The sequence below is a fragment of the Rhodococcus sp. B10 genome (assembly GCF_011770055.1).
GTDB classification, from domain to species: domain Bacteria; phylum Actinomycetota; class Actinomycetes; order Mycobacteriales; family Mycobacteriaceae; genus Rhodococcoides; species Rhodococcoides kyotonensis_B.
Map to the genome: position 1 here is coordinate 55338 of NZ_JAAFYV010000006.1, position 115343 is coordinate 170680.

The 115343-nt window shown below is 66.3% G+C and carries 100 protein-coding genes and 1 riboswitch (2 of these 101 cut by a window edge); of the genes, 55 read left to right on the forward strand and 45 right to left on the reverse strand.

The genetic code is table 11. The features are described from left to right. A protein-coding gene (locus tag RhoFasB10_RS05890; protein WP_167675556.1) for a neutral/alkaline non-lysosomal ceramidase N-terminal domain-containing protein crosses the window boundary here: on the reverse strand, positions 1-143 show its 5' portion. It extends 1870 nt beyond the left edge of the window; only the first 143 of its 2013 coding nucleotides appear in the window; the start codon lies at positions 141-143; its stop codon lies beyond the left edge, outside the window. 29 nt (positions 144-172) lie between these two features. After that, positions 173-556 (reverse strand): helix-turn-helix domain-containing protein, encoded by a 384-nt coding sequence (locus tag RhoFasB10_RS05895; protein WP_068426137.1) that lies wholly within the window; start codon positions 554-556, stop codon positions 173-175. 112 nt (positions 557-668) lie between these two features. On the opposite strand from RhoFasB10_RS05895, the gene RhoFasB10_RS05900 reads away from it, so the two are divergent. Further along, positions 669-1514, forward strand: a complete 846-nt coding sequence (locus RhoFasB10_RS05900) for an SDR family oxidoreductase (protein ID WP_167675558.1) — start codon at positions 669-671, stop codon at positions 1512-1514. Between the two features lie 4 nt (positions 1515-1518). Here the strand turns inward: RhoFasB10_RS05900 and RhoFasB10_RS05905 are convergent, their stop codons facing one another. Beyond that, entirely contained in the window at positions 1519-2889 is a 1371-nt protein-coding gene (locus RhoFasB10_RS05905; RefSeq protein ID WP_167675560.1) for an FUSC family protein, read from the reverse strand. Positions 2890-2949: 60 nt separating this feature from the next. Here RhoFasB10_RS05905 and RhoFasB10_RS05910 point away from each other — a divergent pair, with 60 nt between their 5' ends. Next, positions 2950-3450, forward strand: a complete 501-nt coding sequence (locus RhoFasB10_RS05910; RefSeq protein ID WP_167675562.1) for a MarR family transcriptional regulator — start codon at positions 2950-2952, stop codon at positions 3448-3450. Positions 3451-3506: 56 nt separating this feature from the next. On the opposite strand, the gene RhoFasB10_RS05915 is transcribed toward RhoFasB10_RS05910, so the two are convergent. Together RhoFasB10_RS05915 and RhoFasB10_RS05920 are read right to left on the reverse strand one after the other, a co-directional pair. Beyond that, entirely contained in the window at positions 3507-4067 is a 561-nt protein-coding gene (locus RhoFasB10_RS05915; protein ID WP_068426130.1) for a lipocalin family protein, read from the reverse strand. A 53-nt stretch (positions 4068-4120) separates the two neighbouring features. Beyond that, positions 4121-6103: an MMPL family transporter gene (locus RhoFasB10_RS05920; RefSeq protein ID WP_167675654.1), complete on the reverse strand. Its 1983-nt coding sequence runs from the start codon at positions 6101-6103 to the stop codon at positions 4121-4123. A gap of 167 nt (positions 6104-6270) precedes the next feature. On the opposite strand from RhoFasB10_RS05920, the gene RhoFasB10_RS05925 reads away from it, so the two are divergent. Together RhoFasB10_RS05925 and RhoFasB10_RS05930 are read left to right on the forward strand one after the other, a co-directional pair. Continuing rightward, the gene (locus RhoFasB10_RS05925; protein ID WP_167675564.1) at positions 6271-6780 is read left to right on the forward strand and encodes a MarR family winged helix-turn-helix transcriptional regulator; all 510 of its coding nucleotides are present in this window, start codon (positions 6271-6273) and stop codon (positions 6778-6780) included. Then, positions 6777-7784 carry an iron-containing redox enzyme family protein gene (locus RhoFasB10_RS05930; RefSeq protein ID WP_167675566.1) on the forward strand — a complete coding sequence of 336 codons (1008 nt, stop codon included), beginning with the start codon at positions 6777-6779 and terminating at the stop codon, positions 7782-7784. The genes RhoFasB10_RS05925 and RhoFasB10_RS05930 overlap by 4 nt, the downstream gene beginning before the upstream one ends. Before the next feature lie 16 nt (positions 7785-7800). Here RhoFasB10_RS05930 and RhoFasB10_RS05935 read toward each other — a convergent pair whose 3' ends face one another. Next, the gene (locus RhoFasB10_RS05935) at positions 7801-7974 is read right to left on the reverse strand and encodes a CDGSH iron-sulfur domain-containing protein (RefSeq protein WP_167675568.1); all 174 of its coding nucleotides are present in this window, start codon (positions 7972-7974) and stop codon (positions 7801-7803) included. Then, positions 7971-9152 carry a zinc-dependent alcohol dehydrogenase gene (locus RhoFasB10_RS05940; protein ID WP_068425085.1) on the reverse strand — a complete coding sequence of 394 codons (1182 nt, stop codon included), beginning with the start codon at positions 9150-9152 and terminating at the stop codon, positions 7971-7973. Before RhoFasB10_RS05940 ends, RhoFasB10_RS05935 begins: the two co-directional genes overlap by 4 nt. A gap of 243 nt (positions 9153-9395) precedes the next feature. Here RhoFasB10_RS05940 and RhoFasB10_RS05945 point away from each other — a divergent pair, with 243 nt between their 5' ends. After that, positions 9396-9809 carry an STAS domain-containing protein gene (locus tag RhoFasB10_RS05945; protein ID WP_240930929.1) on the forward strand — a complete coding sequence of 138 codons (414 nt, stop codon included), beginning with the start codon at positions 9396-9398 and terminating at the stop codon, positions 9807-9809. Here RhoFasB10_RS05945 and RhoFasB10_RS05950 read toward each other — a convergent pair. From RhoFasB10_RS05950 to RhoFasB10_RS05975, 6 genes are all read right to left on the reverse strand, one after another. Next, positions 9781-11412, reverse strand: a complete 1632-nt coding sequence (locus RhoFasB10_RS05950; protein ID WP_068425079.1) for an NAD(P)/FAD-dependent oxidoreductase — start codon at positions 11410-11412, stop codon at positions 9781-9783. The genes RhoFasB10_RS05945 and RhoFasB10_RS05950 overlap by 29 nt on opposite strands. Further along, positions 11409-11849: an SRPBCC family protein gene (locus RhoFasB10_RS05955; RefSeq protein ID WP_068425077.1), complete on the reverse strand. Its 441-nt coding sequence runs from the start codon at positions 11847-11849 to the stop codon at positions 11409-11411. The genes RhoFasB10_RS05950 and RhoFasB10_RS05955 overlap by 4 nt, the downstream gene beginning before the upstream one ends. Positions 11850-12041: 192 nt before the next feature. Continuing rightward, positions 12042-12773, reverse strand: a complete 732-nt coding sequence (locus RhoFasB10_RS05960) for a GAF and ANTAR domain-containing protein (protein ID WP_084423702.1) — start codon at positions 12771-12773, stop codon at positions 12042-12044. Positions 12774-12889: 116 nt separating this feature from the next. Continuing rightward, positions 12890-13276, reverse strand: coding sequence for a universal stress protein (locus RhoFasB10_RS05965; RefSeq protein WP_167675570.1), 387 nt, complete (start codon positions 13274-13276; stop codon positions 12890-12892). Positions 13277-13301: 25 nt separating this feature from the next. Further along, a complete protein-coding gene (locus tag RhoFasB10_RS05970; RefSeq protein WP_167675572.1) occupies positions 13302-14696 on the reverse strand; it encodes a citrate:proton symporter in 1395 nt (464 codons plus the stop codon). 33 nt (positions 14697-14729) lie between these two features. After that, the gene (locus RhoFasB10_RS05975; protein WP_254303489.1) at positions 14730-15728 is read right to left on the reverse strand and encodes a tripartite tricarboxylate transporter substrate-binding protein; all 999 of its coding nucleotides are present in this window, start codon (positions 15726-15728) and stop codon (positions 14730-14732) included. Between the two features lie 119 nt (positions 15729-15847). Between RhoFasB10_RS05975 and RhoFasB10_RS05980 the strand changes: the two genes are divergently transcribed. Together RhoFasB10_RS05980 and RhoFasB10_RS05985 are read left to right on the forward strand one after the other, a co-directional pair. After that, positions 15848-17386: an ATP-binding protein gene (locus RhoFasB10_RS05980; protein ID WP_068425065.1), complete on the forward strand. Its 1539-nt coding sequence runs from the start codon at positions 15848-15850 to the stop codon at positions 17384-17386. After that, complete coding sequence (locus RhoFasB10_RS05985) at positions 17383-18045, forward strand: response regulator (protein WP_174551404.1); 663 nt, start codon at positions 17383-17385, stop codon at positions 18043-18045. Before RhoFasB10_RS05980 ends, RhoFasB10_RS05985 begins: the two co-directional genes overlap by 4 nt. A gap of 60 nt (positions 18046-18105) precedes the next feature. Here RhoFasB10_RS05985 and RhoFasB10_RS05990 read toward each other — a convergent pair whose 3' ends face one another. After that, positions 18106-18798, reverse strand: a complete 693-nt coding sequence (locus RhoFasB10_RS05990; RefSeq protein ID WP_167675574.1) for an FCD domain-containing protein — start codon at positions 18796-18798, stop codon at positions 18106-18108. Positions 18799-18972: 174 nt separating this feature from the next. Between RhoFasB10_RS05990 and RhoFasB10_RS05995 the strand changes: the two genes are divergently transcribed. Further along, positions 18973-20769 carry a 2-isopropylmalate synthase gene (locus RhoFasB10_RS05995; RefSeq protein WP_167675576.1) on the forward strand — a complete coding sequence of 599 codons (1797 nt, stop codon included), beginning with the start codon at positions 18973-18975 and terminating at the stop codon, positions 20767-20769. Here RhoFasB10_RS05995 and RhoFasB10_RS06000 read toward each other — a convergent pair. Then, positions 20715-21296, reverse strand: coding sequence for a TetR/AcrR family transcriptional regulator (locus RhoFasB10_RS06000; RefSeq protein WP_068425056.1), 582 nt, complete (start codon positions 21294-21296; stop codon positions 20715-20717). The genes RhoFasB10_RS05995 and RhoFasB10_RS06000 overlap by 55 nt on opposite strands. Positions 21297-21345: 49 nt before the next feature. Between RhoFasB10_RS06000 and RhoFasB10_RS06005 the strand changes: the two genes are divergently transcribed. Then, positions 21346-22485 (forward strand): acyl-CoA dehydrogenase family protein, encoded by a 1140-nt coding sequence (locus RhoFasB10_RS06005; protein WP_068425053.1) that lies wholly within the window; start codon positions 21346-21348, stop codon positions 22483-22485. Here the strand turns inward: RhoFasB10_RS06005 and RhoFasB10_RS06010 are convergent. From RhoFasB10_RS06010 to RhoFasB10_RS06025, 4 genes are all read right to left on the reverse strand, one after another. Then, a complete protein-coding gene (locus RhoFasB10_RS06010; protein WP_068425050.1) occupies positions 22479-23261 on the reverse strand; it encodes an ABC transporter in 783 nt (260 codons plus the stop codon). The genes RhoFasB10_RS06005 and RhoFasB10_RS06010 overlap by 7 nt on opposite strands. Positions 23262-23286: 25 nt before the next feature. Beyond that, the gene (locus RhoFasB10_RS06015; RefSeq protein WP_068425048.1) at positions 23287-23601 is read right to left on the reverse strand and encodes a multidrug efflux SMR transporter; all 315 of its coding nucleotides are present in this window, start codon (positions 23599-23601) and stop codon (positions 23287-23289) included. 13 nt (positions 23602-23614) lie between these two features. After that, positions 23615-23677, reverse strand: a riboswitch (guanidine-III (ykkC-III) riboswitch). 73 nt (positions 23678-23750) lie between these two features. Continuing rightward, positions 23751-24440, reverse strand: a complete 690-nt coding sequence (locus tag RhoFasB10_RS06020) for a TIGR03943 family protein (RefSeq protein ID WP_068425045.1) — start codon at positions 24438-24440, stop codon at positions 23751-23753. Then, complete coding sequence (locus RhoFasB10_RS06025) at positions 24437-25438, reverse strand: permease (protein WP_167675577.1); 1002 nt, start codon at positions 25436-25438, stop codon at positions 24437-24439. The genes RhoFasB10_RS06020 and RhoFasB10_RS06025 overlap by 4 nt, the downstream gene beginning before the upstream one ends. A gap of 100 nt (positions 25439-25538) precedes the next feature. Between RhoFasB10_RS06025 and RhoFasB10_RS06030 the strand changes: the two genes are divergently transcribed. Together RhoFasB10_RS06030 and RhoFasB10_RS06035 are read left to right on the forward strand one after the other, a co-directional pair. Continuing rightward, positions 25539-26237 carry a response regulator transcription factor gene (locus tag RhoFasB10_RS06030; protein ID WP_068425039.1) on the forward strand — a complete coding sequence of 233 codons (699 nt, stop codon included), beginning with the start codon at positions 25539-25541 and terminating at the stop codon, positions 26235-26237. A 5-nt stretch (positions 26238-26242) separates the two neighbouring features. Continuing rightward, positions 26243-27652 carry a HAMP domain-containing sensor histidine kinase gene (locus RhoFasB10_RS06035; protein ID WP_206030572.1) on the forward strand — a complete coding sequence of 470 codons (1410 nt, stop codon included), beginning with the start codon at positions 26243-26245 and terminating at the stop codon, positions 27650-27652. On the opposite strand, the gene RhoFasB10_RS06040 is transcribed toward RhoFasB10_RS06035, so the two are convergent. Then, a complete protein-coding gene (locus RhoFasB10_RS06040) occupies positions 27628-28053 on the reverse strand; it encodes an HIT family protein (RefSeq protein ID WP_167675579.1) in 426 nt (141 codons plus the stop codon). The genes RhoFasB10_RS06035 and RhoFasB10_RS06040 overlap by 25 nt on opposite strands. Positions 28054-28142: 89 nt before the next feature. Here RhoFasB10_RS06040 and RhoFasB10_RS06045 point away from each other — a divergent pair, with 89 nt between their 5' ends. From RhoFasB10_RS06045 to purD, 3 genes are all read left to right on the forward strand, one after another. Continuing rightward, entirely contained in the window at positions 28143-29372 is a 1230-nt protein-coding gene (locus tag RhoFasB10_RS06045; protein ID WP_068425028.1) for a bifunctional glycosyltransferase family 2/GtrA family protein, read from the forward strand. Continuing rightward, entirely contained in the window at positions 29369-31393 is a 2025-nt protein-coding gene (locus tag RhoFasB10_RS06050; RefSeq protein WP_167675581.1) for a glycosyltransferase family 39 protein, read from the forward strand. The genes RhoFasB10_RS06045 and RhoFasB10_RS06050 overlap by 4 nt, the downstream gene beginning before the upstream one ends. Before the next feature lie 78 nt (positions 31394-31471). Continuing rightward, on the forward strand, positions 31472-32722 hold the full coding sequence (gene purD / locus RhoFasB10_RS06055; RefSeq protein ID WP_068425022.1) for a phosphoribosylamine--glycine ligase: 1251 nt from the start codon (positions 31472-31474) through the stop codon (positions 32720-32722). A 70-nt stretch (positions 32723-32792) separates the two neighbouring features. Here the strand turns inward: purD and RhoFasB10_RS06060 are convergent, their stop codons facing one another. Together RhoFasB10_RS06060 and thiM are read right to left on the reverse strand one after the other, a co-directional pair. Then, positions 32793-33629 (reverse strand): type IV toxin-antitoxin system AbiEi family antitoxin domain-containing protein, encoded by an 837-nt coding sequence (locus RhoFasB10_RS06060; RefSeq protein WP_068426115.1) that lies wholly within the window; start codon positions 33627-33629, stop codon positions 32793-32795. A gap of 42 nt (positions 33630-33671) precedes the next feature. Next, positions 33672-34508 carry a hydroxyethylthiazole kinase gene (thiM, locus tag RhoFasB10_RS06065; protein ID WP_167675583.1) on the reverse strand — a complete coding sequence of 279 codons (837 nt, stop codon included), beginning with the start codon at positions 34506-34508 and terminating at the stop codon, positions 33672-33674. An 81-nt stretch (positions 34509-34589) separates the two neighbouring features. Here thiM and RhoFasB10_RS06070 point away from each other — a divergent pair, with 81 nt between their 5' ends. After that, entirely contained in the window at positions 34590-35702 is a 1113-nt protein-coding gene (locus RhoFasB10_RS06070; RefSeq protein WP_206030573.1) for a pyridoxal phosphate-dependent aminotransferase, read from the forward strand. On the opposite strand, the gene RhoFasB10_RS06075 is transcribed toward RhoFasB10_RS06070, so the two are convergent. Next, the gene (locus tag RhoFasB10_RS06075) at positions 35699-36703 is read right to left on the reverse strand and encodes a GntG family PLP-dependent aldolase (protein ID WP_167675587.1); all 1005 of its coding nucleotides are present in this window, start codon (positions 36701-36703) and stop codon (positions 35699-35701) included. The genes RhoFasB10_RS06070 and RhoFasB10_RS06075 overlap by 4 nt on opposite strands. Before the next feature lie 76 nt (positions 36704-36779). Here RhoFasB10_RS06075 and RhoFasB10_RS06080 point away from each other — a divergent pair, with 76 nt between their 5' ends. Beyond that, complete coding sequence (locus RhoFasB10_RS06080; protein WP_167675589.1) at positions 36780-37415, forward strand: TetR family transcriptional regulator C-terminal domain-containing protein; 636 nt, start codon at positions 36780-36782, stop codon at positions 37413-37415. A 35-nt stretch (positions 37416-37450) separates the two neighbouring features. Further along, the gene (purB, locus tag RhoFasB10_RS06085; RefSeq protein WP_068425012.1) at positions 37451-38869 is read left to right on the forward strand and encodes an adenylosuccinate lyase; all 1419 of its coding nucleotides are present in this window, start codon (positions 37451-37453) and stop codon (positions 38867-38869) included. A gap of 19 nt (positions 38870-38888) precedes the next feature. Here purB and RhoFasB10_RS06090 read toward each other — a convergent pair whose 3' ends face one another. Next, a complete protein-coding gene (locus tag RhoFasB10_RS06090) occupies positions 38889-39683 on the reverse strand; it encodes an HAD-IIA family hydrolase (protein ID WP_068425009.1) in 795 nt (264 codons plus the stop codon). A gap of 50 nt (positions 39684-39733) precedes the next feature. Between RhoFasB10_RS06090 and RhoFasB10_RS06095 the strand changes: the two genes are divergently transcribed. Further along, entirely contained in the window at positions 39734-40153 is a 420-nt protein-coding gene (locus tag RhoFasB10_RS06095) for an HIT family protein (RefSeq protein ID WP_068425006.1), read from the forward strand. Between the two features lie 3 nt (positions 40154-40156). Here RhoFasB10_RS06095 and RhoFasB10_RS06100 read toward each other — a convergent pair whose 3' ends face one another. Then, complete coding sequence (locus RhoFasB10_RS06100) at positions 40157-40918, reverse strand: SDR family oxidoreductase (protein ID WP_167675591.1); 762 nt, start codon at positions 40916-40918, stop codon at positions 40157-40159. Next, positions 40915-42051 (reverse strand): isochorismate synthase, encoded by a 1137-nt coding sequence (locus tag RhoFasB10_RS06105; RefSeq protein ID WP_167675593.1) that lies wholly within the window; start codon positions 42049-42051, stop codon positions 40915-40917. Before RhoFasB10_RS06105 ends, RhoFasB10_RS06100 begins: the two co-directional genes overlap by 4 nt. Before the next feature lie 115 nt (positions 42052-42166). Here RhoFasB10_RS06105 and RhoFasB10_RS06110 point away from each other — a divergent pair, with 115 nt between their 5' ends. The 9 genes from RhoFasB10_RS06110 (at position 42167) to RhoFasB10_RS06150 (ending at position 65536) form a co-directional block, all read left to right on the forward strand. Continuing rightward, positions 42167-43462 carry a SidA/IucD/PvdA family monooxygenase gene (locus RhoFasB10_RS06110; RefSeq protein WP_167675595.1) on the forward strand — a complete coding sequence of 432 codons (1296 nt, stop codon included), beginning with the start codon at positions 42167-42169 and terminating at the stop codon, positions 43460-43462. Then, on the forward strand, positions 43462-45171 hold the full coding sequence (locus RhoFasB10_RS06115; protein ID WP_167675597.1) for an ABC transporter ATP-binding protein: 1710 nt from the start codon (positions 43462-43464) through the stop codon (positions 45169-45171). The genes RhoFasB10_RS06110 and RhoFasB10_RS06115 overlap by 1 nt, the downstream gene beginning before the upstream one ends. Continuing rightward, positions 45168-46934 (forward strand): ABC transporter ATP-binding protein, encoded by a 1767-nt coding sequence (locus RhoFasB10_RS06120; protein WP_167675599.1) that lies wholly within the window; start codon positions 45168-45170, stop codon positions 46932-46934. The genes RhoFasB10_RS06115 and RhoFasB10_RS06120 overlap by 4 nt, the downstream gene beginning before the upstream one ends. Before the next feature lie 61 nt (positions 46935-46995). Further along, entirely contained in the window at positions 46996-47658 is a 663-nt protein-coding gene (locus tag RhoFasB10_RS06125; protein WP_068424989.1) for an isochorismatase family protein, read from the forward strand. Beyond that, positions 47655-49271 (forward strand): AMP-binding protein, encoded by a 1617-nt coding sequence (locus RhoFasB10_RS06130; RefSeq protein ID WP_167675602.1) that lies wholly within the window; start codon positions 47655-47657, stop codon positions 49269-49271. The genes RhoFasB10_RS06125 and RhoFasB10_RS06130 overlap by 4 nt, the downstream gene beginning before the upstream one ends. Then, positions 49268-62386, forward strand: coding sequence for a non-ribosomal peptide synthetase (locus tag RhoFasB10_RS06135; RefSeq protein ID WP_240930930.1), 13119 nt, complete (start codon positions 49268-49270; stop codon positions 62384-62386). The genes RhoFasB10_RS06130 and RhoFasB10_RS06135 overlap by 4 nt, the downstream gene beginning before the upstream one ends. Before the next feature lie 50 nt (positions 62387-62436). Then, positions 62437-63450, forward strand: coding sequence for an ABC transporter substrate-binding protein (locus RhoFasB10_RS06140; RefSeq protein ID WP_167675604.1), 1014 nt, complete (start codon positions 62437-62439; stop codon positions 63448-63450). 40 nt (positions 63451-63490) lie between these two features. Next, entirely contained in the window at positions 63491-63718 is a 228-nt protein-coding gene (locus RhoFasB10_RS26595; protein ID WP_114331321.1) for a phosphopantetheine-binding protein, read from the forward strand. Positions 63719-63739: 21 nt separating this feature from the next. After that, on the forward strand, positions 63740-65536 hold the full coding sequence (locus RhoFasB10_RS06150; protein WP_167675606.1) for a siderophore-interacting protein: 1797 nt from the start codon (positions 63740-63742) through the stop codon (positions 65534-65536). On the opposite strand, the gene RhoFasB10_RS06155 is transcribed toward RhoFasB10_RS06150, so the two are convergent. Then, positions 65523-66995 (reverse strand): hypothetical protein, encoded by a 1473-nt coding sequence (locus RhoFasB10_RS06155; protein WP_167675608.1) that lies wholly within the window; start codon positions 66993-66995, stop codon positions 65523-65525. The genes RhoFasB10_RS06150 and RhoFasB10_RS06155 overlap by 14 nt on opposite strands. Positions 66996-67180: 185 nt before the next feature. Between RhoFasB10_RS06155 and RhoFasB10_RS06160 the strand changes: the two genes are divergently transcribed. Together RhoFasB10_RS06160 and RhoFasB10_RS06165 are read left to right on the forward strand one after the other, a co-directional pair. Beyond that, a complete protein-coding gene (locus RhoFasB10_RS06160; protein ID WP_068424978.1) occupies positions 67181-67810 on the forward strand; it encodes an AMP-binding protein in 630 nt (209 codons plus the stop codon). Then, positions 67807-68694 carry a siderophore-interacting protein gene (locus tag RhoFasB10_RS06165; RefSeq protein ID WP_068424976.1) on the forward strand — a complete coding sequence of 296 codons (888 nt, stop codon included), beginning with the start codon at positions 67807-67809 and terminating at the stop codon, positions 68692-68694. The genes RhoFasB10_RS06160 and RhoFasB10_RS06165 overlap by 4 nt, the downstream gene beginning before the upstream one ends. Positions 68695-68741: 47 nt before the next feature. Here the strand turns inward: RhoFasB10_RS06165 and RhoFasB10_RS06170 are convergent, their stop codons facing one another. Further along, positions 68742-70151, reverse strand: a complete 1410-nt coding sequence (locus RhoFasB10_RS06170; RefSeq protein ID WP_068424973.1) for an MDR family MFS transporter — start codon at positions 70149-70151, stop codon at positions 68742-68744. A 62-nt stretch (positions 70152-70213) separates the two neighbouring features. Here RhoFasB10_RS06170 and RhoFasB10_RS06175 point away from each other — a divergent pair, with 62 nt between their 5' ends. Then, positions 70214-71098, forward strand: a complete 885-nt coding sequence (locus RhoFasB10_RS06175) for a phosphoribosylaminoimidazolesuccinocarboxamide synthase (RefSeq protein WP_167675610.1) — start codon at positions 70214-70216, stop codon at positions 71096-71098. Next, positions 71095-73221: a S9 family peptidase gene (locus RhoFasB10_RS06180; protein ID WP_068424967.1), complete on the forward strand. Its 2127-nt coding sequence runs from the start codon at positions 71095-71097 to the stop codon at positions 73219-73221. Before RhoFasB10_RS06175 ends, RhoFasB10_RS06180 begins: the two co-directional genes overlap by 4 nt. A gap of 47 nt (positions 73222-73268) precedes the next feature. Here RhoFasB10_RS06180 and RhoFasB10_RS06185 read toward each other — a convergent pair whose 3' ends face one another. Together RhoFasB10_RS06185 and RhoFasB10_RS06190 are read right to left on the reverse strand one after the other, a co-directional pair. Further along, complete coding sequence (locus tag RhoFasB10_RS06185) at positions 73269-73949, reverse strand: response regulator (RefSeq protein ID WP_068424965.1); 681 nt, start codon at positions 73947-73949, stop codon at positions 73269-73271. Further along, positions 73946-75442: a sensor histidine kinase gene (locus RhoFasB10_RS06190; protein ID WP_167675658.1), complete on the reverse strand. Its 1497-nt coding sequence runs from the start codon at positions 75440-75442 to the stop codon at positions 73946-73948. Before RhoFasB10_RS06190 ends, RhoFasB10_RS06185 begins: the two co-directional genes overlap by 4 nt. 192 nt (positions 75443-75634) lie before the next feature. Between RhoFasB10_RS06190 and RhoFasB10_RS06195 the strand changes: the two genes are divergently transcribed. The 3 genes from RhoFasB10_RS06195 to RhoFasB10_RS06205 all read left to right on the forward strand — a co-directional run bounded on the left by RhoFasB10_RS06195 (position 75635) and on the right by RhoFasB10_RS06205 (position 78397). After that, positions 75635-77020, forward strand: a complete 1386-nt coding sequence (locus RhoFasB10_RS06195) for a cation:dicarboxylase symporter family transporter (protein WP_068424959.1) — start codon at positions 75635-75637, stop codon at positions 77018-77020. A 116-nt stretch (positions 77021-77136) separates the two neighbouring features. Next, positions 77137-77643, forward strand: coding sequence for a glutathione peroxidase (locus RhoFasB10_RS06200; RefSeq protein WP_068424957.1), 507 nt, complete (start codon positions 77137-77139; stop codon positions 77641-77643). A 55-nt stretch (positions 77644-77698) separates the two neighbouring features. Next, positions 77699-78397, forward strand: coding sequence for a DUF2334 domain-containing protein (locus tag RhoFasB10_RS06205; protein WP_068424955.1), 699 nt, complete (start codon positions 77699-77701; stop codon positions 78395-78397). A 52-nt stretch (positions 78398-78449) separates the two neighbouring features. Here the strand turns inward: RhoFasB10_RS06205 and RhoFasB10_RS06210 are convergent, their stop codons facing one another. Next, positions 78450-79094 (reverse strand): MBL fold metallo-hydrolase, encoded by a 645-nt coding sequence (locus RhoFasB10_RS06210; protein ID WP_068424945.1) that lies wholly within the window; start codon positions 79092-79094, stop codon positions 78450-78452. An 89-nt stretch (positions 79095-79183) separates the two neighbouring features. On the opposite strand from RhoFasB10_RS06210, the gene purS reads away from it, so the two are divergent. Continuing rightward, positions 79184-79420 (forward strand): phosphoribosylformylglycinamidine synthase subunit PurS, encoded by a 237-nt coding sequence (purS, locus tag RhoFasB10_RS06215; protein ID WP_068424943.1) that lies wholly within the window; start codon positions 79184-79186, stop codon positions 79418-79420. Further along, positions 79417-80094 carry a phosphoribosylformylglycinamidine synthase subunit PurQ gene (gene purQ, locus RhoFasB10_RS06220; protein ID WP_068424940.1) on the forward strand — a complete coding sequence of 226 codons (678 nt, stop codon included), beginning with the start codon at positions 79417-79419 and terminating at the stop codon, positions 80092-80094. Before purS ends, purQ begins: the two co-directional genes overlap by 4 nt. Positions 80095-80122: 28 nt before the next feature. Here the strand turns inward: purQ and RhoFasB10_RS06225 are convergent, their stop codons facing one another. Next, positions 80123-80956 (reverse strand): hypothetical protein, encoded by an 834-nt coding sequence (locus RhoFasB10_RS06225; protein ID WP_206030564.1) that lies wholly within the window; start codon positions 80954-80956, stop codon positions 80123-80125. A 109-nt stretch (positions 80957-81065) separates the two neighbouring features. Between RhoFasB10_RS06225 and RhoFasB10_RS06230 the strand changes: the two genes are divergently transcribed. Then, entirely contained in the window at positions 81066-82343 is a 1278-nt protein-coding gene (locus RhoFasB10_RS06230) for a M18 family aminopeptidase (protein WP_167675612.1), read from the forward strand. Between the two features lie 114 nt (positions 82344-82457). On the opposite strand, the gene RhoFasB10_RS06235 is transcribed toward RhoFasB10_RS06230, so the two are convergent. After that, entirely contained in the window at positions 82458-83213 is a 756-nt protein-coding gene (locus tag RhoFasB10_RS06235; RefSeq protein ID WP_254303487.1) for a nucleoside phosphorylase, read from the reverse strand. A gap of 100 nt (positions 83214-83313) precedes the next feature. Between RhoFasB10_RS06235 and purL the strand changes: the two genes are divergently transcribed. From purL to purF, 5 genes are all read left to right on the forward strand, one after another. Further along, positions 83314-85605: a phosphoribosylformylglycinamidine synthase subunit PurL gene (purL, locus tag RhoFasB10_RS06240; protein ID WP_167675614.1), complete on the forward strand. Its 2292-nt coding sequence runs from the start codon at positions 83314-83316 to the stop codon at positions 85603-85605. A 3-nt stretch (positions 85606-85608) separates the two neighbouring features. Continuing rightward, complete coding sequence (locus RhoFasB10_RS06245) at positions 85609-87399, forward strand: alpha/beta hydrolase (RefSeq protein WP_167675616.1); 1791 nt, start codon at positions 85609-85611, stop codon at positions 87397-87399. Then, positions 87396-87974, forward strand: coding sequence for a CPBP family intramembrane glutamic endopeptidase (locus RhoFasB10_RS06250; protein WP_068424922.1), 579 nt, complete (start codon positions 87396-87398; stop codon positions 87972-87974). The genes RhoFasB10_RS06245 and RhoFasB10_RS06250 overlap by 4 nt, the downstream gene beginning before the upstream one ends. 5 nt (positions 87975-87979) lie before the next feature. Continuing rightward, positions 87980-88366 (forward strand): sterol carrier family protein, encoded by a 387-nt coding sequence (locus RhoFasB10_RS06255; protein ID WP_068424920.1) that lies wholly within the window; start codon positions 87980-87982, stop codon positions 88364-88366. A 137-nt stretch (positions 88367-88503) separates the two neighbouring features. After that, positions 88504-90069 carry an amidophosphoribosyltransferase gene (gene purF / locus RhoFasB10_RS06260; protein ID WP_068424917.1) on the forward strand — a complete coding sequence of 522 codons (1566 nt, stop codon included), beginning with the start codon at positions 88504-88506 and terminating at the stop codon, positions 90067-90069. 63 nt (positions 90070-90132) lie between these two features. Here purF and asnB read toward each other — a convergent pair whose 3' ends face one another. Beyond that, positions 90133-91950 (reverse strand): asparagine synthase (glutamine-hydrolyzing), encoded by a 1818-nt coding sequence (asnB, locus tag RhoFasB10_RS06265; protein ID WP_084423699.1) that lies wholly within the window; start codon positions 91948-91950, stop codon positions 90133-90135. Positions 91951-92131: 181 nt separating this feature from the next. Here asnB and purM point away from each other — a divergent pair, with 181 nt between their 5' ends. Next, on the forward strand, positions 92132-93232 hold the full coding sequence (gene purM / locus RhoFasB10_RS06270; protein WP_068424914.1) for a phosphoribosylformylglycinamidine cyclo-ligase: 1101 nt from the start codon (positions 92132-92134) through the stop codon (positions 93230-93232). A 66-nt stretch (positions 93233-93298) separates the two neighbouring features. Here purM and RhoFasB10_RS06275 read toward each other — a convergent pair whose 3' ends face one another. The 3 genes from RhoFasB10_RS06275 to RhoFasB10_RS06285 all read right to left on the reverse strand — a co-directional run bounded on the left by RhoFasB10_RS06275 (position 93299) and on the right by RhoFasB10_RS06285 (position 95454). Next, positions 93299-93496, reverse strand: a complete 198-nt coding sequence (locus RhoFasB10_RS06275; RefSeq protein WP_084423698.1) for a DUF3073 domain-containing protein — start codon at positions 93494-93496, stop codon at positions 93299-93301. Between the two features lie 201 nt (positions 93497-93697). After that, positions 93698-94336 carry an MOSC domain-containing protein gene (locus RhoFasB10_RS06280; RefSeq protein WP_068424910.1) on the reverse strand — a complete coding sequence of 213 codons (639 nt, stop codon included), beginning with the start codon at positions 94334-94336 and terminating at the stop codon, positions 93698-93700. Continuing rightward, positions 94333-95454 (reverse strand): folate-binding protein YgfZ, encoded by a 1122-nt coding sequence (locus RhoFasB10_RS06285; protein WP_174551401.1) that lies wholly within the window; start codon positions 95452-95454, stop codon positions 94333-94335. Before RhoFasB10_RS06285 ends, RhoFasB10_RS06280 begins: the two co-directional genes overlap by 4 nt. Before the next feature lie 44 nt (positions 95455-95498). On the opposite strand from RhoFasB10_RS06285, the gene RhoFasB10_RS06290 reads away from it, so the two are divergent. The 5 genes from RhoFasB10_RS06290 (at position 95499) to cydC (ending at position 102338) form a co-directional block, all read left to right on the forward strand. Then, the gene (locus RhoFasB10_RS06290; protein WP_068424904.1) at positions 95499-96377 is read left to right on the forward strand and encodes an aminodeoxychorismate lyase; all 879 of its coding nucleotides are present in this window, start codon (positions 95499-95501) and stop codon (positions 96375-96377) included. Between the two features lie 98 nt (positions 96378-96475). Continuing rightward, positions 96476-97927, forward strand: a complete 1452-nt coding sequence (locus tag RhoFasB10_RS06295; protein ID WP_167675618.1) for a cytochrome ubiquinol oxidase subunit I — start codon at positions 96476-96478, stop codon at positions 97925-97927. 10 nt (positions 97928-97937) lie between these two features. Next, positions 97938-99011, forward strand: coding sequence for a cytochrome d ubiquinol oxidase subunit II (cydB, locus tag RhoFasB10_RS06300; protein ID WP_167675620.1), 1074 nt, complete (start codon positions 97938-97940; stop codon positions 99009-99011). Further along, the gene (gene cydD / locus RhoFasB10_RS06305; protein ID WP_167675622.1) at positions 99008-100678 is read left to right on the forward strand and encodes a thiol reductant ABC exporter subunit CydD; all 1671 of its coding nucleotides are present in this window, start codon (positions 99008-99010) and stop codon (positions 100676-100678) included. Before cydB ends, cydD begins: the two co-directional genes overlap by 4 nt. 19 nt (positions 100679-100697) lie before the next feature. Continuing rightward, a complete protein-coding gene (cydC, locus tag RhoFasB10_RS06310) occupies positions 100698-102338 on the forward strand; it encodes a thiol reductant ABC exporter subunit CydC (RefSeq protein ID WP_240930931.1) in 1641 nt (546 codons plus the stop codon). 311 nt (positions 102339-102649) lie between these two features. Here cydC and RhoFasB10_RS06315 read toward each other — a convergent pair whose 3' ends face one another. After that, positions 102650-103324, reverse strand: a complete 675-nt coding sequence (locus RhoFasB10_RS06315; protein ID WP_068424889.1) for an FABP family protein — start codon at positions 103322-103324, stop codon at positions 102650-102652. Positions 103325-103651: 327 nt separating this feature from the next. On the opposite strand from RhoFasB10_RS06315, the gene RhoFasB10_RS06320 reads away from it, so the two are divergent. Then, the gene (locus RhoFasB10_RS06320) at positions 103652-105124 is read left to right on the forward strand and encodes a cutinase family protein (protein WP_167675624.1); all 1473 of its coding nucleotides are present in this window, start codon (positions 103652-103654) and stop codon (positions 105122-105124) included. Positions 105125-105188: 64 nt separating this feature from the next. Here RhoFasB10_RS06320 and RhoFasB10_RS06325 read toward each other — a convergent pair whose 3' ends face one another. From RhoFasB10_RS06325 to RhoFasB10_RS06345, 5 genes are all read right to left on the reverse strand, one after another. Further along, on the reverse strand, positions 105189-105494 hold the full coding sequence (locus RhoFasB10_RS06325; protein WP_068424883.1) for a DUF1416 domain-containing protein: 306 nt from the start codon (positions 105492-105494) through the stop codon (positions 105189-105191). A gap of 2 nt (positions 105495-105496) precedes the next feature. Continuing rightward, positions 105497-106333, reverse strand: a complete 837-nt coding sequence (locus RhoFasB10_RS06330) for a sulfurtransferase (protein WP_068424880.1) — start codon at positions 106331-106333, stop codon at positions 105497-105499. 50 nt (positions 106334-106383) lie between these two features. After that, on the reverse strand, positions 106384-106851 hold the full coding sequence (locus RhoFasB10_RS06335) for a DUF4395 domain-containing protein (RefSeq protein ID WP_068424877.1): 468 nt from the start codon (positions 106849-106851) through the stop codon (positions 106384-106386). A gap of 246 nt (positions 106852-107097) precedes the next feature. Then, positions 107098-107514 carry a thioredoxin family protein gene (locus RhoFasB10_RS06340; protein WP_167675626.1) on the reverse strand — a complete coding sequence of 139 codons (417 nt, stop codon included), beginning with the start codon at positions 107512-107514 and terminating at the stop codon, positions 107098-107100. Beyond that, a complete protein-coding gene (locus tag RhoFasB10_RS06345; protein WP_167675627.1) occupies positions 107511-108290 on the reverse strand; it encodes an LmeA family phospholipid-binding protein in 780 nt (259 codons plus the stop codon). Before RhoFasB10_RS06345 ends, RhoFasB10_RS06340 begins: the two co-directional genes overlap by 4 nt. A 166-nt stretch (positions 108291-108456) precedes the next feature. Between RhoFasB10_RS06345 and RhoFasB10_RS06350 the strand changes: the two genes are divergently transcribed. From RhoFasB10_RS06350 to pstB, 6 genes are all read left to right on the forward strand, one after another. Then, positions 108457-109224 carry a response regulator transcription factor gene (locus tag RhoFasB10_RS06350; protein ID WP_068426095.1) on the forward strand — a complete coding sequence of 256 codons (768 nt, stop codon included), beginning with the start codon at positions 108457-108459 and terminating at the stop codon, positions 109222-109224. 5 nt (positions 109225-109229) lie between these two features. Next, complete coding sequence (gene mshD / locus RhoFasB10_RS06355) at positions 109230-110147, forward strand: mycothiol synthase (RefSeq protein ID WP_167675629.1); 918 nt, start codon at positions 109230-109232, stop codon at positions 110145-110147. Positions 110148-110343: 196 nt separating this feature from the next. After that, complete coding sequence (pstS, locus tag RhoFasB10_RS06360) at positions 110344-111441, forward strand: phosphate ABC transporter substrate-binding protein PstS (protein WP_068424865.1); 1098 nt, start codon at positions 110344-110346, stop codon at positions 111439-111441. 101 nt (positions 111442-111542) lie between these two features. Beyond that, positions 111543-112583, forward strand: a complete 1041-nt coding sequence (pstC, locus tag RhoFasB10_RS06365) for a phosphate ABC transporter permease subunit PstC (RefSeq protein WP_068424862.1) — start codon at positions 111543-111545, stop codon at positions 112581-112583. 3 nt (positions 112584-112586) lie between these two features. Continuing rightward, positions 112587-113495 carry a phosphate ABC transporter permease PstA gene (gene pstA / locus RhoFasB10_RS06370; RefSeq protein WP_167675631.1) on the forward strand — a complete coding sequence of 303 codons (909 nt, stop codon included), beginning with the start codon at positions 112587-112589 and terminating at the stop codon, positions 113493-113495. A 34-nt stretch (positions 113496-113529) separates the two neighbouring features. Continuing rightward, positions 113530-114306, forward strand: a complete 777-nt coding sequence (pstB, locus tag RhoFasB10_RS06375; RefSeq protein WP_114331292.1) for a phosphate ABC transporter ATP-binding protein PstB — start codon at positions 113530-113532, stop codon at positions 114304-114306. Positions 114307-114533: 227 nt separating this feature from the next. Here pstB and phoU read toward each other — a convergent pair whose 3' ends face one another. Both phoU and RhoFasB10_RS06385 read right to left on the reverse strand, forming a co-directional pair. Further along, positions 114534-115208, reverse strand: coding sequence for a phosphate signaling complex protein PhoU (gene phoU, locus RhoFasB10_RS06380; RefSeq protein WP_167675633.1), 675 nt, complete (start codon positions 115206-115208; stop codon positions 114534-114536). 74 nt (positions 115209-115282) lie between these two features. Beyond that, a protein-coding gene (locus RhoFasB10_RS06385; RefSeq protein WP_167675635.1) for an LCP family protein crosses the window boundary here: on the reverse strand, positions 115283-115343 show its final stretch. The gene runs 1901 nt beyond the window's last position; only the last 61 of its 1962 coding nucleotides appear in the window; its start codon lies off the right edge, out of view; it ends in the stop codon at positions 115283-115285.

Here is a 115343-nt window from a genome sequence, read left to right on the forward strand (position 1 = left end):
AGGGGCTCACCGGTGATGTCGCCGACGCCGCGGCCGACATCCAGACCCGACGGCGTCGCCCACGCGCGAGAAGAGCCCAGTGCGACTGTCCCGAGCGCCGCACCCGTCGCGGCGAGGAAGGACCTTCTCCGAATTCCTGACACGGCAGCACGCTAGCAGTGCGCGGCGGATTCTAGGCCGGCTTTGCGTCGTGACGCTCCCGCGCGGCCACGACGTCGGGCAACGAGGATTCGACGAGTTCGATGAGGCTCGTCAGATGCGTCGCGACCTCGCGGCCCAGCGGCGTCAGGCTGTACTCGACCTTGGGGGGAATGGACTCGAGAACAGTCCGCACGACCATGCCGTCGCGTTCGAGGGTCTGCAGTGTCTGCGACAGCATGCGTTCGCTGACACCGTCCACGCGGCGACGCAACGCATTGAAGCGATAGTCACCCTCCGCGAGGGCGGCGAGGGCGAGGATGCCCCATCTGCTCGTCGCGTTCTGCAGCGCTTCGCGCGACGAGCAGTTGCGCGCGAAGACGTCGGCCTCGAAATTGCCGTCCGATCCCTCGCTCATGATGTGCATGCTAGCGCATGCGATCACGGCAGTGCTTACCTCAAGGGTTGCACCGCACGAAAAGTAAGCGCATAGTGGCGGTCGACCGCGAACCACCGACGAAGGAACAGCCATGACCATTGCAGTAACCGGCGCCACCGGACACCTCGGAGCACTCGTCGTCGAGGAGCTTCTGGGCCGCGGAGTGGACGCGAGCGACGTCGTCGCCGTTGTGCGTGACGCAGCGAAAGCGCAGGGGCTCGCCGATCGCGGCGTCCAGGTCCGCGTCGCGGATTACACCGACGCCGACGCGCTGAAGGCGGCGCTGACCGGCGTCGACAAGCTTCTTCTCGTCTCGGGATCCGACGTCGGACAGCGGGTTCCCCAGCACGCCAACGTGATCGATGCCGCGGAAGCGGCCGGCGTCTCGCTGATCGCGTACACGAGCATCTTGAAGGCCGATACGTCCGGCGTCAGCCTCGCTGCCGAGCACCTCGCGACCGAGAAGCTGCTCGCCGACTCGTCCGTGCCTGCGGCGATTCTGCGCAACGGCTGGTACTGGGAGAACTACGCCGCGTCGCTGCAGCAGACCATCGAGAACGGCGCGTTGCTCGGGTCGGCGGGGAACGGCAGGATCGCCGCGGCCGCGCGCGCCGACTACGCGGCCGCCGCTGCCACCGTGTTGCTGTCGGAGAACCAGGGCGGCAGGATCTACGAGCTCGGTGGCGACGAGCGACTGACCTACGCCGAGCTGGCCGACGTCATCTCGACGATCGCCGGAAAGCCCATCGCGTACCACGACGTCACCGAGGCCGAGTACAAGCAGATTCTGCTCGGCGCCGGCCTGCCGGAGTTCGTCGCGGAGATGCTGCCGAGCGCCGACGCGGGCATCGCGCGCGGTGAGCTCGACACCGAGTCGGGTGACCTGCAGAAGCTGATCGGACGGTCCTCGACACCGGTCGCGACCGTCCTCGGCTGACGCGTCAGTTCAAGTGCTGGCGGTCACCGATCTCGATGGTGACCGCCGTGATCACGACGCCGATCAGAACCCCGATGAGTGTGTCCGCGACGCGGTCGACGGCAACCGTCGGCGACAGGTGACCGGCAAGTCCGGTCATCATCAGGGCCATCGGGGTGATCGCCAGCGACGTGAGTGCGTAGTTCCTCATCACCGACATTTCGGCGGCGATCTGGCAGACGACGATCGCAACCGTCGTCTGCCAGTAGCCGAGCGACAGCGCGATCAGTCCGGCCGCGATCACTGCACCGCCCACGTTGCCCAGCAGACGTTGGATTCCGCGTTGGACCGTCGTGTGGAACGTGATGCCCTGCATCGCCGCCAGTGCACCCATCGTGGCCCACAGCGGGTGATCGAACCCGAACGCCTGGGCGCACCAGCCCGCGAGCGCGGCCGCCGCCGCGATGCGGACGGCATTGAGCAGCAACGACTTCGAGGCCAGGCGCGCGAGTCCCGTCGAGAAGAAGTTGGTCGGCCGCGCCGACAGTTGGGCAGCACGTACCGGCAACGCGTCGTGACGCCGCATCCTGCGCAGTGCACGCTCGTGCGCGAGAACCTCCTGGGCATGAGTTGCCTCGTCGCCACGGGCCCAGGCGTCGAGAAGTGCTTCGGCGTCGTCGAGCAGGGTCACGAGACCGAGGCTGTGTACGTGGCCGCTGCTGCGGCGAGGACTGAGCGCGACGACGGTTCGCGCGCGGGCGATCGCGGCGCGTGCGACCGGTTCGTTGTGGCTGTCGACCGCGGCGAGTGCGCGGGCCACCGCCAGCTGGGCGGGCCCGACGGGGTGGAGCAGGGCGGGCAGCATCGCAGCGACCCAGCCGACGACGGCGCCGACGAGAACGGCTGCGAACACCGCCTCTACGTCCGGCGCCGTGTGACCGAAGCCGACGCCCGCCGTCGCGGCGAAGATGAGGATGACGGGCCCGGGGCCGGCGATCTCGAACGCCGCCAGCAGCAGCGCCGCGACTCCGGACGCGATGGAAATCGCCCACACCTGAGCGGCGAACGACGTCGAGACGCCCAGGACGGCGCCGAACGTCGCGTACAGAACGATCAGTCCACCGACGAGCGCGAGTTTCCCTGCGCGGCGCGGGTACGGCTCGTACCGACCGAACGCCGAGACGAGAGCGCCCAGTGCGGCGAAGCCCGCGAACTCCGGGTGGCCGAGCAGTTTGCCCGCGACCAGGACGACGGCGACAGCGAGACCCACGCGCACGGCCGGGGCGACCGACGCGTCGGCGCGGCCGAGTCGGGTCGCTTGCTTCCAGGCGCGGCCGGAGACGGCATGGGCGAGCGCGGAACGGGAGTGCTGAAGTCTGTCGAGTGGCGCGGTCACCGAAGTAGTTTATCTGTATTTCACTAGTAAATTAAAATGGATCGACGTAGGGTTGCTCACATGATTCGGGCGCAGAAATCGGGCGGGGACTTCGTCGACCAGGTCCGACGCGAGTGGTCGACGACTTTTCCCGACATCGACACCTCCCCGATCGAGGTGCTGGCTCGTATCGGCCGCATTTCCGCGAAGGCCAATCATCTGCTCGACGTGACGCTCGCGCCCATGGGTGTGTCCCGCGCGGAATTCGACGTCCTCAGCGCGTTGCGCCGTACGGGACGGGCGCTGCGGGCCAGTGAGGTGACGTCGGTGACGATGCTCAGTGGCGCGTCGACGACGAAGATTTCGGAGCGTCTGGTCAAGGAGGGCTTGATCGAGCGGCTGCGGTTCGAACGCGACGCGCGAGTCGTGCTGCTACAGCTGACCGACGCGGGGCGCGACCTCGTCGACCGGGTCTTTCCGGTCCGGCTCGAGCGTGACCGCGGACTGCTCGACGGCCTGGATGCGGACGATCTGGAAGCGCTGTCGGGTCTGCTGCGGCGGGTGGCGCTGAACGTGGAGTAAGACCCGTGCGCGCGAATGTACAGCCCGCTATACATTCGCGCGCACGTGCGACGCGCCTACACGGTCGACAGCGGGCGGATCTCGGTGGCGCCCCCGGGGGTCGGCGAGGTCAGCAGAGTCGTCGAGTTGTATCCCTTCGACTCGACGACGGCACGGATCTCACGGAACTGTTCCACGCTCACCTCGGGTGAACGCGACAGCACGAAGCCCGACGTCCGCAGCGGGTCGCCGACGAGTGCCCACGAGTAGTCGTCGGCGATGTACGCGACGATGTAGTTGGTCGGTCCGTCGAGGCTGTCCTGCGTCGGGACGCCCGGAAAGCTCACGTGCAGTTGGGCATTGGTGACGGTGTCGTTCACCCGTGCGTTTCCGACGATGCCGTTGGAGCCGCCCGTCCACGTCGTGCACGTGTTCTCGACGCGAATGTTCGTCGGATCGATCAACTGGTAGTTCGCCTGAGTGTCACGGGCGCATTCGAGGTTGAACGGCTGCGGGACCGCGGCGACCTGGTTCCATGTTCCGAGGTACCGTTCGACGTCGAGCGACGGAACCGGAGCCAACGGCTCCCACCCGGCCGATCCCGTCGGCGGCGCTGCCTGCGCGACGCCTGCACCCATGAATGTCACGCACGCTGCCGCGAGGGCGCTGCGTGTGATCATCGACCGTACTGTCATGAGACTCGCTCCTTCTGTGCTGTCGATTCCGAACTGTCCGAATCGATTCGATTCGGCCACCATATCCCCGGGCCGATCAGGGTGAACAGTGCTGGGATGACCAGAGTGCGGACGACGAACGTGTCCAGCAGAATGCCAAGTCCCACAATGATTCCCAGCTGGGTCAGCGTGATGAGGGGCAACACGCCGAGTACGCAGAACACCGCGGCGAGCACGATTCCGGCGCTGGTGATGACGCCACCCGTCGCTCCGACCGCGCGCACGATGGCCGACCGGGTGCCGTGCCCAGGGGTTTCCTCCCGGGTGCGCGTGACGAGGAAGATCGTGTAGTCGACGCCGAGCGCGACGAGGAACAGGAACGCGTACAGCGGCACGTTGTCGTCGAGAGCCGGGAAGCCGAACACGTGGTCGCTGACCCAACTTCCGACACCGATGGCGGCCAGCGAGCTCAGGACCGTCGTCGCCACGAGCAGAACCGGCGCGACGACGGCACGTAGCAACGCGATCAGCACGGCGAACACGACGAGGAGAATCGCAGGCACGACCACGAGTCGGTCGCGGGCGGCCGCGTCGGAGGTGTCGAGGGCCTGTGCGTCGCTTCCGCCGACCAGCGCACCCGGAATGTCGTCGAACGACGCGCGCACGTTCTCGACCGTGGCGAATGCGTCGTCGGACGACGGTGCCGCGTCGGTGACCACCGACCAGCGGGTCAGACCGGTACCCGAATCCGCAACGCGGGTGAACGAATCGACCCCGGCTGCCGAGTCGAGTGCGGTCTCGACGGCTGCGGCCGATTCGGTCGGTGCCACGACGGTCGTCGGGTCCGCGAGTCCGGACGGGAAATGCTCGGCCAGGGTCTCGAATCCTTCGACGGACTCGGCGGTGACACGGAACTGCTCGGTCTGCGACAGCCCGATCCCGGTACCGAACAGCGCTGCGGCACAGGCGACGAGCGCGACGATGGTGACGCTCGCGGTGCGGATCGGATGCCTCGTCACGGCCTCGGCGATGCGGAACCACGGACCCGACGTCGCCGTGTCTCGGTCGTCGGGGCCCGGTACGAACGGCCAGAACAACTTTCGTCCGCACAGCGCCAGAAGCGGTGGCAGCACGACCAGTACGAAGATCGCTGCGACGACGAGGCCCGCGGCAGCGAGCGCGCCCAGGCTTCGCGTGCTCGGCAACATCGCCAGCAGCAGCGTCAGCAATGCGAGGACGACGGTCGCGTTGCTCGCCAGGATGGCGGGACCGGCATGCCGGACGGCGCGTTCGAGTGCAGTTCGGTGTTCCGTCGTCGTGCGCAGTTCTTCGCGATAGCGCGAGATGAGAAGCAGCGCATAGTTCGTGCCCGCGCCGAAGACGAGAACGCTGGTGATGCCCGACGTCGAGCCGTCGAACGACAGGCCGGTGACGTCGGCCAGGGCCGTCCCGACCGAGGTCGCGACGCGATCGCCGAGGCCGATGACGACGAGCGGTACGAGCCACAGGATCGGGGAGCGGTAGGTGACGATCAGCAGGATCGCGACGACGAGGGCGGTGACGGCGAGCAACGTGAAGTTGGCACCGGAGAACGAGTTCGCGATGTCCGCGCCGAACGCGGGACCGCCGGTGACCTGTGCTTGCAGGCCGTCGGGAAGACCGTCGGTCGCCGCCTCCCGCAGGGACGTGACGAGGTCGTTCAGTCCGAAACCGGACAGGGACGCGTCGACGGGGATCAGGCCGAGGACTGCCTCGCCGTCGGGAGACGGGACGAGGGGCGTGGCAGCACCGTCACCGGTCCGATCGAGCGCCTGCTGGGCCGCGGCGGTGTCCGCTTCGGTCAGCGCCGCGCCGTCGGCTCGCGACACGACCAGGATGACGGGAGCCGTGTCCGAGTCCGGGAACTGCGTCAGCAACTCGGTGACCTGCGCGGATTCGGCGGACGACGGTATCGACGAGGGTGCGCTGCCCGCCGAGTCGTTCTCGCCGACGGCGGCCATGAAGCCGCCGGACAGGAGAACGACGGCGAGCGCGAGCGCCCACGAGTGTCGGAAGGTGACTATTCGGGCAAACCGGGTCCAGAAGTTCACCCGCCAACAATCTCATCAACTTAACAATTAAGCAACTGAAGGATCTGGCGTCGGCGTGGCGCGATAGTCTGTCCGTCGTGCCCGATCGCAGCGAACTGGAGTCCTTGATCTCGTCGGACGTCCGTGCGCTGTCGTCGGTGTCCGAGGAGATCGGCCGTGCCTTCGGATCGCTGCACGATCTGCGGCCCAACGATTTTCGTGCACTGCTGCTGATCATGGTCGCCGACGTCGACGGCAAGCCCCTGACCGCAGGCGAACTCGGCGCGCAGTTGGGGCTGACGTCCGCGGCGATGACCTACCTCGTCGAGCGCATGATCGCGTCGGGCCACATCAGACGCGAGAAGGACGAGCGTGACCGACGGAAGGTCATCCTGCGGTACGACACCCACGGCATGAACGTCGCGCGCGGATTCTTCGGTCCGCTGGGTGAGAAGACCCATGCTGCCCTCGCGGACCTGCCCGATCCGGACCTGGCCGCGGCGCATCGGGTGTTCACCGTGCTGATCGACGCGATGCGAGCCCATCACGACGAGTTGCGCCCCGACACCGTTTCGTACCCCGGCCACGAGGGTAACCGCGTCGAATGACGCCCGCCCTGACCGCCGAGAAGACCCCAGCCGAATCGACCGATTTCACGCTGCCCGGCAAGTTGCCCGAACCTCGGGGACCGCTGTCCGCCGCGGTGGTCGACGCCCTTCGCGGTGATCCGGCGATGCCCGTTGACCTGCCGGACATTCCTGGCGATGCCGACCCCCTCGGTGCGGATCTGCAGCTCGCCCTGTACGTCTGCTACGAACTGCACTATCGAAGCTTCGACGGCGTCGACGACGAATGGGAATGGCACGCGGGCATTCTCGGATTCCGGCGAGAACTGGAACGCCGATTTCTCACGACCGTACGCGCGAACGTGGAGCCGGGTGACGACGTCGTCGCCGAGATGGACGCGTTGTCGATCGAACCCAGAACGGGCACCGGACCGTCGTGGTTCCTGCGTGACGACGCGTCGTGGGCGCAGATGCAGGAGTACCTCGCCAACCGGTCGCTGTATCACCTGAAGGAAGCCGATCCGCACGCATTCGCCATACCGCGTCTGACGGGTCAGGCGAAGGCGTCGTTCGTCGCGGTCGAGTACGACGAGTTCGGCGCAGGCCGAGGTGAACGAGTCCATCAGCAGCTCTACGCGGACGCGATGCGCGCCGCGAACATGGACACCACGTATCTGGCGTACCTTGATTCGGCTGTGCCGGAGATGTTGGCCGTCGTCAATCTGATGTCGCTCTTCGGGTTGCATCGTGCGCTGCGTGGCGCCGCAGTCGGGCATTTCGCGGCAACCGAGATCACGTCGTCGCCGGGTTCGGCGCGTCTCGTCACGGCCTTCGAGCGGCTCGGGGCTCCCGCGGAGTGCGTCCGGTTCTACGCCGAACACGTCGAGGCCGACGCGGTGCACGAACAGATCATGCGGCACGACGTCGTCGGATCGCTCGTGGCCGCGCATCCCGAACTCGAGGCGGACGTCGTGTTCGGGATGCGGGCGCTCGCGTTCGTCGAAGATCGCTTCGGAGACGCCATGATTCGCCGCTGGACGCAATGACGTTCGGTGCGGTGGCTCAGCGTCGCTTGCGGTGGCTGGTGTCGCAGAACGGATAGTTCTTGCTGCGGTGACACATGCACAGCGCCACCGTGACTCGGTCCGACTCGACGGTTTCGCCGTCCGGCAGCTCGATCTCGACGGGCCCCTCGACCATGAGGGGCCCGCCCTTGACCATTCGAATACGCGTCATGGCTTCAGGAGAACCTTCACTGCACCGTCCTGCTTCTTCTGGAAGATGTCGTACGCGTGCGGTGCCTCGTCGAGGGGAAGCACGTGCGTCGCAAAACTGTCGACGCCGAGCGGATCGTCGTCGGTGAGAAGCGGCATGATGTCGTCGACCCACTTCTTCACGTTCGCCTGCCCCATGCGGAGCTGAATCTGCTTGTCGAACAACGTCAGCATCGGAATCGGGTCGGCCATGCCGCCGTACACGCCGATCAGCGAGATGGTTCCGCCCCGCCGCACGATGTCGATCGCGCTGTAGAAGGCGCTGAGCCTGTCGACGCCTGCCTTCTGCATGAACGGACCGGCGATCGCGTCGGGAAGAAGTCCCGTGATGTCGTGTGCGAGTTTGGACACCGGTGATCCGTGCGCTTCCATGCCGACGGCGTCGATGACGGAATCCGTTCCGCGGCCGTCGGTTCGATCGCGAATGACGTCACCCAGGTCCTTGGGGTGCTCGTCGAAGTTCAACACCTCGATACCGCGAGCGGCCAAGCGCTGCAAGCGTTCCGGAACTCGGTCGACGCCGATGACGCGGTATCCCTTGTGTGCTGCGATGCGCGCGGCCATGTCGCCGATCGGGCCGAGACCGAGTACCGTCACCGATCCGCCGTCCGGGATGCCTGCGTACTCGACCGACTGCCATGCCGTCGGGAGGACGTCCGACAGGTAGACGAACCGCGAATCATCCGGTCCGACAGGGACTTTGATGTGTGTGTTCTGCGCTTGCGGGATGCGCAGATACTGCGCCTGGCCTCCGGGAACTGCGCCGTACAGTTTCGAGTAGCCGAAGATCGCAGCGCCCATGCCTTGTTCGCGGACCTGCGTCGTCTCGCACTGAGTGAACAATCCGCCGTTGCACATGAAACAGCTGCCGCACGAGATCTGGAACGGCACGACGACGCGATCGCCGACCTGCAGATTCGTGACCTCGGAGCCGACTTCCTCGACGATTCCCATGGGCTCGTGCCCGAGGATGTCTCCCTGATTCATGAAAGCGCCGAGCACCTCGTACAGATGCAGATCGGAGCCGCAGATGTTGGTCGTCGTGACGCGAATGATCGCGTCGGTCGGCTTCTCGATCTTCGGATCGGGCACCGTGTCCACGCTGACCTTGCGTTTTCCCTGCCACGTGACTGCCTTCATGGCACCGCCTTCCTAGCTGTAGATACGTCCCCTCCTCGAACGGCGAATGCCCCGCTCATGCTGGGACGAAACCGGCGCGACTATACGGACGAGGTTCAGTGCCGTAGGGTTGATCGAGGTTGAGATAACAGCCGTCGGGGGAGACGCCCGGGTGGATCCCAACCGTCAGCGGTTTCTTCCACTCAGCGGATTTCTTACTTCGCGGGGCAGTTTCCCTCCCAATCGCTCAACGATGGGATGGCTATGACTGTTACTCCACAGGGGTTGAACGACGGGGGAGGCACCAACACACACGCAGCGAAGTCCAGTTCGGTAGCGGTCGCCGAGACCGGTGCCATCTTCAGTGCGGAGCCGGCAGGCGACGCATCGGTGGTGGTCACGGTGCACGGTGACATCGATATTCGCAGCGCGCCGATTCTGATCGACTATGCGTGCGGACGAATTGCATCGGGTGTACGCCTGATCCTCGACCTGTCCGACGTGGGCTTCTTCGGTATCGCAGGGTTGCGAGTGTTCGCGGCCCTGGACGATGCCGCCGCCGAGGCGGGCACGGTGTGGCGCCTCGTCGAGGGTCATCCAGTGCACAGATTGCTGGAGGCCGCGAACGTCGTACCTGCTGTTCGTAGGTTCACGTCGGTCGCAGACGCCGTGGCCTGACTTCAGGTCCAGGTGGGCGGGTGACCAGCTCGAGCAACGAGCTGGTCACCTTTTTCCTTATCGGTCCCAACAGCCCGTGCTGGCCCAGTGCCGCGCGGGCTGCATTCATTCCGGCTGCACCGTGCACGCCCCCGCCGGGGTGGGCGGACGCACTGCCGAGGAACAACCCCTCGACCGGGGTTTCAGGCCGTCCCAAGCCCGGAATCGGGCGAAAGATCAACTGCTGCTGGATTTGCGCCGTTCCGCCGTTGACGGCCCCGCCGAACAGGTTCGCGTCGGCTGCAGCCATGTCGTTCGGCCTCTGCACGACGCGGCCCACGACGGCGGCGTCGAAACCAGGTGCGTGTTCTTCGAGGACCTCGTGTGCGCGGTCGGCGATCGTGTCGGCCGACTCGTTGTCCGTCACGCCTCTCGGCAGATGCGTGTAGGCCCACGCGCTCTCGGTGCCCGCAGGCGACCGCGTCGGATCCGCGGTGGTCATCTGTCCGAACAGCATGAACGGCTTCTTCGGCAGAACGTTCGTCGTCAGATCGGTCATCCAACGCAGCAGGCCGTCGTCGTCGGCGCCGAGGTGTACCGTCCCGGCAAGCGACAGACTCTTCGATCGCCACGGAATGGGCCGGTCCAACGCGTAATTGATCTTGACGACCGGGGTGTCCCATTCGAACTTCTCGAGGTCGTCGTGCACGCGCCTCGGCAGCACGCCCGCCGGGAGCAACGTCTCGTACAGCGCCGGGGCCGAGACGTTAGCGATGATTGCTCTCCGCGCGCGGATGGTGTCACCGGCGGCGGTGTGGACGGTGGTGGCCCGGCCGTTCTCGACGCCGATGCGCGTCACGGGAGTATCGCACCGCAGCTGGGCTTTGCCTGCGCGTCGCACCAGGGCGTCGATGAGCGCGCTGGCTCCGCCTTCCGGCACCGGATATCCGACGTCCTGAGCGAGCATCGTGAGCAGGTAACCCATCGCCCCGCTCACCGGCGCGTCGACCGGTGCGTCGCCGTGCATCGCGTTGCCGAGCAGTAGACAGCGGGCAGCGTCGCTGCGGAACGTCTCGTGTGCCATCACCCGGGCGGGCAAGGCCATGAAGCGGATGTACCGCAGCATGTCCGCGGGCCCCAGCGCCTTCGCCAGGGCAGCGCCGGCACGTACCGGTGGGAACGGGGCGCCGAAGAACGCGTCGAGCAGCGGTTTCTTGATGCGTTGAAAGTCCTCGAACAGCCTGATCCAGGCGTCGGCGTCGCGGGGGTCGTGCTCGGCGAGACCGGCTGCGGTGTCGGCGACGTCGTTGTGCACGACAGGCGCGTTCTCGTCCGTGGCCGAACGCGCATGACCGTAGACCGCAGGTGAGCGCACCCACCGCAACCCGTGGCGTTCCAGTTCCAGCGACCTGATCGCCGGTGACGACGCGCCGAGCGGGTAGAACGCGCTGTAGAGGTCGCTGGAGTATCCGGGTACGAGTTCCGCACTGCGCACGGCACCGCCGGGCTGGGCGTTGGCCTCGAGGACGACGACGTCCCATCCGGCGTCGGCGAGCGCTGCTGCGGCGACAAGACCGTTGTGGCCTGCGCCGATGACGACGGCGTCGGCTGTGGTGGTGCTCATTCGGGCGTCGTGGACCTTTCCGCGAGGTACGCGAGCCGCCGGAGCGCCTCCTTGTTGCGGGGGTGCACCAGCGCATGTTGCACGGAGTCCGGAACGAGGTTGGCGGGCGGGGTCAATGCATGCTCGATCATCTCGATGCGGCAGCCGGATGCAAGTGGGTGCAGCCGCAAGGTGATGCTCGCCGAACCGAACGGCAACGCGCGGGCCTCGAGGCGCAGTTCGCGACCCTCGTGGACGCCGATGGATCGTGTCCGATCGCTGAGCACCAGGGGCCAGACCCCGACCGAGTGATGGATGCAGCTGCCCTTCGCCGGCCATGCCTCGTCGACGGCACGAATACGCGACGCGCCGACCACCCACGTCCCGTAACTCCAGCCGTCGGCAATGACGCTCCACACCTGTTCGGTAGTGGCGTCGGTCTGTAGTTCCGTCGCCATGTCAGCCCCCTAAGCCGTCGCGCGTCGTACAGTCCTGCGACGCATGCCCGGGGGCGTCTGAAACGAAACGCGGGCGACGAGTTTCGCTCGCACCGGGAGTGGGCATGGCCAGCAACAGGTGCAGGTGGTATCCGGAGATCACCAACACCAGATCCCGTGGGTTGAAAACACAGCCCTCGGGATCGTCTGTCATCAGTCGCGGACAACCGATTCGACAGCGCGACGAGCGATCTCCGCCAGTTTGACGTTCTCGTTCTGCGATTGCATCGCCAGCACGTCGAACGCGTCGTCGGGACCGATGCCTCGGATCGCCATCACGATTCCCTTGGCCTGTTCGATCACGGCCCTCGACCGCATCGCCTCTCGGAGCCCGTCCAGTTCGGCCTGGGCCGCCTGAGCGAGCCGGAAATTCCACACGGTGCTTTCCACGGCCGCTGCGAAGACGCCCACCAGGAGCTCGTCCGTGTCGCTGAAGCCGTGATCGGTCCAGCTGTACACGTTGAGTGAGCCGGTCCGGTTCGTATCCACCGAGATCGGCGCCGACAGGTAACTGCGGACGCCGATGTCGGCGGAATCGGCGGCGAACCTCGGCCACCGGCCCTCGATGTCGGTCTCGCGGGCTCGCACCGTCGACCTGGTGTGCGCGGCGTCGACGCACGGGCCTTCGTGGGCACGGAACTGATCCGAGTCGATGGTGTACACCCGCGCGTCCGTGCACGCGGCCGTCTCGATCTCGCCCGCTCGGTCGCCGGGCAACGTCACCCCCGCCATGTCCGCGCCGGGCACGACCGCGACGACCTGCTCGACGACACTCTGCAGAAGAGTGTCGACGCGCACGGTCGAACGCAGGAGATCGCGAAAGGCATCGAGCGGGGTCGAATCCGAGTACGCACGCGAATCACCGACTCGCGACGTGTCTTCCATGCCATCACCACACTGGTCCAGTGCATCGTGTGCACTTCGACTGTCGGCGATGACTTCACCGTTGGAGAATCAGTAGCTTACGTCAGTGACAAAAGCCGGTTGCATCAGGTCCATGCCTACTGCCTGGATTTGACAACGAGAATCTCGACCGGAATTTCGAGAAGCAGTCGCTGTATTTGCTGTCCCATCAGGAATTTCCCGACTGCACTGCGGTGGCGTGAGCCGATGACCACCAGTTCCGCGTCGACCTTGTCGACGAGCGCCAGCAGGGTGCTGGTCGCATCGGGATCGGGCAGAGCTGCCTCGACGCGGGCGTCGGGGGCGACGGCACGGACTGCGGCGTCGACCGCGGCGATCTCCCGATCACGTGCGGACTGCTCGGGCGACCCCGACAGTGCGTGCAGCACAACCAGTTCGGTGTTCCTGGTCTGCGCCTCACGGATCCCGGCGGCGAGAGCCTGCCTGCCTTCGTCGGTCTGGCTGTGTACGACTGCAACGGTCATGATGTTCTCCTTGTCGCGAAAACGGTCAGCCGAACGGGATCTGGCCGAGGGCGACGCCGACGACGAGCATGGTCAGCGACACGACCGCCGCACGCCACAGCACCTTCTTGTGGTGATCGGCGAGCGAGACGCCTGCCAACGTGACGAGCAGCAGAATCGCGGGCACCAGCGGGCTCTGCATGTGAACGGCCTGACCGGTGATCGACGCACGCGCCATCTCGACGGGCTCGATGCCGTATTGTGCTGCGGTCTCGGTCAATACGGGCAGGACGCCGAAGTAGAACGCGTCGTTGGTCATGAAGAACGTCAGCGGCATGCTCAGTACACCGGTGATGACGGCCAGGAACGGGCCGAGGGCATCGGGAATGACGTTCATCAGCCACGAGGCCATCGCCTCGACCATGCCGGTTCCCTGGAAGACACCGGTGAGAACGGCGGCGGCGAGGACCATCGCGACGACGGACACGATCGACGACGAGTGCCGCGCAATGGCTTCGCCCTGATCCTTGACCCGCGGGAAGTTGACCGTCAGGGCGATCGATGCGGCGATCATGAACAGAACCGGAATCGGCAGGATGTCCATGACGAGGACGACGAGAAGGACGACCGTCAGAGCTGCGTTGAACCACAACAGCTTCGGACGCAGCGTGTCGCGCTCGGGGTCGAGTCCGCCGTCCATGAAGCTGCTGGACTCACCGCTGCCGCCGGTGGCCGGAGGCGTGGGGCCGTCGTGCTTGCCGGTTCCGCCGGTTCGACCGGTACCACCGGATGCTGCAGCATGCACCAATTCCGGTTCGTAGACGAGCTTTCCGAGGCGACGACGCTCCATGATGCCCAGGTGAATCGAGAACAGAAGCACGATGATCAGGCCCGCGATCAACGACGGCACCATCGGAACGAACACGTCGGACGGCGAGATACCGAGCGCCGACGCGGCACGCACCGTCGGGCCACCCCACGGAATGATGTTCATCGTCGCGTTCGACAGGCCGGCCACGACCGTCAGAATCACCGGGCTCACACCGAGTTTCAGGTACAGCGGCAACAACGCAGAGGTGACGATGATGAACGTCGTCGAGCCGTCGCCGTCGAGCGAGACGACCATCGCGAGCACGGCGGTGCCGACGACGAGTTTCATCGGGTCGTTGCGCACGAGGCGCAGGATCCCCTTCACCAGCGGATCGAACAGTCCGACGTCGATCATGATTCCGAAGAAGATGATCGCGAAGAACAGCAACGCGGCCGTCGGCGCAAGGGATTTGATGCCGTCGGTGATCATGTCGCCGATTCCCAGTCCTGCACCGGCCATGAGACCGAACGCAACCGGGACCAGCGTCAGCGCGACGACAGGCGTCGCACGCTTGGTGAGAATCAGATACATGAAGACGGCGACCATGAGGAAGCCCAGTATCACGAGCATGGGTGTACTCCTTTACGAAACTGAAGCAGTGATTCAGCTGTGCGACGAGACCGACAAGGTCTCGGATACGAACGACGCTTGCTCGCCGAGGAACTCGGAGAAGTCGTCACCGGTGAGAACTGCGCTGCGCCAACCGTTTCGGGTCAGCACGTCGTGCCAGGCGGGGGAGTCGTCCAGAGTGCGGATCCGGTCGGTCCACACCGCGATCTGGTCCGGTGACAAGCCCGGTGGCGCGAGAAGCCCGCGCCAGTTCGCGAACACGACGTCGACGCCTGCCTCGCGGGCAGTGGGTGCGTCGACGACGGGTATTCGCGCGTCGGTGCTGACGGCCAGTGCACGTACGGTGCCTGCCGCCAGTTGGTCCAGGTACTCGCTGACGCCGGTGGTGGCCACGTCGACGTCCCCGGTGAGCAGTGCGGGAAGCAATTGTCCGCCGCCCTCGTACTGGCGATACGACGATGCCGACGGGTCGACGCCGATCGCCCGCGCCAACAGGATGCGGAACACGCCGTCCGGTCCGCCCTCCGCGGATCCACCGCCGAAGGTGAGGCCCGACGGGTCGGCGCGCCAGGCGTCGACGAGATCGGACATCGTCCGAAGTGGCGAGTTGGCCGGTACGAGAACGGCTTCGGGCTCTTCGAGCAGCCGTGCGAGCGGCGTGGTCTCGGAAATCGAATGAGCAGACGGCGTCGTTTCCAGGGCGCCGATGAGTCCGAGGCCCATCACCATCGCGAGGTCGGGGTTGCCGACTTCGAGATCGAGCCTGCCCAGTCCGACGACCCCGCCGGAACCGGGGAGCACGACGACGTCGTAGTCGGTGTCGTCGTTGCTCAGTGTTTGCGTCAGGTTGCGGGCGGTGAGGTCGTAGCCACCACCCGCGTCCGACGGAACCACGAACCGGACTCGCTCGTTGCCGTTGGGGCCGGCGAAGACGGCCGGCTCCGTTGCACAACCGGCTGCGGCACCGCCCACGAGAACGGCGACCGAGACGCACAGGGCGCTGGTCGCAGTTCGAAGTCTCGTCGTGGGCACCGAGGAAGTACACCTCACTTTGTGACTGGGGTCACCCTTGCGGTCACAGTTTCAATTGTGTCCATTGTGCGCACGATCATTTGTTCTTCGCGCACGAAGGTGAGACGTAGTGTCTTTTCGTGCGCAGAACTACGTTGGCGGCCCAGCTGCTGAGGTTGCAGCTGCTGATCGTCGTCGTCGTTCTCGTGGCGATCGGCGGGCTGTCGCTTGCACAGTCGTCGGCGACGTTCCAACGGGACGCGGGCCGTCGAGCGCAGTCCGCAGCGGAAACGCTCGCCGCGAACCCCGTCGTACGGCAGCTGTTGCCGTCGGCGCAGCCTCGTATCAGGACCGGGTTGCAGAGTGCGGTCGAATCGGTGCGTGCGGTGTCGGGGCTCGACTACGCGCAGCTGGCCGACGGCGACGGTGCCGTGATCCTGTCCACCGTGCCCGAACAGGTCGGGTCGACGACCCGCTCGGCCGCCGGTGGATCGACGGTCGGCCTCACCGAGACGACGTTCGGCAAGGCCGTCGAGGCCAACGTGCCCGTGCTCGACGACGAGGGTGTGTTCATCGGAACCGCCGTCGTCGGAGATCGATACCCGTCGGCGCTCGACCGTTTTCTTCAGGCCGCGCCGAACCTCATCGTCTATCTGGCAGTGGCGTCGGTGCTCGGCGGCGTGGGGTCGGTCCTCCTCGCGCGACGGGTCAAACGGCAGACCCTCGGCATGGAGGCCAGTGAGATCCTCGATCTCGTCGGGCAGCGCGAGGCGATGCTGCGCGGGTTGAAGGAAGGCGTCGTCGCCCTCGACCCGAACGGACGCGTCCTGCTGATGAGCGAGAGCGCTCACGAGTTGCTGCACATCGAGCACGGGAGCAAAGGCAGAACCGTCGACGAACTCGGATTGACCGACCGATTGCGTGACGTGCTGCTCGGTACCGCATCGGACGACGAGATAGTGGTCGTCGGTGATCGCGTGCTCGTGCTGAACACGGTCCCGATCGTGTCCAAGGGAAGGGCGGTCGGAACCGTCACCACGTTCCGCGACCGCACCGAACTGACCGACGTCGAAGAGGAGTTGGGCGTCACCAGGACCAGCTCCACGGCGCTCCGGGAACACATTCACGAATTCGACAATCAGCTGCACACCATCTCCGGTCTCGTGCAGTTGCAGGAGTACGACGAAGTGGTGAACTACGTCGACGGACTCACCGCCCGCCGCGAGGGTGCGACGTCGGTGGTGACGGATTCGGTGTCCGACGTCGGTGTCGCCGCGCTGTTGATCGCGAAGATCGGTGCAGCGGCGCATCGTTCGGTGTCGGTCGAGATCGACGACGGGTCGAGGCTCGGCAGTCACGGCGGTGCACTCTCGCGCGATTTGTGCACGGTGCTCGGCAATCTCGTCGACAATGCCGTCGCGGCGTCGTCGGGTCGGGTACGGATCGCATTGCGAGAGGGTGACGGCATCGAGATCGAAGTGCGTGACGACGGACCCGGTGTGCCGGATCCCGAACGCATCTTCGAACAAGGGTGGAGCACACGGGGTTCGGCGAGTACCGGGCACGGTTTCGGACTGGCGTTGGTGCGGCTCGTCTGTCGCCGACGCGGCGGTGACGTGTCCGTCGGATCGGACGGCGGATGGACGGTGTTCACGGCAGTGATCGAGGAGCAGCAGTGATACGAGTTCTGGTCGTCGACGACGACTTCATGGTTGCGAAGGTGCACTCCGGATTCGTCTCCAAGGTGGACGATTTCATGGTGTGCGGGGTCGCGCACACGCCGGAGTCGGCCGTCGAAGCCGTGTCGGTCCTCCGACCGGATCTGGTGCTGCTCGACGTGCATCTGCCCGGAGCGAGTGGACTGGACTTGATCGCGCGGTTCCGCGAGTCGGTGCCCGACGTCGACGTTCTCGTCATCACCAGTGAGCGCGAGGTCGCGTCCGTGCAGCGTGCCCTGCGTAGCGGCGTCGTGCACTACCTCATCAAACCGTTCAAGTTCGCTGCGCTGCAGGACCGTTTGGAGCAGTACCGCACGACGCGGCAGCGCTTGAGTGCGTCGCAGGAAGCCGAGCAAGCCGAGGTGGACAAGGCGTTCGGGCTGACCGGAACAGGCAACGACCTCCCCAAAGGGCTCAGCCGTGTGACGCTGGAGCTGGTCGAGGACCGTCTGCGCGACGTCGATGGCGCTGTCTCCGCGAGCGAGATGTCGGAGCGTTCGGGGATGTCCCGATCGAGTGCGCGTCGATACCTCGAATACCTCGTCGGGATCGGGCGGGTGGACGTGTCGCTCGACTACGGGAACGTCGGGCGCCCGGAGCGGTTGTACCGGCGGAAGTAGTACCGAGTATTTCGCTCCCCAACTCGACCTGATGTGCGGGATCCCGTCGATTTCGCCGAGTTAGGGAGCGTTATGCACCCCTGCCGTGGCTACCGGACCGTGTAGCGACTCGAGGTGCGCACGACTGAGCGAGCGCGCTGCGGCCGCGTCGGCGTCGACGACGGCGTCCAGGACGCGTCGATGCACGTCGTGGTCCTCGTCGGAGCCGAACCGTCCGTGGATCCGGAGCATGTCGATCATGGCGTCGCGCAGTCGCGGGCTGAAGCCGTCGAACAGCCCGGTGAGGATTTCGTTGTGCGCCGCCGCGACGACCGTGCGGTGGAAGGCGATGTCCGTGTCGACCATCTCCTCCAGGTCGGTTCGATGTCGATCCCGCGACCGCAGAGCGGCCCGCATCCGGCGGATGTCTGCTGGTGTTCGTCGCTGCGCGGCCCAGCCGGCAGCCTCGACCTCGATCGCGAGACGCGCTTCGACGACCGCGTCGATGTCGGCTCGGCGCAGCACGGTGTCCCACCCCTCCTCCGGTTCGAGTGCAGCCACGAAAACGCCTGCGCCCTGCCGAGTTCGGAGTATTCCGCGTCCGGCCAGCTGGCGGATGGCCTCGCGAACCGTGGAGCGTCCGACTCCGAGTTGGGGACCGAGGGTGGTCTCGCCCGGGAGTTTTGCGCCGACCTCCCATTCGCCCGCCTGGATGCGCGTGAGGAGAAGATCGGCCGCTTGATCGGCGAGGGACGTCCGGCGTACGTGGGGCACGAGGACCGAGCATACTCGTCTACTTGTCTGAGGAGTTGTGCTACGGTGCTGTCATGTCGATCCACGGGATGCTTCTCCTTCGCCGCCGCGGCGGGGCCTAGTCGAACCGGCTCCCCTCCGCGGGGTTGTCACGTGCGCCGGTTCTACTCCCACTTCACCGAAGGAACCGTCAGCATGTTCACCTCTGTCTCGACCCCGTCGGGCCCTGTCCCGGCCGGAGCGCCCACCTGGAATCGTCAGCGCGGTTCGCAGATGCCGTCCCACCGCTACCGTGACGTCTACTCACGCGTCGAAGTTCCATTGTCCGAACGTGATTGGCCTCGTCGACGGATCACGCACGCGCCACTGTGGGTGCCCGTCGACCTGCGCGACGGCAATCAAGCTCTGCCCGAACCGATGGACCCGGCGCGCAAGCGTCGATTCTTCGAGTTGATGGTCGCGATGGGCTACAAGGAGATCGAGGTCGGCTATCCGTCCGCGTCGCAGACCGACTTCGATTTCGTTCGGCTGCTCGCCTCGACCGACATCGCGCCCGAGGACGTCACGGTCGTGGTGTTCACCCCGGCGCGACGTGACCTGATCGAACGGACCGTCGAGTCCGTGCGGGGCATTCGGAATCCGGTCGTCGTCCACATGTACACCGCGACGGCACCGACGTGGCGCGATGTCGTCCTGGGGCGGACCGCAGAAGATCTGAAGCGAATGATTCTGGCTGGGGCACAGGACGTTCTGCACTTCGCCGGCTCGATGCCGAACGTGCGCTTCGAGTTCTCGCCCGAGGTCTTCAACCTGACCGAGCCCGACTTCGTGCTCGACGTGTGCGACGCCGTCACCACCGCGTGGGACGCGACACCGGATCGGCCGGTGATCCTGAATCTGCCTGCGACGGTGGAGGTTGCGACACCGAACGTGTATGCGGACCAGATCGAGTACATGCACAAGAACCTGGCTCGACGCGACTCCGTCGTGCTGTCGGTACATCCGCACAACGATCGTGGAACAGGTATCGCATGCGCCGAACTGGCCGTGCTCGCAGGTGCGCAACGTGTCGAGGGCTGCATCTTCGGTAACGGCGAGCGCACCGGAAACGTCGACCTCGCGACCCTGGCGCTGAATCTCCATGCGCAGGGCGTCGATCCGATGATCGACTTCTCGGACATCGACGAGATCCGCCGCACCGTGGAGTACTGCAACCAGATCGAGGTGCACTCCCGACATCCCTATGTGGGGGATCTCGTGCACACGGCCTTCAGTGGGACGCACCAGGACGCGATCAAGAAGGGCTTCGCGGAGCATCGGGCGCGTGCTGTCGCCGAGGGCCGCGACGAGCGCGAGATCGAGTGGCGAGTGCCGTATCTGCCGATCGACCCGGCCGACATCGGACGTTCCTACGACGCGGTCATCCGCGTCAACTCGCAGTCGGGCAAAGGCGGAATCGCGTACCTGCTCGAGACCGAGTACGGCATCGAATTGCCGCGGCGCCTGCAGATCGATTTCGCCCGACACGTCCAGCGTCGCACCGACGACGCAGGCACCGAAGTGTCACCGGCCGAGTTGTGGAGCATGTTCTCGGACGCCTATCTCGACGACGGCGACGTCACTCTGCAGGGCTACGAGGTCGACGGGAACTCACGTACGACGGTCACCGTGCGGGTCGGCGGCGTCGACCACGTCAGCACGCACGACGAGGTAGGTCCGGTCGAGGCTGTCGCCGCGGCACTCGCCGCGCTGAACCGTCCGGTCGACATGCTCGATCTGCATCAGGGCAGTGTTCGTTCCGGGAACGACAGCGACGCGTTGACCGTGGTCGAATTCCGAACGGCAGACGGAACCGGGTGGAGTGCAGGCCTCGACCGGTCGGTGCTCACGGCCACGCTGAAGGCTGTCGCGCGGGCCGCGGGAGTGGGGATCGGCCGTCAGGAACCGGCGTCCGTGAGACCCGTCGTCAGCAGCGCGGCGAGTTCCGCGTAGGCCTGCGAGTCGTCGAGTCCGGTGCGCTGCGCGACCTCCCGGCTCTGAATTCGGGCCATGGTCGACGCGGCGACATCGGCGACGAACGCCGCATGGAGACTGCGGACTTCACCCGTCGATGCGCCGTCGTCGATCAGTTCTTGGACGCGTGTGGCGGCGAACGCCGTGTTCTGCTCGTAGATCTCGCGTGCGGGTGCGAACGCGGCGAGATCGTCCATGAACCGGTCCGACGCCGGTTGCAGCGCGACGCCGACCGCCGACAGGTATGCGGTGAGGCGGTCGGCGAAGCCCTCGATGCCGGCGATGGCCGCCTCGACCTGGTCCGTCGCGCCGCGGAAGAAGTGGACCGTGGCCGCCCGCACCAGCTGTTCCTTGCTGCCGGCGAGGGTGTAGAGCGTCGACTTGCTGCAGTGGAGGCGGGACGCGATGTCGTCGAGCGTGAGGTGCGCGAAACCCTCGGCCAGGAGCAGCTCCACCAGCTGGTCGAAGAGTTGGGCTCGGCGAGCGGTGGCGTGAGCTGCGGTCATTCGTGTAATAGTACTGGAGAGAGTCCGTCAGTACTGTGAGGAGTTCCAAGTGCCCGTCGATCGTCTGCTTCCCACCGACGAAGCTCGTGACCTGATTCAGCTCACCCGCGACGTCGCGGACAAGGTGCTGGATCCGATCGTCGACGAGCACGAGAAGAACGAGACCTACCCGGACAACGTGTTCGGCACGCTCGGCGAGGCGGGTCTGCTGAGCCTGCCGTTCCCCGAAGAGTGGGGTGGTGGTGCTCAGTCCTACGAGGTCTACCTGCAGGTTCTGGAAGAACTTGCCGCGCGGTGGGCTGCCGTCGCGGTTGCGGTGAGCGTGCACAGCCTGGCATGTTCGCCGCTGCTCGCCTTCGGCACCGAGGAACAGAAGCAGCGGTGGCTGCCGGACATGCTCGGCGGCAGCCTCATCGGCGCCTACAGCCTGTCCGAGCCGCAGGCCGGCTCCGACGCGGCAGCGCTGGCCTGCAAGGCAACGCCCAAGGACGACGGCTACGTCGTCAACGGGTCGAAGGCGTGGATCACGCACGGCGGCATCGCCGACTTCTACAACCTCTTCGCCCGTACCGGTGAGGGTTCGAAGGGTGTCTCGTGCTTCCTGATTCCGAAGGATCAGGAAGGACTGTCGTTCGGCAAGCCCGAGGAGAAGATGGGATTGCACGCCGTTCCGACGACGTCGGCCCACTACGACAACGCGTTCGTGTCGTCGGAGCGCAGGCTCGGAACAGAAGGCCAGGGTCTTCAGATCGCGTTCAGTGCACTCGATTCCGGTCGTCTCGGTATCGCGGCGGTGGCCGTCGGTATCGCGCAGGCCGCGCTCGACGACGCCGTTGCCTATGCCAACGAGCGCACGACGTTCGGCAAGAAGATCGTCGACCACCAGGGTCTCGGGTTCCTGCTCGCCGACATGGCAGCCGCGGTGGCGTCCGCGCGTGCCACCTACATCGACGCCGCTCGACGACGCGACGCCGGACTCGACTACTCCCGGGGTGCATCCGTCGCGAAGCTGGTCGCCACGGATGCGGCGATGAAGGTGACCACCGATGCCGTTCAGGTGTTCGGCGGTTACGGCTACACGCGCGACTTCCGCGTCGAGCGGTACATGCGCGACGCGAAGATCACGCAGATCTTCGAAGGCACCAACCAGATTCAGCGTCTCGTCATCGCGCGCAGTCTTCGTCAGTGAAGCTCGTGCACCGTCTGTTTTCCGCCCTTGAGCCATCGATTCGGTAGACGGCCGACGAGCTCTCCCAGCGGATTGACCGCTGCCGCAAGCACTTCCACCGTGTCCTGCAGGATGTCGATGCTGACGCTCATGCGTTCGAGATTCGGGGCAAGCGACGACAGTGTCTGCGACAGCGTCACCAGCTGATCCAACGGCCCACCCTGTGCGGTGAGCCGTTCGATGGCCCCGCCCTCGGCGAGCAGCTGTTCGAGCAGGCCGCCCTCCTGGATGGCGCGCTCGAGGATGCCGTCCTCGCGCGTGAGGAGTTCGAGCGGACCGTCGTTCGCGGTCAATCGCTCGAGCGGCCCGTCGACCGCGGTGATGCGATCGAGCAGGCCACCTTCGGCGAGCAGTCGTTCGATGGGTCCGTCCTCGGCGAACAACCGGTCCAGTGGACCTCCCGTCGCCGTGACGCGGTCGACCGGTCCGCCCTCCGCGAGCAGGCGATCGAGTGTGCCTTCGTCGGACGTCAGCCGGTCGACGACGCCTCCCGGTGCGAGCAGCCGGTCGAGCGGCCCGCCTGCCCGCAGCGCGTTTCCGAGTGCCCGGTCGTCGGAGGTCAGCTGCCCGAGCTGGGACAGCAGCTGCAGCGTTCCGCCCGCGCCTTTCGGCGTGGCAGTACCGGATTCGAGGGCCATACGCGTCGTCGACAATGCGAGTTCGGTGGCCGACAGTGCTGTCTCGGCGACGGCGATCCCGGCGCGCACAGGCAGTGTGATCGCTGACACCCAGTTCATCGTTTTACTGTAACTGCTGGAGACATCAGTGCAGCAGTTTCAGCCCGACGACGCATCCGACGATGCCCATCAGCAGGGCGATCTTGATCCACGACGCCGGTTCGTCGCCCGTGGCCATGGCGTACGCGACGGTCAGAGCGGCGCCGATTCCGACCCAGACGGCGTACGCGGTTCCGGTCGGCAGCGTCCGCATCGCGTAGGCGAGTCCGGCCATGCTGGCGACGAGCGCGACACCGAAGACGACAGTGGGGCTCAGGCGCGAGAACCCTTCGGATTTGCCGAGGGCAGTCGCCCAGACTGCTTCGAGGACACCGGAGATGACGAGAACGATCCAAGCCATGACAGAACACTCCCATGCACCGTCTTGTCGCAGGCCGGGTACGGTGCGCTCGTCCGCTAGTCGTCGAGACTGGTACGAGGGTACCAAACTCCACGTGAGCAGAAATGTATAGCCCGCTATACATTTCTGCGCACGTGCGCCGAAGGCGCTCAATAGGCGTACGTGTTCTCCGGCGTCGGAATGTGCTCGACGCCGGTGACGGTCATCGTCGGGATGTTCCCGGTCTCCGGCGACGACGGCGCGACCGTGCCCCGGACGCGGAGCCACTCGCCGTCGATCGGCCTGTCGAGATGGATGCGAATCGACCGAGCGTCGGCAGCGCAACAGATCACCAGGACTCGCGCGAGGTCGGTGCTGCCGTCGTCGTTCGGCACGACGAACCCCGTCACGGTGATCTCGCGATCGTCGAGACTGCCGGTGTTGTCGCGCGCCGCCCGCTGAACGACGTCGAGGATCGGGACTTCGGGCGCGTCGCCGTCGGGCAGGGGTGGAAAGGCCGTCTTCTCCAGTGAATCGGCCGTCACCACCCGATCGGACACCGACGACACGCCCAACGCGGGAGGCGCGACGAACAGAATGAGCGCTGCCGGAACCAGCAGCATCCAATACGGGCGACTGCTGTGCGCGTGACTGCCGTCCGCGTGATCGTGGCCGGGGCCGCCGCGTCGGACATCTCTGACGATGGCGGCCACCGCCAGCACGACCATGAAGGCCGCGCTGATCACGAGATACGGTTGCAGGCTCGGTTTGACGTAGCGAACGTAGTCACCGTTGAGCGCGATCTGCAGGAGTGCACCGCCGAGAAGCAGCAGCAGGACGTTCTGAACTTCGCGTTTCATCGGGCGCCGCCGAGGATCAGGTAGCCGGACACGGTCGCGCAGACGATCGCGACCACGAGCGTGACCGGAGCGAAGCGGGCGACGAACCCGCGTCCGAAACTGCCTGACTGCATCGCCATCAGCTTGACGTCGACCGCCGGGCCGACGACGAGGAACACCAGCCGCGGAAGCAACGGCAGCATCGACATGCTCGCCGCGACGAAGGCGTCGGCCTCCGAACACAACGCGAGCACGACGGCGAGAAACGCCATCACGAGAATTGCCAGCAGCATCTGGCCGGCGAGGTGATCGAGGACGGCGTCGGGCACGACGATGTGCAGCACCGCCGCAGCGCCCGCACCGAACACGAGGAACGCACCTGCCTGCAACAGGTCGTGGCGAGCAGCCTCGGAGAAGACTTCCCACTTCGATCTGCCGGTGTCCGCCTCGTGGTCGACGAGCCGAGCGGTGATCCACTCCGCCTTGCCGGCACGGGCCCACAGCCACCCCATCACCCATGCCGTCGCCAACGACCCGACGAAACGCGCGAGCACCATGCGCGGTTCACCGGGAAACGCGACGGCCGTCGACACGAGGACGACCGGGTTGATCGCAGGCGCGGACAACAGGAACGCCAGTGCTGCCGACGTCGGAGCGCCCTGGTCCATCAACCGACGTGAGACCGGGACGGCTCCGCACTCGCACCCGGGCAACGCCATACCGGCCAACCCGGAGACTCCGACGGCTTTCTTCTCGTCGGACGGCAAGAGCCGTCGCAACACCCTCGGTGACAGATGCGCCGCGATCACGCCGCTGACCAGGACACCGAGCACGAGGAACGGTGTCGCCTGGACGAAGACGCCCAGGAAGATCGTCGCGCCGGTCTGGATCTCGGGAACGGAGGCGACGAACGACACCAACTGGTCGCGGAAGACGATCGCCGACACGAGCAGAAGTGCGAATACATGCATGGAACCGATGCGGATGCGGGAGCGTGCGGGCTCCTGCGTCTCGACCATCGCCGTACATTCTTGCACTCGTCCCGGACGGCCAGGTGCTCACAGCGAGTTCACAGCGAGGAACCAGCGAGTGGGCAGGGATCGGGTCCATCATGGAGTCGTGAGCGAAACTCCTGAGGCACGCGTACTGGTTGTCGACGACGAACCGACCATCGTGGAACTGCTGTCGGTCAGCCTGCGATTCCAGGGATTCGACGTGCAGACGGCATCCTCCGGCCCGGAGGCGTTGGACAAGGCCCGCACGTTCCGGCCCGAGGCGCTGATTCTCGACGTCATGATGCCCGGCATGGACGGGTTCGGTCTGTTGCGTCGGCTGCGTGCCGACGGTGTCGACGCGCCCGCGTTGTTCTTGACCGCGCGGGATTCCGTCGAGGACAAGGTGTCGGGGCTGACGCTCGGCGCCGACGACTACGTCACCAAGCCCTTCAGTCTCGAGGAAGTCGTCGCTCGTCTGCGCGTGATCCTTCGGAGGTCGGGCAAGACCCAGGAGACGGCGCCGTCGCGAATCTCGTTCGCGGACATCGAACTCGACGACGACACTCACGAGGTGTGGAAAGCCGGCGAACCGGTGTCGTTGTCGCCCACCGAGTTCACGTTGCTGCGGTACTTCATGGTCAACGCGGGCACTGTGCTGAGCAAGCCGCGAATCCTCGATCACGTGTGGCATTACGACTTCGGTGGTGAGGTCGGCGTCGTCGAATCGTACGTGTCGTATCTGCGGCGCAAGGTCGACACCGGTGACACTCGGCTCATCCACACCCTCCGCGGTGTCGGCTACGTGATGCGGCAGCCGCGGTGAAGGTTCTGCCCAAGCTCCGTGACGTCCCGCTGCGGTTCACGCTCGTCGCGGCCTTGCTGCTGCTCGTTGCGGCAGGTCTGGCCGCGTCCGGCGTGCTGGTGACCTCCGCGCTGGAACGATCGCTGATCGACCGCGTCGACAAGAGCTTGATGGACGCCTCGCGTGGGTGGGCCGAGCCGCGGAACCTACCGCTGCCGCCGCCGTCGGAATCCCGCCGACCGCCGAGCGATTTCTACGTCGAATCCGTCAACCAGGCGGGCGAGGTCAATTTCCAGGAGAACTCGGGACCCGACACCCCCGACGTCGAGAGTGTCGACGCGTCCCACCCCGTCACCGTCGGATCCGTGGACGGCGGCGACACCGAGTGGCGTGCCCTGACAGTGTCGAACGCGCAGGGAACGACGACGATCGCACAGAGCCTGACCCCGACGAACCTCACCGTGGATCGGCTGGTCCGGCTCCAACTGATCGTCGGCGCAATCGTTCTCGGCGTCCTGGCCGTCGTCGCGTATTTCGTCGTACGACGCAGTTTGCGTCCGCTCGTCGAGGTCGAGGCGACCGCCGCCGCCATCGCTGCAGGTGATCTGCACGAGCGCGTCCCCGAGCGCAGCGAGCGCACCGAGGTCGGACGACTGTCGGCTGCTCTGAACGGCATGCTCTCGCAAATACAACGGGCTTTCGCGGCCAGCGAGGCGTCCGAGGAGGCGGCTCGCGCGTCGGAAACCAAGATGCGACGCTTCGTCGCGGACGCGAGCCACGAACTGCGCACGCCGCTGACGACGATTCGGGGATTCGCCGAGCTGTACCGCCAGGGTGCGATGAGCGACATCACGCTGCTGATGAACCGTATCGAAGGGGAATCGGCGCGCATGGGCCTGCTCGTCGAGGACTTGCTGATGCTCGCGCGACTCGACGCGCAGCGGCCACTCGAGACGAAGACCGTCGACGTCCTGTCGATCGCGGCAGACGCGGTGCACGACGCCAAAGCCGTTGCACCCGAACGCGACATCGCACTGAAGGTGTTGGCCGGGCCGGGAATTCCCGAGGTCACCGGTGACGATGCGCGACTTCGTCAGGTGCTGGGCAACCTCGTCGGCAACGCTCTACGGCATACACCGTCGGACGCCTCGATCACCGTGTGCGTCGGCACGACCGAAGAATCGGTGGTGCTCGAGGTACGCGACACCGGGCACGGCTTGTCGGAGGAAGAGACTCGACACGTGTTCGAGCGGTTCTACCGCACCGACACCTCGCGTACCCGCGAGAGCGGCGGCAGCGGACTCGGTTTGTCCATCGTCGCTGCTCTCGTCGCCGCGCACGGCGGCACCGTCACCGTCGACAGTGCTCCCGGTGAGGGTGCCACCTTCCGCGTCGAACTGCCCCGCGTGAATCAGGACGGGACGTTCGCCCCGTAGCCGAGGTCGGTGAGTGCTGCCCTGATCTTCGTCGAGGCCTCGTCGAGCGACTCCGGCGACGGGCTGGGGTCTGCCTTCGAGATGTCGAAGTTGCCCATCTCGTATGCCGGGAACACATGCAGGTGCAGGTGCGGAACTTCGAGGCCTGCGATCAGGAAGCCCGCACGCGGTGCGTCGAATCCTGTGCGTACGGCCTGTCCGACCTTCTGGGCGACGGCCGTCAATTTGCTGAAGACTGCGCCGTCGACGTCCTGCCACTGGTCGATCTCCTCGCGCGGGACGATCAGAGTGTGCCCCTGCGTCACCGGTGCGATGGTCAGGAATGCCACGACGTCGTCGTCCTCCCACACGAATCGTCCGGGGATCTCGCCGCTGATGATCTTGCTGAACACGGATGCCATGGGTGACAGGGTATGCGGCGAAGCCACACACAGGTAACTGCCAGCGAGGATGCAGGGTGGTTGCAGGGGACGGGCCGAATCTTGATCCCATGACATCGAACTCGCTACTCCGAGCAGACGGCCGTGAGCCTGGCTCGGTCCAGGCGGCCACTCTCGAGGTGGTCATTCCCGTCTACAACGAAGAGGCGGACCTCGAACAGTGCATCCGCCGCCTGCACGCTCATCTCCACGACGCCATCCCGTTCCGGTCGACGATCACCATCGCCGACAACGCGAGCACCGACGGCACCCTCGCCGTCGCGCACCGGCTCGCGGCAGAGATCGACAGCGTCCAGGTTCATCACCTCGACGAGAAGGGCCGTGGTCGCGCGCTGAAGGCAGTGTGGATGGCGTCGACCGCCGACGTCGTCGGGTACATGGACGTCGATCTGTCCACCGACCTCAACGCGTTGATGCCCCTGATCGCGCCGCTGATGTCGGGTCACTCCGATCTTGCGATCGGCTCACGGCTCGCCCGTTCGTCCCGCGTCGTGCGAGGTGCCAAGCGCGAGTTCATCTCTCGCAGCTACAACCTGATTCTGCGGACGTCGCTGCGTGCGCGATTCTCCGACGCTCAGTGCGGCTTCAAGGCGATGCGCACCGATGTCGCTCGTGAGTTGTTGCCGCTCGTGCAGGACACGGGCTGGTTCTTCGACACCGAACTGCTCGTCATCGCCGAGAAGGCAGGGCTGCGAATTCACGAGGTGCCCGTCGACTGGGTCGACGACCCCAATTCGAGCGTCAACATCGTCGACACCGCCGTGAAGGACCTGCAGGGTTGCTGGCGCGTGGGCCGCGCACTGGCGACCGGCGCGCTTCCGGTCGCCGACCTTCGCAGGAGTCTCGGACGGGAGCCGCTGGTGGCAGGAGTTCCGCACGGAATGGTCGGTCAGATGGTGCGATTCGCCATCATCGGCGTCGCGAGCACGATCGCGTACGCGCTGCTCTATCTCATCCTGCATCCCTTGATCGGTGCTCAGGCCGCGAACTTCCTGGGCCTGCTGATCACCGCTGTGCTGAACACTGCGGCGAACCGGGCGTTCACGTTCGGCGTCCGCGGATCCGAGGACGTCGGAAAGCATCAATTGCAGGGCTTGCTCGTGTTCGGGTTCGCCCTGTTGGTCACGAGTGGGTCGTTGGCCCTCCTGCATGCGTGGGCGCCCGGTGCGTCTCGCCACGTGGAACTCGCGGTGCTCGTCGTCGCGAATCTGGTTGCGACGGTGTGCCGCTTCGTCGCCCTCCGATGGGTGTTCCGCAACAACGAGGACGTACGTAAATGACCATGTTGATGGAACGCACTGCCGACGCTCCCGTGCAGCGGACCGGCACACGATGGGAATGGTTCGGGCTCGGCGCACTGCTGCTGGGGACCGCGGTCGCCTACATCTGGGGGCTCGGCGCATCCGGCTGGGCCAACTCGTTCTATTCGGCTGCAGTGCAGGCAGGTTCGGTGTCCTGGAAGGCCTTCTTCTTCGGGTCGTCCGACGCGGCCAACTCGATCACCGTCGACAAGCCGCCGATGTCGCTCTGGCTGATGTCGCTGTCGGTACGGATCTTCGGTCTCAGTTCGTGGGCGATGCTGATTCCACAGGCGCTGCTCGGGGTGGGTTCCGTCGCGCTGCTGTGGGCAACGATCCGCCGCCAGTTCGGGGCTGCCGCAGGTCTTCTCGCCGGCCTTGCATTGGCTGTGACTCCCGTCGCGGCACTGATGTTCCGGTTCAACAACCCCGACGCACTGCTCGTGCTGCTCATGATCGCCGCCGTGTGGGCGTCGATGCGTGCAGTCGAAGACGGTCGCACACGCTGGCTCGTGTTGACCGGCATGTTCGTCGGGTTCGGATTCTTGACCAAGCAGCTGCAGGTGATGCTCGTCGTCCCGCCGATCGCTGCGATGTATCTCGTTGCGGGACAACCGAAGCTGGTCAAACGACTCCTACAGCTGTTCGCCGCGCTCGGTGCGGCCATCGTGTCCGCCGGTTGGTGGCTGCTCGCCGTCGAACTGTGGCCGGCGTCGTCGCGGCCGTGGATCGGCGGATCGCAGAACAACTCGATCCTCGAGCTCACCCTCGGCTACAACGGCCTCGGTCGCCTCAACGGCGAGGAGACCGGCAGCGTCGGTGGAGGCGGTGGTCCCGGTGGCGGTGCGGGCGGCGGCATGTGGGGCGAGACCGGCATCACCCGCATGTTCGACGCGTCCCAGGGCGGCCAGATCGCGTGGCTGATCCCGGCCGCGTTGATTCTGTTCGTACTCGGACTGGTGTTGCGCGGACGCGCCCGTCGCACCGACCCGAAGCGTGCCGCGCTGATCGTGTGGGGTCTATGGCTGCTGGTCACGGGCCTGACGTTCAGCTTCATGGCCGGCATCTTCCACTCGTACTACACGGTCGCACTGTCTCCCGCGATCGCCGCACTGATCGGTGCGGGCAGTGTGTTGGCGTGGCGTCGACGTGAGTGGTTGTGGGTGCGAATCGGTCTGGCCGCTGCGGTATCGGCGGCGGCGGCGATGGCGTGGGTTCTGTTGGGCCGCAGCGCAGAATTCGTTCCGTGGCTGCGCTGGGCGGTGCTGGTCGTCGGACTCGTCGCTGCGGTGCTCCTGCTTGTTCCGGTGGCGACGCGTGGAAAGCTCGCGGTCGCAACCATTCTCGCGATCATGTTCGCGGGCCTTGCCGGTCCGGCGGCCTATGCGATCGACACCATCGCGACTCCGCACACCGGATCGATCGTCTCGGCAGGTCCGTCCACCGGAATGGGCCCGGGCGGTATGGGTCGCCCCGGCGGAATGGGCGGCGGTACGCGAGACGGTGGTGCGATGGGCCAGATGCCGGGTGCTGGGCAGGTGCCTCAGATGCCGGGTTCTCAGACGCAGGGTTCTCAGACGCCCGGCCAGACGCCCGCGGGATTCCCAGGAGCAGCTGCCGCCGACGGACGGATGGGTGGCATGGGCGGCGCCGGTGGACTGCTGAACGGCAGCACACCGTCCGACGCTCTCACGTCACTGCTCGACGCCGACGCCGACTCCTACACGTGGGTCGCTGCGGCGGTCGGATCGAACAGCGCGTCGGGTTACCAGCTCGCGACCGAGGAACCCGTCATGGCGATCGGTGGCTTCAACGGCACCGACCCGTCGCCGACGCTGGAACAGTTCCAGCAGTACGTCGCCGACGGTGAGATCCACTACTTCATTGCAGGTGGAGGCATGGGCGGTGGCAACTCGGGCACGTCCGCCGAGATCGCCCAGTGGGTCGAAGCGAACTACACGTCGACCACCGTCGACGGCGTCACGCTGTACGACCTGAGCTAGACGAGCCGAACACGCTCCCCGCACCGGCGGGGAGCGTGTTTTCGTTTCTGGTGTGTCCAGCCGATACGCTTGGGCACTGTGCGCGTACTCGTCATAGGTTCCGGTGCTCGTGAGCACGCCCTCCTTCTTGCACTGAGCAAGGACCCGAACGTCAGCAAGCTGCTGGTGGCTCCGGGCAATGCAGGCACGGCGAAGCTCGCCGAGCAACACTCCGTCGACGTCGCATCCGGCGCAGCCGTCACCGAGCTGGCCCGCAAGGTCGAGGCCGATCTCGTCGTCATCGGACCCGAGGTGCCCCTCGTCCTCGGTGTCGCCGATGCGCTGCGCGACGCCGGGATCGCGACGTTCGGCCCGTCCGCCGCAGCCGCCCGTATCGAAGGATCGAAGGCGTTCGCGAAGGACGTCATGGCCGCCGCGGGTGTGCGCACCGCACACAGCGAGGTCGTCGACTCGCCTGCGAAGCTCGACGAAGCCCTCGACCGGTTCGGCCCCAACTGGGTCGTCAAGGACGACGGTCTCGCCGCGGGCAAGGGTGTCGTCGTCACGACCGATCGTGCGGTGGCACGGGATCACGCAGCCGAACTGCTCGAAACGGGTCACCCCGTGCTGCTCGAATCGTTCCTCGACGGACCCGAGGTGTCGCTGTTCTGCCTCGTCGACGGCACCACCGTCGTACCGCTCCTCCCGGCGCAGGACCACAAGCGTGTCGGCGACGGCGACACCGGTCCGAACACCGGCGGCATGGGTGCGTACACCCCGCTGCCGTGGCTGCCGGCCGAGGTGGTTCAGCAGATCGTGACCGACGTCGTCGAGCCCGTCGCCGCCGAGATGGCAAAGCGTGGATGCCCGTTCTCGGGTCTTCTGTACGCGGGCCTCGCAATCGGTGCGCAGGGACCGGCCGTCGTCGAATTCAATTGCCGCTTCGGTGATCCCGAGACCCAAGCTGTGCTCGAACTGCTCGACTCTCCGCTCGGTGAGGCGCTGAACGCCACTGCCACGGGCACGTTGGCCTCGCTCTCGCCGCTGCAGTGGAAGGACGGCGCCGCGGTGACCGTGGTACTCGCAGCCGAGAACTACCCGGGTCGTCCGCGTACCGGTGACACCATCGTCGGATCCGAGGCGGACGGCGTGCTGCACGCGGGTACGGCTGTCGAGGACGGATCAATCGTCTCCGCGGGTGGACGTGTGCTCAGCGTCGTCGGTTCGGGTGCGGATCTCGCTGCTGCCCGCGCGGATGCGTACGCGAAGATCGACGCGATCACGTTGCCGGGCAGCCATTTCCGCACCGACATCGGTCTGGCGGCGCTCGAGGGTCGGATTACCCTGTAGACCCGGGTATTTTGCTCCCTAACTCCGTGAAATCCGCGGGATCCCGCACATTTCCCCGAGTTAGGGAGCATCATGCACCCCTGCTTCGTCTACGCCGCCGCACGTGGAAGACGATCTCGTCCGCGACCTTGTCCACGTCGCGGTAGACGGTGGCTGCCGAGAACCTGAGCACCATCCACTGCCGTACCACCATCCAGTTCTGGCGGACGCGGTCGTTGTCGAACACTGCCGGGGCGCTGTGGTACTCGCGTCCGTCCACCTCGACGTCCACCTTCGACGGGTAGTCGACGAGATCTCCGTAGTACGGACCGATCTTCGCGTTGATCTCCATGCGAACCCCTCGGGCGCGCACGGCTCGTGCCACCATTCGTTCGGGCTCGGACAGCGTTCCGGGGCAGCACATTTCGAGTTGCCGCCGAACCTCCGGTATGCCTTTCATCCCCTTGACGGTGTCGCAGTGGTCCATGACTGCACGCCACGACACACGGGACCCGATGTTGCGGTCGAAGAACTGCTCCACCTCTGCCGTGTCGAGCGTTGCTGCCACGTCCACGAAACACTGAACGGCCGACACGACCGGCAGACCTTGGCGTTCGTACGCGACAACTGCGCGCGTATGGAGCGTCAGCCAGTCGGCGGAGCCGACGCGTACCGACGGCGGAAGAGTCGCGTGCACGGTCGGCGGTTCGCGCTCCACCATGCCCCACAACCACGCTGCGCTGACGTGGCTGAGCACGGCATCCGGTCGCCACAGCGTGACCGCGACACAGAGATCGAAGTACGACGGCTCGGGGTCCGAATAGACGCTCGGCAACAGCCGAATCAGCGCGCCGCTTCGGACCTTTCGGTCGATGGTCGACCGAGACATCCCCGACTCGAGCAGGTGTGTGCGTGTGTATACCCCCATGGCGACACACGATCGCACGACGAATGCCGCGAACACGGCCCGTCAGGCACGACCTGTGGATAACGAGAACGGCTCGACGAGAGCGCGTCGGCGCAGGTCGTCGGGGGTGACTGCGGCCAACGCGTCGAGGTAGGCCACCGCGAACGACCCCGGTCCGGACGCGTTCTCCGCAGCGATGTCCGACGCGACGGCGACGTGTGCGTGTGCCGACGTGATGCCGATCAACGGTGTGGGAGCGATCGCCAGATAGGCGGCGACGAGAGCGGCCAGTGAGCATCCCGTCGCAGTGACCTTGGTGAGGAGAGGGCTGCCGCCGCCGACCCGTACCCCGACCGGGCCTGAATCTCCGCGTCCGACGATGTAGTCCACGGAACCGGACGCCGATACGACCTGAGCGAACTCCAACAGAGCAACGGCCGCGGGGACGGCCGCGTCGGAGCCGGACGAACTGTCCACTCCGCGGCCCGAATTGCCCTGTCCGGCAAGCGCGATGATCTCGGACGCATTGCCGCGAACGGCGGTCGGGTGTTTCGTCAGCAGGTGCGCGGCCAACTCGGTGCGCCACGGCAGACCTCCGACGCCGACGGGATCGAGCACCCAGGGCGTCCCCGCTGCGGAGGCCCCGTCCGCGGCCAGGTCGAACGCGGCAGCGGTGCCGTCGTCGGGAGTGCCGAGGTTGATCAGAACGCCGCTCGCGATCGCGGCGAAACCCGCTGCCTCGTGGACGTTGTCGATGTGTGCGTTGCTGGCGCCTGCCGCGAGCAGGACGTTGGTGACGAAGTTCGCGGACACCACGTTGGTCAGCGACTGCACCAGGGGCGTCGCCGCTCGCAGGGCGTCGAGAGCATCGGCGACATCGTCTGCAGTGGGTTCCGGCATCGGTCCAGTCTTCCACGACGGTTAGCCTCGGTAGTCGTGGTCACCGAGTCGAACAGATCCAAGATCGAACCGTTTCACGTGATGGACGTGTTCAAAGCCGCTGCGATCAGGACGCGCACACACGGCGACGTGCTGTCGCTCGCCGCGGGACAGCCGTCGACGTCCGCGCCTGCTCCGGTGCTGCGAGCGACTCGCGAGGCACTCGACGCGCACCTGCTCGGCTACACGGAAACCCTCGGGATCTTGCCGCTGCGCGAGGCGATCGCGTCGTATCACGCGAACGAGGCGGGTATCGCTGTCGATCCGGACGACGTCGTCGTCACCACCGGTTCGTCGGGTGCGTTCACGTTGCTGTTCCTCGCTGCGTTCGACATCGGCGACACCGTGGTCATGGCCCGGCCGGGCTACCCGGCGTATCGAAACACGTTGACGGCGTTGGGCTGTCGCGTCGTCGAGCTCGAGTGCGGACCCGAGTCGAGGTTCCAGCCGACCGTCGCCATGCTCGACGCGTTGCCCGAAGCGCCGAAGGGCCTGATCATCGCGAGTCCGGCGAATCCGACCGGCACGATCATCGACGTCGACGAGTTCGCCGCCATCGCGCGATGGTGCGAGGACCGCGGCACGCTGTTGATCTCCGACGAGATCTATCACGGCATCTCGTACGGCGACGTGACGACGTCGAGTGCGTGGCAGTTCTCCCGTGAGGCAGTGGTCATCGGCTCGGTGTCGAAGTACTTCTCGATGACGGGCTGGCGCCTCGGCTGGATGCTGCTGCCGTCGCATCTGCTGCGATCCGTCGAGCGGTTGGCGTCGAACATGACCGTCTGCCCGCCCGCGATCTCCCAGGTAGCGGCCGTCGCGGCGTTCACCGACGAGTCCCGCGTCGAACTCGACGGCCACGTGCAGCGGTATGCCGCCAACCGAAAGATTCTGCTCGACGGTCTCGCGCAGCTCGGCGTCACCGATCTGGCACCCGCCGACGGCGCGTTCTATGCGTACGCCGACGTCGGGCACCTGACGCAGGATTCGCGGGCCTGGTGTGCCGACGTTCTCGCGCGAACGGGCGTCGCGATCGCGCCCGGCGTCGACTTCGACACCGTGCTCGGGCACCGCACGATCCGTTTCTCGTTCGCGGGTGCGACCGCGGACATCGAGGAAGCGCTGACGCGCCTCGGTCCGGTGATGACGGGCTAGAGACGTTCCAGGGCTTCCTTCACGTCGGCCTCGGACACGTCGCGGTGCGTCACGAACCGCACCTTGCCCGCGACGGTCACCGCGGCGATGCCCGACGCGGCCAGCTCGGCGACCGTCGCGAGTGGATCCGGAACGGTCGCAAGGACGATGTTGGTCTGGGGTTCGGCGACGTCCCAACCACGGTCGCGGAGGCCGTCGGCGAGGAGCGTGGCGTTGGCGTGGTCCTGCGCCAGCGAGTCGATGTTGTCCAGGGCGAGCAGGCCCGCTGCGGCCAGAATTCCACCCTGACGGACGCCGCCGCCGAGCATCTTGCGGATGCGCCTGGCCTCGGTGATGCGGGCCGCGTCGGACACGAGCACCGATCCGACGGGTGCTCCGAGACCCTTGCTCAGACACACCGACACGGTGTCGGCGCCGCGCGTCAACAGGCCCGGTTCCACGCCGAGAGCGGCCGCCGCATTCCAGACGCGGGCGCCGTCGAGATGCACCAGAAGTCCGGAATCGCGTGCGGCAGCGAGCAATTCGTTCCATTCCTGCGCGTCGAACACGGCGCCGCCCGCGAAATTGTGCGTGTTCTCGAGACACAGCAGCGTCGTGTTCAGCGTGAAGTACGGGCCCGGCCCACCCGCTGCGGCACGGACGGCGGCAGCCGACGGCCGACCGGGGCCGCCGTCGTGGGGGAGCGGACGCGGCATGCCGAGCGCGAGCCACGCCGCGGTGCCCAGTTCGGAGCCGAGCACGTGCGCGTGATCGGGTGCGAGGAACGCGTCGCCGCGGCTGAGGTGGAGCATCAACGCGATGACATTGGACAGCGATCCGCTCGGCACCCACAGGGCGGCCTCGTAGCCGAGCATCGACGCGACGCGCTCCTCCAGCGCGGCCATCGTGGGGTCGTGGTCGAGGACGTCGTCACCCACTTCGGCGTCGGCCATGGCGGCGCGCATGGCGGCATCGGGGCGGGTGACGGTGTCCGAACGGAGGTCGATGGTCGCGTGGTGCATGGCCTTCACGATTCCATACACGCAAATGCGTCGTTTTCGGTCGAACGCACCACCGCGGACTGGCACGATGACTCGAATGTCCGTTGGCCCAGCCGGAACGCCACACAAGGTGTCGGGTGCCACCCCCAAGGGGGTTCGCCGTCGACATGCTCTGTCGTGCGCCGCGGCCGATCTTCTCGTCGAAGGCGGGTTCGACGCCGTGCGTCACCGGGCGGTCGCGACGCGGGCCGGGCTGCCGTTGGCGTCGACGACGTACTACTTCGAATCGCTCGACGACCTGATCGCGTGTGCCGTCGAGGTGCTCGGACATCGCGAATTGGAGATCATGCGGGGACGCGTCGACGGCATGGGCACATTGCACACCGATCTGGTGTCGACGGTCGAGCTGATCGTCGACCTGCTCATCGGTCCCGACGACGGTGTCGGTGAGGGACGCGAACGGCTGATCGCCCGCTACGAGAGGTTCGTCGCGTCGGCGCGGCATCCGGAACTGCGTGAAGTGCAGCTGCGGTTGCGGGCACAGATCGACGACCTGCTGACGGACGTGCTCCGCCGCGCCGGACGAACCGTTCACGAACAGCAGCTGCGACGCATCGTCGCGGTCGTCGACGGTGCCGTCGTCGGCGCATTGGGCGAAGTCGATCCGGAACCACGCGCGATGGCGCGCAGTATGTTGCTCGAGGTCATCGACGTGGTCGCGCCTGCGGGGTAGGGGCTTCGGTCGTGCCTTCAGTAGACTGAGACCCCGTGACCATTCCGAATGTCCTCGCCACCCGTTACGCCAGCCCCGAATTGGTGGCCCTCTGGTCTCCGGAACACAAGATCGTCCTCGAACGACAGCTGTGGATCGCGGTCCTCAAGGCACAGTCGTCACTCGGTGTCGACGTGCCGTCCGCTGCCATCGCCGACTACGAGCGCGTCGTCGACCAGGTCGACCTGGACTCCATCGCCGCCCGTGAACGCGTCACGCGTCACGACGTCAAGGCGCGCATCGAGGAATTCAACGCACTCGCGGGCCACGAGCACATCCACAAGGGTCTGACGAGCCGCGACCTCACCGAGAACGTCGAGCAGCTGCAGATCCTGCGTTCACTCGAACACGTGCACTCGCACGGTATCGCCGTCGCCGCTCGCCTCGCCGAGCGCGCGGCCGAGTATTCGTCCGTCGTCATGGCGGGCCGCAGCCACAACGTCGCAGCCCAGGCCACGACGCTCGGAAAGCGTTTCGCGTCCGCCGCCGACGAACTGCTCATCGCGCTGACGCGTCTGCAGGAGCTCATCTCGCGCTACCCGCTCCGCGGCATCAAGGGCCCGATGGGAACCAGCCAGGACATGCTCGACCTGTTCGGCGGGGACGCGTCGAAGTTGACGGCCCTCGAACGTCTCGTCGCCGACCACCTCGGCTTCCGGCACGTGCTCACCAGTGTCGGTCAGGTCTACCCGCGTTCACTCGATCACGACGTGCTGTCCGCGCTGGTGCAGGTCGGTGCCGGACCGTCGTCGTTCGCGCACACCGTCCGCCTGATGGCGGGCCACGAACTCGTCACCGAAGGCTTTCAGCCGGGCCAGGTCGGGTCGTCGGCGATGCCGCACAAGATGAACACCCGCTCGTGCGAGCGCGTCAACGGTCTGCAGGTCGTGCTGCGGGGTTACGCGTCGATGGCCGCCGAGCTCGCCGGTGCGCAGTGGAACGAGGGCGACGTCTTCTGCTCGGTCGTCCGTCGCGTCGCGCTGCCCGATGCGTTCTTCGCCATCGACGGCATGATCGAGACGTTCCTGACCGTGCTCGCCGAGTTCGGTGCGTATCCGGCCGTCATCGCCAAGGAGCTCGAGCGGTACCTGCCGTTCCTCGCGACGACGAAGGTGCTGATGGCGTCGGTGCGCGCGGGCGTCGGTCGCGAGACCGCGCACGAGGCCATCAAGGAACATGCCGTCGCCGTCGCACTCGCGATGCGTGAGGAGGGCAAGGAGCCGGATCTGCTCGACCGTCTCGCCGCCGACGACCGCATCCCGCTGGATCGCGCAGCGCTCGACGAGGCGCTCCAGGACAAGTCGGCGTTCGTCGGATCCGCCGAGACCCAGGTCGCAGCTGTCGTCGCGGAGGTCGAGAACCTCCTGCATCAGTTCCCGGCCGGCGCCAAGTACACGCCCTCGCCGATCCTTTAGTGCGGCACGCACGGGTGCGTCAGCGCAGCAGATCCGGCAGGTCGGCCACCGAATCGATGACGTGGGACGGCTGGAGCCCGAACTCCTCCTTCTCACGTCGGTCGAGGACGTCCTGCCGAAACTTCCCGGTGCGCACAAGCACACCCGTCATGCCGACGACCTGGGCAGCGAGCACGTCGTTGTCCAGGTCGTCGCCGACCATGACGACGTCGACCGGATCGACACCCATGCGTTCGGCTGCGGTCTGAAAGCCAAGCGGCGCAGGCTTTCCGACGGCCTTCGCCTTGTGTCCCGACGCCTGTTCCATACCGGCCAGGTACATCCCGGTGTCGATGCGCAGGCCGTCGCCCGTCGTCCACATCAGGCTCCGGTGCATCGCGACGACGGGAATGCCGCGGCACAGCCAGTCGTAGACGCGGCTGAGGCGTTCGTGGGTGAATTCGGGTCCCGCGCCGCCGACCACGACGACGTCCGGATCGCCGTCGGATTCGTCGACGAATTCGATGCCCGGCATATCGGAGGTGATGTCGCCGTTGTTCACGACGACCGTGCGGGCGCCCGGGTAGGTTTCGCGCAGATGATCGGCGGTAAGGCTTGCAGCGGTGACGATTTCGTCGGCGTGCACTGCCATGCCGACGTCGGTCAGCGCATCGGCGATCTGGGACCTCGTCTTCGACGTGGTGTTGGTCAGGAATGCGCGCGCAATGTCCTTGCTGCTCAGGTACTCCAGCGTCTCCGCGGCGCCCGGCACGGGTTTCCACGACGTGACCAGCACGCCGTCGATGTCGAACAGAACACCACCGATCATTCCCATGGCAAGACTGTAGTCGCGACGTGCAGCGGACGCAGATTTAAGCTCGTGTCATGAACCCGTACACGATTTTTTCCGAGATCATCGCTGGAACCGCCGAGTCCTCCCGTGTCTTCGAGGACGACATCGCCGTGGCGTTCATGGACATTCGCCCGCTCACGAGCGGTCACGTCCTGGTGGTGCCTCGGCAGCAGGCGCGATCGCTCGCGGAACTGGACCCCGAAGTCGGAGCGCATCTGTTCGTCGTCGGGCAGAAGGTCGCCGCGGCGGTGCGCGCGAGCAATCCGCGCGTCGCCGGAATCAACTTCTTTCTCGCCGACGGCACGGTCGCGGGTCAGGAGATCTTCCACGTCCATCTCCACGTCATCCCGAGAACGTCGGGTGACGGCTTCGGGCTCCGTGCGCGCCCGACGTCCCCGTCCCGCGCCGAGCTCGATCGCACGGCCGCGGAAATAGCTGCTGTGCTCGGCTGAACATCACGCCCGTAGTGTTGCTCCGCCGTCGACGTACAACGACTGCATCGTGATGTGCCGGGCGCGGTCGGACAGCAGGAATTCGACGGAATCGGCGATATCCTCGGGCAAGGCGATGCGGCCCAACGGTATTCCGGCCTTGAAGGTGGCGAGGTCGCCCTCGATGACGGGCCGGGCGTGGGCGTCGTCCTCTGGGTCGGGCCACATCGAACGCTGCATGTCGGTGTCCGTCGAGCCGGGTGCGACGATGTTCGCGCGAATCCCGTACTGCGCCACTTCGAGTCCGAGTATGCGCACGAGCATCGTCGCCGCTGCCTTGGACGATCCGTACGCGCCCATCGACATGCGCGGCACCCCGGCTGCGTTGGAGCCGACGACGACGATGGATCCCGAACGACGCTCCCGCATGCTCCGGCCCGTGTGGCGAACCACGTTGAGCAGACCGAACACGTTGACGTCGTAGGTCTTCTGCCACGCGCCTGGATCGGAGTCCAGGATCGACCCGGTCTCGAGAATGCCTGCGACGTGGGCCAGGCCCGTGAGAGGTCCGATCCGCGCGTCGGCGTCGTCGATCGCGTCGCCGACGGCGTCGGCGTCTCGGATGTCGACGGTGTACGCAGGCGTCGCCTCGTCGAGACAATCTGTCGTCTCCGCCAGCGCGGTGGCGTCGGAATCCATCAACGCCAGCCGATGGCCTGCCCGCGCCAGGGTCGACGCCACAGCACGACCGATTCCTCGTCCCGCTCCCACGACAAGTGTTGTCACAGTGTCACTCCCAGCGCTCCGAGGACGGTGCCGAACTTGACGTTCGTCTCCTGCAGTTCGGTATCGGGATCGGATTCGGCAACGATTCCACCGCCGGCGTAGGCAGTAATTCTGCCTGCGCTGCCGTCGATTTCGGCGCAGCGGATCGCCACCATCCATTCGCCGTCGCCGCGTCCGTCCGACCACCCGACAGCTCCGGCGTAGAAGCCTCGATCGCCTTCGAGTTCGTCGATCGTCGCGTACGCGAGTTCGGTCGGAGTTCCGCACACGGCAGGGGTGGGGTGCAGAGCGACAGCCAGTTCCAACGAGGTCACGCTCGGGTCCTTCAACTCGCCGGATATCGGTGTGCCCAGATGCCACAGCTGCGGCGTCGTCGTCAGACTCGGCGTGTCCGGGATGTCGAGGACGGTGCAGAAAGGCGTCAGCGCGGTCCGGATGGCGTCGACCACGAACGCGTGTTCGCGCCGGTCCTTGGTCGAGCGCGCCAGTGATCTGCCGTGTTCGTCGTCGACGCGGGGGTCGGGGTGGCGCGGAGCGGAACCCGCAAGTGGATGGCACGTCACGACGCGCCCCCGTGTGCGGATCAGCACTTCGGGGCTCGAACCTACGAGCGTCTTGCCGACGTGACCGCCGCCCGCTGCGTCGAGATCGACCAGATATCCGTTACCGCTCGGTGTATTCGACACGAGTGCAGCGAGTACGGTCTCGGGATCGACCGGCCGTTCGGCCCGCAGTGACAGAGTCCGCGCGAGCACGACCTTGTCCAGTGGGTTTCCGTCGCTGCGTAGGACATCGACAGCGGTGCGCACGCGGTCGAGATGCTCGCATTCGCGCAGTTCGTCGACGACGAAGACAGGCAACGGTCGGGGAGCACTCGGCGGGGTCCAACGGTCCGTGGTGAAGCAGATCTTCTCGGGCGATGCCAGCGCGCACGGTGCCCCTGCCGCGAACGGAACCGCGCCCACCACCGTGTCGGCAGCGCCGGAGCGGAGCGCGTCGATCGCGTCGACCGCGTCGGTGAACTGTTGTCGCACACCACTTGCCACCACTGTTCCGTGCGGGCGCGACAGCACGAACCGTCCTGATGTCCGGATTCCGATACGTTCGTCCGCCGTACTCGTCTGGGTGCTCATCGGTGTCCCTCGTCTCGATGGGTGTTGTTCCACGTCGGTTCGAAATAGCCTAAACTGGCCGCCGTCCGATAGGTTAGGCTACGTTAAATTCTTCGACGGAGGACGACTTGTGCTGATGGAGAGCGATCATTCCGAGGTAGTGGACATCCTGGGAGTCGGATTCGGACCCTCTAATCTGGGCCTGGCGATCGCGCTGAAGGAGCACAACTCGGAAGTTCCCGACGAACGCCGACTCAGCGCCAAATTCGTCGAACGCCAACCGGAGTTCCGCTGGCACGCCGGCATGCTGCTGCCCGGCACGACCATGCAGATCTCGTTCCTCAAGGATCTGGCCACGCAGCGCAATGCTCGCAGCGAGTTCACGTTCCTCGAATATCTTTCGCACCGTGGACGATTGACGCACTTCATCAACCTGCAGACCTTCTTTCCGTCGCGTGTCGAGTTCCACGACTATCTGACGTGGGCCGCCGACAAGGTTGCCGCCGACGTCGACTACGCGACGTCGGCGACGGCGATCGCCTGGAACGGCGAACACTTCGAAGCGACGGTCACCGGCGCCGACGGCACGTCGCGAATTCTGCGGGCCCGCAACGTCGTACTCGCGGGCGGGCTCACGCCGAAGTTGCCGGACGGCGTCGAGGCGTCGCGACGTGTGTTCCACAACCACCGTCTGCTGGACCACCTGTCCGCCTTGCCCGAACGTCGACACGGTCGATTCGTCGTCGTCGGCGCGGGTCAGAGTGCAGCCGAAGTCGTGGCTCATCTGCACGACCGTTTCCCCGACACTCACGTGCACGGCGTGATCACCAAGTACGGATACAGCCCGGCCGACGACAGCCCCTACGCGAATCGGGTGTTCGACCCGGAAGCAGTCGACGACTTCTACTCGGCGACACCGCAATTGCGTGCGCAGTTGATGGCCTACCATCGCAGTACCAACTACTCGGCCGTCGACCTGCCGTTGATCGAGGACCTCTACGAACGCGAGTACACCGAGCGTGTGACGGGGACGCGGCGACTGTTCGTGCACGGCGCATCCGAGGTGTCGACGCCGGTCGTCACCGAGGACGGCGTCGACGTGACCGTTCGGCATCGACCGACAGGCCGGGACGAGCATCTGCGGTGCGACGCAGTGGTGTTCGCGACGGGATTCCGCCCGCTCGACCTACGCACGGTGCTCGGCCCGCTCGCGGACGAGTGCAGATTCGCCGACGACGGTACGCCCGAGCTCGAGCGTGACTATCGAGTACGCACTGCCGACCACGTCACCGGAGGTATCTACCTGCAGGGTGGGACCGAACATTCGCATGGTCTGACGTCGTCGTTGCTGTCGAACATCGCCGTGCGGTCCGGAGAGCTGGTCGACTCGCTCAGCTCTCGTGCCCTGCTCGATTCGGTGCTCACCCACTGATGAAACTGCCCGTTTTCTTCGCCGCGCCTGCGACGCCGATCGCGACGACCGACATCGTCGTCACCGAATCGACGACTCCGCGCGCATTGACCTGGCGCACGATGTTCGCCGCCAAGAAGTACACCGTGCCCGCCGGAATTATGCTGATCGTGCACCAGCTGTGTGCCGCGCTCGTGCCGGTGATCATGGGTGTCGCCATCGATCGAGCCATCGCTCCGGGTGACCTCGGACAGCTCGTGCTGTGGGTTGTCGTCCTCGGTATCGTGTACGCGGCTGTGTCGGTGACGTTCCGATTCGGTTCGCGCATCGGCTTTCTCGGCATGAATGCGATTCAGCACCACGTGCGCACCACTATCACCGATCGCATTCTCGACGCCCGCGGCATGAGCGGGGAGACGCGTCAGCCGGGCATGCTGCTGAACATCGCCACGTCCGACGCGCGTCAGCTGGCGAGCGCCGTTGCCATCGTCGTGTACCCGGTCGGCGAGTTCGCTGCCGTCCTCGCGTCCGCCGCGATTCTTCTGTACATCTCGTGGCCGCTGGGTCTCGCGATCCTCGTCGCGACGCCGCTGATGCTGTGGGCGATGGATCGCGCGGGGTCACCGCTTCGCGTGCGCAGCATGCAGGAGCAGCAGGCCGCGGGCGAGGCGGCAGGCACGGCGACCGACCTCGTCGGAGGATTCCGCATCGTCAAGGGGCTCGGCGCCGAACACCGAGCAGGCAACCGGTACCGGGGCGCGAGCGAGCGCGCGCTGGACGGAACGCTGAAGGCCAGCGTCGCACGGGCAGGCTATCTCGGGTCGATGGAAGCCGTCGCAGGCCTGTTCATCGCCGGTGTTGCCGTCGCCGCAGGGCTGATGGCTCTCGGCGGTGCGATGACCGTCGGCCAGCTCATCACCGTCGTCGCTGTCACACAATTCGTCATGGGTCCGCTGCAGGCGTTCGCGTCGAACGCGGGCACCATCTGGGCGCAGGCGGTGGCGTCGGCCGAACGGGTGCTGACCGTCCTGCAGGCGCCTCCCGCGCGTCGCGGCGCCGAAAGACGCGACACAGCAACGGGATTCGACATCCGTCTCGACGGCGTGGTCCTGGACGCCGGGCACACCGTGGATCGGCGAATCGCCGAAGGCGAGTTCGTCGCCGTCGTGGCCGACGCGCGTACCACCGCAGAACTTGCCGACATGCTCGCCGGGCTGACGGTTCCAGCCGACGGCGCAGTCACCGTGGGCGGAATCGACGTCGCAGATCTGCCCGACGCCGACCGCCGTCGAACCCTGCTCGTCGCACCGCACGAGAGCGATCTCTTCGAGGGCACCGTGGCCGAGAACATCGCCTCCGGAGTCGACGGCGACCACGGTTCCGACGCCGTCGCACGTGCCGTCTTCGCAGCGGCGTGCGACGACATCGTCGACGTGCTGCCCGACGGCCTGGACACCCCGGTCGGCGAAGCGGGACGGATGCTGTCCGGGGGACAGCGGCAACGCGTGTCGCTGGCGCGCGCGCTCGCCGCGGACCCCCAGGTACTCGTGCTCCTGGAGCCGACGTCGGCCGTCGACTCCGTCACCGAGGCCGCGGTGGCCGAACGGATCGGTCTCGCACGGACGGGACGTACCACGATCGTGTTCACGTCGTCACCTGCAGTGCTGGCCGCAGCAACGACGGTCGTCGACCTCGGCAGCCGTCGGGAAGCAGTGGAGGTGTCGCGATGACGACCGGTACGAAACGGACGACGCTGCCCATCGCCGACACGGCAGCCGTGGTGGCCGAAGTGCGTCTCGCGCTGGCCGGTCAGGGATCGCGGGCCGCGGTCCTCGTGGTCACGATGACGGTCGGAGCCGCGCTCGGTCTCGTGGCGCCGTGGGCGCTGGGCTCGATGGTCGACACGGTCGTGAACGGGGATGCCGACGGCCGTATCTGGTTGCTGGGATCGGTGATGGTGGCCGCGGCGCTCGGGTTCGCCGCCTTCGGCGCGCTCGGTGTCGTCTTGTCGGCGCGGCTGTTCGAGACGGTGCTGGCCCGGCTACGCGAGAAGATGTTCACCTCCAGCCTGGCTCTGCGGCTCGAGCACGTCGAGGAGGCAGGCAGCGGAGATCTCGTGTCGAGGGCGACCGATGACGTCGACGAGGTGTCGAACGCCATCACGAACGTCGTCCCCGCGCTGTCCACGTCGCTGTTCACGGTGCTGCTCACTGCGGTGGGACTGACGGCGTTGGACTGGCGATTCCTGATCGCCCTGCTGGTGGTCGTGCCGATCTACGCGTTGGCCGTGCGGTGGTATCTGCGCAACGCTCCGGAGATCTACGCAGCCGAGCGGGCAGCGATGGGCGTGCGCGCGCAGCATGTTCTGGGGGCCGTGCAGGGTCTGCGCACGGTGCACGCGTACGACCTGGCGCCGACGCTCGCGCGCCGCGTCGGCCTGCACTCCTGGGAAGTGGTGCGGTGGACGATGCGGGCGCGCATCGTGCAGAACCGCTTCTACGGCCGTCTGAACACCGCCCAGTTCATCGGTATGGCGTCGCTGCTGATCATCGGATTCCACCTCGTCGGAACCGACGCGTTGACGGTCGGCGCGACGACGACGGCCATGCTGTTCTTCCTGCGTCTGTTCGAGCCGATCGAGGACGTGCTGCTCGTCATCGACGAATTGCAGTCCGCCCTGGCGTCTCTCGCACGAATCGTCGGAGTGATCCGGGTCGACGACCCGACTCGCGATCGGAATGCGGCTCTCCCGGAGAGCGGCGTCCTCGCGGCGCGCGGCGTCTCGTTCGGCTACCGTCCGGGCCGAACGGTGGTGCGCGACATCGACATTCGCGTCGAACCAGGCGAGACGATCGCGGTGGTCGGCGCGTCGGGGTCCGGGAAGTCGACGCTGGCGGCGTTGCTCGCGGGCGTGCGGACGCCTGCGACGGGAACGGTGACCTTCGGTTCGGCCGATATCGCGGATGCCCCCGACACCGAACGTGCGACGCGAATCACCCTGATCACCCAGGACGTTCACGTGTTCGCCGGGCCGTTGCGCGACGACCTGGCCCTGGCGGATCCCGATGCCGACGACGCACGGATGACCGCGGCACTGGAGACGGTGTTCGCACGCGAGTGGGTCGACCTGCTGCCCGACGGACTCGACACAGTCGTCGGTGCGGGCGGACATCAGCTCACGCCGCTGCAGTCGCAGCAGTTGGCCCTCGCACGACTCGTCCTCGCCGACCCGCCGGTCGCGATTCTCGACGAGGCCACCGCCGATGCAGGTAGCGCAGGGGCGGGGATTCTCGAACGGGGAGCCGACGCGGCGTTGTCCGGTCGCAGTGCGGTGATCGTGGCGCACCGCCTGGACCAAGCCAGGCGGGCGGACCGAATTCTGTTGATGCACAACGGAACCGTCGTCGAGGTGGGAACTCACGACGATCTGATCCAGCGACGCGGACGCTACAGCGAGCTGTGGGACGCGTGGAGCAGGCACCGAACCGCGTAGCCGCCACACCGCAGCATCGACCGATCGAAGACCGATTTTCGTACGAACGAGAGGGACGACCATGGCAATTCCGAAGATCACGAGCTACTCGATTCCCGGCCGTGACGAAGTTCCGGCCAACGTCGTCGACTGGGAGCTCGACCCCGACCGGGCGGCGCTGCTCATCCACGACATGCAGAATTACTTCATCGACGCGTACGCCGACGCGCCCGAGCTGATCACACCCGTCGTCGAAAAGATCTCGGCGCTGCGAGAACAGGCGTCCGAACTCGGCATCCCAGTGGTGTACACGATGCAACCCGGTGACCAACACCCCTCTCGCCGCGGCATTCTCGCGGACTTCTGGGGGCCGGGCCTCGGCGCGGGACGCGACACCGACGTCATCGACGCGCTCGCTCCGCGTCGCGGCGACATCGAGGTCACCAAGTGGCGGTACTCGGCGTTCCAGCGCACCGACCTTCGTGAGCTGCTCGGCCACCACGGGCGTGACCAGCTGATCGTCACGGGCGTCTACGCGCACATGGGCTGCATGCTCAGTGCCGCAGAGGCGTTCATGTCCGATGTCTGCCCGTTCCTCGTACTCGACGCGACCGCGGACTTCTCGCGCGACGAGCATGTCATGGCGGCGACCTACGCCGCCAAGCGGTGCGGTGCGGTCGTCACCGCCACGGACGTTGCCGACGCGCTCGGCCGCCAGCCCGTGGCAGCGGGCGCCGCACGATGAGCTCGTCGGTGGACACGCTCACGCCGCTGGTGCTCGACGGTGTCGTGCCCTATCCCGAGGAGTTCGCAGCCGACTACCGGGACAAGGGCTACTGGACCGGGCAGACGCACTCGGATCTGTTGGCGGACAGCGTGTCCGAGTATCCGACGCGCATCGCGGTGGTCGACGACCATCGCGCGCTGACCTACGCCGAGTTGGCCGATCGCGTCCAAGCGGTGGCAGGCGAATTCGACGCGCGAGGTATCGGCCGCGGTGACCGCGTCGTGGTGCACATGCCGAACACCAGCGAATTCGTCGAGGTCGTCTTCGCGCTGTTCGAGCTCGGTGCGTTGCCCGTCTTCGCGCTCGCAGCACACCGACGAGCCGAGCTCGAACAGTTCTGCCGCGCCACCGAAGCCCGGGCGTACGTCACCGTCGACCGCTTCGGGTCGACCTCGTACACCGAGATCGCAGACGAAATCCGCTCTGCCGTAGCGAATCTGGTCACCGTGGTCGTGCCGGTCGGAAAGCCGTCGTGGGCCACCGCGGACGCGGTGCCGAGGCGCACGCGTGCGTTGCCGTCGGACATCGCGTTTCTGCAGTTGTCCGGCGGAACGACCGGCACGCCCAAGCTGATCCCGCGCACGCACGACGACTACCTCTACTCGGTGCGCGAGAGTGGGCGCATCTGCGAGATCGACGAGACGTCCGTCATGCTTGCGGCACTGCCCATCTCGCACAACTTCACGATGAGCTCTCCGGGATTGCTCGGTGTCGTCGCCGTCGGCGGCAGCGTCGTGATGGCGCCCGATCCGTCGCCCGACACGTGCCTGCGCCTGGTCGAGCAGCATGCGGTCACGCACGCACCGTTGGTGCCCCCGGTCCTGATGGCGTGGCTCAATTCGTCGGCGCGCCGGGTACGCGATCTGACGTCGCTGGTCTCGGTGTGGGTGGGCGGCGCGAAGCTGACCGAGGAAGTCGCTCGCCGGGTTCGCCCCGAACTGGGCTGCTCGTTGACCCAGGTCTTCGGGATGGCCGAGGGGCTCGTCAACTACACCCGCGTCGGCGACGACGACGCCACCGTGTTCGGCACGCAGGGAAGGCCCATCTCGCCGGACGACGAGGTACGCGTCGTCGACGATGCGGGGCAGCCGGTGGAGACAGGAATGCCGGGTCATCTGCAGACACGCGGACCGTACACGATTCGCGGGTACTTCCGTGCCCCCGAACACAATCGGACTGCGTTCACCATGGACGGCTTCTACACCACCGGTGACATCGTTGTCCAGGACGACAGGGGCTATCTCCAGGTCGTCGGCCGCAGCAAGGATCAGATCAACCGCGGTGGTGAGAAGGTCGCGCCTGCGGTCGTCGAGAACCATCTGCTCGCGCACGAGAAGATTCACGACGTCTCGGTCGTCGGCATTCCTGATCCCGTTCTCGGAGAGAAGATCTGCGCGTTCGTCATCCGCCGTGACCCCGACTCCGACGAGCCGACGGCGGGACAGTTGCGGGCGTTTCTTCGTACCCAGCGCAAGGTCGCTGCGTACACCGTTCCGGACAAGTTCGAGTTCGTCTCCGAATTCCCCACGACCTCGGTGGGCAAGATCGACAAGAAGAGCCAATCACGATGACACTCGTCGAAGAGCACCGCACCGACACAGCAGCGGCACTGATGCCTCTGACCGGCGCCCAGCTGGGTATCTGGAATGCACAACGGCTGGAACCGGATTCGCCGTACTACCTCGTCGGCGAGGTGCTCGAGATCGACGCGTCCGATGACGGCGTGCCGATCGACGTGTCGGTTCTGATCGACGCCATCAGCGCCACGGTTGCCGAGGCGGACACGATGCGACTCCGCTTCGTGGCATCCGACGACGGGCCGCGGCAGTGGATCGAACCGGCGGACGCCGTCGACGTTCCGGTCGTCGACCTGACCGGCCAGGCGGATCCCCACGCTGCAGCCCACGAACACGTCACGCGCATTCGGCGGGATGCGGCCGAGGCAGCCCGCGAGATGGTCGATCGAGAACTCTTCGTCTACACCGTTCTTCGGCTCTCCGAGACCGAGGTCTGGTGCGTTCAGCTCTACCACCACCTGATCGTCGACGGTTACTCCGCTGCGATGATCTCGCGCCGTCTCGCCGCACGGTACACGTCGGCGGTGACAGGAAAGACGTTGCGCCCGAACCCGTTCGGCTCGTTCACCGACGTCGTCACCGAGGACGTCCGGTACCGGGAATCCGACGACGCCTCCTCCGATCGGGACTACTGGACGCGGCGGCTCAGTCCGCTTCCCGAGCTGCGCGGACGGTCGACCGGCGACGTCGGGTCGGCTCCGCGGACGCACTCCGCGCGCGCCGTCGTCGAGGCGGACGGGATGGCGTTGCTGAGGTCGATTGCCGAGGACATCGGCTGCACGTGGGCCGACGTGTTCATCGGAGCGTACGCAGGCTTCGTCGCCCGCCTGCAGCAGACCACCGATGTCGTCCTTGCCCTGCCGATCATGGTGCGCACCACGCGCGCGACACTGACCACCCCGTCGATGGCCGTGAACGTGCTGCCGCTGCGTGTGTCGGTGTCCTTGACCAACAACGTCCGGGCACTCGCGACGTCGGTGGCCGCGGCTCTCGGCGAGCTGCGAGCCCATCAGCGCTATCGCGGTGAAGACATCGTGCGCGACCTTTCTGCCCCTGGCGCGGGTGCGCTGCTGCACGGTGTCGGAATCAACCTGAAAGCGTTCGATTTCGAGCTCGACTTCGCCGGGGCGGTCGGAACATTGCGCAACGTCGCGGGTGGTCCGCCCGAGGAACTCGGTCTGACGGCCACGCCCCTCGACGGTGGACGGATGCTGCTCGGCTTCGAGGTCGACGCGAGGGCTGTGTCCGCCGAGGCCGCGGCGGCTCGTGTGCGCGGTCTGGCCGAGCTCGTCGGTGCGCTGTGCGCTCCCGAACGACCGACATTGGCCGACGTCGACCTGCGCGGCAGCGGTATTCCCGCCGGGTGGACGCCGCCTGCATTGGTGCGCGACGCGCCGCCCGTGCGAACGGTGTTCGCGGACATGGTCGTCCGTCATGCGGACGAGGTCGTGCTGGTCGATCACGAGACACGCTGGACCGCAGCCGAACTCGGAGAACGCGTCGGCACGATCGCAGGGGTGCTTCGGCGCCGCGGTGTCGGTGCGGACGACATCGTCGCGTTGGCGCTGCCACGCAGCGCTGACATCGTCGCGAGCATCTTCGCCGTGTGGGAGGTCGGCGCGGCATACGTCGTGCTCGACCCGGCGTACCCGACCGAACGGCTCGACGCGCTCGCTGCCCAGGCGAAGCCGGTGCTTTTGCTGTGTGCCGACATATCGCCGGTGGCAGTCGACTGCGCCGTCCTGCCCCTGAACGACCTGACCGGGGAGGTAGTCCGACTGGGGGAGTCGGCCTCGTCCCGACCCGACGACATGGCCTACGTGCTGTTCACGTCGGGCTCGACGGGTACCCCCAAAGGCGTCGTCGTGCGTGCGGGCGGCCTGGCGCACCTCGTCGCGCGTCAGCGTGCCAGTGTCTACGCCGATGCCGCGTCACGCGTGGGCGGGCGCAGGCTGCACGTCGCGCACACCACGTCGTTCGCCTTCGACGCCTCGCTCGATCCGCTGCTGTGGATTCTCGACGGCCACCGAGTATTCCTGTACGACAGCGAAATTCAGCGCGATGCCGACCTGCAGATCCAGAAGTTCGCGGAGGACGCGATCGACGTCGTCGACACGACCCCGTCCATGGCGTCGTTCCTCGTGGACGCGGGACTGACCGACTCCGGCGTGAACACCGTCGTCGTCGGCGGTGAGGCGTTACCTCCCGCGCTCGCCGCAGTGCTGGGGGCGAGTGCGGCCCGCGTCTACAACATGTACGGACCGACCGAAGCGACGGTCGACGCCATCTCGGACGACGTCGACTCGGGCGTGGTACGCATCGGTCGTCCTCTCGACGGAACCGCGGCCTACCTGCTCGACGGTGCGCTTCGTCCCGTGCTCGACGGCGAGGTCGGCGAACTGTATCTGGCCGGCCCGCAGCTCGCGCGCGGATACCTCGATCGACCGGGTGCCACCGCCGACCGGTTCGTCGCGAATCCGAACGTTCCCGGGCGGCGCATGTACCGCACCGGCGATCTCGCGCGCTGGGACGACGCGACCGGGTTCGAGTATCTCGGTCGCGCCGACGACCAGGTCAAGATTCGGGGCCATCGCGTCGAACTGCGGGAAGTGGAAAATATTCTCGCACAGGTCGATTCGGTGCGTTCCGCGGTTGCCGTCGTTCTCGGGTCCGGGGCAGGCGCCAGGCTCGTCGGGTATGTCACCGCCCACGAAACCACGAGCGGAGACGACATCCGACGCGCACTGCACACGCGGGTTCCCGATCATCTCGTTCCGTCGGCCGTCGTCGTACTGGACGAACTGCCCGTCACCGTCAACGGCAAGGTGGACCGTGCCCGGTTGCCTGCGCCGTCGGCGTCCGGTTCGGTCTCGATCGACCGAACACCGAGCACGCCAGCAGAATTCGCGCTGTGTGCTGTCGTCGGCGAGGTCCTGGGGCACGACGACGTCTCCGTCGACTCCGACTTGTTCACTCTCGGCGGGGACAGTATCGGCGCGATCGCCATCAGTGCGCGATTGCGCGGGCACGGAGTGGTGCTGACACCGAAGGAGATTCTGTCCGGGCGCGACCTCGCTGCGTTGGCCGCCGGGTCTCGGACCCTCGAGCGGCGTGCCGACGACGTCGACGACGACATCGCCGCCGGCTCCACCCCGACGACTCCCGTCATGCGCAACGCGCTGTCCGTCGACACGCTGGATGCGGTGGCGTCGTACGCGCAGTGGACTGCCGTCGAGGTCGACGAGAACGTGGACGTCGAACAGCTGCAGGCCGCACTGCGTATCGTGCTCGACCGCCATGCGGCCCTGCGGATGACGGTGCGCGACGCGGATTCCGTGCACATCCTCGAGTCCGCCGATCCGGCCGAGGTCGCCGAACTCGGGCCGTTGACGAGCGCGGACGCAGGAATTCGAACCGCATGCCTCGCGCACGAGCTTGCGCAGGACTTGAACCCGGTTGCCGGCCCGATGGTGCGGCTCGGCGTGATTCGGGTCGTGGACGGTCCGGACCGGGTGCTGACCGTCGTGCATCATTTCGCTGTCGACGCGTTGTCCTGGAGCGTGCTGGTCGCAGACCTGGTGGCGACGGCGTCCGGCCGTGAACTCGCGAGGACCGACGAACAGTCCTGGCGGCATCGTGCGGGTGAACTCGCCGATCGCGCCTCGTCGCACCGCTATCTCGACGAGCTGGGTCACTGGTCCGCAGTCCTGACGTCGAACCGTGCGGTGTTGACCGAGACCGGGCCACGGCCTGGCGTCGACACCCATGCGACCGCGTCGGTCACCAGGACGACGTCGTCGGGTGCCGTCGCAGCTGCCGTCCTCGACCTGTGCGCCAAATACAGCGCTCGACCCGACGAAGTGCTTCTCCTCGCACTCGCTCTTGCGGTGCGCACCTCGTTCGGTGACCAGGGCGACTTCCCGGTCCTCATGGAAGGCCACGGTCGGGACACCGAGAACGGCGACCGTCGCGGCCGCGGTTCGACCGTCGGGTGGTTCACGACCGAATATCCCGTGACGGTGCCGGGCTCGTGCGTCTCGGCGGACGAGCGGTTCGCCGAAGCACGTTCGGGTGGAGCAGTTCTCGCCGAGATGCTGCATGCCGTCAAGACCGATCGCCGACGCGGCCGCGACAGCGGAGTGGGGTACGGCGTCCTGCGGTTCCTGGACGACGCGGGACGCGACCTCGCGTCGGTGCCCGCACCGCAGATCGTGCTGAACTATCTGGGCGCGTCGACCGGCCTGTCGGGTGTCGGCTGGCGTTCCGCGCCGGGCGACGCGTTCGGAGTCGTCGAACCGCACGGTCGAACACTGTCGGAAGTGTTGGCCGTCAACGTCTTCGCGCAGGATTCGCACCTCGTGGTCGAATGGACGGCGGCGAACGAGCTTCTAGACGCCGACGCGGTGGCCTCGCTGCAGTCGTCGTTCGCCGACGCGCTGGAGAGCCTCGCCGTGCATGCTGCCGTGTTCGACGGTGGACTGAGCGCGGTGGACTGCGACACGGTGTCGGTCACTCAGCGCCAGATCGACGAACTCGAGTCCATCACCGGCCCACTGGACACTCTGCTGCCGCTGTCGCCGCTGCAGGCCGGTCTACTGGCTCACGCCGCGCGCCACGCCGAACGTGACGTGTACACCCTGACGGCCGTCGTCGACTTCGACGGCGACCTGGACCCGCTACGACTGCACGACGCCTTCGACGCGGTCGTGTCCCGTCACCCGAACCTGGCGTCCGGCTTCCATTTCGAGGGAGTGGACGAGCCGGTTCAATCGATTCCACGCGACAAGAGTGTTCGCTGGGACGTGACCGACGTGCGCACGCTGCCTCGACCCGCCGCCGACTCCGTCGCCGCTCTCGTGCAGAACCGCGCCGCAACAATGGTGTTCGACGTCCGACGCGGCCCGCTTCTCGCTGCACATGTGGTGCTGTTGCCGCAGAATCGCACCCGCCTCGTTCTGAATGCCCACCATCTGGTGACCGACGGATGGTCCACCCCCATCGTGCTGCGCGAGCTGGTGCAGCACTACAACCACGGCGGGGCGGGACGTGCACCGGCGGCCGACTACGCCGACTTCCTCGGCTGGTTGAGCCGTCTGGATCACACCGCACTGCGGGAACTGTGGCGGACGCGGCTCGCTGGAGTCACGGAGCCGACGATCGTCGCCCGCGGGACCGGCGATTCCGGAACGGCCGGGTCGTCGACCGCCGTCGAACTTCCATCGTCGACGGGTGAGGCGCTGGCTGGTCTCGCCCGGGAGAACGGCCTCACCGTCAACACTCTGGTGCAGGGCGCGTGGAGCGCGGTGCTGTGCGCTCTCGTCGGGCGAGACGACGTCGTGTTCGGTACCACCGTCTCGGGCCGACCGTCGGACCTCGACCGTGTCGAAGAGATGGTCGGTCTCTTCAGCAACACCGTGCCGGTCCGGATGCAGCTCGATGCACGCCCGTTCCGCGAGGTGCTGCAGCGAAGCCAGTCCGAACAGTACGACCTCGGTGACGCACAGCAACTCCCGTTGTCGGAGATCGAAGCCTGCGCCGACGCCCGTGGCCGTGGTCCGTTGTTCGACACGCTCGTCGTGTTCGAGAACTATCCCGGCGCGTTCGGTGCCGACGACGATTCGTCCGCGGACACTCGCATCCTGGGTATCGGAAACGTCAGCGTCACCCAGTATCCGCTGTCGCTGCTGGCGCCCCCGGGAGACCGATTCACGCTCGTCGTCGATCACGATCCCGACGAGGTAGGTACAGATGTCGTTCGGGCTGTCGTTCAATCTCTTTCGGTGATTCTCGCCGAGATGATCGTCGATCTCGAACGGCCGGCCTCGGACTTCGTGCCGTCGTCGATCCCGATGCTCCCGCCGCGTCAGTCCGGCCGAGCCGCGTCCGTCGTACCGTCGTCGGCGGCCGATCCGATGACTGCCGAGATCGTCGCGACGCAGCTGTCCACCGTGCTCGAGGTACCGATCGGTGTCGACGACGACTTCTTCGACCGCGGGGGACACTCGCTCGCCGCGATGCGTGCGGTCGCTGCCCTGCGTCGCGTGGGAATTGCAGTCACCGTCGCCGATATCTTCGACGCTCGCACTCCGAGATCGATTGCAGCACTGTCGCGTACGCTGGCTGCCCCGCCGGCGCCCGAATCGATCACCGCCGACCCGGTCGTGTCCTCGGCGCAGAAGCGTCTGTGGATACTCGAACGGCTGAGCCCGGGTTCGCACGCACACGACGTCCCCGTCGTGCTCGAACTGGCCGGTTCCGTCGACGTCGACGCGTTACGTGATGCCTGGCGTGATGTTCTGGTGCACTTCGAGATTCTGCGGACGTGCTACCCAGCGGACGCCGGCGGCGACCCACGACCTCACGTCCGGGGTGCGTCGGAGATTCCGGAGCTGGCGATCGTCGACGCCTCGGGTGACATGCAGGAGGCCGTCCAGTCGTACCTCACCGCTCCCGATGCCGTGTTCGACATCGAACGGCGAGTACCGGCCCGCGCGAGCGTGATTCGCGGTAGTGGTGACCGGCTCGTGCTCGTGATCGTCGTGCACCACATCGCGATCGACGGATCGTCGGTGAGAGTGGTCCTGGAATGGCTGGGGCGCGCATACGAGCAGCGGCTCGCAGGGCAGGTGCCCAGGCTCGACACCGGTGCACCGTCGTTCTGGGAGTTCGCGGCCCAGGCCGACACCCCGTCGGACTCGGTGCAGTACTGGTCGAGCGCGCTCGCCGATCTTCCTGCCGAACTCGACCTTCCGACCGACCGGCCTCGACCGCGAGACGCGTCGCATCGTTCGGTGGGCGTGCGCACGGCAGTGAGCGAGGAGACCGCCCGGGAAATGCGCGCTGCCGCCGTCCGTCACGGGGTCAGCCCGCTGATGATCCTCGAGGCCGCAGTCGCACTGGCGTGGAACAGGTTCGGCGCAGGTGTCGACATACCGCTGGGCACGACGGTGTCGGATCGAGAACTCCTCGGCAACGGTCGTTTCCGCGACACCGTGGGCTACCTCGTCAACACGGTCGTTCATCGAATCGACCTGTCGGGCGACCCCACTCCGGCCCAGGTGCTCGAACGCGTGCGCGCAACATCTCTGGCTGCACTCGAACATCAGCACGTTCCGTTCGATCGTGTCGTCGACGCGGTCGCGCCGGAGCGGCTGTTGGGCAGACACCCGCTGTTCCAAACGATTGTCGGCCACGAGGTTCGCGGTGACTCGATGCGGTGGGGAGAGGCGACGGCGACCGAACTGGAACCCGTCGACCCACCTGCCCGCATGGACGTCGCAGTGTGGTTGAGGGAGAGCCGGGACGGTATGGAGGTGGCCGTCGGCGGTGCGGCCGATCTGTTCGACGTCGGTACCACCAGGAACCTCGCCGCCGAGATCATCCGTTCGCTGGACGACGTACTGGAACACCCCGACGAGCCGCTGTCGCGATCCGGTCGAGACGGCCTGCTGTATTCGTCTGTGCGCGAATCCGTTCCGCAGTCGTTGATCCAGCGGTTCCACGATCGTGCCGTGCACGTCCCGAGCGGCGTCGCCGTGGTCGCCGGTGACCGCGTCCTCACATACGGCGAACTCGCGTCTCGCGTGGAGGCGACCGCGCGTGTTCTGACCGAGAACGGTGTGCTGCCCGGTTCGGTCGTCGGCGTCGCGATCGGTCGTGACGAAGACCTTCCGACGGCCCTGTTGGCCGTCCTGCGGTGCGGTGCGGCCTACCTGCCGCTGGATGTCGACTACCCGCGGCAGCGCCTGCAGTACATGATCGGCGACGCGAAGCCGACGTGCGTTCTCGTGCAGCGCGCCACCGTCGACGCGGTGTCGTGGATCGACCTGCCCGCGGTCCTCGTCGACGACGTCGATGTCGTGCGCCGGTCCGACGTCGTCCTGCCCCCGGTGCCGGTGGCCGACGACGCACTTGCCTACGTCATCCACACCTCCGGTACCACCGGCAACCCCAAGGGCGTCATGGTGACGACGGCGAACCTTGCCGCGTTCGCCGACGCCGCGGTTCGGCTGGGGTGGGTCCGGTCGTCCGACACCCTCGTCGCCGTGACGACGGTGTCGTTCGACATCGCGGTGCTGGAACTGTTGTGTCCGTTGATCGTCGGCGCGTCCGTCGTCGTCGTTCCGCGCACGACCGTCGTCGATCCACCGAAGCTCGCGGCGGTGATCGCCGCGTCGAATGCGACTGTCGTGCAGGCGACACCGTCGCTGTGGCGCCTGCTGCTCGGTAGCCTGCGGGACTGTTCCGTGCGTGTGCTCGTCGGCGGTGAAGCTGTCCCGGCCGAACTCGCAGACCAGCTGACGGCCGTCGGCGACACGGTCTGGAACGTGTACGGCCCGACGGAAGCCACCGTGTGGGCCACGGCCGCCGAACTCCGGAGGGGAACGCCCGTCACGATCGGGTCCCCGTGGATCGACGTCGACGCGCGGGTTCTCGACGAGTGGTTGCGCGAGGTGCCGAACGGTGCGGCAGGAGAGCTGTACCTCGGGGGCGCGCAGGTGGCACGCGGCTATCTGAATCGGCCGTCGCACAGCGCGACACGGTTCGTCGCGCACCCGTCGAAGGCCGGTGAACGGCTGTATCGCACGGGCGACCTCGTACGGAAGCGCGACGGCCGGCTCGAATACCTGCGACGCACCGACGACCAGGTCAAGGTCCGCGGTTTCCGAGTCGAGCTCGGCGACGTCGAGTCGGCTCTGCGGGCCCTCGACGGCATCGCCGACGCCGCCGCCAAGGTCGCGGAGATCGCCGACGGTACGGTCCGGCTGTTCGGATACGTCGTGCCCGTCGACGGAATCGAACCGGACGGCGACGTGGTCCGTGAACGACTCGCCGCCACGGTGCCGAATCAGCTTCTTCCGCAATCGATCACCGTCCTGTCGTCGCTGCCTCGTACCTTGAACGGCAAACTCGATCGAGGTGCACTGCCGGTGCCTCGTCGTCGGGAAGAGACTGAAGAGACTGTGGCGCAGGGAGATCGGGCCGCATCGACGATTCTCGGGGACCTTCTCGCCGCGGCATCGGAGGTGTTGGGTACCGAGGTCGCTCCCGACGTCGGTTTCTTCGCAGCGGGCGGCGACAGCATCGCCGCGGTGCGATTCGTCGCGGCCGCCGACAGGCGCGGCGTGACGGTCGAGGTCGCCTCGGTGTTCGAGTCGCACTCGTTCGTCGACCTCGCGGAGGCGGCCGTCCGCAGCAAAGGCGTGGCCGACGACACGTCGACCGAGCTGGTCGAGATCGGCGACGCCGAACGTGAGACGCTCGACGCCGACCATCCGGGGTGGCAGCGGGTTCTTCCATTGACCCCCTTGCAGCGCGGAATGTACTTCCAGTCCGTCACCAGCGGGCAGAGCGCCGACAGCTACCACGTGCAGCACCGATTCACGTTCGCCGAACCGATCGACCGTCGGGCGCTGAACATCGCCGTGGCTGCGGTTCTGCGGCGTTATCCGAACCTGACCGCGGTGTTCACGCACGCGGTGTTCGCGGAGCCGGTGTCGATTCTTCGCCCGGCAGCCGTCGTCGTGGACGAGCAGTTCGTGGAGTCGTCGGTCGACTTCGATGCCGTTGCCGCAGACGAGTTCGCCCGCCCGTTCCGGCTGGATCGGGGGCCGTTGCTGCGCGCGGTCGTTGCAGTTGCGTCCAAGACCGAACAATTGATCGTCACCGGACATCATCTGCTGACCGATGCGTGGTCGCAGGGTGTGTTGTTCGGCGAGTTGTTCGTGCTGTACGGCGTCGCCAGGACACTGGCGGGTCCCGAGACGACCGACGACGACGTCGTCGACGCGGCGCTGCGGGTTCTCGAACCGGCGGCCGACTTCACCGACCATCTGCGACGGTTGTCCGCGCTGGACGACGACGCGGCGCGGGCAGCGTGGGCGCGTCGCCTCGCCGATCTGGACGAACCCACGATCGTCGCTCGCCGCAACGGCCGAGGAGCCATGTCCGTGCCGAACCGGCACACTCGGCGGGTCGACGACACGGTGCGCGACGCCGTGACCGCCCTGGCCGCCGACCTGGGCATCACCGTTTCCGCCATCGTCTCGGCTGCATGGGGATTGACGTTGCGCAGAGTCACCGGCCGAGACGACGTCGTGTTCGGCACCACCGTGTCCGGTCGTGATCCGCGTGTGCCGCGCGCGGACCGCATGGTGGGGTTGACGCTGAACACGGTCCCGGTGCGAGTCACGATGTCGCCGCGAACGACGCTGCGTGAACTCGTGCGCGACGTCTTCGCCGGCCAGGCGTCGGTGATCGACCACCATCACCTGGGGCTCGGTGAGATCTCGCGCGCCGCGGGCTTCGACACGCTCTTCGACACCCTGATGGTGTTCCGCAACGTCGGTGGTGACGCCGATCGAGCCGGAGTGTTCGAGCGTGTCGGCATCACCCACGCGGAGGCGTTCGACGCGACACACTATGCGGTCACACTCGACGTGGATCCGCGAAGTCGTAGCGGCGGAATGGAACTCACGCTGGAGAACCGGCCCGAACTCGTCGACGACGCGACGGCCGGTGCGCTGTCGTCCGTCGTCGCCGACATGCTCGGTGCGCTGGTCGGCGTGACGGGCGCAGTCACGGTTGCCGACACCGGCCGCGACAGAGACGATCCGGAGTCGACGCCGCTCACACCCGCCCGCATTTCGATACCTGGTCCGGGCGATCGCGAGGGAAGCATCGACGCGTTGCTGTCGGAGCGTGCCGCTGCGTCACCCGACGGTCCGGCATTGACGTGTGGCACCGAGACGCTGACGGCACGGCAATTCGACGACCGGGTCACTGCGCTCGCGTCGGTGCTCGCCGCGTCGGGAGTGGGCGCGGGCGACGTCGTGGCCTTGCTGTTGCCTCGCATCGCCGATCACGTCGTCGCCATCTTCGCCGTGATGCGTGCCGGCGCAGCGTATCTCCCACTCGATCGTGCGCATCCGGCTTCGAGACACGTCGAACTGGTTCTGGACAGTCGCGCTGCCGCGATCGTCACCGTCGACACCTTCTCGGACGACGTCGCAGCCGTCATCGCGGCGCTCCCTGCGAGTGTGGACGTGCTCGACCTGTCGGACCCCGCGGTGCGCTCTGTTCTGTCGGGTTCCGCCCCGCCGCCGACGGTCTCCCCGGACCGCATCGCCGGACCAGTTCATCCGGACCAGCTCGCGTACGTGATCTACACGTCTGGCTCGACCGGAAAGCCCAAGGGTGTCCAGGTCGGGCACCGCGGACTCACGGCGATGTACCACAATCACCGCGACGAGATATTCCGTCCCACAGAGCAATCCGTCGGTGGGCGCACTCTGCGCATCGCCCACACGGTGTCGTTCTCGTTCGACATGTCGTGGGAGGAACTGTTCTGGATGGTGGCAGGCCATCACGTGCACGTCGTCGACGAGGCGGCGCGGGCCGATCCGATCGGTCTGGTCGGGCACTACCGCGACGTCGGCATCGACGTCGTCAACGTGACACCTTCCTACGCACGAGAACTGATCGCCGCGGGGCTTCTCGACGGCGAGCGGGCGCCGGTACTGGTGATGCTCGGCGGCGAAGCAGTACCGCAGGAATTGTGGACGCGGCTGCGCGAGCAGGACGGCGTCGACGGGTACGACCTGTACGGACCGACCGAATTCACCATCAACGCCATGGGATCCGCGGTTGCCGACAGCGAGACACCGTGCCTGGGTCGTCCAGTGCGCAATGCCAGTGCGAGAGTGCTCGATTCGGGGCTCCGGTCCGTCGAGACAGGTGCCACGGGCGAGCTCTACATGTCCGGTGACGGAGTTGCCCACGGCTATCTCGGTCGTGTCGGACAGACGTCGAGCGTATTCGTCGCCGATCCGTTCGCGGCGGGTCGGCGCATGTACCGGACCGGTGACCTGGTTCGCTACTTGCCCGGCGGTCGCCTCGAATATCTCGGCCGCGTCGACAGACAGGTGAAGATCCGAGGAATGCGCATCGAGCTCGGTGAGGTCGAGTCCGCGCTCGAGTCCCTGCCCGGCGTCGAGCGGGCTGCCGCCACGGTCCGCGACGACAGTGGCATTCGCCGGCTCATCGGCTACGTCGTCGCGTCCGGTGAGTCTGCGGAAGTACGTGCGCTGCTTCGTGATTCGGTTCCGACGCATCTGGTGCCGTCTCGGATCGTCGTCGTCGAGCACATCCCGTTGACGATCAACGGCAAGCTCGATCGCGCTGCTCTTCCCGAGCCGCCGCGTCGCGACGTCGCCGGTACGTTGCGGACCGACACCCAGCGCCGCGTCGCACATATCTTCTCGGATGTGCTCGGCTGGAACGACATCGGCGGGGACGACGGTTTCGCCGACTGCGGGGGTGACTCGCTCGCCGCCATGCGCGTGGTGTCCCGGGTGCAGCGCGACTTCGGTGTTCGTGTCGAGATCGCGGATCTGATTGCGCGACAATCTGTCTCGTCGATTGCGGATCTCGTCGACGCCGGAGGAAGCTCTTCGGGCGACGACATCCTCCTGCGGTTCCCGACCGCGGCGACGGGTGACCCGCTGTTCTGCGTCCATCCTGCAGGTGGTGTCGCGTGGCAGTTCGCGCCTCTGGCTGCACGGATCGATCGGCCGGTCGTCGGGCTGCAGCTGCCCCAGGAGCGCCCGCACACGTTCGACGAGTTGGTCGAGCTGTACGTGCAGACGGTGCGGCAGGAACAGCCGGACGGTCCGTACGACCTGCTCGGCTATTCGTTCGGAGGAGTGCTGGCCCATGCGATGGCGGCCAGGCTGGATGCGCTCGGTGAATCCGTCGGCTTCGTCGGGTTGATCGACAGCGAACCTGCGGACGGACACACGTCTACCGATACGGCGCGGACAGCGAAAACCGTAGCGCCCGAGCTAGCACCCCATATCGATGCGAACTTCGCCTACACTGCCTCCCTGCTGAGAAATGCGACATCGCCGACATATCGGGGAACGCTGACGCTGTTCGAGGCCCAGCGCTCGAAGCCACCGCTCGGTTTCGCCGATCGGTGGACGCGCGTGCACGACGGCGAACTCGTCGTCCACGCCGTCGATGCCGACCACGACGGGATGGTGGGTGCCGGGGGCTGGAGTTCGATCGTTCCGCTGCTGGCACACGAGAAGGATTCCGATGGGCGCTAGAAGCCGATCGGGGAACACGAACACAACGATGATCTCGGAAGGATCTTTCAGTGTCTGACACACAGTTTCGACGACGTGGTGTACGGATCGTCGCGGCATTGGCCGCGGTGACCATCGGCCTCACGGCGTGCAGCAGCAGCGATGCCGAATCCGACGGCAGCGCCACGACGAACGAGAGCAGTAGCGACACGCGCGTCGTCTCGACCGACAAGGGTGACGTCACCGTTCCCGCCGACCCGCAGCGCATCGCCGTGCTGTCGGCAGGGTTGGCGGGCTACCTCTTCACCCTCGACGCGCCGATCGCGATCACCGACACCCGGTTGCTCGGCGTCACCAACCTCGACGGCGGCTTCCCGCCGCAGTGGGCCGAGAAGGCGCAGGCGCAAGGCACTCAGGAACTGCCCGCAGGTGAAGCGCTGAACATCGAGGCGATCGCGCAGGCCGAGCCCGACCTGATCATCGGTGGCGGGCAGGGTATCTCGGCGGTACAGGCCGACGAGGCCTACGATCAGCTGACCGCGATCGCCCCGACGGTGCTCATCCCGCCGTCGGTCAACACCTGGCAGGGCCAGCTCGAGGCAGTGGCCGACGCGGCCGGCGAATCCGACAAGGTGGACGGCCTGCTCGACGCCTACGAGGACAAGGTGGCCGAGGTCGAGGATGCCATCACGGTTCCGGGTTCCCCCGTCGCGTACTTCCTGTCGTTGAGCACGAACGAGCCGGCGTTCATTCCGCAGACCGCGACGTTGCCGGAACTGCTGAAGACCGTGGGCTTCGAGCCCGACGACGTGTTGACCAAGGCGGACAACCCCGAACTCTACGGATCGGGTGACTCCTTCATCATCAGCAACGAGCTGCTCGGGAACGTCGCCACCGCGCCTGTCGTCATCGTCGTTCCGGTCGCCGGACGCGGCCTGGACGAGCTGAAGCAGGACCCGGCGTACGCGAACCTGCCTGCATTCGCGTCGGGCAAGGTGTTCGAGCTTCCGGCGACGAGCTACCGGCCGGACTACGACGGAGTGATCTCGACGCTGGACCAGGTCCAGACCATGTTCGCCAAGTAAGAAGACTGTTTCAGTCCCCGAAAGACAAGGACTCACCACTGTGCTCACCCGCGAGACCGTCATCGGCGACATCGCCACCGCACTCGACCGGTCACCCGAGAAGATCGACGACGAGCTGAATCTGCTCGACGAAGGGTTGGACTCGATCCGCATCATGGGCCTTGTGGAACGATGGCGGTCCGCGGGCGCTGCGGACGTCGATTTCCCGACGCTCGCAGCCGATCCGACCGTGTCCCACTGGGTCGCGGTTGCGCTCGGCGAGTACTGAGAACACACGAGAGGAAGTTCGATGGCGGGGACCGTACGCGAGGTCGAGATCTTTCCGATCTGCATGCGAGAGTTCGATGTTCTGACGGTGGAGGACGTCACGCCCGGGATGCGTCGCGTCGTTCTCGGAGGTCCGTCGTTGGATCGCCATGTGCGAGACGGTGTCGAGCTTCCTCCGGTGCGGAGCAACGGGTTCGACGACGACATCAAGCTCCTGCCGGTCGACCCTTCCACGGGTGCATTGCCTTTCGAGGTTCCGCGCAACCTCGACAACGGAACCGTCGACTGGCCTGCCGGGTCGTTCCAGTACAGCCGCACCTACACGGTTCGCCGGTTCGACGAGGCGGCAGGTGAACTGGTCGTCGACTTCGCCGCGCACAAGGGAGGTCTTGCATCGGACTGGGCGTACAGCGTCCAGCCGGGGGAGAAAATTCTCGTTGCGGGACCGAAGCATTCGTCGTCGTTGCCCATCGGTGCGGACTGGATGCTCGTGGCCGGGGACGAGACGGCATTGCCGGCCATCGCGCACTGTCTGGAAGAACTTCCTGCCGACATGCCGGCGACCGTCGTCGTCGAGGTTGCCGAGCCGTCGCACCGGCAGGAGCTGAAGTCTGCTGCGGACGTGGACATCACGTGGTTGTACCGGTCGGATGCCGACGGTCGGTCGCGCCTCGTCGAGACCGTGCAGGGCGCGCAGTGGCGGCCCGGTCAGCCGTATCTGTGGGTTGCCGGGGAGGCGTCGACGATCAAGCCGTTGCGACGCTGGGCCAAGCAGGATCGCGAGATCGACAAGCAGTTCGTCGAGATCGCCGGGTACTGGCGGTATCGCGAACCGCTCGCGGTGGAATCCGATCCGGCGGACGCCGTACACGAGATGTCGGAACTGCTTCCGCCGCTTGCGCTTCGCACTGCCGTGACCGTCGGTGTGTTCGCTGCGGTAGACGCAGGTGCGGACTCTGCGGAGGCGATCGCTGCCGAATGTTCCACCGACGAACGCGCGACGGCGAAGTTGCTCCGGCACCTCGCGGTGATGGGGTTGATGACCGTCGACAACGGTCGGTACGCGTTGACGGACACGGGTGCCGTTCTCGCGGATCAGGACACGTTCCTGAGCCAGGCATTGCACTTCGACAAGATCCACACCCGCCTCGACATGGCGTTTCTCGGATTGCTCGAGTCGGTGCGCACGGGATCGGCCGCCGTCGGGCACGGTTTCGCCGACAAGCAGCGCGAGCCGGGCTTTCTCGACGACTTCCACGAGGAGGCAGCATTCGGCGCCGTGTACCGTGCGCCGGCCTTGCCGGATGCCGTCGACTTCGACGGGGTCGAGGTCGTCGCGATCTACGGTGAAGGTGCAGGGGTCTACGCCGACACGCTCGCGCGGCTACGGCCCGACCTGCGCATCAGCCTGGTCGGACTGCCCGCGATGAATGCGCGAAACTACGCCGACGTGTCCGAGGCCCGTCGCGACGGCGTCGTCCGTATCGACGCCAGCGAGTTCACCGTCCTGGGTGACCGAGTGGATCTGGCCATCGTCGTCGACGTTCTCGACCTGCATCCCGACGCCGACGCGCAGGTGCTGCTACGCGCGATCGGCGCGTCGGCGATGCGGGTCGTCGTCATCACCGACCTGCTGGATCCGGCGACGACCGACGATCACGACACCGAAAGCGATCTGCTGCAGCTGTGTCTGCACGGCACAGGCCGACGTACCGAAAGCGAACTTCGGGCGCTGGTCTCCGAGAGTGGTTACGGAGAGCCGCGATTCGGCTCGCTCGGTTGGGGATCGACGGTGGTGGAATTCGCTACGCGTGGCTGATGGGTAGGTGTTCGACCGCACCCCGCAGCTCGAATTCCTTGCGCGAGGACAAGATCGACATCACCTCGTCGCGCGTCGCGTCGTTCGGAAGCCACACGGCGTCGGCGACCGCGGCGAGAACCGTCGAGTCGTCGGCGGCGTCACGGGCGCGGCGGCCGATCAGACCGAGAATTCGGGTTGCCGGATCGGTATGGGGCAGGTCGGCTCTGACGACGTCGAAGGTCCCGTCGTCGCCGAACTCGAGGAAGATCTCCTCGCCCTCGGTGAGATCCAGATCGTCGACGAAACGCTTGATCGTCCCCGATCGGGCCTGCACCGACACCCACATGACCGACTGACTACCGAGCCGAGAGTCGAAGGAACGGGGCGTGCCGGGCCCGACGTTCAGCAGTGCCGCGAGTGCCGACGGCAGATTGAACGCCGATCCTTTGCGATGGATTGCCGTGACGGTGGTACGCCATCGCACGACGCCGTGACCGCGGTACAGGTGTTTGGTTTTCGACGGCGATTTGCGCGGCTTGTAGGAATGTCGACGCCGGGTGACGATCTCGTTCTCGGTCACGAAATCGCCTGTGGACGCATAGGTTCGGATGCTCTGTTCCTTGACGTCGTACGAACCCGTGATCTCCGCGACGAGGCGGTCGATCTCGATGCTGCCGCGGTCGTCGACGATGCTCGCGATCTGGCGGTGGATGGGTACGTACGGCGGAATACCCCAGCGTGTCAGCGCCCACAGGGTGCGGTCGGTCTTGGCGAATCGTGCATCGGTCACGAGGGCGTTGCGGACACTGGAGGCCGACCGTGTCGGTTGCATACGGTCCATCAGGTCCGGCATGGACGTCGGCGTGCCCGTCGACGCCAGGATCGACGCCAGCTGACCGGCGACCGGCAGGTCGAGCGGGACGAGATGGCCGTCGAGCACGCGGTACCCGGCTGCGAAGTCCTCCAATTCCGCTGCGGGCATACCCAAGTGCTCGGCGACGGCGCGGAGAGGCGTGATGCCGTCGATCGTCGAGTTGCGGGCGACGACGGCGGAGAGTTCGTCGCGGGCGGCGTCGCGCGTGGGTGAGAAGACCCAGCCGGATTCGACGGACAAGCGCTCGTCCATCTGAGAGATCAACGACCACAACGGGATACGCAGTGAGGGAATCGTGCGGGTCGTGTCGGGAATCGCGCTGGCGACGCGAGACAGGGAGGCGACGGGACGGGCGACCTCGAGGATGCGGTCCCCGAGCGCTCGCAGGCTCGGGAGCCGTCGAAGCGCGTCGAATGCCCGGGTGCGTGAGCGGTGTTCGATCCGAACAGCGTGTTCCGGGGCGACACGAAGGCGCACTGCCATGTCGTGGACGGGCACGGGATCGGTCGCAAAGATCCTGTCGCGCAACGTGATCGATTCGATTTCGGAACAGGTGGCGAGAAAGGACTCGACCTCGTCGACCGGCGGCAGGGGAGTGGACACTGGGGTGGATCCTCGAATGCGTCGTGACAGGTCGGTGCGAAATGCAACACCTCGACTATACGCTCCAAGCTTCAACCTCGATGGCGTTCGCGAGCGTCGCGATGACGCCGGGAAGTTAAGGTTGCCTTTCCTATGTGTCACACTCGGATGCGTCGACAGCGGCTCATCGAGTGTGAGGACGAGGAGTGAACGATCCCGGCGGTGCACCGACGACGGCCGTTCGTCGCTCGCTGACACAGTGTCTCGACGACGCACCGGACGACGTCGTCGCTCTGATCGCCGACGGCAACGCCGTCGACTACGGCTCGTTGTCGGACTCGGCTCACTATCTCGCCGCCTGTCTGCACCGCTCGGGCGTCGACCACGGAACTCGAGTGGGTGTCCTGGTAGCCGGTGCCGTCGACTTCGCCGTCGCGTTCTGTGCGCTGGAACGGCTGGGCGCAAGCATCGTGCTCCTCGATCACTCGGGCATGCCGGATGTGCTGGTCGACCGGCTCCGTCGCGGCGACGTCGAACGCGTGCTGGGTCACGTCGGCACGGAACACGTCCTCGACGACGTACTGGTCGAAGCGGACGTGACGGAACTGCCGACGATCGTCGCGGGCGACTATTCCCTCACTGTGGTGGTCGACGTCGTCGAGAGTCGTCCGGTACGGGAGATCGTGTTCTTCGAGGACGACCAGGGTCGCGCGGCTGTCACGGCGTTGGTGGCGGGTCTGTATGCCGGCGCGACCGTGGCTCGTGTACCGAGCATCGATAGTGAGCGTAGGCTAACCATGCACACGCGCAGATCTAGCGAAGACGAGGTTCGATGACGGGCAAGGGTTACTACTTCGCCGAAGTGGTCGCGGTCGAGCAGTTGACCACGCACATGGTCCGGGTGACGTTCGGCGGCGACGACGTCGCGCAGTACGTCTCCAACGGCAAGCCCGACGAATGCGTCACCATCTTCTTCCCGCGAGACGGTGAGGACCGCCCACCTGCGATGACCGAGGTCGACGGTCAATGGTGGTACCACGACGTCGAACCCGTGCCCGACGGCCGCAACTACACGGTGCGTCGAATCGATTCGGCGACAGGCACTCTCGTGATCGACTTCGTTGCACACGAGGGAGGCGTCGCAGCCACGTGGGCGTTGAATGCCACCGTCGGTCAGGTCGTGCTGTGGACGCGCCCCCGCTGCTGGTACGACCTCCCCGAGACCGCGGAGTGGCAGTTGCTCGTGGCCGACATGACGGGACTGCCCGCGCTGGGTCGGATCGTCGAGGAACTGCCCAGTGGGGCGAAGGCGCACGCCATCGTCGAGGTGCTCGAACGCGGCGACATCCAGGAGTTCGAGACCAAGGGCGACGTCACGTACGACTGGCGGATCGGTTCCGGCAACGGCGATTGCGCGAGCGTGCTCGAGGGCGCCGTCCGTGACTACGCCCTCCCCGACGGCGAAGGCTACGTCTGGTTCGCGGGCGAGGCGTCGTCGTCACGCGTCGTGCGCAAGTACTTCCGCAAGGAACTCGGTTATCCCGTGCGGCAATTCGAGATCATCGGCTACTGGCGCGTGAATTCCGAACAGTGGCTCGAGAAGTACAAGAAGTATCAGGAGGAGGCGTTGGCCGTGTACAACGGCGCGCTGACCGCGGGCCGTAGTCAGGCCGAGGCGAGCGAGGAATTCGACGCGATGCTGGAGCGGGTGGGGCTGTAGGCGACTTCGTCGCACGTGCGTGCGAATGTTTAGCAGGTCATACATTTTCACTCACGGGTGGCAGCCGACTTGGGCATCAGCGCCGCCGCGGCGAGCATGACGACCGCCGTCACGAAGACACCCACGAAGACCAGATGAACGGCGTCGGACAGCTGCACCGGATCCGGCTCGCCCGATACTCGCGAATTCACGACGGCACCGAACACCGCGACTCCGACGGCACTTCCGATCGAACGCGCGAACATGTTCGTCGACGTAGCAACACCACGCTCTTCCCATTCGACGCTCGTCTGGGCGGCGATGAGCGTCGGGCTGGCGATGAGACCCATGCCGAGGCCGACGACGAAGCAGACCGCCGCGATCATCCAGATCGGGGAATCGGAGCCGACCAGCGTGGTCGCACCTGCGCCGACGACCGCGATCGTTCCACCCGTCATGGCCGTCGCGCGAAACCCGAAGCGTAGATAGAACTTGCCCGACAGCGACGCTGCGATCGGCCATCCCAGCGTCAGCGTCGCCACTGCGAAACCCGCCACGATGGCACCGGTACCGAGGACGCCTTGGACGAACGTCGGAACGTACGAGGTCAGACCCAGCACGATGGCACCCACCAGCAGCGAGATGAGGCTGCTGACGACGAGTACGCGACGCGTGAAGACCCAGAGCGGCAGGATCGGCTCGGCGGCGCGCGTCTGCTGCCACGTGAACAGAGCCAGCGCGACGACGCCACCGACGAAGATGGAAATGCTGATCGGCGACGCCCACGCCCACGACTGGCCGCCTTCGAGGAGGCCGAGCAACACCGCGGCGGCGCCGATCGTCAGCAGGGCGGCACCCGCGTAGTCGATCTTCGGCTTCGTTCTGTCGAGTGCGCCCTCGTGGAAGCGCCGGATCAACACCCACCCCGCCAACAGACACAGCGGAATGTTGACGAAGAAGATCCACCTCCAGGACAGGAACTCGGAGAAGACTCCGCCGAGTGCGGGCCCCAGGACCGCGCTCATCGCCCAGACGCTGGCCAAGTAGCCCTGTGCCTTGGCGCGTTCCTGCAACGTGTAGATGTCACCCGCGATCGTCACGGACATCGGCTGCACCGCGCCTGCGCCGAGTCCCTGCACGGCGCGGAACGCGATGAGGGCGGGCATCGACCACGCGAGGCCGCACAGGATCGATCCGAGAAGGAACACCCCGATGCCCCACAGCATGACCTTTTTTCGCCCGAACAGGTCGGCCAGCTTGCCGTAGATCGGGACGGACACGGCCTGGGCCAGCAGGTAGATCGAGAACAGCCACGGGAACTGACCGAACCCACCGAGATCGCCGACGATCGTCAGCACCGCCGTCGCGATGATCGTCGAGTCGAGCGCGACGAGTGACGTGCTGAGCATCAGGGCGATCAGAATCGGCCCTCGCTCGGACCGGAAACCGACATCGGGCACTTCTTGGTTCGTTGCCATCACCAACCATTGTTCCTCGACACGGGCAGACCGTGCGAGCACACCCAGATAGGGTTGGTCTCGTGCGTCCACAACTCAGCAGCTATGAACACCTCGCCGGGGGTAAGGTTCGCGATCTCTACGTCATCGACGACGACCATCTTCTCCTCGTCGCGAGCGATCGAATCTCGGCCTACGACCACGTTCTCGAGACACCCATCCCGGACAAGGGCCGCGTCCTGACGGCAATGAGCGTGTTCTTCTTCGAGGAGTTGGGTGGCGTCAACCATCTTGCCGGGGACCCTCGCGACGAACGCATCCCGCAGGAACTTCTCGGACGGGCTCTCGTCGTCAAGCGGCTCGAGATGGTGCCGATCGAATGCGTCGCCCGTGGATATCTGACCGGATCGGGACTGTCGGACTACCAGCGCACCGGCGCGGTGTGTGGCGTCGAGCTTCCCGCAGGGCTCGTCGAGTCGAGCAAGCTCGACGAACCGATCTTCACCCCGGCGGCGAAGGCTGCCCTCGGTGAGCACGACGAGAACGTGGACTTCGCGGCCGTCGTCGACAAGGTCGGTGAAGAACTCGCGTTCAAGCTGCGTGAGGACACCCTCGAGATCTACACGCGTGCAGCGAATTTCGCACTGGACCGCGGCGTTATTCTCGCGGACACCAAGTTCGAGTTCGGTCTCGACGCGGACCGCAATCTCGTTCTTGCCGACGAGGTTCTGACTCCGGACTCTTCACGTTACTGGCCCGCCGACGGTTACGAGGAGGGCAAGGTGCAGCCGAGCTTCGACAAGCAGTTCGTCCGCGACTGGCTGACGGGTGAGTCCGGATGGGACCGCCACGGCGACACTCCGCCTCCGGCCCTGCCGGACGACGTCGTCGCGTCGACCCGCGCACGGTACATCGAGGCCTACGAACGCATCTCGGGCCTGAACTTCGACGATTGGGTACACCCGTGACACTCGTTCCTCCCGTCGCCAAGAAGGTTCCGCACGAGCGGACGCACCACGGCGACACATTCGTCGACAACTACGAATGGTTGCGCGACAAGGACGATCCGGAAGTGATCGCCTACCTCGAAGCCGAAAATGCGTACACCGAGCAGCAGACCGCCGGTCTGGAACCGTTGCGCGAGGCGATCTTCGACGAGATCAAGTCACGTACCCAGGAGACCGACCTGTCCGTGCCGACGCGCATGGGGGACTGGTGGTACTACTCCCGCACGCAGGAGGGCAAGTCCTACGGCCTCCAATGCCGTTGTCCCGTCGACTCTCCCGAGGACTGGACGCCGCCCTCCTTGCGAGACGACGTTCCCGGTGAGCAGGTCCTGCTCGACGCCAACGTCGAAGCCGAAGGCCACTCGTTCTTCGCACTCGGCGCATTCTCCATCAGCCGCGACGGCAATCTACTGGCCTACTCGGTGGACGTCGAAGGCGACGAGCGCTACACGATGCGGTTCAAGGACCTTCGTACCGGCGAGATGCTGCCCGACGTCATCGAGAAGACGGCACCCGGCGCGACCTGGTCGTTCGACCACAGCTTCGTCTTCTATCAGACCGTCGACGAGTCGTGGCGACCCGACACGGTGTGGCGTCACAAGCTCGGGACGTCGACCGACGAGGACGTCACGGTCTTCCACGAGCCGGACGAAAGCTATTGGGTCGGCTTCGGATCGACGCGCAGCGAGAAGTACCTGATGATCTGGGTCGGCTCGAAGATCACGTCCGAATGCCTCGTCCTCGAATCCGACGACCCCGAGGGTGAATTCCGCGTCGTGCTCCCGCGCGTCGACGGCGTCGAGTACAGCATCGAGCACGCCGTCGTGAAGGGCGAGGATCGATTCCTCGTCCTGCACAACGGATCCGTGAACGGGTGGGGCACCGACGGAGCCAAAGCCGAGAACTTCATCCTCGCCGACGCACCCGTCGACGACCCGACGCAGCAGACGACGCTCGTTGCGCACCGCGCCGACGTCCGGCTCGAGGACGTCGACGCCTACGCCGATCATCTCGTACTCGGTTACCGCCGGGAAGCGCTGACGCGTCTGGCTGTCTGGCCGCTCGACTCCACCGGCTACGGCACGTACCACGAGCTCGAATTCGACGAGGAGCTCTACGCCGTCGGATCGGGATCGAACCCGGAATGGACGCAGCCTCTGCTGCGATTGGCGTACACGTCGTTCATCACGCCCGGACAGGTGTACGACTACGACTTGTCGACAAAGGAGCTGTTGCTCCGCAAGTCGCAGCCAGTACTCGGTGACTTCGACGCGTCGAACTATGTGCAGCAACGGGATTGGGCGGTCGCGTCGGACGGCACGCGGATACCGCTGTCGATCGTGCGCCGCAAGGACGTGCCCGACGGCCCCGCGCCGACGCTGCTGTACGGCTACGGCTCGTACGAGGCGTCGATGGATCCGGCGTTCTCGGTGGCGCGGCTGTCGCTACTGGACCGCGGCATCGTGTTCGTCGTCGCGCATGTCCGAGGCGGCGGCGAGATGGGCCGGCACTGGTACGACAACGGCAAGACGCTGACGAAGAAGAACACGTTCACCGATTTCGTCTCCGCGGCACAGCATTTGATCTCCACCGGACGTACGTCGCCGGAACATCTGGTCGCCGACGGCGGGAGCGCGGGAGGACTGCTGATGGGTGCCGTCGCCAACCTCGCTCCCGAGTTGTTCAACGGCATCCTGGCGAACGTGCCGTTCGTCGATCCGCTGACGTCGATCCTCGACCCGTCGCTGCCGCTGACGGTCATCGAATGGGACGAGTGGGGAAATCCGTTGGCGGACAAGGAGGTGTACGAGTACATGAAGTCGTACAGCCCCTACGAGAACGTCGAAGCCAAGGACTACCCGTCGATTCTCGCGATCACGTCGATCAACGACACTCGTGTGCTGTACGTCGAGCCGGCGAAATGGGTTGCGGCGCTGCGCGCGACGAAGACCGGTGACTCGGAGCTGCTACTGAAGACCGAGATGAGCGCGGGTCACGGCGGCGTCAGCGGGCGTTACGAGAAGTGGAAGGAAGCGGCGTTCGAGTACGCCTGGATCGTAAGCGCCTCCGGCGCACGTGCATAGAAACGCATAGCCCTCTATGTATTTTCGTGCACGTGCGGCGAAGCCGCCTACCGCCAGACGTACCGCACCTGCGGGCGTCCGGCGCGGCCGTATTCTGTGTTGCGCGTGACGAGGCCGTCGTCGGCGAGGCGTTCGAGATAGCGCCACGCCGTGACGCGCGAGACGCCGACGAGCTTGGCGGCCTCGGACGCGTTCAAGCCGCCCGGCGCGTCACGGACGATGGCGGTGACGCCGTCCATCGTCTGTGGCGCGATGCCTTTCGGTGACGACGCCCGCTCGTCGGCCGTGCGGAGACGGGACATCGCGCGGTCGATGTCGCGCTGGCTCGCCGCGTTCTCACCCGCGGGCAACGCGTCGTGGAACTCGCGATAGCGTTCGAGCTTGTCGCGAAACGCCGCGAACGTGAACGGCTTCAGTAGATACAGCACGACGCCGTGCGCGACGGCCGATCGCACCACGGACAGATCTCGCTCCGACGTGATCGCGATGACGTCGGGGCTCGGCCGCAGACCACCCAGAGCGGCGGCGACGTCGATGCCGTTGGAATCGGGCAAGCCGATGTCCAGGAGCACGAGGTCGACGGGCTCCTCGGCCTCGGTGGCGGCTTTCAAAGCTGCCTGTCCGGTATGCGCCATGCCGACGACGGTGAACCCGGGCACGCGTTCGACGTAGTTCTTGTGTGCCTCGGCAATCAGAACCTCGTCCTCGACGATCAGCACCCGGATCATGCGGGCCGGTCCAGTGGAATACGCGCCGTCAGCACCGACCCGTACGTGATTTCGGACGTCAGCGCGCCGTGATAGCGACGCACGACCTGGGTAACGAGCGCGAGGCCGAGACCGCGCGACCCGGACTTGGTGGAATAGCCTCGCGTCAGCGCTCTTTCGAGAACGTCGGCGGGCATTCCCGGCCCGCTGTCGGAGACTCGCACGAGTAGTTCGGACGCCGAATCGCGCACGGTCACTTCGACCCACGGTTGTTCGGCTTCCTTCGACGCATCGATTGCATTGTCTATCAGATTGCCCACCAGCGTGACCAATTCGCGAGGCGTCACCGAACCCGCGTGATCGAGCGCCGTGTCCTCGGTGATCGACAGCTCCACGCCCTGCTCGGCGGCTTGGCTCACCTTGCCGAGGAGTAACGCCGCGAGGGCGGGTTCGCTCACTGCCGTCATCAGCCGGTCGATCAGATGCTGCGAGAGTTCGAGATCGGCCGTCGCGAATTCGACGGCTTCCTGCGGCCGCCCGAGTTCGACCATCGTGATGACGGTGTGCAGGCGGTTCGCCGACTCGTGCGCCTGCGAGCGCAACGACTCCGCGAAACTGCGCACCGAGTCGAGCTCACCCATGACGCCCTGCAGTTCGGTGCGATCTCGGACGGTCAGGACGTCTCCGAGACGATGACCTTCCCACATCACGGGGTCCTGGTTGACGACGAGTATCCGGTTGTCGGTGACGTGGAGCTCGCCGTGCACGGTTCCGGACTTCATCTGTTGCAACGATTCCGGGAGATCGGTTCGGTGGACCGGGCCGTCGGGAAGATCGAGGAGCCGTCGCGCCTCGTCGTTGACGATCTCTGCGCTGTTCTTGCGGCCGAACACGACGAGGCCCTCGCTGATCGAGTGCAGCACGGCGTCGTGATGCTCGTACATCGAGCGCAGTTCGTCGGGAGCGAGCCCGAGGGTCTGGCGTCGTAACCTTCTCGCGAGCAGAACGGACCCGACAGTCGCGACGACGAACGCAGCGACGACGACCCCGACGATCAGCGGTAGGCCCTGGAAGAACTGGTCGCTGATCTTGGCTCGTGTGACTCCGGCCGACACCAGTCCGACGATCGTGCCCGCGGAGTCGGTCACCGGCGTCACCGCCCGGATCGACGGGCCGAGCGAACCCACGTAGGTCTCGGTGAACGTCTCGCCCTGCAGCGCTCGGTCGATGTTCCCGCTGAACGGTTTGCCGATCAGGTCGACGGTGGTGTGCGTGAACCGCGTGCGGTCCGGCGCCATGACGACGATGAAGTCCACGCCGGTGACGCCGCGGATCTTCTCGGTCTCGGGCTGCAATCGGCCGGTCGGGTCGTTCGACACTATGGCCTCCGCCGTCGACGGCTCGTTCGCGATGCTCGCGGCGATCGCGACGACCTCGCGCCGGGTCGCGTCGTCGCTGTTCGAGCGCTCGTGGACGACCGTCAGCACGCCGCCCGCGAGAACGACGACGGCCATGACGACCAATTGCAGGACCAGAACCTGCCCTGCGACGCTCGTCGGGCGCTTGGCCACGTGCGGTGCCTTCTTTCGTAACTCGAATCTGTGAACAGAATGAACGTATTCGTGACATCGGTCACGGCTTCGACCACCATCGTCCTCTAGCAAGGCGTGATCCAACTCACTCCATTAGTCACAAAGGACATACCCATGACTACCAGCATCGATGCTGACGGAAGCCGCAACCCGGTTCCCGAACCCAAGAAGAAGCGCGACAAGACGCATTGGCTCTACATCGCGGTGATCATCGCCGTCGTCGGCGGCGTCATCGTCGGCCTGACTGCGAAGGACTTCGCGGTCGAGCTCGCAGTTCTCGGAACTCTGTTCGTCAGCTTGATCAAGATGATGATCAGCCCGGTCATCTTCTGCACGATCGTCCTCGGCATCGGATCGGTGCGTGCCGCGGCCAGCGTCGGCAAGGTCGGTGGCCTCGCCCTCGGTTACTTCATCGCGATGTCCACGATCGCCCTCGCGGTCGGCATGGTCGTCGGGAACCTGATTCAGCCGGGTACCGGCCTCGATATCCCCAGCAGCGGTTCCGGTGACCAGTACGCGAACGCTGCGCACGAGGCCGGCGGCACGATGGACTTCATCGCAGGCATCATTCCGGAGACGCTGCTGTCGTCGCTCACGTCGGGCAGTGTGCTGCAGACCCTGTTCGTCGCCATCCTCGTCGGCTTCGCGCTGCAGGCCATGGGCAAGTCGGGCGAAGGCATTCTCAAGGGCATCGGCGCGGTGCAGAAGCTGGTCTTCCGTGTCCTGACGATGATCCTGTGGGTCGCCCCGATCGGTGCTTTCGGAGCCATCGCCGGCGTCGTCGGCAAGACCGGATTCGACGCGGTCATCCAGCTCGGCACGCTCATGCTCGCCTTCTACATCACGTGCTTCATCTTCGTGTTCGGGTTCCTCGGCCTTATCCTGCGCTTCGTCTCCGGCTTCTCGATCTTCAAGCTGGTCAAGTACCTGGCTCGCGAATACCTGCTGATCGTTGCGACGTCGTCGTCCGAGTCGGCTCTGCCGCGTCTGATTGCCAAGATGGAGCACGTCGGCGTCGAGCGCACCACCGTGGGCATCGTGGTTCCGACCGGCTACTCGTTCAACCTCGACGGCACGGCGATCTACCTGACGATGGCGTCGATCTTCATCGCCGACGCCATGAACATGCCGCTGTCGATCCCGGAGCAGTTCTCGCTGCTGCTGTTCATGATCATCGCGTCGAAGGGTGCGGCCGGAGTCTCCGGTGCCGGTCTGGCCACGCTGGCAGGCGGCCTGCAGAGCCACCGCCCCGAGCTGCTCGACGGCGTCGGCCTCATCGTCGGCATCGACCGGTTCATGTCCGAGGCCCGCGCGGTCACGAACTTCTCCGGAAACGCCGTCGCGACCCTGCTCATCGGCACCTGGACCAAGACCGTCGACGCCTCCCGCGTCAAGACCGTCCTCGACGGCGGCCTGCCGTTCGACGAGGCAACGATGGTCGACGACCATCTGCCCGAGGACGACCGTCCGTCCCTCCAGAAGGAGCCTGCGAAGGCGTGAGAGCTGCCGGGTGCTGCCGAATCCCCCCGGCGCCCGGTTCGGTAGAACAGGAGAACGACCTCGCTTACAAGCGGGGTCGTTCTCCTTTTGCGGTAACGCACAGGTAGGTTCGGGGCATGACTGAAGTCCAGAACATCGGCATCAACACGTTGGGCGGAGCGCCCACCTCGCTCGATGAATATGCAGGAAGAGCAGTCCTCGTGGTCAACGTCGCGTCGAAGTGCGGCCTGACCCCCCAGTACTCCACCCTCGAGAAGCTGGCCTCCGAGTACTCGTCGAAGGGACTCACGGTCATCGGCGTGCCGTGCAACCAGTTCGGCGGCCAGGAGCCCGGCACCGCCGAGGAGATCGAAAGTTTCTGCTCCACCACCTATGGCGTCACCTTCCCGATGATGGAGAAGATCGAGGTCAACGGCGAGAACCGGCACCCGCTGTACGCCGAGCTCACCAAGACTGCCGACGCCGACGGTGAAGCGGGCGACATCCAGTGGAACTTCGAGAAGTTCCTGATCTCGCCCGACGGCGTCGTCACCAACCGTTTCCGTCCTCGCACCGAACCCGATGCGCCCGAGGTGCTGGCCGCGATCGACAAGATCCTGCCGAAGGAAACGATCGCCGTTTAGCCTGTCGCCACGCGATTGTCGAGCCTCGTTCACCCTGGTGTGCGAGGCTCGAGCCATGTCTGGACGACTGATCGTGTCGGTGAGCGGAATCAGGGACGACACCTGCGAGAACGTCGTCGAGTTCGCGCAGGAACTCGACAAACGCGGTGTCGCGATGTCGCTTCTCGTCGCACCACGACTGAAGGACAAATACCGTCTGACGCAGGACGAGCTGACGCAGGATTGGCTGCGCAGCCGTCGCGACCGGGGTGATGCCATCGTGCTGCACGGCTACGACCAGGCTGCGACGAAGCGTCGGCGAGCGGAGTTCGCGGCGCTGCCGCGTCACGAGGCGCGGTTGCGTCTGATGGCCGCCGATCGCGTCATGGAAGAGATCGGACTGCGCACGCGTGTCTTCGCTCCGCCGCGGTGGGTTGCCTCGCCCGGAGCTGTGGCCGCGTTGCCCGACGCCGGGTTCCGCATGATCGCCGGTGTGAGCGCAATCCACGACCTCGAGACCGGGGCCGTGCAGCGCGGGCGTGTTCTCGGCATCGGCGAGGGGTTCAAGACCGAACCGTGGTGGTGCCGCGCCCTCGTCATCGGGGCCGGCCGCACCGCGCGACGTGACGGCCTGATCCGCTTGTCGGTCAGCGCAAAGCAATTGGGCCGTAGTGGGCCGCATCAGGCGATGCTCGACGCGGTCGATCTCGCGTTGTACAGCGGCGCCGAGCCTGCCGTGTACGAGCACGTGCGCCGGATTCGCCGGGCGGCCTGACGGCCCCGTGCGCGCGAATGTACAGAGGGCTGTACATTCGCGCGCACGTGGGCTAGATCTCGACGCTGGTCTCGGCGTCGAACGTACGAAACTCGGTGGCGTCGTCGGCCATGTCCGTGAACCGTCCGTAGTAGATGCCGCGTGCCTGCTCGGCGACGACCGCCTGATGGATCGGGAATGCCGCCCGCGGCGCGACCGCACGCAGGAACTCGACGTTCTCCGAGAGCTTCGACCATGGCGCTGCCGTCGGGAGCGCCAGCACGTCGACCTTCTGTTCCGGCACGAACAACGAGTCGCCCGGATGCAGAAGCTGACCGGGATTCTCGGGTGTGCCGAGGAGATAGCCCGTGTTGTCGATCACGGGAAGCTCGGGATGAATCACCGCGTGCGTACCGCCGACGCCGGTGACCTGGATGCCGCCGATCGAGAAGACGTCGCCCGCGTGCGCGGCCGTCCAGCGTTCACCGAGCTGAGACGTCGTCATGGGATCGGCGTACAGCGCGGCACCCGGATTGTCTTGCAGCAGAGCAGGAAGCCGCTCGAGATCGACATGATCCGGATGCTGGTGGGTGACGAGGATGGCGTCGAGACCCGTGATGCCCTCGAACCCGTGCGAGAAGTTGCCGGGGTCGAAGAGCACGGTCGTGCCGTTCAGTTCGACGAGTACACAGGAATGTCCGAAGTGTGTCAGTCGCATGTACTCAACATATGCGCAGTTTCGCGACTGTCGCAGTGCCTGCGTAAACTCTCTTTTGCCGGTAAACATCTTTTCCTAGGAGCTTCCTCGTGGCCCGAGTAGTTGTCGATGTCATGCCCAAGGCCGAAATTCTCGATCCGCAAGGTCAGGCCATCGCGGGTGCGCTGGGTCGGCTGGGCGTCGCCGGAGTGTCCGACGTGCGTCAGGGCAAGCGTTTCGAGCTCGAGGTCGACGACAGCGTCGACGACGCCGAGCTCGAGAAGATCGCCGAGTCGCTTCTCGCGAACACGGTGATCGAGGACTGGAAGGTCACCCGTCTCGCATGAGCGCTCGCATCGGTGTAATCACGTTCCCCGGAACCCTCGACGACGTCGACGCATCGCGCGCAGTCTCGCTCGCCGGCGGTGAGCCCGTCAGCCTGTGGCATGCCGACGCCGACCTGAAGGGTGTCGACGCCATCGTCGTGCCCGGCGGCTTCTCCTACGGTGACTACCTGCGCGCGGGTGCCATCGCTCGATTCGCGCCGGTCATGGAATCGGTCGTCACCGCAGCTCAGGGCGGTATGCCCGTGCTCGGCATCTGCAACGGTTTCCAGGTCCTGTGCGAGGTCGGTCTCCTTCCCGGCGCGCTCACCCGCAACGAAGCGCTGCATTTCGTGTGCCGCGACCAGTGGCTGAAGGTGGAGAACACCGACACCGCGTGGTCGTCGCGCTACGACGTCGGCGCCGAGATCCTGATCCCGGTCAAGAACGCCGAGGGCCGCTACCAGGCGCCGCAGAACGTGCTCGACGAGCTCGAGGGCGAAGGCCGAGTCGTGTTCCGCTACAGCGGATCCAACCCGAACGGTTCGCAGCGCGAGATCGCGGGCATCTGCTCGCCCAACGGCCGCGTCGTCGGACTGATGCCGCACCCCGAGCACGCCACCGAGCCCCTGACGGGCCCGAGCGACGACGGTCTCGGCATCTTCTACTCGGCTCTCGACGCGGTCGTCAACGCCTGACCCACATGGTGTCGGTGGCCGGAACGCACTAGCCGTCGGCAAGTTCACGCAGCGTGTCGGCGAAACGCCCTGTCGGCTCGACGACACCGTTGCGGGACACCTGGCAGTACTCGTCGTCGCGCCAGAAGAACACCTCGCTTGAGAGCTGGCTGGGGGTGTCGGTCGACAGCATGACCGCGAGCTCGAGCAGCAGGTCCGCGGCGCGTTGTGCTTCGTCGTGCGAGCGTAGGCGGTGGCAGTCGATCTCGTATGCGCTCGGTACGGCGAACAGAACGCCGAACGGGGCGTCACCCAGTTCGTCAGCGAGGAAGCGCGGCATGTTCGCCACCTTGGACGCCAGATAGATCGAATCGCCACGCCGAACCTCGACGGCGACGTCGTCTTTCAGCATGCTCTCGTACGTCTCGAACTTCACGGCCGCGGTGTTCTCGCGGCCGAACGCCCACGCGGCAGACAGATCTCGGTTGGCGAGATACCGGTCTGCCACGTTCAGGGCCAGGTTCGGAAACGAGAGGTTGAGTACCCGCCGTGGCGAACCGGGCGCGTCGACCAACGGGCTGGAGTACGAGTACTCGTTCACGATCGACAAGATCTCGGGTGGAACTACTCGTTCACGAAGACGCATGTAGAACTCGTCGTCGGGCATGCCGAGAAGGTATTCGGGGTTCGAAAGACGTTGCGTCTCGAGCGTCGTCGTCACGTGGAACTCGATCATGTCGTCCCAATGTCGGCGATCGTTGACGCTGCACCGCTGCACCAGGTTGTGCAGTCCCATCGTGAATCCCGATTCCATCCGCAACGTCATCCCGTCGATCGTCGTCACCTCGACCCCGCGGCTCTTGCACGCGGCGATCACCTTCATTCGGATGATCGCGACAGATGTTGCGGTAAACGGTTGTTGCGCAAGGTAATTCATGTCAGCTCCCGACTGTCGATGTGGTCTTGTCCTGTTCGACGCAGTGGCTGACACAATGGTTCCCATGTCCTCCAACGCCACTGCTGCCGGTCTGTGCAATTTCGTCGACGTCTCTCCGTCGCCATTCCATGTGTGCCGAACGGTGTCGGTACAGCTCGAGGAGGTCGGATTCGTCCGTGTCGAGGAGACCGAGGGATGGCCGACGGAACCGGGGAAGTACTACCTGATCCGTGGTGGGTCTCTCGTGGCCTGGAGTACTCACGCCGATGGCCCGTTCAGGATCGTCGGCGGACACACCGACAGCCCCAACCTCCGCGTGAAGCAGAACCCGGATCTCGAATCCGCGGGGTGGCAGATGGTCGGGCTCGAACCGTACGGGGGCGCCTGGCTGAACTCGTGGCTCGATCGGGATCTCGGAATCTCCGGTCGACTCAGCGTGCGCGACGGCAGCAGCCTGCGTGAAGTACTCGTCAAGGTCGACGAGCCGATTCTGCGTGTGCCGCAGCTGGCGATTCACCTGTCCGAGGACCGCAAAGGCGTCACGCTCGACCCGCAGCGACACGTCAACGCGATCTGGGGCGTCGGAAATTCACCTCGCTCGTTCGTGGACTACGTGGCCGCACTGGAAGGCGTCGAACCCACCGACGTTCTCGGGTGGGAGCTGATGACGCACGATCTGGCCCCGAGCGCGATCGTCGGCGTCGGATCCGAGCTGGTCAGCGCGCCCCGGCTCGACAATCAGGGCACCTGCTACGCCGGGACGCAAGCGCTGATCGCAGCGGTCGCCGCGCCGACGGACGTCACGCCGGTGCTTGCACTGTTCGACCACGAGGAGGTCGGCAGCATGTCCGACCGCGGTGCATTCTCGGATCTGTTGAACACGGTGCTCGAACGGATCGTGCTCGGACGCGGCGGCGGGCGCGAGGAGTTCCTGCGCACGATGGCGGGCTCGATCTGCGCGTCGGGCGACATGGCACACGCGACGCACCCCAACTACCCGGATCGCCACGAGCCGGCGCACCGCATCGGACTCGGCGGCGGCCCGGTGCTGAAGGTCAATCAAAACCTCAGGTACGCAACGGATTCCGCAGGTGCAGGCGCGTTCGCGTTGGCGTGCGACCAGGCGGGCGTGCCACTGCAGAGGTACGTCCACCGCGCGGACCTGCCGTGCGGCTCGACGATCGGGCCGATCACCGCGTCGCGCACCGGGCTGTCGACCGTCGACGTCGGCGCTGCGCAACTCGCGATGCACAGCTCACGTGAGCTCATGGGCGCGTCGGACATCACGGCGTACGCCGATGCACTGGCGGCGTTCCTGGCGCCTGCGGCGTAGCAATCTCGGGGAGCTGACACCCTTTTTGCACTGCCAACACCCCACATGAGCCGCGAATTCGGGGGCTAGCTCGGCAAGAAGGGTGCTCGCTCGACAAGCCAGGTGCCAGCGGAATCAGAAGCGCACGCAGGCATCGGCCGCGAGCCAGAACAACTGCTCGCGGACGGTGCCCGCTTTGGTCCAGCCGCGGTGCTCCCAGTCGGCCGCCAGCGAGTCACCGGCGTACAGCAACTGCGCGAAGCGCACCCCGCGATACTTCGCGACGGCACAGAACGCCGACGCTTCCATGTCGACCGTCAGACACCCCTCGTCGACGCGCCTCGACACCCGGCTTCGGGTCTCGCGGTACAGCGCGTCGGTGGTCCACGACCGACCGGTGACGTGATCGATGCCCGCCTCGGTCAGCACCTGCTGCAGCAGCGCGACGCCGTCGGGATCCGCATCGACGACGCGACCCGGCGGGAGGTAGTGGAAGGACGTGCCCTCGTCGCGCACGGCGCTGTCGACGACCATGACGTGTCCCATCCCGAGCTGATCGGTCAGCGCGCCCGCCCCGCCGACGGCGACGAACTCCTCGCACCCGAGTGCGATCGCTTCTTCGAGAAACAGGGCGGCGAGCGGCGCACCGACGCCCGGATGGAACACCGCGAGACGCTCACCTGCGCGTTCGATCTCGTAGACCGGGTGTTCGCCGTGCTCGGACCGCAGGATCGACAGCACCCGAGCCTTGCCTTCGCCTGCTATGGACTCGATCACCTCGGCGAAGAAGCAGACGACGGCCTTCTTCGGGACGTCCACCCCCTTGACCACCATCTGCGGCGTGATGACGCCTGTTTCGTCCAGATCGTTCTCGGTCAAAGGGATGTCCACCAGGCCATGTTCGCACAAACGACGAACACTGATTAGAGCCTGTCGGCCTGCACGGATAGACTGACCTCGGCAATTCGCTCCAGGGAAGGACTCACTCCTCGTGTCCGTCGATACAGTGTCAACCGCAGTCGCCACACCGGACGTGGCGCAGCCGTACAAGGAACTCGGACTCAAGGACGACGAGTACGCCCGAATCAAAGAGATTCTCGGCCGTCGCCCCACCGACGCCGAGTTGGCGATGTACTCCGTCATGTGGAGCGAGCACTGCTCGTACAAGTCCTCCAAGGTGCACCTGAAGTACTTCGGCGAGACCACCACCGACGAGATGCGTGAGTCGATGCTCGCCGGTATCGGTGAGAACGCAGGCGTCGTCGACGTCGGTGACGGCTGGGCCGTCACGTTCAAGGTCGAGAGCCACAATCACCCGTCGTACGTCGAGCCCTACCAGGGTGCCGCGACGGGCGTCGGCGGCATCGTCCGCGACATCATGGCCATGGGCGCACGTCCCATCGCCGTCATGGATCAGCTGCGTTTCGGTGCTGCAGATGCGCCCGACACGCGCCGCGTGCTGTCCGGCATCGTCTCCGGCGTCGGCGGCTACGGCAACTCCCTCGGTCTTCCCAACGTGGGCGGCGAGACGGTGTTCGACGCGTCCTACGCCGGCAACCCGCTGCTCAACGCGCTGTGCGCAGGCGTCATGCGCGTCGAGGACATGCACCTCGCATTCGCGTCGGGTGTCGGCAACAAGATCATCCTGTTCGGTGCGCGCACCGGCCTCGACGGCATCGGCGGCGTGTCCGTCCTCGCGTCGGAGACGTTCGACGGCGATGTCGCAGCCGACGGCGAGAAGGGAACTACGCGGAAGAAGCTTCCTGCCGTCCAGGTCGGCGACCCGTTCACCGAGAAGGTCCTCATCGAGGCCTGCCTGGAGCTGTACGCGAACAAGCTCGTCGTCGGTATCCAGGACCTCGGCGGTGCCGGATTGTCCTGTGCTACTTCAGAACTCGCGTCCGCAGGTAGCGGTGGCATGCACATCGCGCTCGAGCAGGTGCCGATGCGCGCCACCGGAATGACTCCGGCAGAGGTGCTGTCGAGCGAGTCGCAGGAGCGCATGTGCGCCGTCGTCACGCCCGAGAACGTCGAGAAGTTCATGGCCGTCTGCACGAAGTGGGACGTGCTCGCGACGGTCATCGGTGAGGTCACCGACGGCGATCACCTCGAAATCACGTGGCACGGTGAGACCGTCGTCGACGTTCCGCCGAAGACCGTTGCGCACGAAGGCCCGGTCTACACCCGCCCGGTGCAGCGTCCCGACACCCAGGACGCACTCGTCGCGAATTCGACTGCATCGCTGACTCGTCCGCAGACGCCGGACGAGTTGAAGGCCACGCTCCTGAAGATGATCGGTTCGCCGCAGCTGTGCAGCCGCAAGTTCATCACCGAGCAGTACGACCGCTACGTCCGCGGGAATACCGTCCTCGCCGAGAACGCTGACGCCGGTGTGGTTCGCATCGACGAGAAGTCCGGCCGCGGCATCGCGCTGGCCACCGATGCGTCGGGCCGCTACACCGCGCTCGATCCCTACCAGGGTGCTCAGCTCGCGCTGGCCGAAGCCTTCCGCAACGTCGCCGTCACCGGTGCGACCCCGAAGGCCGTCACCAACTGCCTCAACTTCGGATCCCCCGAGGACCCGGGTGTCATGTGGCAGTTCCAGCAGGCCGTCCGCGGTCTGGCCGACGGCTGTGCCACCCTCGGCATCCCGGTCACCGGCGGCAACGTCAGCTTCTACAACCAGACCGGCTCGGAAGCCATCCTCCCGACCCCGGTCGTCGGCGTTCTCGGTGTCATCGACGACGTCCACCGCCGGATCCCGACCGGCCTCGGCCTCGAGCCCGGCGAGACGCTGATTCTGCTCGGCGACACCCACGACGAGTTCGACGGTTCCATCTGGGCGCAGGTCGAGCACGATCACCTCGGTGGCGTGCCGCCGAAGGTCGACCTGGCACGCGAGCAGCTCCTCGCGGACATCCTGCTCGCCGGGTCGCGCGACGGCCTGATCAGCGCCGCGCACGATCTGTCCGAGGGTGGACTCGCGCAGACCGTCGTCGAAGCCGCGTTGGCCGGTGAAACCGGTTGCCGCATCCTGCTTCCCGAGGGCGCGGATCCGTTCGTCACGCTGTTCTCCGAGTCCTCCGGCCGCGTGCTCGTCGCCGTGCCGCGCACCGAGGAGACCCGTTTCACCGGCATGTGCAGCGCCCGTGGTCTGCCGTGGACACGCATCGGCGTCGTCGACGAAGGCTCGGACGACATCGAAGTTCAGGGTCAGTTCTCGGTCTCCATGACCGAGCTCCGTGAAACCTTCGAGGGCACCCTTCCCAGACTCTTCGGGTAGGCCATGTCCGGGGGAGAGGCATCGGAGGGGACAGTCGACACGGTAGAGCGCGAGCACTCGCACTACCGTCTCCCGATCGAACTGTCGGTGCCCTCCCCGGACAAGCACCCCTTCGTCATGTGGCTGTGGGGGCTGCTGAAACTCGACTTCACCGGAATCGCGTTCGGCGCGTTGTTCTTCTGCTGGTCGCTGACGCCGTCGCTGCTGCCGCGCGATTGGCTGTTCCAGGGGCTGATCGGTGGTATCAACGCCGCCATCGGCTACGGCTTCGGCGTCGTCGTCGGGTGGGCGGTACGTCGGTGGTTCCTGGGCGGCAAGTCCTGGTGGCCTCTGCCGCGCAAGGTGGAGCTGTACGTCAAGTTCGCGATCGTTCCGATCGCGGTTCTCGCCTCGCTGTACATGCTGTATCTCTCGGCCGGTTGGCAGCGTGAGCTCGCCGCACTGATGGATGCCGAAGGCACGACGACGACCGGCTACTTTCGCACCGGCGCGTTGAGCATCGGCGTCGCCGCGCTGTTCATCTCCGGTATGCGCGTGCTCCGCGATTTGGTGCGCTTCGTGGCGCGTCAGGTCAACAAGATCGTCAAGATGCCGCGCGAGGTCGCCAACGTCATCGGCGTCGTCCTCGTCGTGGTTCTCGTCATCGCGCTCGTGCAGGGCGTCCTGCTGCGGGCGGTGTCCGACGTCACCAATTCCGTGTTCAGCCTGCAGAACAACGAAACTCGCGACGGCGCTGTCCAGCCCCTGCGGCCGGAACGGTCGGGTAGCCCGGTGTCGTTGGCGCCGTGGGACACCCTCGGATTCGAGGGCCGGAACTTCGTGTCCAGCGGACTGAGCGCGGACGAGATCTCCGACGGTCTCGGCCGGCCCGCGCTCGAGCCCATTCGTGCGTACGCGGGCCTCGAGACCGCGGACACCCAGGACGAACGTCTCGACATCGTCGTCCGGGAGCTCGAACGGACCGGCGCGTTCCAGCGGCAGGCGCTGGTCGTCGTGCCGACGACCGGGACGGGCTGGGTCAACCCGACGGCGATCGAAGCCGAGGAGCTCATGTTCGCCGGCGACGTCGCTACCGTCGCCGCGCAGTACTCGTATCTGCCGAGTTGGATCTCGTTCCTCGCCGAGCGCGACAAGGCCGCCGAGGCCGGCAAGGCCTTGATCGACAAGGTTCGCCAGCGCTGGCTTCAAGAGCCCGAGGCGACGCGTCCCCGGCTGTACGTCTACGGCGAGAGCCTCGGCACGCAGGCGGGCGAAGGTGCGTTCGACGGCCTTGCCGAGATCCGCGACAGCGTCGACGGCGTGTTGTGGGTCGGCCCGCCCAACGCGAACCGGTTGTGGTCGCAATTCGTGACGCGACGCGATCCCGGCACGCCCGAAGTGCGCCCGGTCTACGCCGACGGCCTCGTCGTGCGGTTCGCCGACAACTCCAGCGGCATCCCGCCGGAATCGGAACCGTGGCTCAGTCCGCGGGTTCTCTACGTGCAGCACGCGTCCGATCCGGTGGTGTGGTGGTCGCCCGACCTGCTGTTCGAACGCCCGGACTGGCTCGCCGAAGCGCCGGGGCCGGACCGTCTACCGGACATGCGGTGGTTCCCGATCGTCACGTTCTGGCAGGTCGCGGCCGACCTCACCAATGCGGCAGGCGTCCCGGACGGACACGGCCACAACTACGGAACCCTCGTCCTCGACGGCTGGGTATCGGTCGCCGCGCCCGAGGGCTGGACGGCCGAGGACACCGAGAAGGTCCGCGCGGTCATGGACAAGTTCGCCGGCCGCGACGGTCCGGAGAAGTGAGGGCCGTCCTCCTGGGGGCCGCGACGACGGCCTGGAGCACGGTCGTCGTGCCTGCGCTGGGTCTGTCGCCCCGCCGTCGGGCCGTGGTGAACGCGGCGTTCGGGGTATCGCTGGCTGCCGTCACCCGATCACCCCTCGGGCCGTGGCGCGCGGGACTGCGATGGGGGCTCGCGGCTGCTGCCGTTCCTGTCACCGGTGCTGCGGTCGTCGCGGCGGTACCCGCCCTCGCCGCGAACGTCAGGCCGTCGGACGACGACCTCGCCGAGTGGATCCTCTTTCGCATCCCCGTCGGAACCGTCGTCGCCGAGGAGTTGATCTTTCGCGGAGTGTTCGACGCGGTGGCACCGCGATGGTCGCCGATCTTCTTCGGCCTCTGGCACATTCATCCGGCCCGTGCGGCGGGCGACTCCGTTCTCGGAACCATTGCCGCCACCTCTGCCGCGGGCGTGCTGTTCTCGTGGCTGCGCCGTCGTAGTGGCAGTGTGCTCGCGCCGGCGTTGCTGCACTACGCGATCAACGCGTCGGGAGCGGTGTCGGCCGTGCGCGCGCGTCGCTACGACACGGAATTAGGCTGAACGACGTGGCTCCGACGAAAACCGTGACCCCCGAACAGGTCCGCACCGCCGTGCTGGCCGTCGCCGACTGGGTGCGCGACGGGTCCCTGGACAAGCCCCCGCGGGCAGCGCTTGCCGACGCCGTCCGCACCACCGCGAGGACGCTGGCCCAGGTGGCGCCGGGATCGAGCGTCGAGGTGCGGGTGCCGCCCTTCGTCGCGGTGCAGTGCATCACCGGCCCGCGGCACACGCGGGGGACGCCGCCCAACGTCGTCGAGACCGACGCACGGACCTGGCTCGAGATCGCGCTGGGGGTCCGGTCGTTCGACGACGCCCTCCGCGACGGGGCGATCAGTGCGTCGGGGAGCAGGGCGTCCGAGGTAGGGCACTGGTTGCCGATCCTGCGTGCCTGAACGCCCCCGAGGTGGACAGCGGGTGACGACAAAGTGCTCGGTTCGGGAATGGCGCAGGGCCGTCGATGCGTTGACATGTCTCGCGTGCCCGTAGACTGGGCACGGCCCCCCGCCCCATCCCCCAAGGGAGCAGTGCTGTGACCTCTGCCGATTTGTCGGTCGACAGTCCAAATCTTCTGGTAGGCAAGCCCCTCGACGAACCCGAGAACGAGCCTCGAGAAGAGTGCGGCGTATTCGGAGTCTGGGCTCCGGGGGAGGATGTGGCCAAGCTCTCGTATTACGGGCTCTATGCGCTGCAGCACCGCGGCCAGGAAGCTGCGGGCATCGCGGTCTCCGACGGTTCCCAGGTCCTGGTGTTCAAGGATCTCGGTCTCGTCAGCCAGGTCTTCGACGAGCAGACCCTCGGCGCCATGCCGGGGCATGTCGCCGTCGGACACTGCCGCTATTCGACCAGTGGCTCGGTCACCTGGGAGAACGCGCAGCCGATCTTCCGCACCACGACCGCGGGCACGGGCATCGCGCTCGGCCACAACGGCAACCTCGTCAACTTCGCGGACCTCGCCTCGCGGGCTCGCGAGGAAGGCCTCATCAGCGATCGCCTGCAGGGCAACGGGACGTCGGACTCCGACGTCGTGACCGCGCTGCTCGCGCACAAGGCGGCCGACCGCACGATCGAGCAGGCCGCGATGGAACTGCTGCCCACGCTGAAGGGCGCGTTCTGTCTCACGTTCATGGACGAGCACACGCTGTACGCGGCTCGTGACCCGCACGGTATCCGCCCGCTGTCGCTCGGACGTCTCGATCGCGGTTGGGTCGTGGCCAGCGAGACGGCCGCGCTCGACATCGTCGGTGCCGCGTTCGTGCGTGACATCGAGCCGGGCGAGCTGCTGGCGATCGACGCCGACGGTGTCCGCTCGTCGCGGTTCGCGGCCCCCGAGCCCAAGGGCTGCGTGTTCGAGTACGTCTACCTCGCGCGTCCCGACAGCGTCATCGGCGGGCGTTCGGTCCACTCGACGCGCGTCGAGATCGGGCGTCGCCTGGCACAGGAACATCCCGCGGAGGGCGACCTGGTGATCCCGGTACCCGAGTCGGGTACACCTGCCGCGGTCGGCTTCGCGCAGGGCTCGGGCATCCCGTACGGCCAGGGTCTGATGAAGAACGCGTATGTCGGGCGCACCTTCATTCAGCCGTCGCAGACCATCCGTCAGCTCGGTATTCGCCTCAAACTGAATCCTCTCAAAGAGGTCATTCGGGGCAAAAGGCTTGTCGTGGTGGACGATTCGATCGTTCGCGGCAACACCCAGCGTGCGCTCATCCGCATGCTGCGCGAAGCAGGTGCACTCGAGATCCACGTCCGCATCGCGTCGCCGCCGGTTCGCTGGCCATGCTTCTACGGCATCGACTTCGCGTCGCCCGCCGAGTTGATCGCGAACGGCGTCGACGCCGAGGACGGCATTCTCGAAGGCGTGCGCCAGGCCATCGGAGCCGACTCCCTCGGATACATCTCGACCGAGGGCATGATCGCGGCCTCCGAGCAGCCGGAGTCGCGTCTGTGCACGGCATGCTTCACCGGCAAGTACCCGATCAAGCTGCCCGCCGACAACGCGCTGGGCAAGCATGTCCTGGAAGGTCTGCTGGCGACGGCTGCCGGCCAGCCCGTCGACGGCGACAACGCGAACGTGAGTGCACTGAGCAGGCCCTGACACCTGCCGTGCGTGGGAATACGTAGAGGGCTATACATTCCCACGCACGGTCGGCGGAGCCGCTTACAGGCTGATCGTATGGTCGGCCAACCAGGAATTGATGCCGACGACTCGCTCCGCCGCGTGACGGGCATGCACATCGTCCTGCGCCCCGAGGAGCTTCTCGACCTCCGTCCGGTCCAGAAGGGCGCCGACGGGTGCGTTCGAATCGTCCAGCACCGCACCGAGTTCCTGAAGAATCGTCTTCGCGTAGTGCGGATCCTGTGTGCTCGGATACGGGCTCTTGACGCGCTGCACCACCGACTGCGGCAGTAGATCCGCCGTCGCTGCCCGCAACAGGCTCTTCTCTCGACCGTCGAACGTCTTGAAGGCCCATGGCGTCCCGAACACGTACTGCACCAGTCGGTGATCGCAGAACGGCACGCGAACCTCGAGGCCGACGGCCATGCTCATCCGGTCCTTGCGTTCGAGGAGCAACGGCAGAAAACGCGTCAGGTACAGGTAGGAGATCTGCCGCATCCGCGCCTCCAACCCCACATCGCCCGTGCGCGTGGGCACCTCGGCGAGTGCGCGACGGTACTGCGCCTCGTAGTAGGAGTCCATGTCCAGTTGCGCGCGAACATCGGGCGCGAACGCAGCCATCGTGTCGCGTCCCTGGGCCATACCGCCTGCGAGCCACGGGAACGTATCGGCGGCAACGACTTTCGGATCGTGGAAGTCGGCGTAACCGCCGAAGACCTCGTCGGCGGACTCACCCGAGAGTGCGACCGTCGACTGCTCCCGCACCGCTCGGAACAACAGGTAGAGCGATGTGTCCATGTCGCCGAGACCCGGGTAGTCACGGGCGGCCAAGACCGCGGCGCGGTGCGCGGGATCGAGCAGGTCGTCGTTGCCGAGGACGATGTCGCGATGATCGGCGGCCACGTGGTCGGCGACATCGCGGACGAATTGCGTGTCGGGCGCGTCGCGAAGTCCGTCGGCGACGAAATTGTCTGCGTAGCCGACGAAGTCGACGGCGAACGATCGCACCGCTCCCTTGTCCGCCGCAGCCAACTGCTGTGCTGCGAGAGCCGTCAGCGCCGACGAGTCGAGTCCGCCCGACAGCAACGTGCACAGCGGTACGTCGGCGATCAACTGGCGAGAGGCTGTGTCGTCCAACAACTCTCGAACGGTGGCGATCGTCGTGTCGAGGTCGTCGGTGTGCTCGTGGTCGTCGAGGCCCCAGTACCGTACTTCCCGAAGCCCGTGCGCGGACACGCGGACGACGTGGCCCGGCGGTACCTCCTTCATGCCGTCGAACACCGCGTTCGACGGGTCGGCCACGAAGCCGAGCAGCCGGCGGAGGCCGTCGACACCGACGTTCTTCGATGCGAGGGGATTGGCGAGAATCGCCTTCGGTTCGGAGCCGAACAGGACGCCGTCCTCGGTTTCCAGGTAGTAGAGCGGTTTGACGCCGAGGCGGTCACGAACGAGGAGAAGTTCCTGCGTGCGCGAGTCCCACAGCGCGTACGCGAACATCCCGTTGAGATGTTCGACGGCGCCCTGGCCCCATTCCTCGTGTGCGTGCAGAACGACCTCGGTGTCGCTGTTCGTGGTGAAGGTGTCGGGGAGCGACCGACGCAGTTCCCGGAAGTTGTAGGTTTCGCCGCTGTAGACGATGACGGCCTCGGAGCCGTCCGGTCGCGTCAGCGTCATGGGTTGGTGACCGCCGGGGATGTCGATGATCGCGAGGCGTCGGTGGCCGAGCGCGGCATGTTCGGCCGTCCACAGGCCCTCGTCGTCGGGGCCCCTCCGGCTCATCGTGTCCGTCATCGCACGCAGTGTCCCGGTTTCGTTCCGTAGGTCGCGTCCGTAGGACACCCACCCCGTGATTCCGCACATGTTCTGCCTCCCAGTTCGTGGTCCGAAGACCGCTCGGACGATGCAGCATGAACGTTACGCCCGCTAACTAAGTTTTTCGAGGACCAGCGAGTGCGCCCACCGAAGACCGGCTCCGGTACCGTTAGTGCGCAACTGTGCGCGTCACCGCGCAACCGAATTACGAATACAAGGCTGGAGCCGCATGACCGAGGATTCCCGACCACCCCACGCAGCATCTTCGGGCGGTGCTTCCTACGCCGCGGCAGGCGTCGACATCGAAGCAGGTGACCGCGCGGTCGAACTCTTCGCACCACTTGCCAAGAAGGCTTCGCGACCCGAGGTCATGGGTGGCCTCGGTGGATTCGCGGGCCTCTTCTCGCTGAAGGGCGACTACCGCGAGCCGATCCTCGCCGCCTCGACCGACGGCGTCGGCACCAAGATCGCCGTCGCGCAGGCGCTCGGAAAGCACGACACCGTCGGCCTGGACCTCGTGGCGATGGTCGTCGACGACCTGGTCGTCTGTGGCGCGGAACCGCTGTTCCTGCAGGACTACATCGCGGTCGGCCGCGTCGTGCCCGAGATGGTCGCGGAACTCGTCAAGGGCATCGCAGAAGGCTGCGTCATCGCCGGCTGCGCCCTGCTCGGCGGCGAGACGGCCGAGCACCCGGGACTGATGGCCGACGGCGACTACGACCTGTCCGCGACAGGCGTCGGCGTCGTCGAGGCCGATGCGGTGCTCGGACCCGATCGTGTGCGTCCCGGTGACGTCGTCATCGCGATGGGATCGTCCGGTCTGCACTCCAACGGTTACTCGCTGGCCCGCAAGGTCCTGCTCGAGATCAACCACATGGACCTGGGTGGACACGTCGAGGAATTCGGTCGCACGCTCGGTGAGGAACTGCTCGAGCCGACGAAGATCTACGCCAAGGACTGCCTCGCGCTCGCCGCGGAGACCGACGTGCGCACGTTCTGCCACGTCACCGGTGGCGGACTGGCCAACAACCTCGCCCGCGTCATGCCTGCCGGTCTCGTCGCCGAACTGGACCGCGCGACGTGGAGCCCGGCGCCGGTGTTCTCGCTCATCGCGCAGCGCGGACGAGTCGAGCGTGCAGAGATGGAACAGACGTTCAACATGGGCGTCGGAATGGTCGCCATCGTCGCACCCGAGGACGTGGACCGTGCTCTTGCCGTGCTGACGGCACGCCACATCGACTGCTGGACTCTGGGAACCGTCAAGAAGTCGACGGACAAGTCGGAGACCGTCGAGCGTGCGCACCTGGTGGGCAACCACCCGCGTTTCTGAGAAACGACGAGAACAAGTGAGGGGGAGCCGCAGTGCGGCTCCCCCTCACTTGTCATGTATCGCTGTTCAGCGTCGCCAGTCCTCGTACTCGTCTTCCTCGACTCGGGAATATCCATCCGAGTCCGAGGTGATGCCGCCACGATGGGAGTTGGACGAATGACCGGAGAGCTCTCTTTGCAGACTCTCCAAGTCGGTTGTCGGCGAGCTGTACTTCAGCTCACGAGCGACCTTTGTCTGCTTTGCCTTAGCCCTGCCTCGGCCCATGGCGTTGCCCCCTCGCGGACTTGCGGGGCGGCCTGGGGAAATTTGGGCGCCCCGTTAGATTTGGTATTTCTTCCTGGCACACACTCTAGCGCGCGAATGGCTCAGATGCTCATACGGACTCCGTATGGCGCCTGTTCGCTTCATCTCAGAATGTGTCTGCACGGTAACTACCAGCATAAACGTCGTGAGGCCGGGTAAGGATCACGATTTGGATCCGACGCCCAATGCCGCTCTGACGTCGCGTTCGACCTTCGTCGCAAGGTTCGGCGACTCCAGAAGTCGCGTCAGGCCGTCGACATCGGTGCCCTCGAAGAGGTGTCTCACCGTGACGCCGTGTGCAGGCACGTCCTCGACGACGACCGCGTCACCTGCAGTCAACACGCCGGTCTCGATCACCCTCAGATACGCGCCGACGTCACCGCGTTCGGTGAACCGTCGGACCCAACGGGGCTCGTCGACCCACCGGGCGAAGGTGCCGCACGGGCGCCTGGGAATGGTCACTTCGAGCAGCGTCGTGCCGACCCGCCACCGCGATCCGATCACGGCGTCGGTGACGGCCACGCCCGACGTCCGCAGGTTCTCGCCGAACCAGCCGGCCGGGACGTCGCGATTCAGTTCCGACGCCCAGCGCGCGGCCTCGCTCTCGTCGTACGCGTAGAGGGCCTGATCGCCGCCACCGTGGAACTTCGTGTCACGGCTGTAGTCACCCGACAGACCGTGCTCCCCGACGTCGACGGGGCCGACTGCGGGCCGTTTGTCGATCGCCGAATCCACGACTGCGCGACGCCCGAAGGGAACGTCCGCGTGCACGACGCAGACGGCTTCGATCCGGCCGGTCATCGGCCGCGAAGGCGATCGACGGCCGCACGGCCTGCCTGTACGTCGTCGTAACTGGGCACCGAGTCGGGATCGATCGACGCGGCACACGGGCCCGCGACGAGTTCGGTGTCCACGGGAATGGTGCGCTTGAGAAGCGCGAGAGCGATCGGGCCCAATTCGAAGTGATCGACGACGGTACCCAGACGTCCGACGGCTCGCCCTCCGGCAGTGACGTCGTCGCCGGTGACGGGACGCCCGTCGGCGGACCCGTCGAGATGCAGCAACACGAGATGGCGAGGTGGCCGGCCGAGATTGTGGACGCGCGCGACGGTCTCCTGCCCGCGATAGCAGCCCTTGTCCAGATGCACCGCGCCGTGCTCGGTGACACCGCCGATCCAGCGCACCTCGTGCGGGATCGTCTTCTCGTCGGTGTCCATCCCGATCCTGGGGCGTAGCGATTCGACGCGCAGCGCGTCGAACGTCCACGTGCCGGCCGGGGTGGCACCCGCGTCGCGCAACGACGTGAACCAGGTCGTCGACGAGGCCCGGGGGACCAGCAGGTCGAACGCGTTCTCGCCCGGCCACGGCATGCGGCGCACGAACCCGCCGCCGTCGAGGGCGACCGCGTCGTAGATGCCGTCCGGGACAGGTGCACCGACGGCCTCGAGCACCGTGGCGGCAGTAGGACCCAGGAGGCTCAGGACGGCCAGTTCGCTGCCGTCGCGTGGTTCGGCCTTGGACCAGAACACCATCTTCTTCAAGAACGCGAGCAACGCCGGTCCCGAGGCGGCCTCGGTGTCGATCCAGGTGACGCCGTCCAGGTCGGTCTGCACGAAGTGATGCTCGACGCGGCCGTTGACGTCGAGAGACAGATTTTCGGCGGAGGTGCCGTCGGCCAGGGTCTTCACGAGCTGACTGGAGATGGTGTCGAGCCAGGTCAACCGTTCGTCGCCCGCGATGGCGATGACGAAGCGGTGTGATCGATCGACGACGGCCGCGCCTGTCGCCGCGTCGCGTTGCTCGCCGAACGGGTTGCCGTAGTGCCACGCCACAGCATGGTCGGGCGAATCTTCGGGAGAAGGCACTGCGTCGGGGAGAGTGAGCAGAGGGCTCGGTGGGATCGCGACGGTATCGGACACGTTCTCCATAGTAGGAGCACGACCCGCGTGGCTAAGCTGCCTCCATGTCGGAACGCGTAGTAGTCACCCTCGACGGGCAAGTTCACGACGCGGACGCTCCGCTTCTGTGTGCCGACGACCTCGCGGTCGTTCGAGGGGACGGAATATTCGAAACACTCCTCGTGCGCGGCGGGGCGCCCTGTGGCGTCGAAGCCCATCTGGCCAGGTTGACGGCGTCGGCAGCGGCACTCGACCTGCCCGCACCCGACCTCGACGAGTGGCGTCTGCTCGTCGCGCAGGCCGTCGACGAATGGTCGTCGCTGTCCACGGACGAAGGTGCGCTGCGGCTGGTGCTGAGCCGTGGCCGCGAGAGCGGCGGCGACCCGACAGGTTTCGCGACTGTCGGCCCCGTGCACGCGCGGGTGGCGAAAGCTCGCTCGGAGGGGGTGTCCGCGATCACCCTCGCGCGCGGCTATTCGGTGGATTTCGCGGCCGACGCCCCGTGGCAGTTGATGGGCGCCAAGACGCTGTCGTACGCGACGAACATGGCGGCTCTACGGCACGCGGCCCGCATGGGTGCCGACGACGTCGTCTACACGAGCAGCGAAGGACGCGTTCTCGAGGGCCCGCGGTCGACCGTCGTGCTCGCGCGCGGTAAGACTCTCGTCACACCGCCGGCCGAGCACGGCATCCTCGCGGGTACCACCGTCGACGCGTTGTTTCGGGTCGCGGAGGGCAAGGGGTTCACCTGCGAGCGGGCGGATGTCTACCCCGCGGATCTCGTTGCGGCCGATGGTGTTTGGCTCGTCTCGTCCATCACGCTCGCGGCTCGTGTCGTGACGCTGAACGGAGTGAAACTGGGTGTCCCGGAGATCGCCGAGGACGTCCGTTCCATGGTCGACACGGCCGTCGAAACGGCCGACGCCGAGGCCGCCGACTCTTGAGCTACTACTACGCGTAGTAGTACATTCGAACTCGCTGCGGCAAGCCTCTTGTGCAGCGGCAACAGCGTTGTTGCCCTCCCGCGAGTTCGGAGTTGCTCATGGACGCCTTGGACGTCTCGAGGTGGCAGTTCGGAATCACGACTGTCTACCACTTCATCCTTGTTCCGCTGACCATCGGTCTGGCGCCCATCGTTGCCGCGATGCAGACGATGTGGGTCGTCACCAAGAAGGATTCCTGGTATCGGCTCACCAAGTTCTTCGGCAAGCTGTTCCTGATCAACTTCGCGCTGGGCGTCGCTACCGGCATCGTCCAGGAGTTCCAGTTCGGAATGAACTGGAGTGAGTACTCTCGCTTCGTCGGCGACGTGTTCGGTGCGCCACTCGCGCTCGAAGGTCTGGTCGCGTTCTTCCTCGAATCCACGTTCCTCGGACTGTGGATCTTCGGCTGGGGCAGGTTGCCCAAAGTGGTTCACCTGGCGACGATCTGGCTCGTCGCGATCGGTGTCAACGCTTCCGCTTTCTTCATCATCGCCGCGAACTCGTGGATGCAGCATCCCGTCGGGGCGATCTACAACCCCGAGACCGGTCGCGCCGAACTGACGAGTATCTGGGAGCTGCTGACCAACAGCACGGCGCTCGCCGCATTCCCGCACGCGGTGGCAGGCGCATTCCTGACCGCGGCGACGTTCGTCGCAGGCATCTCGGGGTGGTGGATGGTCCGCGAGGCGCGTAAGAATCGAGACGTCGACTCGCGGAACATGTTCCGTCCTGCGGCGCGGATGTCGTTCGTCGTCATGATCGTTGCGGGCGTTGCGCTCGCCGTCACCGGCGACGTCCAGGGCAAGCTCATGTTCGAGCAGCAGCCGATGAAGATGGCGTCGGCGGAATCGTTGTGCAACACCGAAACCGGTGCATCGTTCTCGTTGCTGACCGTCGGCACGCACAACAACTGCGAATCCGTCGAACATCTCATCTCGATCCCCGGCCTGACCTCGTTCCTCGCCGAAAACGACTTCGGCGCAACAGTTCAGGGAGTCAACCAGTTGCAGGAGCAGTACGAGCAACAATTCGGACCGGGCAACTACCGTCCGAATCTGTTCGTCACGTACTGGGCGTTCCGCATGATGATCGGCCTGGCGGCCGGTTCTGCGCTCCTCGCCCTGGCGGGCCTGTGGGTCACCCGCGGCGGTCGCGTTCCGAACCAGACGTGGTTCTCGTGGCTCAGCCTGGCTGCGATCCCGACGCCGTTCCTCGCCAACAGCGCAGGGTGGATCTTCACCGAGATGGGGCGCCAACCCTGGGTCGTCGCACCGAACCTGAACGGGATCGACCAGATTCGGTTGACCGTCGACCAGGGTGTGTCGGATCATCCGGTCTCGCTGGTGATCGCGTCGCTCACTACCTTCACACTGCTGTACGCCGCGCTCGGCTGCGTGTGGTTCTTCCTGATCAGGCGCTACGTTCTCGAAGGCCCGCTCGAGCACGACGCCCACCCGCACGCCGTCGACGAGTCCGACGCCGACACCGCCCAGCTTTCGTTCGCGTACTAGGGAGACGATCATGGGACTTCAGGAATTCTGGTTCGTCGCAATCGCAGTACTGTTCGTCGGCTACTTCGTCCTCGAAGGCTTCGACTTCGGAGTGGGAATGCTCATGCCGATTTTCGGCCGGGAGGGGAGCCTGCGGAACGACCCATCGAGGCGACATGCCGATCCCGAGGTGGGGGAGAAGCGGCGTCGCGCGGTCCTGAACACCATCGGACCGGTGTGGGACGGCAACGAGGTCTGGCTCATCACGGCAGGCGGGGCGTTGTTCGCGGCGTTCCCCGAGTGGTACGCAACGCTGTTCAGCGGCTTCTACCTTCCGCTGTTGCTCATCCTCGTCGCGTTGATTCTGCGAATCTGCGCGATCGAGTACCGCGGCAAGATCGACGACCCGGTGTGGCGACGTCGGTGCGACCTCGGCATCGGAATCGGTTCGTGGGTGCCGTCGATCCTGTGGGGCGTCGCGTTCGCGAACATCGTCGACGGGGTGGCCATCGACGAGAACAAGAAGGTCACGGCCGGGTTCTTCGACCTGCTGTCGCCGTACGCACTTCTCGGTGGGGCGACGATGGCCCTGGTGTTCGCGCTGCACGGTGCCGTCTTCATCGCTCTGAAGACGTCGGGTGACGTCCGCGAGGACGCAGTGAAGATGGCTGTGCGACTGTCGGTTCCGGCCGTCGTCGTCGGCGGCGGATTCGCTCTGTGGACACAGCTGGCTCACGGCAAGAGTTGGACGTGGATCATGGTCGCGATCGCCGCGGTCTCGCTGATCGCCGTCGTCGCACTCACCGCCCGCGTCCGAGAGGGCTGGGCCTTCGTCTTCACGACGGTGGCCGTCGTCGCCGTGGTGGTCCTGTTGTTCGGCTCGCTGTTCCCTTTCGTGATGCCTTCGACGACGGACCCGAGCTTCAGCTTGACCATCGCCAACGCGTCGTCGAGCCCGTACACGTTGAAGGTGATGACCTGGGCGGCAGCATTCGTGGCTCCCGTCGTCATCGGTTACCAGGCGTGGACGTACTGGGTCTTCCGCAAGCGAATCTCCACCGCACACATCCCGGAGTCGATCGGACTGACGGTCAGGCCGCGATGACCACCACCGAGAAGCCGTCGCGCGGCCCGATCGACCCGCGATTGTGGCGATACTCGAAGTCTGCGCGCCGGTATCTCGTTCTGACAGTTCTGTTCTCGATCGTCGACACCGCAGGCATCATCGTGTCGGCGGTGATGATCGGCGAGGTCCTCGCAGGCGTCATCACCACCGATGCGCGGTCCATCGCGGAGTGGTCGACCCAGTTGTGGATCCTGTTCGGCGCCATCGTCGTTCGCGTTGCGGCGACCTGGTTGCAGTCGCGCTACGGGCACCGTGCGGCGTCGCGCGTCGTCGAGGAACTGGAGAACGACGTCGTCCGCACTGCGTCCCTCGGCGATCCCCGCGTGCTCGCATCGGAGCGCAACGATGTCGCGACGGTCGCGACGCGGGCGCTCGGCGGCCTCGCGCCGTACCTGACGGGCTACGTGCCGTCGTTGATCCTGGCGGGAACGTTGACACCGGCGACGTTGCTGGTCATCCTGTTTCAGGATCTGACGTCGGCCCTGATCATCGTGTTCACGCTTCCTCTCATCCCGATCTTCATGATCCTGATCGGGCTGCTGACGAAGGGGCGGGCGGAGAAGACGCTCGTGTCGATGACGCGTCTGTCCTCGCAATTGCTGGATCTGATCGCCGGACTTCCCACGCTGCGAGCGCTCGGCCGTGAGCGTGGACCAGCGGAACGCATCAGGGCACTCGGCGACGCACACCGTCGGGCGACGATGCGAGCGCTACGTATCGCGTTCCTGTCCTCGATGGTGCTGGAACTGCTTGCGACACTGTGTGTTGCGCTCGTCGCCGTCAGCATCGGACTGCGGCTGGTGTTCGGTGACATGGCGCTCGAAGCAGGCATCATCGCACTCGTGTTGGCCCCCGAGGTGTACGTGCCGCTGCGACGGGTCGGCGCGCAGTTCCACGCCGCGGAAGACGGTGTGGCGGCATCGGTGAAGGCGTTCGCCGTGCTCGATCGGGCACCTGCGCGGCAGGCAGGAACGCGTGCGATCGATGCGGCAGGCGCGACGATCACCCTGACCGGCATCTCGGCCGACGCGCGGGATCGGTCGGCGCCGCACGACCTGAACGCGTCGTTCCGTCCCGGGGCCGTGACGGTGCTCGCCGGCCCGAACGGATCCGGCAAATCGACTGCGTTGCACGTGATTCTGGGTCTCACGACGCCGTCGTCCGGTCACGTCACGATCGGCGACGTCGATCTCGCGGAGTTGGACAGCCCCTCGTGGTGGAGTCAGGTCGCGTGGCTGCCGCAGCATCCGGTGATCCTGCCGGGGACACTGGACGACAATCTCGCTCTCACCGGTGCGCGTCCGGATCCGGAAGTGCTCCGACTGGCATGCATCGCAACGGGATTCGACACGGTGCTGGGCGAACTGCCGTCGGGATGGGACACGGTCGTCGGGACCGGTGGCCTCGGTCTGTCGCTGGGGCAGCGCCAACGGCTGGCCCTGACACGGGTACTGACGTCGTCGGCGCCCGTCGTTCTGCTCGACGAGCCGACCGCGCACCTCGACGCCGACAGCGAACGAACAGTGCTCGCGTCGGTGCGCCGGCTCGCGGCACAGGGAAGAACCGTCGTGATGGTGGGACACCGGCGCGCAGTGCTGGACTCCGCCGACGTCGTGGTGGAGGTGACGTCCGATAAGCTTCCGTGACCTGCGTCGGGCAACGTCGTTGCTCGAACTCGAGCCGAAGCGCGTTGCACTGTCGGTGGCGGCAGGCGTCGCCACCCTCGGCAGCGCCCTGACGCTCGCGGCGGTCTCCGCGTGGCTCATCACCCGCGCCTGGCAGATGCCGCCGGTACTGGACCTGACCGTCGCCGTCGTCGCGGTGCGAGCCCTCGGCATCTCGCGAGGGGTGTTCCGCTACCTCGAACGGCTCGCGACGCACGACACGGCCCTGCGGGGCACGACGGCGGCGCGCACACGGCTCTACGAGCGTCTGGCGTCCGGGCAGCCTGCCGCTGCGGCAGGGCTTCGCCGTGGAGATCTGATGACGCGTACCGGCGCCGACGTGGACGTGCTCGGTGACGTCGTCGTCAAGGCCGTCGTTCCGATTCTGGTGTCGACGATCCTGATGGTGGCGGCCGTCGTACTGCTCGGGTTCGTGTCGATCGGCGCCGCAGCGATCCTGTTCGGTGTGTTGGTGATCGCCGGAGTGCTGGCGCCGATACTGGCTGCGAGATCGGCGTCGATCCACGAGTCCGAGGGCGTCCGTTCGCGTTCGGAATTCGCCGAAGCCGCCGTGCGTGCGCTCGACCACGGTGCCGAGCTCCGAGTCGCGGGACGCCTGACCGAGACGCTCGACGAGATGTCGGCCGCCAACCGGCGTGCAGTCCGCGCGAAGGACCGCGCGGCGACGTCCGGAGCATTCGCCGACGCGGCGCTCCCGCTGTCGATCGGCGCGTCCGTGCTGGGGTCGCTGCTCGTCGGTATCGGACTGTACGGTCCCAGCGGCGGCGCCCCGGGCGGGATGACGCCGATGGCCCTCGCGATCATCGTGCTGGTCCCGCTGGCGGCGTTCGAGGCGACGTCGGCGCTGCCTGCCGCGGCGACGGCCCTGACCCGAGCACGGCTGTCGGCGTCGCGCATCGTGGCGCTGCTCGACGACGCAGGCCGACCTGCGCAGGCATTCGGGTCATTCCTTCAGACTCCACTGCAGCAGCTCGATGGGCTTCAGAACCGCGTCGGTGCCGTCGGGCTGCACTGCGGCTGGCCAGAATCGACCGTCGTCACGCGACAGATCGATCTCGACCTTCCCGCGGGCAGCCGCGTCGCCGTCGTCGGTCCGAGCGGCGCGGGTAAGACGACGTTGCTGATGACGCTGGCGGGACTCCTCCCACCCGTCGCGGGACGCGTCGACGCCGCGGGGGCCGTGTTCTTCGCCGAGGACGCGCACTTGTTCGAGACGACCATCCTGGAGAACCTGCGGGTCGTTCGAGGGGACGTCGACGCGGACACTGCACGTGCGGTGCTGGACAAGGTCGGACTGCGACAGTGGATCGACAGCGTGCCCGACGGCGTCGACACGGTGCTCGCCGGAGGCGCCGACGCAGTCTCCGGTGGCCAACGTCGTCGCATCCTGCTGGCGAGGGCTCTGTTGTCCGAGGCCCCGGTCCTGCTGCTCGACGAGCCCACCGAGCACCTCGACGACCAAGGCGGGGCACAGCTGCTGCGGGCGTTGCTGGACGCGCGGTCCGGGCTCGTCGATCCGGAACGCACCGTGGTGCTGGTCACGCACCAGTTGCCCGAGAGAACCGGCGCTGACCTGGTCGTCGACCTGTCCGACGCTACGCAGGATCCGGCGCTCGAATAATCCTTTGCCGAGCAACGAATCTCCGCGTACTTTGTTGAGTACACGAGAGAGGAGGTGGTCTGAAGTTGAAGAACTCTAGGACGCGTGAGGTGGCTGCCAGCTAGCCGCTGTCGCTGACGGATTCACCCCCGCGCACGCGGCGAGCGAATCCACGGCAGTTACCCGGCCCCCGAGCCCCCGGTCCGTCCGACCGGGACCTGCACCAGCAGGTACGGCTCGGGGGCTGTTCCGCTTCGTGGGCCGACATACGACACTGCCGCACGCTCACAACCGACATTTTCGGTGTGAACGCGCGGCAGGGTTGTACGAAGTCAGCCGATGTAACGGGAGAGGCGAGCGGAGAGGCGCGGCGTGAGTTCGCCGTCGGCGCCGATGCGCTCTTCGACGTAGGCGAGATCTGCACCCTCGACGATGCCGTACAGACGCTTGGCGCCGCCGACGAGTGCGCCGGACGTCGAGCGAATGACCACATCGGTGGCCAGTTCCCACGACGACTGGTTGAGTGCGTGGCCGTAGTACAGCTCGACGACGCCGGTGCTGTGCGTCAGCAGCAGTTCCAGAACTTCCTCGTTCTCGCTGCCCTTGACGCCGTCGCCGCCGCTCACGCGCCAGAATCCGGCCTCACGAAGGTCGGGATGGGCGTAGTTGCCGTCGGAGTCGAGTCGCCAGGAGCGTGATTCCCACCCCAGGTACGGGCCACCGTCGTGCGAGACGACGATCTGCTGACCGAACGCGTACTCGACGCCGGATTCCGGATCGCGGCCCTCGCCCTCGCCGCGCCACACACCGACGAGCGGGAGCAGCGCGAGCAGCGCAGGGTTCAGATCCGGGCCCAACCGTAGGTTGGCGGTGTCGTCCGGGTGCGGCAGATCGGGCAGCGTCGGGATGTTGCGCGTCGACGTCGACGCGAACTTCTCGGCTGCCTCGGCGATCGCCTCGTTGCCCGACCGAGTCTCGTCCGGCTGGTCGGCGGCGCGATCACTCACGATTCGTCGGTGACCAAGCGGTAGACGACGTACAGCGAGAACGCGATGATGGCGACTGCGGCGAGCGCCAGGAGGACCTCGAAGAAGATGACCACGACGCCAGTTTAGACCCAGGGTTCTTCTCGGTCGCAGAGCGGTCCCGCGCGGACACACGCAATAGTGTCTTTTCCCAACGATCGGCCACGCGGTTTATCGGTTGGCCCTCGATTAGCTCGTAATCTCGTTCGGCACGGTACCTTTCCCTCGTGGCGTCGGGCCCGGGGTGTGAAATGCCCGGCGCTACTGGTGTGTTCGAGTGTTTCGAATTCTGGGGAAGGACCTGAATCCATGCGTCGCCGATTGCGTGCAGGCTCGTTGCTGTCTGCGTCCGTGGCACTTGCCGCGGTTGTGCTTCTAGTGGCCCCACCAGCAGTTTCGGCTGCTCCGGACTCGGGTTCGGCCGACAGCGGTTCGTCCGGCACCGGTTCCTCGGACGAACCGAACATCGACCCGAACAACTACGCGCAGGACTGCCCGGACGTGCTGATGCTCGCGGTGTCCGGCGCCACGGACTCGGACTCCGACCGTGATCCGCTCAACGAGGAGCCCCGATCGGTGGCGTCGAACTGGGTGGGAAACGTCACACTCCCTGTCGGCCAGGTCAATGCGGGAAGTCCCGGCAGCGTGGGCTGGCTCTACGTGCCGTACCCGTCGACGTACGGGCTCGGGGTGCTGAACGACGTCGAGACGTACCAGCAGTCCGTCGCCGACGGGGTGGCGTCGACCAACCGCCTGCTCGACGAGTACAAGACCAAGTGCGGCGACGCGACGAAGTTCGTGCTCCTCGGCTACAGCGTCGGCGGCGAGGTCGTCGAACGGGTGGCCGTCGAACTCGGACACCGTGATTCGAACGCGTCGGTGACCGGCGACGACATCGCAGGCGTCGTGATGATCGGCGCGCCGTACCGTCCTGCGGGCGCGCCCAACTTCGACGAACCCGGCCCGTCCGGTGGCGGCTTCCAGGCGCAGGCGCCGAGGGACTACGGCACTCTTCGGGACAAGGTGACATGGTCGTGCCGTCCGTACGACCTCGCATGCGACGCCCCGGACAACATCCTGGCGTTGAATCTCGCTCTCGGAGTGCTCGGCCAGATGCGGTTCACCGTCCTGAACCCCGTCCAGACCGTCGCGGACTTCGGACGCACGGTCGCGAACATCGCGACCAGGGCCATCATCGACATCGCCACGAACAAGAACTGGCTCGAATCCGACGAGACACTGCTCGAAGTTCTGCTGAAGGTGTCCGACCAGACCTACCGTGTCGACGAAGGCGCTGCCGTCGACGCGCTCAGCCCGGATCAGCTTCTCGCGGACCTGAATTGGGCCATGGGGCCCGGAGTCGAGACGGTCAGGAACAAGCTGCGGGCAGAAGGTGAAGGCCTCGTCGAGAACAACAAGGGAATCGTCGACGTCGTCGTCGAGCCGTACATCTTCATCGGCTTCCTCCAGCACCTCCTCTACTGGAACAACAATCCGAACGACGGACGCGAGTGGGAGAGCGAGAAGATCGTCGCGTGGGTGACGGATCTGGCGAAGACCGAGCGGGATCGGAAGGCAGCGGAGAGCGCCGCACCGGCCGATGCAGCCCCCGAACCCCGACCGGAGGCAAACCCCGTGCCCGCGCCCGCGCCCATGCCCGCGCTCGTTCCCGAGCCCGGCACGGTCACCCGGGACAGCGATCTCGGAGCGTTTCTCGATTCGCTCGGCGTCGTCGTACCGGAGGGCGTCTTCCCGCCGCAGAACGCCCGGACCCAGGAGTAGGACGGCGAAGCCGCAAAAGCCCCACACCTTTCGAGAAGGTGTGGGGCTTTTGATGTTTCGAGGATCAGACTCCGACGGTCACGTTCGCCGAGTGGATGCCTGCGCTCTCGGGGGCGATGTCTGCCTGTCCGTTGCCGGACGAGGACAGCGCGCGCAGCGTCCAGTTGCCGGGAGCCGCGAAGAAGCGGAAGTCGCCGGTTCCGGATGCCACGACCTCGGCCGTGAACTCTCCGGTGCCGTCGAGCAGACGCACGAACGCGCCGCCGACGGGCTCACCGTCGGACGCGAGAACGCGGCCGGTGATGACCGTCTCCTTCTCGACGTCGACGCCTGCGGGAATGGTCTGGCCCTGTACGGGTGCTCCACACATGATCAGTGAACCTCCAACTCGATGGGTGCTCCGACGAGCGAGCCGTATTCGACCCAGCTTCCGTCGTAGTTCTTGACGTCCGACTTTCCGAGCAGCTCCTTGAGCACGAACCAGGTGTGGCTCGAACGCTCGCCGATGCGGCAGTAGGCGATGGTCGCCTTGTCCTCGTCGTAGCCCTTTTCCTTGTAGAGGGCTTCGAGGGCGTCGTCGTCCTTGAAGGTGCCGTCCTCGTTCGCGGTGGTGCTCCACGGGATGTTGATGGCGCCGGGGACGTGTCCACGCTGCTGCGCCTGCTCCTGCGGAAGGTGTGCGGGAGCGAGGATCTTGCCGGAGAACTCGTCGGGCGAACGCACGTCGACGAGGTTCTTGTTACCGATGGCGTCGATGACCTCGTCGCGGAATGCGCGGATCGACAGGTCGGGAGCCTCGGCGCGGTACTGCGTGGTCTCGCGGGTGACGACGTCCTTCGACAGGGGACGACCGTCGAGTTCCCACTTCTTGCGACCGCCGTCGATCAGCTTGACGTCCTTGTGGCCGTACAGCTTGAAGTACCAGTAGGCGTAGGCGGCGAACCAGTTGTTGTTGCCGCCGTACAGAACGACGGTGTCGTCGTTCGAGATGCCCTTGGCCGACAGCAGGTCGGAGAACTGGTCCTGGTTCAGGAAGTCGCGGCGAACGGCATCCTGGAGGTCCTTGCGCCAGTCGAGCTTCACTGCGCCCTCGATGTGACCGCCGTCGTAGGCGCTTGCGTCTTCGTCGACCTCGACGAAGACGGTCTTCGGGGCGTTCAGGTTCTGCTCGGCCCAGTCGGCAGAGACCAGGACGTCGGAGCGAGCCATGGGTTTCCTTTCGATCTTTCTTTACTTCGGTCGGTGGGGGGGTCGAGCGGTCAGGCACTGGAGGATTGTGTCCGCAGTCGTGCCACGAAGGGGTAGATCTGACAGCCGAGGCAGATCGCGAACGCCGCGTTCAACAAGGCGGCGACGAGAGCGAATCCGGTTGCGACGGTACCGAGTACGGGCACGCCGGCAACGAAGCCGACGACGCCGACGGCTGCGAAGACGAAGCCGACGAGCTGTGCGAACTTCAGGGGCGCAACGGGCTCGCGCTCGGTGGTGGGTGAGAGGCGTGGCGCGATCGCAGCGGCGAACACGCGGCCGTACGGACTACGGCGCGGGCCGACAGCGGCCCCGATCGCGAAGACGACGGCTTGCGCTGCGAGCAGGATCGCAGCGACCGTCACGTCGACGGTGGACAGGACGAGGACAGCGGCGAGAACCACCGTGGTGATCCAGGCGGCGAACCGTGGACCACGAACGTCGACCTGGTCGACGGTGGAACGGATATCGGAAGACATGGTGTGTGCGTGCTCCAGCGTTCGTTGACAAACGGACGATCTGCAGGACCCGCGAACGACGGTTCGCAGTGGTCATCTCGAACTTCGGGCCAGGGCGCGACGGCGCCCCAGGGTTCGGACGATCAGCGGCAGCGACAGCAACAACCGCCCAGTCGGCACAGATCTACCGTGCGTCGACTGGTGAGCAACAGCTCCTGGCGGTGGGACACAGGAGAGGATTCTAGCGGAGAACGCGACCGGTCGAAACTACAGGTGGAGCAGGGCGGATCGCAGCGATGCCGCCGTCGGGACGCCGGGAATGCGGGCGCGTTGCGCCAGTTCGCGATCCAGCACGAACGTCGTCGGCAGCGACAGCACCCCGAGCTCTCGCGCGAGCTCGGGATGGTCGTCGATATCCACCTCGAGATCCACCGGCCCGTCCGTGTCCGCGAGAACTTGCCCGACGACGCGGCGCACCGCGGCGCACGGCCCGCACCACTCCGCGGAGAAGTGCAGGACCGTCGGTGCGCCCGGCCTGGCACCGGCGCTCTCGAGGAGAGTGTGCAGCTCCTGAGGGACGGTGGCGCCGGACGTGTCGATCACGCGTCCGGACCGGTGGCGAATCGCCAGTCCGAGCGACACCGCAACGATCACCGCGATGACGAGGACTGTGATTCCCGTCATGGTGCGTCGATCTGGTCGAGGTCGATCGTCGTGTTCTCCGCGGTGCCCTCGATGACGATCTGCGAGCCTTCGGCGTACACGTCGGTCGGCAGCACTCCGAACGGCAGGGTCTGGCGATCGATGGTCTTGGTGAACAGACCGAGCACGGCAGGCTTGACGACATCGGGGATGGAGAAGTCGGCGCTGCCTTCGGGTCCGAAGTAGAAGTCGCTCGCGACGATGTCGACGCTGTCGCCGTCGAGGATGAGGTCCGCCTGGACGCTGACCTCCGTCTCGATCGGCCCGACGGGCACGGTGCCGGTCAGAACGACACCGCCGTTGGTCGTCATACCGGAGCCGCCCGAACCGCCCGTTCCATCCGACTTGTCGGCCGGGGGAGCGGATACCTGCAGGTCGACGATGCCCAGGAACCGGCCGAGGTCGGTCGCCTCGATGCGGACCCGCCCGTCCAGTTCGTCGACCGGGACGGTGCGGACCGAGCCGTCGACCAGGTCCGACAGCGGAATCGAGACGCCGCGCAGGTTCGCCTCGATGGTCGTCGCGCGCACGTAGTCGTTCGGTACGTCCTGTGCCCTGATCTCGACGTTTCGATAGTGGCCGTCGACGGCCTGCGTCAGGAACGGGAATCCGTGCACGGTCACCTGTGGATCCGACGGCAGGTCGCCGCCCTGGCGGATGGCACGCGAGACTCGATACTCCGAATAGGCGGCCACCCCGAAGTCGACGACGAGGGCGAGCGCCACGAGGCTCACGAGACCGATGATGAGTTTCCGCATTCGACCATTGTGACCGACGAATCGGTCGGTGCGTCGAACGGAGGTAGCCGCGGGCACGCTAGTCTGAACCCCTGAACAAGCAGCTCACTCCGTCTTGGGTGAGCTGGTGACCTGACACGTCGACTCGATGCGATCTCGGCACGACAGCGGCAAGAATGGAGGCGGTGTGGAGCTTCTGCTTCTGACCTCCGATCCCAATCCGGAGGCTGTTCTACCGTCGCTCGCGCTTCTGGCGCATCACGTGCGGCCCGCCCCCACCGAGGTGTCGTCGCTTCTCGAGGCAGGCTCGGCGGACATCGCGGTCGTCGATGCGCGGACCGATCTCGCGGCGGCGCGCGGGCTGTGCAGGCTGCTCGGCAGCACCGGCTCCGCGATCCCGGTCGTCGCGGTGCTGACCGAAGGCGGCCTCGTCGCGGTCAACTCGGAATGGGGTCTCGACGACATCCTGCTCCCCGGTACGGGACCGGCGGAACTCGACGCCCGGCTCCGGCTGCTGGCCGGTCGATCCGGTGGCGTCGCGAGCCCGGAAGCGTCGGGCAAGATCACCCTCGGTGAGCTCGTCATCGACGAGGGCACCTACACCGCCCGCCTGCGCGGGCGTCCGCTCGATCTCACGTACAAGGAGTTCGAGCTGCTCAAGTACCTCGCGCAGCATGCGGGTCGCGTCTTCACGCGCGCGCAGCTGCTGCAGGAGGTCTGGGGCTACGACTTCTTCGGCGGCACCCGAACCGTCGACGTGCATGTGCGACGCCTCCGCGCCAAACTCGGTAGCGAGTACGAGTCGCTCATCGGGACCGTCCGGAACGTGGGATACAAGGCCGTCCGGCCGAGCAGGAAAGGCGGACCGGTCGCGCCGGACGCCGACACCACCGGCGACGATTTCGCCGACGGTGACGACATCGAATTCAGCTCCACCAACGGAAGTACTGCGTAGAGAACATGACTGTGTCGTTCGACATCGCCAAGGCCGAGTTCGCGTCGATCACCGAGGCCATGGCCGAGGACATCCTCGCGATCGTCTCCCGCGCAACGGTGGCCGACGGCACCGCTCCGATCTCGGAGCAGGCGGTCAAGGCCGTCACGGCCGACGGCGATTCCGTCCACCTCGTCGCGACGGACGGAGCGACGGTCGTCGGCTACGCGGGTGTCGTCCCGTCGAACGAGAATGCGCCCGCGATGGCGGAGGTCGTCGTCGACCCGACGTTCCGAGGTCGGGGGATCGGTCGCATGCTCGTCGAACGTGCCCTCACCGAAGGTGGCGACGACGCACGGGTCTGGGCGCACGGCAATCTGGCGCCCGCGCGCGCCGTCGCGTCGAACCTCGGGCTGGAGGTGGCGAGAGAGCTGCTGCAGATGCGTCGCCCGCTCGCCGCGCCGGAATTGCCCGATGTCGTTGTGCCCGAAGGGGTTTCGCTGCGCACCTATCGCGGCCATCAGGACGACGCGGAGCTCCTTCGCGTCAACAATGCGGCGTTCTCGTGGCACCCCGAACAAGGTGGCTGGACCGACAAGGACATCGCTGAGCGCCGTGACGGGGCGTGGTTCGATCCGGCGGGCGTGTTTCTCGCGTTCGAGGAAGGTACCGACACCCTCCTCGGATTCCACTGGACCAAGGTTCATCCCGCCGAGGGTGACGAGGCCGAGATCGGCGAGGTCTACGTCGTCGGGATCGACCCCGCTGCGCAGGGACGTGGTCTCGGACGCGTCCTGACGCTCGCCGGACTGCACTATCTGAAGAATCGGCAGCTCGACGACGTGCTGCTGTACGTCGAAGCGGACAACGCGGCGGCCGTGCACACCTACGAGCGCCTCGGTTTCGATCGATTTCACGTCGACGCGGCTTACGCACGCGGGTAGAACCGGACATTCGGCCCAGCTGTTCATCTTCCGTTCACCGAGCTGGGGGTAACCGTCCACCGTCTCCCCCTACCTTCTCATCTGGGCGGCCCCAGAGCGGCCCGGTGCGAGGTTCCACGTGGCCGGCACCTTCCCATCACGTAGAGGTCGGCCCGACCTCTGGCGTGGAACGGCTCGAGATCCTCGGAGGAAACAGGTGAAGCTCAAGCGCAGCGCGTCTCTCGTAGGCGCAGTCGCAGTCGGCGCCATGCTGCTGACTGCATGCGGCAGCGACGCGAACGTCGAATCGGCCGCAGGCACGGATTCGGCAGCAACGTGCGAGGGCAAGTCCCCGCTGACGGGTGAAGGCTCTTCCGCTCAGCAGAACGCAATGTCCAACTTCACGTCGATCTACTCCGGCGTCTGCTCCGGACAGGCCGTCGAGTACACGACCAGTGGTTCCGGTAACGGCCGCACCCAGTTCGTCGCAGGCCTCGTCGACTTCGCCGGCTCCGACTCGACCATCAAGGACGAGCAGGCTGCTCAGGCTGCCGAGCGTTGCGAAGGCAACCCGGCGTGGAACCTTCCGCTCGTGTTCGGCCCGATCGCCGTCGCCTACAACCTCGACGGCGTCGACAACCTGGTCGTCACCCCGGAGATCGCGGCTCGCATCTTCAACGGCCAGATCACCACGTGGAACGACCCGGCCATCGCCGCGGCGAACGAGGGCGCGACCCTGCCGTCCACCCCGATCACGCCGATCTACCGCTCCGACTCGTCGGGCACCAGCGACAACTTCCAGCGATTCCTGTCCGCCGCTGCTCCCGAGGCGTGGACCCTCGACCACAGCTCCGACTGGGCCGGTGGCGTCGGTGAGGGCGCGAACGGTTCGTCGGGCGTCGCACAGGCCGTCGCGGCAACCCCCGGCTCGATCACCTACGTCGAGAAGGGCTTCGCCGAGCAGGAGAGCCTGGGAATGGCGTCGGTCGACTTCGGCAACGGACCGGTCGAGCTGAGCAGCGAGACCGCAGGCGCGGCCATCGACACCGCCACCTTCTCCGGTGAGGGCAACGACCTCGCCATCGACATCGACGCTCTGTACGCGAGTGACGCTGCCGACAGCTACCCGCTGGTTCTGGCAACCTACGAGATCGTCTGCTCGGCGGGCTACGACGCCGACACCTCGGCCGCAGTCAAGTCGTTCCTGCTCAGCGCAGCCAACGAAGGACAGGAAGGCCTCGAAGCCGCCGGATACGTTCCGCTGCCCGAGTCCTTCAAGGAACGTCTGGTCACTGCGATCAACGCCATCGCCTGATTCAATGAGACGAGAGCCTGCTTCGACGCCACGGCACATCATGTGCCGTGGCGTCGGGTAGGACCCCGTCGTCTGGCCACTACACGAGAGACGTGAGCGGTATGAGCGACACCACATCGATCACCGGCGGTCCGTCTGCGGCGAGCATCACAGCAGGCGGTGCGCCGCGGAATACGGAAGAACCCAAGCAATTGTCGGACAAGAAAGCCAAGGGCGCCGTCGTTCGCCCTGGTGACAGGATCTTCTCCACCCTCGCCACGGGCTCGGGTGTCTTCATCATCGCGCTCATCGCCGCTATCGGCGTGTTCCTGCTGTGGCGTGCCATACCGGCGTTGTCGAACAACACCGTCAACTTCCTCACCTACAACGGTCAGTGGAACACCTCCGACACGTCGGCGATGGTCTTCGGTATTCGCGACCTGTTCCTGGTGACGGCGACGGTGTCGATCTTCGCGCTGATCCTCGCGATGCCCGTCGCACTGGGCATCGCCATCTACCTGACTCACTACGCACCGAAGAGGGTCGCGGGCCCGCTGGGCTACGTCATCGACCTCCTCGCGGCGGTGCCGTCCATCGTCTTCGGTCTGTGGGGCCTCTACGTTCTGGCGCCGGCCATCAGTCCGTTCGCCGAATGGCTCAACGAGAACCTGAGCTGGTTCCCGCTCTTCGCGACCGGCTCGGTCTCGATCGCAGGCGGCGGCACCATCTTCACCGGCGGCATCGTGCTCGCCGTCATGATTCTTCCGATCATCGCCGCGGTCACCCGCGAGGTGTTCGTGCAGACCCCCCGTGGCCAGATCGAAGCGGCACTCGCCCTCGGCGCCACGCGCTGGGAGGTCGTGCGCACGACCGTCATCCCGTTCGGCAAGTCCGGCTTCGTCAGCGGCTCGATGCTGGGTCTCGGTCGCGCACTCGGTGAGACCATCGCGCTGTACATCATCATCCGCAGTGTGCAGTCCACGTTCGGATGGACCCTGTTCGACGGTGGTAGCACGTTCGCGACCAAGATCGCTCTCGCCGCGGGCGAGTTCAACAACCAGCTGCAGGCAGGCGCCTACATCGCCGCCGGCCTGGTGCTGTTCGTGCTCACCTTCGTGGTCAACGCAGGCGCCCGCGCCGCGATCGCAGGAAAGAAGGACTAGGCCATGACCGCAACCATGGATCGCCCGGTCAAGGAACCGACCTTCAAGGGTGTCAGCGCGCGTCGCAAGTTCTCGAACGCTTCGGCGACCGTATTGGTCAGCCTGGCCGTTCTGATCGCCCTCGTGCCCCTGGTATGGGTGCTGTACACGGTGGTCTCGCGTGGTCTCTCGGCCGTCGTGAACCCGAACTGGTGGCAGAAGTCGCAGGCCGGTATCACCCAGTTCATCGAGGGTGGCGGTGCGTATCACGCCATCGTCGGCACGCTCACGCAAGGTCTGTTCTGCGCGCTGATCTCGATCCCGATCGGCATCTTCGTCGCGATCTACCTGGTCGAGTACGGCGCAGGAACCCGGTTGGCCCGCGCCACGACGTTCATGGTCGACATCCTGACCGGTGTCCCGTCCATCGTCGCCGCGCTGTTCATCTACGCGCTCTGGATCGCTACGTTCGGCTTCGAACGCTCCGGCCTGGCGGTGGCTTTCGCGCTCGTGCTGCTGATGATTCCCGTCATCGTTCGATCCGCGGAGGAGATGCTGCGCATCGTCCCGCAGGATCTGCGCGAGGCGTCCTACGCGCTCGGTGTGCCGAAGTGGAAGACGATCGCCAAGATCGTCGTTCCGACGGCCCTCTCCGGCATCGTCACCGGCATCATGCTCGCCCTCGCCCGCGTCATGGGTGAGACGGCGCCGGTGCTGATCCTCGTCGGATCCGCGACGGCGATCAACTTCAACTTGTTCTCGGGGCCGCAGACGTCGCTGCCGCTCATGATGGTCGACCTGCAGAAGGCAGGAACCGGCGCGCTCACCTCCGAGCGCATGTGGGGAGCAGCGCTGACGCTGATCCTGATCATTGCCCTGCTCAACATCGGCGCGAAGCTGGTCTCCAAGTTCTTCTCGCCCAAGAACGTCTGACCGCCGAGCCTCACAGAAACTTCAGGAGCCGACCATGGCAAAACGTCTCGACCTCAAAGACGTCAACATCTACTACGGCAAGTTCCACGCCGTCCAGAACGTCACCCTCGCTGTTCCGCCTCGCGGCGTCACCGCGTTCATCGGACCGTCCGGCTGCGGCAAGTCGACCGTGCTCCGTTCGCTCAACCGCATGCACGAGGTCACCCCGGGTGCCCGCGTCGAAGGCTCGGTCCTGCTCGACGGCGAGGACATCTACGGTGCGGGCGTCGACCCCGTCGGTGTGCGACGGACCATCGGCATGGTCTTCCAGCGTCCGAACCCGTTCCCGACGATGTCCATCCGCGACAACGTCGTCGCCGGCCTGAAACTGCAGGGCGGCAAGAGCAAGAAGGAGCTCGACGAGGTCGCCGAGCGGTCCCTCAAGGGCGCCAACCTCTGGAACGAGGTCAAGGATCGTCTCGACAAGCCGGGCGGCGGACTGTCCGGTGGTCAGCAGCAGCGTCTCTGCATCGCACGCGCCATCGCCGTGCAGCCCGACGTCCTGCTCATGGACGAACCCTGCTCGGCCCTCGACCCGATCTCGACCCTCGCGATCGAGGACCTGATCGGCGAGCTGAAGAAGGACTTCACGATCGTCATCGTGACGCACAACATGCAGCAGGCCGCACGCGTCAGCGATCAGACCGGATTCTTCAACCTCGAGGCCACCGGCAAGCCGGGCAAGCTCATCGAGCTCGACGACACCGAGAAGATCTTCTCCAACCCGTCGCAGAAGGCAACCGAGGACTACATCTCGGGCCGCTTCGGCTAGAAGCGCCTGGGCGTTCCTGCAGGCTCCACTCCCGCAGACCGTCCACACTCGAACACGAGAAAACCCCCGAGCCCACTGGGTTCGGGGGTTTTCTCGTGCGCGAAAGGCGACGGCGACCGGAGCGAATGTCACATTCGGTCACTTCAGGTGACCGGACGGCCCCATTCGGTCACCGAGGGCTGTCGAGCCCCTTCAGTGACCGAATGGGACATTCGGTCCATGGAAGGTCAGGCGCTGGGCAGGTGGGTGGCGCTCAGCTCGTTGGGCAGTTCCCCGGTGGCGAGGAAGATGACTCGGCGTCCGACCTCGACGGCGTGATCGGCGAAACGCTCGTAGTAGCGACCGAGCAGCGTGATGTCGACGGCAGCAGCCACACCGTGCTTCCATTCACGGTCCATCAGGACGGTGAACAGGTGGCGGTGCAGGTCGTCCATCGCCTCGTCCTCTTCGCGAAGCTTGGCGGCCCGCTCGGGGTCACGAGTCTCGAGCACCTCGCGTGCCGACGCACCGAGCTGGACGGCGATGCGACCCATCTCGGCGAAGTAGCCGTTGACCTCTTCGGGCAGCGTGTGGTTGGGGTGACGACGGCGGGTGATCTTCGCGACGTGCAGTGCCAGTGCGCCCATGCGATCGATGTCGGCGACGATCTGAATGCCGGAGACGACCGAACGCAGATCGCCGGCGACCGGAGCCTGCAGAGCGAGAAGGGAGAAAGCCTTCTCTTCGCACTGGGCGCTGAGATCGGTGATCTTGTCGTGGTCGGAGATGACCTGTTCGGCGAGAACCAGGTCGGCTTGGAGGAGGGACTGGGTGGCCGTGTCCATGGCGGATCCGGCCAGAGTGGCCATCCCACCGAGGAGATCGGCCAACTCGTTCATCTGTTCGTTGTAGGCGACGCGCATAACCTCGGAGTTTAGTAGCTCACATGCACCGAGTCATGGACGCCGGAGTGAACGGGGTGTGAATGGATCGCTGGCTAGGCGCAGGTGTCGTCTGCAGCGTTGGTGAACGCCAGATCCGTCGGCAGCGGCGCGGAT

Excerpts from the sequence above, each read along its gene's own strand:
- RhoFasB10_RS06170 (WP_068424973.1), bottom strand. The coding sequence starts at position 70,151 with ATGGCAACGAACCAAGAAGTGCCCGATGTCGGTTTCCGGTCCGAGCGA.
- RhoFasB10_RS06135 (WP_240930930.1), top strand. The coding sequence starts at position 49,268 with ATGACACTCGTCGAAGAGCACCGCACCGACACAGCAGCGGCACTGATG.
- RhoFasB10_RS05955 (WP_068425077.1), bottom strand. The coding sequence starts at position 11,849 with ATGGCGACGGAACTACAGACCGACGCCACTACCGAACAGGTGTGGAGC.
- RhoFasB10_RS06080 (WP_167675589.1), top strand. The coding sequence starts at position 36,780 with ATGTCCGTTGGCCCAGCCGGAACGCCACACAAGGTGTCGGGTGCCACC.
- RhoFasB10_RS06230 (WP_167675612.1), top strand. The coding sequence starts at position 81,066 with ATGGTTCCCATGTCCTCCAACGCCACTGCTGCCGGTCTGTGCAATTTC.
- purM (WP_068424914.1), top strand. The coding sequence starts at position 92,132 with ATGACCGAGGATTCCCGACCACCCCACGCAGCATCTTCGGGCGGTGCT.
- RhoFasB10_RS06020 (WP_068425045.1), bottom strand. The coding sequence starts at position 24,440 with ATGAAACGCGAAGTTCAGAACGTCCTGCTGCTGCTTCTCGGCGGTGCA.
- pstB (WP_114331292.1), top strand. The coding sequence starts at position 113,530 with ATGGCAAAACGTCTCGACCTCAAAGACGTCAACATCTACTACGGCAAG.
- RhoFasB10_RS06185 (WP_068424965.1), bottom strand. The coding sequence starts at position 73,949 with ATGATCCGGGTGCTGATCGTCGAGGACGAGGTTCTGATTGCCGAGGCA.
- RhoFasB10_RS06210 (WP_068424945.1), bottom strand. The coding sequence starts at position 79,094 with ATGCGACTGACACACTTCGGACATTCCTGTGTACTCGTCGAACTGAAC.
- RhoFasB10_RS06195 (WP_068424959.1), top strand. The coding sequence starts at position 75,635 with ATGACTACCAGCATCGATGCTGACGGAAGCCGCAACCCGGTTCCCGAA.
- RhoFasB10_RS06200 (WP_068424957.1), top strand. The coding sequence starts at position 77,137 with ATGACTGAAGTCCAGAACATCGGCATCAACACGTTGGGCGGAGCGCCC.
- mshD (WP_167675629.1), top strand. The coding sequence starts at position 109,230 with ATGACTGTGTCGTTCGACATCGCCAAGGCCGAGTTCGCGTCGATCACC.
- RhoFasB10_RS06295 (WP_167675618.1), top strand. The coding sequence starts at position 96,476 with ATGGACGCCTTGGACGTCTCGAGGTGGCAGTTCGGAATCACGACTGTC.
- RhoFasB10_RS06050 (WP_167675581.1), top strand. The coding sequence starts at position 29,369 with ATGACCATGTTGATGGAACGCACTGCCGACGCTCCCGTGCAGCGGACC.
- purQ (WP_068424940.1), top strand. The coding sequence starts at position 79,417 with ATGAGCGCTCGCATCGGTGTAATCACGTTCCCCGGAACCCTCGACGAC.
- RhoFasB10_RS05960 (WP_084423702.1), bottom strand. The coding sequence starts at position 12,773 with ATGGAAGACACGTCGCGAGTCGGTGATTCGCGTGCGTACTCGGATTCG.
- RhoFasB10_RS06075 (WP_167675587.1), bottom strand. The coding sequence starts at position 36,703 with ATGCACCACGCGACCATCGACCTCCGTTCGGACACCGTCACCCGCCCC.
- RhoFasB10_RS05950 (WP_068425079.1), bottom strand. The coding sequence starts at position 11,412 with ATGAGCACCACCACAGCCGACGCCGTCGTCATCGGCGCAGGCCACAAC.
- RhoFasB10_RS06090 (WP_068425009.1), bottom strand. The coding sequence starts at position 39,683 with ATGGGAATGATCGGTGGTGTTCTGTTCGACATCGACGGCGTGCTGGTC.
- RhoFasB10_RS06025 (WP_167675577.1), bottom strand. The coding sequence starts at position 25,438 with ATGGTCGAGACGCAGGAGCCCGCACGCTCCCGCATCCGCATCGGTTCC.
- RhoFasB10_RS05895 (WP_068426137.1), bottom strand. The coding sequence starts at position 556 with ATGAGCGAGGGATCGGACGGCAATTTCGAGGCCGACGTCTTCGCGCGC.
- RhoFasB10_RS06120 (WP_167675599.1), top strand. The coding sequence starts at position 45,168 with ATGACGACCGGTACGAAACGGACGACGCTGCCCATCGCCGACACGGCA.
- RhoFasB10_RS06095 (WP_068425006.1), top strand. The coding sequence starts at position 39,734 with ATGAACCCGTACACGATTTTTTCCGAGATCATCGCTGGAACCGCCGAG.
- RhoFasB10_RS05930 (WP_167675566.1), top strand. The coding sequence starts at position 6,777 with ATGACGCCCGCCCTGACCGCCGAGAAGACCCCAGCCGAATCGACCGAT.
- phoU (WP_167675633.1), bottom strand. The coding sequence starts at position 115,208 with ATGCGCGTCGCCTACAACGAACAGATGAACGAGTTGGCCGATCTCCTC.
- RhoFasB10_RS05935 (WP_167675568.1), bottom strand. The coding sequence starts at position 7,974 with ATGACGCGTATTCGAATGGTCAAGGGCGGGCCCCTCATGGTCGAGGGG.
- RhoFasB10_RS06125 (WP_068424989.1), top strand. The coding sequence starts at position 46,996 with ATGGCAATTCCGAAGATCACGAGCTACTCGATTCCCGGCCGTGACGAA.
- RhoFasB10_RS06150 (WP_167675606.1), top strand. The coding sequence starts at position 63,740 with ATGGCGGGGACCGTACGCGAGGTCGAGATCTTTCCGATCTGCATGCGA.
- RhoFasB10_RS05970 (WP_167675572.1), bottom strand. The coding sequence starts at position 14,696 with ATGCTCGTGATACTGGGCTTCCTCATGGTCGCCGTCTTCATGTATCTG.
- RhoFasB10_RS05900 (WP_167675558.1), top strand. The coding sequence starts at position 669 with ATGACCATTGCAGTAACCGGCGCCACCGGACACCTCGGAGCACTCGTC.
- RhoFasB10_RS06110 (WP_167675595.1), top strand. The coding sequence starts at position 42,167 with ATGGAGAGCGATCATTCCGAGGTAGTGGACATCCTGGGAGTCGGATTC.
- RhoFasB10_RS06040 (WP_167675579.1), bottom strand. The coding sequence starts at position 28,053 with ATGGCATCCGTGTTCAGCAAGATCATCAGCGGCGAGATCCCCGGACGA.
- pstA (WP_167675631.1), top strand. The coding sequence starts at position 112,587 with ATGACCGCAACCATGGATCGCCCGGTCAAGGAACCGACCTTCAAGGGT.
- RhoFasB10_RS06225 (WP_206030564.1), bottom strand. The coding sequence starts at position 80,956 with ATGAAGGTGATCGCCGCGTGCAAGAGCCGCGGGGTCGAGGTGACGACG.
- RhoFasB10_RS06275 (WP_084423698.1), bottom strand. The coding sequence starts at position 93,496 with ATGGGCCGAGGCAGGGCTAAGGCAAAGCAGACAAAGGTCGCTCGTGAG.
- RhoFasB10_RS06335 (WP_068424877.1), bottom strand. The coding sequence starts at position 106,851 with ATGTCTTCCGATATCCGTTCCACCGTCGACCAGGTCGACGTTCGTGGT.
- thiM (WP_167675583.1), bottom strand. The coding sequence starts at position 34,508 with ATGCCGGAACCCACTGCAGACGATGTCGCCGATGCTCTCGACGCCCTG.
- RhoFasB10_RS06130 (WP_167675602.1), top strand. The coding sequence starts at position 47,655 with ATGAGCTCGTCGGTGGACACGCTCACGCCGCTGGTGCTCGACGGTGTC.
- RhoFasB10_RS06325 (WP_068424883.1), bottom strand. The coding sequence starts at position 105,494 with ATGTGTGGAGCACCCGTACAGGGCCAGACCATTCCCGCAGGCGTCGAC.
- RhoFasB10_RS06290 (WP_068424904.1), top strand. The coding sequence starts at position 95,499 with ATGTCGGAACGCGTAGTAGTCACCCTCGACGGGCAAGTTCACGACGCG.
- RhoFasB10_RS05910 (WP_167675562.1), top strand. The coding sequence starts at position 2,950 with ATGATTCGGGCGCAGAAATCGGGCGGGGACTTCGTCGACCAGGTCCGA.
- RhoFasB10_RS06205 (WP_068424955.1), top strand. The coding sequence starts at position 77,699 with ATGTCTGGACGACTGATCGTGTCGGTGAGCGGAATCAGGGACGACACC.
- RhoFasB10_RS05940 (WP_068425085.1), bottom strand. The coding sequence starts at position 9,152 with ATGAAGGCAGTCACGTGGCAGGGAAAACGCAAGGTCAGCGTGGACACG.
- RhoFasB10_RS06115 (WP_167675597.1), top strand. The coding sequence starts at position 43,462 with ATGAAACTGCCCGTTTTCTTCGCCGCGCCTGCGACGCCGATCGCGACG.
- pstC (WP_068424862.1), top strand. The coding sequence starts at position 111,543 with ATGAGCGACACCACATCGATCACCGGCGGTCCGTCTGCGGCGAGCATC.
- asnB (WP_084423699.1), bottom strand. The coding sequence starts at position 91,950 with ATGTGCGGAATCACGGGGTGGGTGTCCTACGGACGCGACCTACGGAAC.
- RhoFasB10_RS06330 (WP_068424880.1), bottom strand. The coding sequence starts at position 106,333 with ATGGCTCGCTCCGACGTCCTGGTCTCTGCCGACTGGGCCGAGCAGAAC.
- RhoFasB10_RS06280 (WP_068424910.1), bottom strand. The coding sequence starts at position 94,336 with ATGACCGGCCGGATCGAAGCCGTCTGCGTCGTGCACGCGGACGTTCCC.
- RhoFasB10_RS06105 (WP_167675593.1), bottom strand. The coding sequence starts at position 42,051 with ATGAGCACCCAGACGAGTACGGCGGACGAACGTATCGGAATCCGGACA.
- cydD (WP_167675622.1), top strand. The coding sequence starts at position 99,008 with ATGACCACCACCGAGAAGCCGTCGCGCGGCCCGATCGACCCGCGATTG.
- RhoFasB10_RS06060 (WP_068426115.1), bottom strand. The coding sequence starts at position 33,629 with ATGGGGGTATACACACGCACACACCTGCTCGAGTCGGGGATGTCTCGG.
- RhoFasB10_RS06010 (WP_068425050.1), bottom strand. The coding sequence starts at position 23,261 with ATGAACTGGGTGTCAGCGATCACACTGCCTGTGCGCGCCGGGATCGCC.
- RhoFasB10_RS05995 (WP_167675576.1), top strand. The coding sequence starts at position 18,973 with ATGTTCACCTCTGTCTCGACCCCGTCGGGCCCTGTCCCGGCCGGAGCG.
- RhoFasB10_RS06000 (WP_068425056.1), bottom strand. The coding sequence starts at position 21,296 with ATGACCGCAGCTCACGCCACCGCTCGCCGAGCCCAACTCTTCGACCAG.
- RhoFasB10_RS06340 (WP_167675626.1), bottom strand. The coding sequence starts at position 107,514 with ATGACGGGAATCACAGTCCTCGTCATCGCGGTGATCGTTGCGGTGTCG.
- RhoFasB10_RS05945 (WP_240930929.1), top strand. The coding sequence starts at position 9,396 with ATGACTGTTACTCCACAGGGGTTGAACGACGGGGGAGGCACCAACACA.
- RhoFasB10_RS06245 (WP_167675616.1), top strand. The coding sequence starts at position 85,609 with ATGTCCGGGGGAGAGGCATCGGAGGGGACAGTCGACACGGTAGAGCGC.
- RhoFasB10_RS06345 (WP_167675627.1), bottom strand. The coding sequence starts at position 108,290 with ATGCGGAAACTCATCATCGGTCTCGTGAGCCTCGTGGCGCTCGCCCTC.
- RhoFasB10_RS06015 (WP_068425048.1), bottom strand. The coding sequence starts at position 23,601 with ATGGCTTGGATCGTTCTCGTCATCTCCGGTGTCCTCGAAGCAGTCTGG.
- RhoFasB10_RS06190 (WP_167675658.1), bottom strand. The coding sequence starts at position 75,442 with ATGGCCGTCGTCGTTCTCGCGGGCGGCGTGCTGACGGTCGTCCACGAG.
- RhoFasB10_RS05965 (WP_167675570.1), bottom strand. The coding sequence starts at position 13,276 with ATGACCGTTGCAGTCGTACACAGCCAGACCGACGAAGGCAGGCAGGCT.
- RhoFasB10_RS05915 (WP_068426130.1), bottom strand. The coding sequence starts at position 4,067 with ATGGGTGCAGGCGTCGCGCAGGCAGCGCCGCCGACGGGATCGGCCGGG.
- RhoFasB10_RS06070 (WP_206030573.1), top strand. The coding sequence starts at position 34,590 with ATGGACGTGTTCAAAGCCGCTGCGATCAGGACGCGCACACACGGCGAC.
- RhoFasB10_RS06165 (WP_068424976.1), top strand. The coding sequence starts at position 67,807 with ATGACGGGCAAGGGTTACTACTTCGCCGAAGTGGTCGCGGTCGAGCAG.
- RhoFasB10_RS05920 (WP_167675654.1), bottom strand. The coding sequence starts at position 6,103 with ATGGCCGCCGTCGGCGAGAACGACTCGGCGGGCAGCGCACCCTCGTCG.
- RhoFasB10_RS06320 (WP_167675624.1), top strand. The coding sequence starts at position 103,652 with ATGCGTCGCCGATTGCGTGCAGGCTCGTTGCTGTCTGCGTCCGTGGCA.
- cydB (WP_167675620.1), top strand. The coding sequence starts at position 97,938 with ATGGGACTTCAGGAATTCTGGTTCGTCGCAATCGCAGTACTGTTCGTC.
- RhoFasB10_RS06045 (WP_068425028.1), top strand. The coding sequence starts at position 28,143 with ATGACATCGAACTCGCTACTCCGAGCAGACGGCCGTGAGCCTGGCTCG.